Below are 115343 nucleotides of genomic sequence, written 5' to 3'. Positions count from 1 at the left end.
TGGCGACGTCGAACGGGCCCGGGTCGGGCCTGCGGAACAGCTGTGCGAAACGGCGCCGGACGGACTCCCAGACCGCGCCGGCGACGTGGCCGCCGTCCAGCGGGAGCAGCGGCAGCATGTTGAAGAGGAAGAGCGAGAGGTTGATGCCGGCCAGCAGGTTCACGAAGAACGCGACCCGCTGGGTGCCGGGGATGTCGAGCGAGAAGACCTCGCCGCTCACCCGGGCGGCCCCGACCATGCCGATCGGCGAGTCCGGGTCGCGCGGGGCGTCGCCGACGATCGCGTTCCACAGCCCGGGGATCTTGCCGGGCAGGGCGGCCAGCGACTTCACCCCGCTCTCGGCCATGTCGTACATCCGGTCGACCGACTGCCCGAAGCCCAGCTGGACCACACCACTCGCAGGAGTGAATCCGAGGAACCCGGCCTGGACGGTCTGGCCCTTGATCGGGACGTTGTTGCCGTCGTACTTCTGGACGTCGTTGACGGCGATGGTCGGGTTGAGGGTGAGCTGCTGCCCCTCCCGTTCGACCACGACCGGCACGGTCCGGCCGGCCGAGCGGCGGATGTCCGTCTGGAGCTGGTCGTAGGTGCGGATCCGGTCGCCGTCGAAGGAGACGATCCGGTCCCCGGCCTTCAGCCCGGCCTGGGCGGCCGGGGTCTGGGGGGCGCCCTCCGGGCAGCTGTCGGTGGGCTGGCCCGCCTTGACGACGCACTGGGCGACGGTGCTGACCGTCGGCACGTTCATCGAGACGCCGAAGCCCATCATGACGGTCAGGAACAGCCCGAACGCCAGGATCAGGTTCATGAACGGCCCGGCGAACATGACGATGACGCGCTTCCACGGCTTGCGGGTGTAGAAGAGCCGCTGCTCGTCACCCTCCTGGAGCTCCTCGTAGGAGGCCTCGCGGGCGTCCTCGATCATGGAGCGCCAGGGCGAGCTGCTGCGCTTGGTGATCCGCCCGTCGTCGCCCGGCGGGAACATCCCGATCATCCGGATGTACCCACCGAACGGGATCGCCTTGATGCCGTACTCGGTCTCGCCCTTCCGGCGCGACCAAAGCGTCGGACCGAAGCCGACCATGTACTGCGGCACCCGGATGCCGAACAGCTTGGCCGTGGAGAGGTGGCCGAGCTCGTGCCAGGCGATCGAGATGAGCAGCCCGATGACGAAGACCAGGATGCCTACCACCGTCAAAACCGTTGCCACCGCTGGTCCTCCGTCATTCCGCTCCGCTCATCGTCTCGTCCTACCGGAATCGCGGCCGTCAGTCCGCCCTCGGCCGACCGTCAGCCCGCCCTCGGCCGACCGTCAGCCCGCCGCCAGCTCGCGGGCCCGGGCGCGCGCCCAGTCCTCCGCGTGCAGGACGTCCTCGACGGTCAGGGAAGTTCCCGCCACCGGCGTCCCGTGCTCGGCCACGACCTTGGCAACAGTGTCCACGATTCCGGTGAAGGCGAGGCGGCCCTTCAGGAAGGCCTCCACGCACTCCTCGTTCGCCGCATTGAACACCGCCGGAGCGGTTCCGCCCAGGGTGCCCACCTCGCGGGCCAGCTCGACCGCCGGGAAGGCCTCGTCGTCCAGCGGGAAGAACTCCCAGGTGGCGGCCTTCGTCCAGTCGCAGGCGGGGGCGGAGTCCGGCACCCGGTCCGGCCAGCCGATCCCCAGCGCGATCGGCATCCGCATGTCCGGCGGGCTGGCCTGCGCCAGGGTCGAACCGTCGGTGAACTCCACCATCGAGTGCACCACCGACTGCGGATGGACCACGACCTCGATCCGGTCGAACGGCACGTCGTACAGCAGGTGCGCCTCGATCACCTCCAGGCCCTTGTTGACCAGGGTGGCCGAGTTGATCGTGACGACCGGGCCCATCGCCCAGGTCGGGTGCGCCAGCGCCTCCTGCGGGGTCACCCCGGCCAGCTGGTCACGGGTCCGGTTGCGGAACGGGCCGCCGCTGGCGGTGACCACCAGCTTGCGCACCTCGGCCCGGCTCCCGCCGGCCAGCGCCTGGAACAGCGCGGCGTGCTCGGAGTCCACCGGCACGATCTGCCCCGGCTTCGCCACCGCCTTCACCAGCGGGCCACCGACGATCAGCGACTCCTTGTTGGCCAGCACCAGCACCCGGCCCGCCTGCAGCGCGGCCAGCGTCGGCCGCAGCCCGATCGACCCGGTGATGCCGTTCAGCACCGAGTGGCACTCCATCGCGGCCAGCTCGGTCGCCGCGTCCGGCCCCGCCAGCACGGCCGGCAGCGGAGCACCCGCCGCCTTCGCGGCCAGCGCCTCGCGCAGCGCCGGCTCGGCCGCCGGGTCGGCCACCGCCACGGTGTGCACACCCAGCCGCAGCGCCTGCTCGGCCAGCAGCTCCACCCGGCCGCCGGCCGCCGACAGCGCGACCACCCGGAAGCGGTCCGGATGGCGGAGCACCACGTCGATGGCCTGGGTGCCGATCGAACCCGTGGAACCGAGGATCACCAGCTCCCGGGGGCCGGAGGGGTCCGCCACGGTGGGCGTGAAACGCAGCTGCGGGTGGGCGAGCGAAGTCATGCGCCCATTGTGACCTGTCCGCGACCGCTCCCCGGACCTCCCCCAGGGACGCTCAGGCTCTCGCCAGGACGATCCGGCACCCCCGGGCTACCGTCTGAGCCATGCGTACCGTCATCGCCGGAGGCCACGGACAGATCGCGCTGAAACTGGAACGGCTGCTCGCCGACCGCGGCGAGCGCCCCGCCGGGATCATCCGCCGCCCCGAACAGGCCCAGGACCTGATCGACGCCGGAGCCGAGCCGCTGCTGCTCGACCTCGAAGCCGCCACCGCCCCGCAGCTGGCCGAGCTGCTGACCGGCGCCGACGCGGTGGTCTTCGCCGCCGGCGCCGGACCGGGCAGCGGCGCCGACCGCAAGAACACCGTCGACCGCGACGCCGCCGTGCTCCTCGCCGACGCCGCCGAACTCGCCGGCGTCCGCCGCTACGTGATCGTCTCCTCGATGGGCGCCGACGCCGACGCCCACCACCCCGCCGACGAGGTCTTCCAGACCTACCTGCGGGCCAAGGGCGCCGCCGACGACGCGGTCCGGGCCAGGACCACGCTCGACTGGACGGTGCTGCGCCCCGGGCAGCTCACCGACGGCCCCGGCACCGGCCTGGTCCGACTGGCCCCCTCCGTCGCGCGCGGCGCGGTCGACCGGGCCGACGTCGCCGCCGTCCTGGCCGCCCTGCTGCGCGAGCCCGCCACCGCCGGACTCACCCTGGAGCTGGTCGCCGGGAACGCCACCGTCGAGGAAGCCGTCGCCGCCGCGGCCGGACACGACGGCTGAAACGCCCGCAGGGCCCGGTCCGAGGCGGACCGGGCCCTGCGTCATCCGGTCTCCGGGAGACCGTTCTCCCGGAGGGTGTCTCAGAGGTCGAGGCCGGTCAGGACCAGGACCTTCTCGACGGTGTAGTCGTCCATCGCGTACTTGACGCCCTCACGGCCGACACCGGAGTCCTTGACGCCGCCGTACGGCATCTGGTCCGCGCGGTAGGACGGCGCGTCGCCGATGATCACACCGCCGACCTCCAGCTCCCGGTGGGCGCGGAAGGCGGTCTGCAGGTCGTGCGTGAACACGCCCGCCTGCAGGCCGAACGCCGAGTCGTTGACGGCCGCGAAGGCCTCGTCCACGCCGTCCACCTTGTGCAGCGACAGCACCGGGCCGAACACCTCGGCCTTGGCCAGGATCGCGTCCGAGGGCAGCTCGGCCAGCACGGTCGGGGCGTAGGTCGCGCCCTCGCGGGTGCCGCCGGTCAGCACCTTGGCGCCCTTGGCGACCGCGTCCTCCACCCAGGACTCCACCCGCTTCGCGGCGTTCTCGTCGACCAGCGGGCCGACGTCCGTCGCGTCGTCGTTCGGGTCACCGGTGACCTGGGCCTTCACCTTGGCCACGACCTTCTCCACCAGCGCGTCGTACACCGACGCGTCGGCGATCACCCGCTGCACCGAGATGCAGGACTGGCCGCCCTGGTAGTTGGCGAACATCGCGATCCGGGTGGCCGCCCAGTCCAGGTCGGCCTCCGAGGACCAGTCGGCGAGCACCACGGCCGCGGCGTTGCCGCCCAGCTCCAGGGTGCAGTGCTTGCGCGGCACCGAGTCCATGATCTGGTAGCCGACCTTGTCCGAACCGGTGAACGAGATCACCGGCAGACGGCCGTCCTGCACCAACGCCGGCATCCGGTCGTTCGGCACCGGCAGGACCGACCAGGAGCCGACCGGCAGGTCGGTCTCGGCCAGGATCTCGCCCAGCACCATCGCCGACAGCGGAGTCGCCGGCGCCGGCTTCAGGATGATCGGGGCGCCGACCGCGATCGCCGGGGCGACCTTGTGGGCGACCAGGTTCAGCGGGAAGTTGAACGGGGCGATGCCCAGCACCACACCGCGCGGGAAGCGGCGCACCACCGCGAAACGGCCCACGCCGCCCGGGTCGGTGTCCAGGCGCATGGTCTCGCCGTTGGTGCGGCGCGCCTCCTCGGCAGCCCAGCGGAACACCGACACCGCACGGCCGACCTCACCGCGCGCCCACTTGATCGGCTTGCCGTTCTCCGCGGTGATCAGCCGGGCGATCTCCTCGGTGCGCTCGGCCAGCCGCTTGGCCACATGGTCCAGGGCGGCGGCACGCTGGTGCGCCGGAGTCGCGGCGAACACCGGCAGCGCGGCGACGGCGGCGTCCAGCGCCTCCTCGACCTGGGCCTCGGTCGGGATGCTCACCTTGCCGACCAGACGGCCGTCCCAGCTGTTGTGCACCTCGAAGTCGGCGTCACCGCTCGCCCGGCGGCCGGCGAGCCAGAAATCGTACGTGGTGGTCACCGTGGTACCGGCCCTCTCCTCGTCGTCGTACGGCCCGCACGGACGTGGGACCAGAACCCGAGGGTAGGGGCGTCGGCGCGCCGACCGGATTGGCCGACTAGGAGCGTTCCGCCCCCAGCCCACTCCACCGCGTCCAGCCGGGCGTCCGCGGAGTCCTACTCCTCGCCGGAACGCAGCGCCAGCCACAGCTCCATGCGCACGTCCGTGTCGTCCAGCGAACGGCCCAGCAGCTCCTCCACCCGCCGCATCCGGTAGCGCAGCGTGTGCCGGTGCACACCCAGATCGGCCGCCGCCGCGTCCCACTGCCCGTGCCTGGACAGCCACGCCCGCAACGACGCCACCAGATCGCCGCGGGCCGTCCGGTCGTGCTCGCGCAACGGCCGCAACAACCCCTCCGCGAACGCCGTCACCGCCTCCTCCCCGAGCAGCGGCAACAGCGAACCCGCGCCGACCTCCTCGTGGTCCACCGACCGGCGACCGCCGCGCAGCGCCACCGCCAACGCCCGCTCCGCCTGCGCGTACGCCGTCCCGGCCTCCTCCAACGCGGCCGGCGCCGACACGCCCAGGGACACGCCCTCGTGCTCCTCCACCGCGCCCAGGCACGCCCGGTGCACCGCGCCGTTGTCCAGCGCCAGCACCATCAGCCGCGGCCCGTGCACGCCGTCCTCCCGTGCCACCAGCAGCTTCTCGCCCACCCGGGCACCCGCTTGCTCCGCCCGGTCGCCCAACTCCCCGAGCGACTCCGCGGTCTCCGCGTTGGCCGGCCCCGTCCCGGCCACCAGGACCCGTATCGTCCCCTCCGGCAGACCGCCGAACAGCCCCACCGCCACCTGCCGGGCCGTCGCCACCTCACCCGCCAGCACCATCCGCAGCAGCGCCGCGCCCATCCGCTCCTCCGCCTGCCGCAGCTCGCGCGAACGCTCCAGCGTCAGGGTCAGCAGCGCCACCGCCGCGTTCAGCACGTACCGCTCGGTCGGCGTGATCCGGTCCTCGGTCCCGACCGCCAGGAAACCCCGGGCCCGCCGGTCCGCCCCCAGCGACTGGACCACCACGTAGTCCTCGTCCGCCGTGTCTATCCCCGGCGCCCGCCCCTGCAACGCGGCACTCGACGGCGCCGGCCGCCGACGCAGCCGGTCCACCTCTGCCGCCAGCCGCCCGGCCCGCCGCGCCGCCCAGTCCGGCGCCACCACCGACAGCGCACCCGACCCGTCGTACAGCGCCGCCCAGCCCCCCAGCCGCGCCGCCAGCCGACGCACCACGGCCGTCGTACCGTCCTTGCCCAGAGCGGCCCTGGTCAGCTCCTCCTGCGCCTCGAAGCTGGTCGTCACCGCCTCGTACTGCTCCGCGGCCAGCGCCGCCGACACCACCTTGCTGATCGCGATGAACGGCGTCGGCTCCGGCACCCGCAGCAACGGCAACCCGCGCTGCGCCGCCGCGTCCACCAACGGCTGCGGCACCTCGGTGTGCGACAGGCCCACCCCGAGCCCCAGCCCCACCACCCCGGCATCCGCCAACCGGTGCACGTAGGCCTGCAACTGCGCCGCCGTACGGCCCAGCTTGATACCGGTGGTGAGCAGCAGCTCGCCACCCTCCAGGAACGGCGTCGGGTCGTCCAGCTCACTGGTGTGCACCCAGCGGACCGGCCGCTCCAGATGGTCCGCGCCGGCAAGGACCGTCAGATGGAGCGAACTGTTGCGGACGACGGAGGCGAGTGTGGGGGGCATGGCACCTTCGGGGGATCGACCTGACCGCGCCATTGCGGCCGGGCGAGGAGAGGGACGTGGGACTGGTGAGGGTCTCTCCCCTTCATTATGGACGCCCCGGACAACCGGCACTGCCGAATCCACCTCGAAGGCGACTTCCGCCCCGGCCCCCGCCGGCCCCGTCTCAGCCCCGGAGATCCACCAACAACGGCGGCACCTGCTCCCCCGACACCGCCGTCAACGACACCACCGCATGCCCCGCCGGCAACGCGTGCGCCAGATCCGACGGCGACCACCGCAACCGCTCCACATCCCGCGTCGTCACCGACTCCGTCTGCGCCGTCGTCCCCGACAACGCCTTCCGCCCCACCCGCCCCACCCGCCGGATCACCCCACCGGAGGTGTCGGGGGTGTGGGTGACGGCGGTCTCCTGCACCAGGTGCGTCCCCCAGGCCTCCGAGAACAGCCGCCCGTCCCACGGCGCGATCCCCGGGAACGCCATCCGGCAGCCGACCGCGCCGAACAGCGGCGCCCGCAGCGCCTCCGGCAGGTCCACCAGCGTCCGCAGCAGCAGCACCGCGCCCGCGTTCGCCCCGCGCAGCCGCTGCAGCCCGCGCACCGCGGTGGCGTCCAAGGCCGCCGAGGCGTCGTCCACCACCAGGCCGGCGAACAGCGAACGGTCCTCACGGACCCCGGCCGCCTGCACGAACTGCCCCACCACCAGCCGGGACAGCATCCGGGCCGCCTCCGGGTGACTGCGCTCCGGCAGCTTCACCCGCACCCGCAGCGGGTGGTCCAGCACCCGCATCGCGAACGGGGGACGGCCCGTGCCGTCGGTCGCGAACGCCCCCTCGAAGGCGGGCCGGTCCAGCAGCGCCAACCGGTCCGCCAGCAGCGCCCCGGGGTCGTCCGCCCGGTCACGCTGGCGCTCGCGGTACTCCAGGTCCCGCTCGTGGACGGCCAGCCGGCCCACCGTACCGAGCGCCTTCACCAGCGCCGCCAGCGCATCCGGATCACCGGCCAGCAGCGCCCGCAGCTCGCGCACCCCCGGGTAGCGGCCGTACGCCGCGTGGAACGGGCCCACCACCTGCTGCAGCGCAGTGCGGGCGTTCTCCGTACGGGCGGTCAGCTCCTCCGGCAGCAGCGCCTCGGCCAGCCGGGCGGCCGCCTCGTCAGGGCTCTGCGCGACGCCGTAGAGGTCCAGCCCGTACGCCGAGGAAGGCTCGCCGGGCGCGATCACCACGTCGTACCAGGCATCCGGACCGAGATCGGCGTCCGCCGCCCCGACCACCACCGCGCACGCGGTGCCCGCCAGCGCCTGCAGGCACAGCGCCTCGGCCACCGGCCGGGCCAGCCGCGCGGTCTTCCCCGTCCCGGCCGGCCCCACCGCCAGCACCGAGGTGCCCAGCAGCGCCGGATCCAGCGCGAAGCCGGCCGCCCGGTGCCCCATCGGGTTCTTCGGCACGTCCTGTGCCGTACCGAGCCGGACCTGACCGACCAGCAGATCGTGCTGCTCCCGGCGGCCCGGCAGCTCACGCGACTCCGACGGATGGGCGAAGGCCGCCGCGCCACGGGCGGCCACCTGCTCGATGAAGGCCGGCACGAAGACCGGGTCCGCCTGCGCGGACTCCCAGGCGCGCTGGATCCGCACGTAGTCCACGTCCCCCACGGCCTCCCCGTCGAGCCGCGCCGCGGCCTCGCCCGCACCGCCCTCCCGCAACCCGTCCCACGGGTCCTGCCGCCGCACCGCCTCGCCCCCCGCCGGGGCCTCCTCCTCGGCCCGCTCCTCCTGCGTCACCGTCCGCGACAGCAACGGGGCGACATACCTGCGCCACACCTCCAGCCAACGGCCCATGCGGCCGAAGATCTTGATGGCGATGCCGAGGACCAGGACATTCAGGGTCAGGACTACCGACGTGGCGACGAAGGCCGACCTCGACGGCAGGACACCGATCATCGTCGTTCCGGCGATCGCGAACTCGACCCCGTAGACAAAGGCCAGCCACGCCACCACCGCGTTGAGCCCCGCCCGCAGCAGCAGCGGCCAGGCCGCGACCTTGGCCGCTTCCGCCCGTTCCGGGTCGATCCGGCGGTAGCCGAGCCGGTAGATGCCCGGTTCGGCTTCGGGGCGGGGGGCGCAGGCCCAGGAGGGGAGGTCGAAGGGAGTGGCCGCGCCGGGCCGTTGGTGGGGTAGGGGGCTCGGGTGTCTGGTGGTGGTGCGCTCGCCGTGGTGGTGTGACCCGTCGTGTGCCATGTACGGCCCCGCTCCCTCGCCCGCCCGCCCGGCCCGACCGCCGTCGGTGCCGCCATACCCATGCCGCCGTACCGGCGACACGCCCGCGCTCAGGGTAGTGGAGCGGGGCCTGCGGGTAGTCGTGGCGCCCGTGCTGGCCGGGGAGGACAAGTCGGACGGCGCAGTGCTACCGAGTGGCGCATGCCCGGCCGGGGAGGGCGGCCGTAGCCTGCGAAGCACCGAGCCGAGAAGTCTGGAGAAACCCCATGAGCGCCGCAACGCCGCTCCCGCAGGAGCGCCGCCTGGTCACCGCGATCCCCGGTCCGAAGTCGCAGGAGTTGCAGGCCCGCAAGCTGGGTGCGGTGGCGGCCGGCGTCGGCACCACCCTGCCGGTGTACGTGTCCCGTGCCAACGGCGGTGTGCTGGAGGACGTGGACGGCAACTCGCTGATCGACTTCGGCTCCGGCATCGCCGTGACGAACGTCGGCAACAGCGCCGAGGCCGTGGTGGCCAAGGCGTCCGAGCAGCTGGCCGCCTTCACCCACACGTGTTTCATGGTGACCCCGTACGAGGGTTACGTGGCCGTCGCCGAGCAGCTGAACGAGCTGACCCCGGGCGACCACGCGAAGCGCACCGCGCTGTTCAACTCGGGCGCCGAGGCGGTCGAGAACGCGGTGAAGATCGCCCGCGCGTACACCAAGCGCACCGCCGTAGTGGTGTTCGACCACGGCTACCACGGCCGCACCAACCTCACCATGGGCCTGACGGCGAAGAACATGCCGTACAAGCAGGGCTTCGGTCCGTTCGCCCCGGAGATCTACCGGGTGCCGGTGGCCTACCCCTACCGCTGGCTGACGGGTGCGGAGAACTGCGCCGCAGAGGCCGCCGCGCAGGCGATCGACATCATCAACAAGCAGATCGGCGCCGAGAACGTCGCGGCGATCATCATCGAGCCGATCCAGGGCGAGGGCGGCTTCATCGAGCCGGCCAAGGGCTTCCTGCCGGCGATCGTGGAGTACGCGAAGGCGAACGGCATCGTGTTCGTCGCGGACGAGATCCAGACGGGTTTCTGCCGCACCGGCCAGTGGTTCGCCTGTGACGACGAGGGCATCGTCCCGGACCTGATCACCACCGCCAAGGGCATCGCCGGCGGTCTGCCGCTGGCCGCGGTGACCGGCCGCGCCGAGATCATGGACGCCGCGCACGCGGGCGGCCTGGGCGGCACCTACGGCGGCAACCCGGTGGCGTGCGCCGCCGCGCTGGGCGCCATCGAGACGATGAAGGAGCAGGACCTCAACGGCAAGGCGCAGCGGATCGGCGAGATCATGCTGGGCCGCCTGCGGGCGATGCAGGAGAAGTTCGAGGTGATCGGCGAGGTCCGCGGCCGCGGTGCGATGATCGCGATCGAGCTGGTGAAGCCGGGTTCCAAGGAGCCGAACCCGGAGCTCACCGCCGCCGTGGCCAAGGCCTGCCACGCCGAGGGCCTGGTGGTCCTCACCGCCGGTACCTACGGCAACGTGCTGCGCTTCCTGCCGCCGCTGGTGATCCCGGAGCACCTGCTCGACGAGGGTCTGGACATCATCGAGGGCGCCTTCGCGCTCCAGGGTGTCACCGCCGCCTGATCCAGGCGCCACCTGACCGCCGGAGGGATGTCCGGACAGCGCTGAACGGCCCGTGGGGACCTCTGGTCCCCGCGGGCCGTTCGGTTGTGTGCGGGGGCGCGGACGCCCTGGTACGGCGGTCGGCGCGCGGGCCGCCGCGGCGGCCGGGCATGATCGACGGGGCGCCTCCGAGGTTGCCCGGCGCGGGGTGAAGATGATGTGCGGAATCGCTGAAGGCGCTCGGCGCGGAAGGGCTGTTGACGTAGTGTCATCGCAGATGGACAGCGAGCCTCAGCCATTGGCGGAGCCGTCCGCGGAGCCGTCCTCGGGGGCGGGTCCGCGCGCGCCCCGCGAGGACAACCAGGCCGCCCCGCGAGGGTCGGCGCACACCGAAGGCCGATCGACCGACCGTCCGACCCACACCCCCCGGGGCGCACGGAACGGCGATCATCAGAGCCGCCCCGGAGCTCTCCCCCCTGCTCCGGGGCGGCTGTCCGTCGTCCCGGGCCGGGCGGCCCGGTCGGTGGCCGTGCCGGTGGTGGCCGCGGTGGTGCTGCTGGTGGTGTCCTGGCAGGTGGTGGTGGACGGGCCGCTGCTCGGGGTGGACCGGTGGGTCCGCGGGTCCGTGCACACGGTCCGGCGGGAGTTCCCGAGCACACTGCTCGACGGCCTCGGCCACGTCCTGTCGGACCTGGGCAGCAGCGTCCCGGCGATCCCGGTGCTGCTGCTGGCGGGTGCGCTGGCCGCCTGGCGGTGGCGTCGGGCCGGAGCGTCTCGTTGGTGGCTGCCGCTCCCGGTGGCGGTGCTGACGACGGGGCTGATCCCGCTGCTGGTGGTCCCGGCGAAGTCGGCCTTCGCCCGGCCGGGCCCGCTCGGCGAGCCGCTGACGCCGGGGCAGTGGGGCTGGTACCCGTCCGGGCACACCGCGACGGCGGCCATCTCCTACGGGGTGGCGGCCCTGCTGCTGGCCCGGGTGGCGGGGCCGGGCGCCGCCCGGGTGCTGGCGGCGGGCGCGGCGCTGACGGCCGTCGGGGTGGGCGCGGGCCTGGTGTGGAGCGACTTCCACTGGCTGTTGGACGTGGTGGCCGCCTGGTGCCTGGCGGTGTCGGTGCTGTGGGCGCTCGATCGGTGGCTGCCCCGGCCGGGCGCCGGGGGGCGTCAGGCCTCGGGGTCGTCGTTGCGGTGAACCAGGCCGGCCTCGCCGTTGTCGCGCTGCCATGCGATGAGGAGTTCGTCGCGGGCGCCGAAGCGGACGAGGTGGCGGCCGACGACGTCCTCCAGGCCGGGCAGGTTCTCGCGCTCGCCCTCGACGGTGAGCAGCAGCGCGTCGGGCTGCGCCTCCAGGGTGGCGGTGCCGGCGGTGAAGACCAGCGTGCCGCGGCCGGTCTCCTCGGAGTAGGAGGCCTCGATCTTGCGCCCCATGTGGGCGGCGAGCTGCTTGGCGTAGCGGCCAGGGCGGTCGGTGGCAACGCGGGCGGTGGAAATGGGCATGGATGCTCCAGGGTCGGGAGAGAACTTAGGGTCCCCTCACTGGCGACTACGCTAACCCAGATACTGAGTTAGGCTCAACATATTTCCCGGAGCCTCCTCGGCCGCCGCCCGAGCGCCCCGGACCCGGTCGCTACGCTTGGCCGGACACCTGCCGAGGAGACCGCCGATGACCACCACGCCGACCGACGATCCGGCGGACCCCTCCCCCGTGTCCGGCAATCCGGGCACCGCAGGCGCCCTCGGCGTGCCGGCCGGTTCAGGTACGCCCGGCACCGCCGCCGAACTGGCCGACGCGATGACCAGGGCGATCAAGCGGATCCGCCGGCAGACCGGCTGGCGGCTGGAGCCGTACGGCATCACCCCCGGCCAGGCCCGGGCACTGCGCATGCTCGCCCACGTGCCCGGCTGCGAGACGCCGGACCGGGCGATGCGGCTGAGCGACCTCGCCGACAAGCTGCACATCGCCCCGCGCTCGGCCACCACCGTGGTCGACGCGCTGGAGGAGGCCGGCCTGGTCGAGCGCAGCCCCGACCCGGCCGACCGGCGGGCGGTGCGGATCCTGCTGACCGAGGCCGGCCGGGCGGCGGTGGAGCGGATCGGGCAGGTCCGGGACGAGGTGGCGCAGGAGTACTTCGGCGAGGTCAGTGCCGCGGACGAGGAGGTGCTGCTGCGAGTGCTGCGCTCCGCCGAGGCGCGGTTCCTCGCAGCCGGGCCGCCACGGCGCTCGGCGTCCCCGGACGCAGCGCGGTGACCCCGATCCCGACGATCACCAGCAGCGCGGCCGCGGCGGCCGTCGCGCTGACCCGCTCGCCGAGCAGCAGCCAGGCCGAGGACATCCCGAACACCGGCACCAGCAGCGAGTAGGGCGCCACGGCCGTGGCGTCGTAGCTGCGCAGCAGGAAGCTCCAGACGACGAAGCCCAGCAGGGTGGAGACCAGCCCGACGTAGCCGATCGCGCCGAGCCCGGCGGGAGTGATCTCGCGCAGCGCCCGCAGGTCCGCCTCCGGGCCCTCGACCAGCAGGGACAGGCAGAGCAGCGGCAGCGGCGGGACGGCGCTGACCCAGACCATCCAGCGCAGCGCGTCCGGCGGCGCGGCCTTGCGGGTCAGCACGTTGGCCAGCCCCCAGGCGACGGCGGCCAGCACGACCAGGGCGAAGGCACCGAGCGGGCCGCCCCCGCCCTGGTCGTACGCGCACAGCGCGATGCCCGCGAAGGCGATCGCCAGGCCCACCAGCCGCCGGCCGCCGGGGCGTTCGCGCAGCAGCACGGCGGCGAACAGGGCGGTGAAGCCGGCCTGCCCCTGGAGCGCCAGCGAGGAGAGGCCGGCCGGCATCCCCGCGTGCATGCCGAGGAAGAGCAGCCCGAACTTGACCACCCCGAGCACCACGCCGACCGCGACCACCCAGCGCCAGGCCACCCTGGGCGGCCCGACGAAGAAGACCGCCGGGACGGCGACCACGGCGAACCGCAGCGCACAGAAGAGCAGCGGCGGGAAGTTCGCCAGGCCGACGTGGATGAGGACGAAGTTGAGGCCCCAGATCGCGGCCACCAGGACGGCCAGCGCGATGTGCGGCGCACTCATGCCGTTCTTGCTGGTCACGGGGCTCGTGCCGATCGGGGCGGCGGTGGGTGTCGCGGTCATGGGTCGAGCATGGCGGCGCCGGACCGTGTAGCACCAGCGATGAATATTGAAGGGGACACTTTAGTATCGCTGCATGATGGATCTGGGGCGCCTGCGGGCGCTGCACGCGGTGGCGGTGCACGGCTCGGTCGGCGGGGCGGCGGCCGCGCTCGGCTTCACGCCCTCGGCGATCTCGCAGCAGATCGCCAAGCTGGAGCGGGAGACCCGGACGGTGCTGCTGGAACGGCAGGGCCGCGGTGTGGTGCTGACCGACGCGGCGCGGGAGCTGGCCGCCACCGCACAGACCGTACTGGGGCTGGTGGAGCAGGCGGAGGTGCGGCTGGAGGAGCAGCGCGGCCAGGCGGTCGGGCGGCTGCTGGTCGCCGCCTTCCCCTCCGGCGCGCGCGGACTGATGCCCGCGGTGCTGGCCGATCTGCGGCGGCGCTGCCCGGAGCTGGACGTACGGCTGCTGGAGCGCGATCCGTACCCGGCCGCCGAGCTGGTGGCCCGGGGCGAGGTGGACCTGGCGCTGGTGCAGGACTGGCCGACCGTGCCGCTGCCGGTGCAGGACGGGGTCTCCCGGCTGGACCTCGGGACCGACCCGGTGGACCTGCTGCTGCCCGTCGACGACGAGCTGGCCGCACTCGACCGGGTGCCGGTGGAGCGGTTGCGCGGGCAGCGCTGGATCAGCGTGCCGCCGGGGAACATCTGCCACGACTGGCTGGTCCGCATGATGCGCGAGGCCGGCGAGGAGCCGGACGTGCTCTACCAGGTCGACGAGTTCGAGACGCAGATCGCGCTGGTCGCGGCCGGGCTGGGGATGGGCCTGGTGCCCAGGCTCGGGCGGGGGCCGCTGCCGCCCGGGGTGGCCGCCCGCCCGGTCACGCCGGAGCCGACCCGGCGGGTGTTCGCGCTCTGGCGGTCCCAGGCCTCCCGGCGGCCGGCCATCACCGAGGCGCTGGCCTCGATGCGGGAGTGCTGGGGGCGGCTGGGGGCCTGAGGCCACGGTCGGGACGGGCTCGCCTCGGTCGGGACGGGCTCGCCTCGGTCGGGACTGGCCTCAGGTGGCGAAGCCGATCACCAGCCACATGAGGCCGACCCCGGCGACGGTGCACAGCAGGGTGCTGCGCGAGGGGTGCGGGCTGTGGGCCTCGGGCAGGATGTCGGAGGTCGCCAGGTAGAGCAGGAAGCCGGAGAAGAAGCCCAGGTAGAGGCCGAGCAGGTGCTCCGGGATGGTGAACGCCAGGGTGATCGCGGCACCGGACACCGGGGCCAGCGCGTCCGCCGCGAGCAGGGTCAGCGCCCGCCGCCGGTTGTTCCCGTACAGCCGGGTGATCGTGTACGTGTTGAAGCCGTCGGCGAAGTCGTGCGCGACCACCGCGATGGCCACCACGGTGCCGACCGTGGTGCCGGCCTGGAAGGCGGCGCCGATCGCGAAGCCGTCCATCACGCTGTGCCCGACCAGGGCCAGCGCGGCGGTCATCCCGACGCCCTGGTGACCGGCGGTGCGGCCGTGCCCGTGGTGGTGCCCGTGGGTGTGCTCGGCGTACTCGCCCTCGTGGCCGCGGTGGATGGCGACCGCGCGTTCGACCACGTGGATGGTGAGGAAGCCGGCCGCGAACATCAGCAGCGCCTGCGGCACGCCGTGGACCTCGCCCGGCGCCTGCTGGATGGCCTCGGGCAGCAGGTCGAAGGCGACCACGCCGAGCATCAGTCCGGCGGCGAAGCCGAGCACCAGGTGGCGGCGGTCTCCGGTGCGCTGGGCGACGAAGCCACCGATCAACGTCATCAGGAACGCCCCGGCGGCGACCAGGACGGCGGTCATCGAGCCGCCTCCGCCGCGGGTGCGGCCGGACGGCCGGTGCTGCCGGGTGGTCTGCCGAGCGCTCTGCCCATTCCTCTCCCCCTGGGATCCGCCCGTGGCCGGGCCGACCGCTGACCGTACCGGACGGCCGTTCGAGGGTCTTCGGCCGGGGTGCCGGGCCCGGCCCGGGGCCCGCTTTCCCAGCCTCGGTCCGGGCGTGGCGGGACGCCCGCCGGATGGGCTGTCGGGGTGAGCTCCGGGCGGGAGCGGTCGGAGGACGTCGGCGAGCGGCCGGAGGCCGGCGACCGGCGACCGGCGACCGGCCGGTCGGCGATCAGCGACCGGCGGCGAGCGGCAGGCCGAGGTGGGTACGGGCGAGTTCGCGCACGCCGTCGCCGTCGACCAGGTGGATGTGCCGGTGGCTCTCCTCGGCGGTGAGGTCCAGGGCCTCGTCGGTGAAGTGCCCGGTGGTCAGCCGCAGGCCGCGCTCGGCGGACTCCTCGCCGACCGCCTCGGCCAGCGTGGCGATCTGCTCCGCCGTGACCGGCGCGGCGCCCCGGGAGGCCCAGACCACCCAGCGGCCGGGCAGCGCGCTGCCCGGCGCGCCCTCGCCGGTGGCGACCAGCCCGGCCGGGCTGCGCAGCCGCACGCTCCACTCGGCCAGCCCGCCCCGGGTGAGCAGGTCGCGCACCAGCTGGGCGAACTCGTTGGCGGACAGGTCGGGTGCGGCCGGCACGGCGGCCCCGGCCTGGGCGGCCGGCTCGACGCCCGCCCGCTCGTACGGATCCGGGGTGACGGCGGCGCCGAGCTGACGCAACCGGACCAGCGCCTCGTCCTGTTCGGCGTCGGCGTAGACGCCCTCGTCGTCGCGCTCCTCGTACGGGGTCTCCGGTGGCAGCAGCCGGGTGCGGGCCAGCGCGTCGCGGTCGGCGTCCACGCTGACCAGGCAGAGCGGCTCGGCCGTACCGGGCTCGCGCAGCCAGCCGTTGAGGACGACGCCGGCGAGTATCTCCTCGGTGTCGACGGCGTCGGCGGCCTGCAGGACGCGCAGGGCGAGCCGGGCGACCAGCCGCAGGTAGTCGGTGGCCCGGTCGGCCGGCGGACGCGGCACCGGAAGGATCTCGCCGTCCGGGTCGAGCCGGTAGCCGCTGAGCGAGGGCACCAGGTCGAGCGGCGGGAGGTCGAGGTCCAGGACGGCGGTGCGGGTGAGCGGGCGGAAGACCGCCCGGCAGGGGGCGGGCAGGTCCTGGGTGGCGGTCTCGGCGGCGGCCAGGGCGCGCTCCAGCAGCGACTCCACGGCGGCCGGCTCGGCCAGCCGGTAGGCCCGCCGGCACTCCTCCAGGCTGTCGTTGTACTCGCGGACGGCGCGGGCGCGGGCCTCCTCGGCCGCCTCGTGGGCGCGCCTGGACTCGTCGGCGGCCGGGCGGCCGGCCTCGGCCCGCCGGGTGCGCCACTCGCGCAGGGCGCGCTGGTGGGTGAGCCGGGCCTGGGCCAGTTCGCGCTGGTAGCCGGAGTCGAGCAGGCGGCGGGCCGGGCCGCCCTCGGGGTCGGCGGCGGCGGGCTCGGCGGGCGCGAAGTCCACCCAGCGGGGTTCCGGCTCGTCGGGGGCGGCTCCGCCCGGGCCGTCGGCCTGGTAGGGGCGGGGCTCGTAGTGGCGCAGCTGGCTCTCGAAGTCCATGGCCGAGACGGGCAGGGCGGCCCGGCGCAGCAGGTCGGCCAGCCGGTCGTGCTCGGCCTGGACGGCGACCGTGCGGTGGTGGGTCAGGGCGGCGGCCCTGGCGTGCGCCGCGATCGCCTCGTCCGGATCGACGGCGGCCTGGTCGGCGGTGCCGCGGGGCGGGGTGCTCGGGGGCGGGGTGCTCCGGTCCGCGCCGCCGGGGGTGACGGGGCCGGCAGGGGCCGGGACGGACGGGCCGTCACCGTCGCCGGCCGCGCCCCGACCGGGGTGTCCGGTGACAGCACCGTCCGGTCGCTCCGGCCCGTCCGGCCCGACCGATCGCTCCGGCTCGTCGGCGCCGAGGTCGCGGAAGACCGAGGCGAGGAAGCCCGGGCGGGGGAACCGGACGGTGGCGGTGCCGTCGGACTGGCCGTCTGCTGAGTGCTGCATCGGTCGTCGTTCCCCCATGCTCGTCCGGCGCGCTGCCCGGGGCGGTCGGCGGCCGTGCGGCCCCACCCCTGCCGGACATTGTCCCCCGAACGGGCAAGGCGGTCAGCCAAGCCGGTCAGTTGGTACGGGTGTTGGTCAGGTGCAGGCCGATGTAGCCGACGTAGATCCGGCCGCTGCCGGAGCAGTCGTCCAGGTAGTGCAGCCGGGGTGCGGTCCGGCCGCCGCCTATCCGCAGGTGCGCGCCCATGAAGGCGCGCCGGGAGGTGTCCACGCATTCGGGCACCGGCAGCATCCGCTCACGCTTCCACTTGGCGTGGCTGAACACCGTCCGGGACTCCCCGCGCACGGCCTTGCGGGGCGGGAAGCGGTGGCAGCCCTCGGGCGTGTGCTCGCACCACTGCTTGAAGTCCCCGCCGGCCGCGCCGCGCACCGCTGCCTCGGCGTACTCCTGAAGGGCGGTCAAGCCGTCCCAGGCGAGCCGGGCCCAGCCCGCTCCGGTGCGCTGGAGCCCGTCCAGGGCGAGCGCGCTCTTCTGGTCCCCGGTGAAGGTCAGCAGCGGGAACTCGCCCAGTCTGGCCATGAGTTCGGTGAAGGTCTCGGGTTTGCCCCGGCGGCCGGCGGGCCGGCCGGCGAGGTGCTGCCCGGCGGACGGGCCGCCGTTCGGCGCGGTGCAGTGGCGGCCGGTCAGGGCGCGGGCGCCGGAGCGGGGGCGGCCCTCCCGGGTGTCCCGGGCGTCGCGGCCCTCCCGGCCCTGGCCCCGCTCGCGGTGGTCACGGCGCTCCAGGCGAAGGGTGCGCCGGACCCGCTCCAGCTCGTCGGCCCTGGCCTGCTGCTCGGCGCGGTCCTGCTGCTCCTCGTGCGCGAGCGCGGCCAGTTCGGCGCGGACGGCGGCCCGGTCCGTTCCCGGGGGTGTGGCGGTCGGACCGACGGCCGTACGGCCGGCCGGGTCGGCGTCCGGATCGACGGCCGGACCGACGGGCCGACGGAGCTGCGGCGCGGGGACGCGCAGCACCGGGACGGCGGCCAGCGAGGGCGGAAGCGGCTGGTCGGCAGCCAGGCGGCGCGGCTCGCGGGCGAGCAGCCCGGCGGCGCGGCGCGGGTCCTGCTCTATTCGGCCTCGGGCGAGCACCGGATGCCGGGCGCCGTCGTACCGGGAGGCCGGGTCGACCTCGGGCAGATAGGTGCGCACCGCCCCGCCGTAGACGGTGTGGTACTCCAGCGCGACGTTGAATCCGGTGCGGGCGGCGGGATCCAGCACGTAGGCGGTGGCGAGGCCGGGCAGCTGGTGGCAGAGCGGGCCGACCACGTCCTCCGCCCAGCGGTCGGGCGGGAGGTTCACCGGGACGCTGGCGACCACGATGGGCAGCCGGCGCTCCGGGTCGCACAGCTCGTCGATCAGGGTGTCCACCTGGTCGGCCGTGATCACCCGGGGCGCCAGGTGGACGGCGGCCGGGCCGTCGGTGGCGTCGAGCAGCGGGAGGAGCGTGCGGGCGAGCTCGGGCACCGGCACCCGGCACGGGGTGCGCACGCCGCTGCCGGTGCTGTGTGTCTCGGCCTCCAACCGGACCCAGGTGGGGCCGCCCGCTCCGGTGGCCACGGTGAGGGTGAGCTGCTGGGTGCCGTGCGGGGCCGGGGTGCGCAGCCGGCGGCGGTCGTAGTGGCCGGCGCCGGGGCCACCGCGCAGCGGGCCGTGGTCGCGGTCGAGCAGGACCCGGTCGCCCAGGCGGAGGCGCTCGGCGGGGCCCGGTGCGGCGGGCGCTTCGCCGGCCTGCCCGGGGCGGGTGCGGAGGGCCGAGGGGGGCTCGTCGCAGCCCTCCCGTTTCAGCCAGGAGGCGAGTTGTTCGTCGGCCAGGGCGATGGCGTCGGCGTGCGGGAGCGCCGTGGTGACGGTCATCCGGTAGGGCGTGGCGGGACCGCGGGGGCCGGGCAGATCGGCACCGGCGTGCGGGCGGGGGCGGTTCGAGGCCGGGGCCGAAGTCGGGCTCGGGGCCGAGGTCGGGGCGTTCGAGGTCGAACGGGCTGAGGTCATGCGCATACCTCCGTGGTGCGGGGTGGGTTCCTGTGTCCTCCATCGATGGTTTCGTCCGGTTCTGCCGGATCCTTGCCCAGGAAACGCCACGGCCCCGAGCGGAAGTTCCAACTCGGGGCCACGACACTACGTTCGGGTGAATCTCCTCAAGCCGCCTTCCGCGCGGCGCGGCGGCTCGGCTACGAGGGCCCGGGGCGGCGCCCCGCCCGGCCGCTCAGACCGGGACCTCGACATGGGTGCGGCCGGCCGGGACCGCCACCGCGGTGCCGCCGGTCGCCTCGGCCAGCCAGGTGTGGAAGTCCGCCACCTCGGGCTCCGGCACGCCCACCTCGATCCGCACCCCGGCTGCCTCGTAGGCGAGATCGCTCACCGCGTACCCGGCCGCCCGCAGGTCGTTCTCCACCCGCCCGGCCCGGACGTGGTCCACCGCCACGGCGAGCAGCGCGACCGGCCGCCGCTCCAGCAGGCCGATCCCGTCCAGCGCCTCCGAGACCGCGCTCCCGTACGCCCGCACCAGGCCGCCCGCGCCGAGCTTGATCCCGCCGAAGTAGCGGGTGACCACGGCGACGGTGTCGGTCAGGCCGCGCCGGCGCAGCACCTCCAGCATCGGCACCCCGGCCGTGCCGCCGGGCTCGCCGTCGTCGCTGGAGCGCTCGCGGCGCTGCTCGTCGCCGACCACGAAGGCGGTGCAGTTGTGCCGGGCGTCCCAGTACTGCTTGCGGATCCCGGCGATGAACGCCTGTGCCTCGTCCTCGTCGGCGACCCGGCCGAGGTGGCAGATGAACCGGGACTTCTTGATCTCGATCTCGTGGCTGCCGGCCCGCCGGATGGTGAGGTACGGCCTGGCACTGGGCTCCGGCGTGGCGGACATGACGCGGTGGTTCTCCCGGGAACGGCGAAGGCTGGCGGCGCACACACCCGGGTCACCGGGGCGGCACTGCCAGCCTAGCCAGTTGGCGCCTGATCGAAGGGGTCGGCGGGATCGGCGGGCCGACCGGGGGCAGCAGGAGCCCGCAGGTGGAGGGGTCAGCGGCCGGCCAGGGCGTCCAGCCGCTCGCGGTCCAGGCCGGTCAGCGCGGTGACCTCGGTGAGGTCGACGGCGCCGCAGTCCAGGCCGCGCAGCAGGTAGCCGCTGAGGGCCCGGGCGGTGGCCGGCTCGTCCATCACGTCGCCGCCCGCCTTGGCGACGTAGGCGGCCAGCCGGGCGGCGGCGGCTGCCAGGCCCTCGCGGTAGAAGGAGTAGACGGCGACGTAGCGGGTCGGCAGGTGCGCCGGGTGCATGTCCCAGCCTTGGTAGTAGGCGCGGGCCAGGGAGCGGCGGACCAGGTCGTGGTGGAGCTTCCAGGCGGCGTGCACCTGCTCGGTGGAGCCGGTCGGGATGACGTTGGTGGAACCGTCGGAGAGCCGGACCCCGGTGCCGGCCGCGGCCACCTGCATAACGGCCTTCGCGTGGTCGGCGGCCGGGTGGTCCATGCTCTGGTACGCCGCACTGACCCCGCAGGAGGCGCTGTAGTCGAAGGTGCCGTAGTGGAGGCCGGTGGCGCGGCCCTCGGAGGCCTCGATCATCCGGGCCACGGTGGCCCGGCCGTCCGGGCCGAGGATGGCCTGGGTGGTCTCGATCTGGATCTCGAAGCCGATCCGGCCGGCGGGCAGCCCGGCCCGGCGCTCGAAGTCCGCCAGCAGTCGGACCAGCGCGGTGACCTGCTCGGCGTAGGTCACCTTGGGCAGGGTGAGGACCAGGCCCTCCGGAAGGCCGCCGCCGGCCAGCAGGGTGGCGAGGAACAGCTCCAGGGTGCGGATGCCGCGGGCCCGGACCGGCGCCTCCATGCACTTGATCCGGATGCCGACGTACGGCGGGGCGCTGCCCTCGGCCACGGCGGCGGTGATCAGCTCGGCCGCGCGGACGGCGGCGGCGTCCTCCTCGGCGTCGGGGCGGGGGCCGTAGCCGTCCTCGAAGTCGATCCGCAGGTCCTCGACCGGCTCGCGCTCCAGCTTGGCGCGGACCCGGGCGTGCACGTCGGCGAGCAGGTCGTCGTCGGCGACGCCGAGGGCACGGGCCAGCTCGGCCGGCGTGCCGGCGTGGGTGTCGAAGGCCGTCAGGGCCTGGCGGCCCCATTCCCGTACGGTGTCGGCGGCGAAGGCGTCGGCCGGGACGTAGACGGTGTGCACCGGCTGCCTGGTCCCGGAGTCGCCCGGGTAGCGGCGCGCCAGGTCGGCGTCGACCGGGGCGAGCAGCGCCTCCACCGCGGCGCGGGCGGCGGTGGAGAAGGACGCCCCGTCCGCCGGCCCGTTTCCGTCGACCTCGACCTGAGACATCCGCACTCCTCCGTGCCGAACCGGCGCTTCAACAATTTGTTGAGGCGAAGGTAGCTCCGGCACGGTCGGGCGTCAATGACCGACCGAGCGCTGGACGGCGGCCGGCCCGGTCAGTCCCTCCCGGCGGCGATGTAGCGGTCGCGCAGCTCCGGGAAGAGCTCGGCGACCTCCTTCGGGTGGACCGAGCCGTCGTGGCCCTTGCCGGTGACGCCGTACTCCCTGGTCAGCCAGTCGGCGAGGCGCTGCGGGTCGGGCTGGTGGCCGTGGCCGTCGATGTACGAGACCAGGGCCTCGTAGGCCAGGTCCGGGTCGAGGCGCGCGGGAGCCGGGAGGGGTGCGGGCTTCTCGGCTTGGACGGGCTCCTCGGCCGGAACCGGCGTCTCGGAGCGGGACGACTGGGCCGACTGCTCCGACGGCCGGGCCTCGCGGGGCTGCTGGTGCTGCTGGTGCTGCGGTTCGACGGGCGGCTGCGAGTGCTGCGGCGCGGCCGGGGGCTGGGGCGCAGGAGGCTGCGGCACCGGGTGCTGGGCCTGCGGCTGGGGCGTGCCGGCGGGGGCCGGTCCGGCAGCGGGCTCGTCGGCCACCGGGCGCGGCGGCTTGAACCAGGGCGAGGCCTGGCCGGGCACCCGGCCACCAGGGGCGGCATCGGTCGGGTGGCCGGTGGTGCGGACCGGGCGCTCGGTCCAGACGTTCAGCTCCTCCCCGCGCGGCTGCGCGGCCACGACCGCCTCGTCCTCCGGCTCATGCGCGGCACGCAGCCGGACGGCGGCCAGCTTGGCCAGCATCGGCGCAGCGACCTCGGCGGGCAGCGGCGCGACGGCGGGGGTGACGGGAGCGGGGGTGGTCGCGGCAGCGGCCTGAGCCGGGTCCGGCGCCTGAGCTGCGGCCTGGACGGGCCCGGGCTGGGCCGGTCCGGCCGGAGCTTGAGCCTGGGTGTGGCTCTGGGTCTGGGCCTGGGCTTGGGCCTGCTGGGCCGGTGCCACCTGCTGCGGGTGCGGGCGCTGCTGAGGCTGACCGGCCGGGGCGCCCGCGGCCGGGCCGATGGCGGCGGTGCGGCCCGCCTGGATACCGAACTCCGGCGCGTCCGGCCGGCCCGTCAGCGTCTCCTCGGCCTCGCGCTCGCGGGCCTCCTCGTCCAGCCGGTCGAGCAGCGACGGGTCCAGCGGAACGCCGAACTTGGCGAGCTTGAGCGGCAGCAGCGCCTGGATCGGCGCCGAGCGGCGCCAGCCGCGGCCGTAGCGGAAGCGCAGCTGGGCCCGGTAGACCAGGCGGTTCTGCTCCAGCCGGATGACCTCGTCGTAGGAGCGGAGCTCCCAGAGCTTCATCCGGCGCCAGAGCCGGAAGGTCGGCACCGGGGAGAGGAGCCAGCGCATCACCCGGACCGACTCCATGTGGCGGTCCGCCGTGATCGCCGCGATCCGGCCGACCGCGTGCCGCGAGGCCTCGACCACGACGACGAAGAGCACCGGGATGACGGCGTGCATGCCCATGCCGAGCGGATCGCCCCAGGAGGCGGCCGCGTTGAAGGCGATGGTGGCGACGGTCAGCAGCCAGGCGGTCTGGCGCAGCATCGGGAAGGGGATCCGCAGCCAGGTCAGCACCAGGTCGAGCGCGAGGAGTACGACGATGCCCGCGTCGACGCCTATCGGGAAGGCGTAGGAGAAGGCGCCGAACCCCTTCTTCTCGGCCAGCTCGCGCACCGCGTTGTACGAGCCCGCGAAACCGATGCCCGAGATGATGCAGGCGCCGGCCGCGACCAGGCCGAGCAGGCCGCGATGAGCCTTGGTGAGCGTTGGGCGTGCCATTACGTCTATCAACCCCTGGATGTCGGCTGCGGCCGTACGCTGCCTCGACTGCCGGGTCCCGCTGGTCGGGCCACCGGACGGCTGAGCAGCCTCCGGGCTCGGCCCACCGGAGTTTACTCGTACACCTGTTTAAGCGTTTCCGCAGCCTGGGGTGGAACGGTACCGGCGCGCCGCACGGAGGCTCGGCGGCGGCCGCGGTGAGGACGGCCCGGTCCGCGGTCCGGCCCGCGGTCCGGCCGGACCGTCAGCGGCTTTGCTCCGCCGTGCCGTTGAGGTAGGTCAGCACGGCCAGCACCCGGCGGTTGGCGTCCTCGTCAGGGGCGAGTTCGAGCTTGGTGAAGATGTTGGCGATGTGCTTGGCGACCGCACCGTCGCTCACCGACAGACGGGCGGCGATCGCCGAGTTGGAACAGCCTTCGGCCATCAGCTCCAGCACCTCGCGCTCGCGCGGGGACAGGCGCAGCAGCGGGCCGGGTCGGCGCGAGGTGGTCTGCATCAGCTTCGCGATCACGTCCGGGTCCATCGCCGTGCCGCCCGCCGCCACCCGCCGGACCGCGTCGATGAACTGCTCGGCGTTGAACACCCGGTCCTTCAGCAGGTAGCCGATCCCGCCGGTGCCGTCGGCCAGCAACTCCCGCGCGTACAGCTGCTGGACGTGCTGCGAGAGCACCAGCACCGGCAGGCCCCGGATCTCCCGGCGAGCCTTGAGCGCGGCCTGCAGGCCCTCGTCGGTGAGCGTCGGAGGCAGCCGGACGTCGACCACGGCCACGTCCGGTCGGTGGGTCAGCAGCGCCTCCAACAGCTCGGGCCCGGTCTCCACCGCCGCGGCAATGGTGAAGCCGTGCGCTTCCAGCAGCCTGATCAGGCCTTCGCGAAGGAGGTAGAGGTCCTCGGCGAGGACAACTCGCACGGCAACTCCAAGGTGATGGTGGTCGGACCGCCCGACGTGCTGTCGATGGCGAGGACACCGTCGAAGGTACCCAATCGCTTCTCGATCCCGCGCAGTCCGGTCCCCCGCGAGGGGTCCGCCACGCCCACGCCGTCGTCCGTCACCGTGACCCGCAGGAAGCCGGCGCGGTACAGGATGTCCACCCACACCTGCTCCGCCTCCGAGTGCTTGGCCGCATTGGCCAGCAGCTCGCAGATGCTGAAGTACACGGCGGCCTCCACCGGCGCCGGCGGCCGGTCCGGCAGGCTGACGACGACCTCGGTCGGGAGCGCGCAGTCCAGCGCCAACGCACGGACGGCGTCGCCCAGTCCGCGCTCGGCTAGCACCGGCGGGTGGATGCCGCGCACCAGGTCCCGCAGCTCCTGCAGGGCCCGGGCCGACGACTGCCGGGCCTCGGCGAGGAGCTCGCGCGCGGCGGCCTGGTCGGTGTCCAGCAGGTGCTCGATGGTGCCCAGCGTCATCCCGATCGCGACCAGCCGCGCCTGGGCGCCGTCGTGCAGGTCCCGCTCGATCCGCCGCAGCTCGGCCGCCTGGTTGCCCGCCGCGTCCGCCCGCGTCTCGGTCAACTCGGCCACCCGCCTGGTCAGCTGGGCGTGCGTCGCCCGGCCGTCCTGGTCCAGCACCCGGCGGGCCACCTCCGCGTACGCGCGCACCGCGAACGGTGCCACGAGTATCCCGGCGACGATCATGGCGGCCCCGAACGCGACGCCCAGCAGGGCGGACACCATCTGCCCGCTCAAGGGACCGAAGCCCTCGCTGGGCGGCACCGGCCCCGACAGGGCGTAGGCGGTGCCCAGCCCGAGCAGGCCCAGCACCGGGCCGGCTAGGGCCAGCGTCAGGAACGGGGTCACCGCGAGCCAGGCCAGCTCGGCGCGGGTGGTCCGGTCCCGCAGCCCCCAGTGGACCAGCTGCGCGTACTTCGCCACCGTCCGCGAGCGGTGGTAGGAGTACCCCGTCCACCAGTGCCCACGCCCGTCCAACTCCAGCCCTGGCTGCGGCTCGTAGCTGGCCGGCAGCCGTGCGCCGAACCAGCGCGCCAGCTGCCCGCGCGTACGGTTCGCAGTCCGGTGGACGTTGGCCGCGGCCACCACGGCACCGACGGCCGCCGCCACGAGGAGGGCGAGGAGGAGCCCCGGCCCGGACTGCTGCAGGAGCCGGGCCGTGATCACCCCCGAGATGACCGCCGCCATCACCGGCAGCACGAACCCCGGCACCGCCGACACCACCAGGACGACCAGTCGCGCCAGCCCCTCACCGCCGGCCGCGAAGGCCGCCTGGGTCTGCGCACGTACGGACGTGCCGCTCGCACGACTCGCTGTTGTCACGGGAAACTCCTGATGCCGCCGGTAACCGATCGTTCTCCATCAGTGTTCACGAACCCTCCACTCCCCACACTGGCCATGACACCCCAATTCCGAGGTGGACCTAGGTCCACCTGCAGTGGGGTGCAGCACCACTGACCCGGGCCGACTGATCCCGGCTGGCACTGACGCAAGTCCTGAGCAGTTCATTCAGGTCCGGAAATGCGAAGAACCCCCATCCGGGATCCGGATGGGGGTTCTTCAGAAGAATTGTTCGGCGGCGTCCTACTCTCCCACAGGGTCCCCCCTGCAGTACCATCGGCGCTGTGAGGCTTAGCTTCCGGGTTCGGAATGTAACCGGGCGTTTCCCTCACGCTATGACCACCGAAACACTATGAAACTATCCGACCCGCCGACAGGGCGGTCGTTGTTTCAGAACAACACAGTGGACGCGAGCAACTGAGGACAAGCCCTCGGCCTATTAGTACCGGTCAACTCCACCCCTCACAGGGCTTCCATATCCGGCCTATCAACCCAGTCGTCTACTGGGAGCCTTACCCTCTCAAGGAGGTGGGAGTGCTCATCTCGAAGCAGGCTTCCCGCTTAGATGCTTTCAGCGGTTATCCCTCCCGAACGTAGCCAACCAGCCATGCCCTTGGCAGGACAACTGGCACACCAGAGGTTCGTCCGTCCCGGTCCTCTCGTACTAGGGACAGCCCTTCTCAACACTCCTACGCGCACAGCGGATAGGGACCGAACTGTCTCACGACGTTCTAAACCCAGCTCGCGTACCGCTTTAATGGGCGAACAGCCCAACCCTTGGGACCTACTCCAGCCCCAGGATGCGACGAGCCGACATCGAGGTGCCAAACCATCCCGTCGATATGGACTCTTGGGGAAGATCAGCCTGTTATCCCCGGGGTACCTTTTATCCGTTGAGCGACGGCGCTTCCACAAGCCACCGCCGGATCACTAGTCCCTACTTTCGTACCTGCTCGACCCGTCAGTCTCACAGTCAAGCTCCCTTGTGCACTTACACTCAACACCTGATTGCCAACCAGGCTGAGGGAACCTTTGGGCGCCTCCGTTACCCTTTAGGAGGCAACCGCCCCAGTTAAACTACCCACCAGACACTGTCCCTGATCCGGATCACGGACCCAGGTTAGACATCCAGCACGACCAGAGTGGTATTTCAACGACGACTCCACAACAACTGGCGTTGCCGCTTCAAAGTCTCCCACCTATCCTACACAAGCCGAACCGAACACCAATATCAAGCTATAGTAAAGGTCCCGGGGTCTTTCCGTCCTGCTGCGCGAAACGAGCATCTTTACTCGTAATGCAATTTCACCGGGCCTATGGTTGAGACAGTCGAGAAGTCGTTACGCCATTCGTGCAGGTCGGAACTTACCCGACAAGGAATTTCGCTACCTTAGGATGGTTATAGTTACCACCGCCGTTTACTGGCGCTTAAGTTCTCAGCTTCGCCTGGACGAATCCAAGCTAACCGGTCCCCTTAACGTTCCAGCACCGGGCAGGCGTCAGTCCGTATACATCGCCTTACGGCTTCGCACGGACCTGTGTTTTTAGTAAACAGTCGCTTCTCGCTGGTCTCTGCGGCCACCCCCAGCTCAAGGCGCAAGGCCCGTCACCAGGAATGGCCCCCCTTCTCCCGAAGTTACGGGGGCATTTTGCCGAGTTCCTTAACCATAGTTCACCCGAACGCCTCGGTATTCTCTACCTGACCACCTGAGTCGGTTTGGGGTACGGGCCGCCATGAAACTCGCTAGAGGCTTTTCTCGACAGCATAGGATCATCCACTTCACCACAATCGGCTCGGCATCAGGTCTCAGCCTTAATGTGAGGCGGATTTGCCTACCTCACGGCCTACACCCTTACCCCGGGACAACCACCGCCCGGGCTGGACTACCTTCCTGCGTCACCCCATCGCTCACCTACTACCCCGTTGGGTCACCGGCTCCACCACGTCCCATTGTCCGAAGACTCCGGGCCGGCTTCACGGGCTTAGCATCAAGAGGTTCAGCGTTGGCGCTTCAAAGCGGGTACGGGAATATCAACCCGTTGTCCATCGACTACGCCTGTCGGCCTCGCCTTAGGTCCCGACTTACCCTGGGCAGATCAGCTTGACCCAGGAACCCTTGGTCAATCGGCGCAAGAGTTTCCCACTCTTGTATCGCTACTCATGCCTGCATTCTCACTCGTATACCGTCCACGACTGGTTTCCACCGCCGCTTCACCCGGCACACGACGCTCCCCTACCCATCACAGCAGGCGTTGGCCCTCAATGCTGCAATGACACGACTTCGGTGATGTGCTTGAGCCCCGCTACATTGTCGGCGCGGAATCACTTGACCAGTGAGCTATTACGCACTCTTTCAAGGGTGGCTGCTTCTAAGCCAACCTCCTGGTTGTCTCTGCGACTCCACATCCTTTCCCACTTAGCACACGCTTAGGGACCTTAGTCGGTGTTCTGGGCTGTTTCCCTCTCGACCATGGAGCTTATCCCCCACAGTCTCACTGCCACGCTCTCACTTACCGGCATTCGGAGTTTGGCTAAGGTCAGTAACCCGGTAAGGCCCATCGCCTATCCAGTGCTCTACCTCCGGCAAGAAACACGTGACGCTGCACCTAAATGCATTTCGGGGAGAACCAGCTATCACGGAGTTTGATTGGCCTTTCACCCCTAACCACAGGTCATCCCCCAGGTTTTCAACCCTGGTGGGTTCGGTCCTCCACACGGTCTTACCCGCGCTTCAACCTGCCCATGGCTAGATCACTCCGCTTCGGGTCTTGGGCATGCAACTGAGTCGCCCTATTCGGACTCGCTTTCGCTACGGCTACCCCACACGGGTTAACCTCGCTACACACCGCAAACTCGCAGGCTCATTCTTCAAAAGGCACGCAGTCACGGCCCACCAGCAAGCTGATGAACGACGCTCCCACGGCTTGTAGGCACACGGTTTCAGGTACTATTTCACTCCGCTCCCGCGGTACTTTTCACCATTCCCTCACGGTACTATCCGCTATCGGTCACCAGGGAATATTTAGGCTTAGCGGGTGGTCCCGCCAGATTCACACGGGATTTCTCGGGCCCCGTGCTACTTGGGAGATGAGCAAGCAAGCCGTACAGATTTCGTCTACGGGGGTCTTACCCTCTACGCCGGACCTTTCGCATGTCCTTCGACTACCCATACGGTTTCTGACTCGCCCAGCCGCCGGCAGACGACTGAAGCTCATTCCCACAACCCCGCAATGGCAACCCCTGCCGGGTCTCACACCAAAACGGTTTAGCCTCATCCAGTTTCGCTCGCCACTACTCCCGGAATCACGGTTGTTTTCTCTTCCTGCGGGTACTGAGATGTTTCACTTCCCCGCGTTCCCTCCACACTGCCTATGTGTTCAGCAGCGGGTGACAGCCCATGACGACTGCCGGGTTTCCCCATTCGGAAACCCCCGGATCAAAGCCTGGTTGACGGCTCCCCGGGGACTATCGTGGCCTCCCACGTCCTTCATCGGTTCCTGGTGCCAAGGCATCCACCGTGCGCCCTTAAAAACTTGGCCACAGATGCTCGCGTCCACTGTGCAGTTCTCAAACAACGACCAGTCACACACCCTCAATGATCCGAAGACCACCTCAAGTGAGGCCGGCAACCACTGAGACAACGGTTACCCGTTCCCTCAGGACCCAACAACGTGCCCGACACAGTCAATCCCGGAAGCGTTCCACGCCGAAGCAGTACTAGCAGTCCGATCTCTTCCTGTGCCGAATAGTCAACGTTCCACCCATGAGCGAGCACTCCGGGACATTCGCCCGAAGCTGCTATGTGCTCCTTAGAAAGGAGGTGATCCAGCCGCACCTTCCGGTACGGCTACCTTGTTACGACTTCGTCCCAATCGCTGGTCCCACCTTCGACGGCTCCTCCCCTTACGGGTTAGGCCACCGGCTTCGGGTGTTACCGACTTTCGTGACGTGACGGGCGGTGTGTACAAGGCCCGGGAACGTATTCACCGCAGCATGCTGATCTGCGATTACTAGCAACTCCAACTTCATGGGGTCGAGTTGCAGACCCCAATCCGAACTGAGGCCGGCTTTTTGGGATTCGCTCCGCCTCACGGCATCGCAGCCCTTTGTACCGACCATTGTAGCACGTGTGCAGCCCAAGACATAAGGGGCATGATGATTTGACGTCGTCCCCACCTTCCTCCGAGTTGACCCCGGCAGTCTCCTGTGAGTCCCCATCACCCCGAAAGGCATGCTGGCAACACAGAACAAGGGTTGCGCTCGTTGCGGGACTTAACCCAACATCTCACGACACGAGCTGACGACAACCATGCACCACCTGTATACCGACCACAAGGGGGCGACTATCTCTAGCCGTTTCCGATATATGTCAAGCCTTGGTAAGGTTCTTCGCGTTGCGTCGAATTAAGCCACATGCTCCGCTGCTTGTGCGGGCCCCCGTCAATTCCTTTGAGTTTTAGCCTTGCGGCCGTACTCCCCAGGCGGGGAACTTAATGCGTTAGCTGCGGCACCGACGACGTGGAATGTCGCCAACACCTAGTTCCCAACGTTTACGGCGTGGACTACCAGGGTATCTAATCCTGTTCGCTCCCCACGCTTTCGCTCCTCAGCGTCAGTAATGGCCCAGAGATCCGCCTTCGCCACCGGTGTTCCTCCTGATATCTGCGCATTTCACCGCTACACCAGGAATTCCGATCTCCCCTACCACACTCTAGCCTGCCCGTATCGAATGCAGACCCGGGGTTAAGCCCCGGGCTTTCACATCCGACGCGACAGGCCGCCTACGAGCTCTTTACGCCCAATAATTCCGGACAACGCTCGCACCCTACGTATTACCGCGGCTGCTGGCACGTAGTTAGCCGGTGCTTCTTCTGCAGGTACCGTCACTTGCGCTTCTTCCCTGCTGAAAGAGGTTTACAACCCGAAGGCCGTCATCCCTCACGCGGCGTCGCTGCATCAGGCTTGCGCCCATTGTGCAATATTCCCCACTGCTGCCTCCCGTAGGAGTCTGGGCCGTGTCTCAGTCCCAGTGTGGCCGGTCGCCCTCTCAGGCCGGCTACCCGTCGTCGCCTTGGTAGGCCATTACCCCACCAACAAGCTGATAGGCCGCGGGCTCATCCTGCACCGCCGGAGCTTTCCACCAACCCCCATGCGGAGGAAGGTCATATCCGGTATTAGACCCCGTTTCCAGGGCTTGTCCCAGAGTGCAGGGCAGATTGCCCACGTGTTACTCACCCGTTCGCCACTGATCCACCCCGAAGGGCTTCACCGTTCGACTTGCATGTGTTAAGCACGCCGCCAGCGTTCGTCCTGAGCCAGGATCAAACTCTCCGTGAATGTCTACCCGTAATCGGGTGGCACTCGCGTTGAGCGGCACGGCAACCACCGGAATAGGGTGATCCCGCGCACTGCGTCCTCGCTAGTGTTATTTCAAAAGGAATCTCCAACCCCAGGAAACCTGAGGCCGGGGATGTCAACATATCTGGCGTTGACTTTTGGCACGCTGTTGAGTTCTCAAGGAACGGACGCTTCCTTCGGACCGCCTTCCAGCGGACCCTCCGGGCTTCGTTCTTTCGTGTTCCCAGCTTATCAGATGATTTCCGCTCCGTTTCCGGGGCTTCGTTCATCCAACTCGCCGGTGTCTTCCGGGGTTTGACGCCCCGTCCGACGTTCCAAACTCTAGCCGATCCCCGCTCCGAGAAGCGAATCCAGCCGCAATCCGATAAAACGAACACGCCGAATAGCGCCGAGCCGCTGAGCGTAAAAACGCATAAACGACCCAGCCCGAGCCGGGAAGTGGTGTTTCAAGGGATTGGCCGCCCCGGGACCGTCCGCGCCGATGCGTGTCCGGTGCTCCCTGCCGAGCGACTAGAGAACACTACCCCTGTCTGGTGCCGGAGGCAAACCGGTCCCGGGGACGGTCCGGGTGCAGAGTGCGCGGCCGGGCTTCACGTACTCGCCGTTGGGGTGGTCGTTGCCGGTGACCCAGTGGCGGGCGGTGGCCTCGTCGCGGCCGCCGTCGCGGTGGCGGCCGAGCAGGCGTTCCTCGCGGACGGCGTCGTCGGTGTGCACGTACCAGAGTTCGCGCAGCAGGCGGCGGGCCTCCGGCCACGGGGTGTCGGAGGAGGCGAGGTAGTTGCCCTCGGTGATGACGAGGCGGGTGTGGGGCCGGATCACGTGGCGGGCGGCGACCGGTTCGTCCAGCGTTCGGTCGAAGTCCGGGACGTAGATGTCCTGGAAGCGGTCGGCGGTGACGCGGCGCAGCAGGGCGACGTAGCCGTGGGCGTCAAAGGTGGCCGGGGCTCCCTTGCGGTGGGTCAGGCCGAGGCGGTGGAGCTGGGCGCCGGAGAGGTGGAAGCCGTCGAGCGGGAGGTAGGCGGCGGTGCCGGGTCCTTCGATGCGCTCGACCTGGGCCACCAGGTGGCGGGCCAGGGTGGACTTGCCGGCGCCGGGCGGGCCGGCAAGTCCGAGGATCGTACGGGCGTTGCTGCCCGGGCCGCGGAGGAAGCCGAGGGCAAGGGCGGTGAGGCGGTCCTCGTTCATGGCCGCACCCTACTCACCCGGCGGGCGCCCGGACCCGCCCCAGCCGGGCCCGGGGTGCAGTGGTCAGCGAAGCCGCTCGGCCAGTGGTCAGCGGGGCCGCTCGGCGAGGGCGGGACGGTCCAGGGTGAGCGTGCCGGCGTCCGCGTCGAGGAGGGCGGGGAGGCCCAGCGGGACGGTGAGGGTGGAGGGGCAATGGCCGAAGCCCAGTTCCCAGAGCACCGGTACGCCGAGTCCGCCGAGCCGGTCGAGCATCACCTCGCGGACCCGCTCGGGCCGTCCGCAGCCCTCCCAGGAGCCGAGGGCTATGCCGGCCACGCCGTCGAGGGCGCCGGAGCGCAGGAACTGGGTGAGGAGGCGGTCCAGTTGGTACGGGTGCTCGTTGACGTCCTCCAGCACCAGGATGCTGCCCGCGTACGAGGGCCGGGCGGCGGGTGTGCCGCGTTCGGCGGCGAGGACGTGGACGCAGCCTCCGGCCGTGACGCCACGGGCCCGGCCGGGGACGAGCGGTTCGGCCGTGGGCGAGGTGAGGACGGTGGTGGCGGCGGGGTCGAAGAGGGTGCGGCGCAGGTGCTCGGCGGTAGGGCCGTCGGAGACGAAGGAGGCGCCGGTGGCCAGCGGACCGTACAGGGTGGCGAGGCCGAGGTGCCGGGCGAAGGCCTCGTGCAGGGAGCTGACGTCGCTGAAGCCGATGAAGGGCTTGGGCCGTGCGGCGCGCATGGCCGTCCAGTCGAGCAGGTCGACCATCCGGTGCACGCCATAGCCTCCGCGGGCGCAGATGACGGCGTCGACGGTGGGGTCGAGCCAGGCGGACTGGAGGTCGGCGGCGCGGTCGGCGTCGGTGCCGGCCAGGTAGCCGAGGGTGGGGTGGGTGTCGAGGACGTGCGGGGCGACCGTGACGCGCAGCCCCCAGGAGCGGAGGATCGCGCAGCCGGCGGTGAGGCGTTCGGGTTCGATCGGGCCGCTGGTGGCGACGACGACGATGTGGTCGCCGGGGCGCAGCTGCGACGGGCGGGTCAGCCCCTGGCCGGGAGTGGTCGGGTGCTGGTCCATGGGCCGGGCCGCCTTTCGGGCGCGGGGGGGGAGGGGTTCACGGGCGGCCGCGGCGTGTTCGCGGCCGCCCGTGACGATATGCCCCCGCGTCAACCGGCCGATGTCTGCGGGTCGGTGTCCCACGGCCGCCTGGGGCGGCGGGGAAGCCGGCGGGTGCGGCGGGTGCGGCGGGTGCGGCGGGGCAGGGGCTCTTCAGACCGCCCCCATCACCTCCCGTACCTCGGCGAGGGTGGCGTCGGCGACGGCGTTGGCGCGCTCGGCGCCGTCGTGCAGGACCCGCCGCAGGTGGCCGCGGTCGGCGGCGAGTTCGGTGCGGCGGGCGCGCATCGGGCGGAGGTACTCGTTGACGGACTCGGTGACGGTGCGCTTGAGCGCGGCGGCGCCGCCGTCACCGATCTCCTCGGCGACGGCCTCGGGGGCGCGGTCCTGGCAGAGCGCGGCGAGCAGGACGAGGCCGGAGACCCCGGGGCGGTCGACCGGGTCGTAGCCGATGTGCCGGTCGGTGTCGGTCCTGGCGCCGCGGATGATCCGGGCGGTCTCGTCCGCGGTGGCGCCGAGGGGGATGGCGTTGCCCCGGCTCTTGCTCATCTTGCCGCCGTCGGTGCCGAGCAGCATCGGGGCCTCCGAGAGCAGGGCCTGCGGGAGGGGGAAGACGGTGCTGCCGTCGGCGTGCGGGTAGCGCTCGTTGAAGCGGCGGGCGACGGTGCGGGCCACTTCGAGGTGGGGCAGCTGGTCCTGGCCGACCGGGACGAGGTCGGCCTTGCAGAAGAGGATGTCGGCGGCCTGGTGGACGGGGTAGGTGAACATCAGCCCGCTGACGGAGGACTGCCGGGAGTGGGCGATCTCGTCCTTGACGGTGGGGTTGCGGTTCAGTTCGGCGACGCTGACCAGGCTGAGGAAGGGCAGCAGCAGCTGGTTGAGGGCGGGGACGGCGCTGTGCGCGAAGATCGTGGCCCGCTCGGGGTCGAGGCCGGCCGCGAGGTAGTCGAGGACGAGGCTCTCGGTGTGTTCGGCCAGCCGGTCGGCGATGTCGCGGTCGGTGATGACCTGGTAGTCGGCGACCACGACGAACATCTCGACGCCCTGGTCCTGCAGGAGGACGCGGTTGCGCAGGGTGCCGAAGTAGTGGCCGAGGTGGAGCGGGCCGGTGGGGCGGTCCCCGGTGAGGACGCGGTGCGCGGTCGGGTCGTCGATGCGGACGGGACCGGCGGCGGCAGGGGCAGTGGTGGCGGCAGCAGCACGGGCAGCGGCGGTGATGGTCTCGGCGGTCAAGGGTCCTCCTCGGTACGGCGGTGGTCGCGGCCGTCCGGGGCGAGGGGCCCTTTCCCGCGGGGAGCGGGGGAAACGCGACAGGACCGTCCATCCCGGACGGCCCTGGTCAGGCGAGTGCTGGTGGCCGTCCTAGGACGGCCACCAGCTCAGGCCCACGAAGCGCTTCATGCGGGCAAGCGTACGTCAGTCCTCCGCGCCGCTGTCGTAGTCGGGGCCAGGCGTCGGTGGGGGTCTCATGGTCAGGCAGGGTCCCAGATACCCGGCACGGCTCCATCGAGATAGGTTTGCCTCACCTAAGTTTGATGGACGCTGATCCGCCGACCCACGAAGGAGCGTCGCGTGGCCCCCACCCCCGACGACCTGGCCCTCGCCACCCGCACCACCGGCCGCCGCAGGTTCCTCACCGCCGGGATCGCCGGCGGGGCGGTGCTCGGCCTCGGCGGACTGCTCACCGCCTGCGGCAGCTCCGGCGACTCGGGTGGGTCGGGCCGGTCGGGCGGCAGCGGCGGGTCGGCCGCCGGCGGCGGCTCCACGCCCGACCAGAAGTCGGTCAAACAGGGCGGCGACGACTACGCCACCGTGATCGAGAAGATGAAGGGCTTCGGCACCGACGCCGCCCCCGGCGTCTACCCGCGCACGGTCAAGCACGCGATGGGCGAGACCGTCATCCCCGCCAAGCCCACCCGGGTCGTGGTGCTGGACACCGGCGAACTCGACAACGTCGTCGCACTCGGCATCCAGCCGGTCGGCGTCGTCCACACCGACGCCTCCAAGTCCATGCCGTCCTACCTCAAGGACAAGGCCGGCAACCCGGCCGCCGTCGGCACCACCAACAGCCTCAACCTGGAGGCGATCGCCGCCCTCAAGCCGGACCTGATCCTCGGCAGCCAGCTGCGCGCCCAGGACCAGTACGCGCAGCTGTCCAAGATCGCGCCGACCGTCTTCTCGCTGCGCCCGGGCTACCCGTGGAAGCAGAACTTCCTGCTCAACGCGAGCACCTTCGGCCTGGAGGCCGAGGCCAAGGCGCAGTTGGACGCGTACCAGGCCGCGGCCTCCGCGATCGGCGCCGGGCTCGGCGACAAGCGGCCCGCCATCACGCCGCTGCGCTTCATGCCGGGCCGGACCCGGCTCTACGCCGAACTCTCCTTCATCGGCACCATCCTCACCGACGTGCCGCTGCCGCAGCCCAAGATCGAGCAGGTCAGGGAACTCGCGGTGGAGGTCAGCCCGGAGCAGATCGACAAGGCCGACGCCGACTGGATCTTCTACGGCGTGTACGGCAGCCCCAGCTCGACCAACCAGGACGCGGTCCTGGGCGGCGCGCTCTGGAAGACGCTCGGTGCGGTCAAGTCCGGTCAGGCCCGGCCGGTTTCGGACGAGACCTGGTTCCTCGGGCTCGGGGTCATGGCGGCAAACGCGGTGCTCGCCGACCTCAAGGGGTTCGTCGCCGCCGGGAGTTGATCCGGCGGCCGCTCGGTGGCCGCCGGTGGTGCGGCGGTGTTCCCCGGTGGGGGTCCATGGCGGGGGTCCATGGCGGGGGTCCATGGCGGGGTCCATGGCGGTGGTCCGGCGCTCACCGCCGGGTTCGACGCTTGGAGCTGATCGCGCGGTGCGGCAGGATCGTCGGGACCGTCCCCCGAAGGGCCCGCCGATGACCTCGCTCCACCCCGCCCCGACCGACCCCTCCGTGCCCGGCCCGCCCGGGGACAACGCCGGGTCCTCGCCCCCGCCCGCCGTCTCCGGGCCGACGGCTGTGCCCGGCCCGGTCTGCTCGATCGCGACCGCCGCCGAGGCCGGACCGGCCGCGCCCGGCCCCTCCGACGGGGTGATCCGCCAGGGCTGCGCCTCCCGCCACGACTCGGTGCCACAGCCGCGCAGCAAGGACGACGCGGAGACCCGCGGGCTCGCCAGGACGACGGGCGCAGCGGAACCGGGTACGGGCTCCGGTGCGGGCTCGGGCACGGACGCGGTCTCGGCTGGGGCGGCCGAAGGCCTGGCGGCGGACGGCGGTCCGACCGCGGCGCGCTTGCGGGCAGCGTTCGCCGAACGGCTGCGCGCCGCACGTGCCCAGGGCCGTTCGGTCACGGAGCTGGCGGACGCGTGCCGGCGGCCGGTCGCGGAGGTACGGGAACTGCTCGGCGAGGAAGCCGAGCTTCCCGAACTGCCCGCGCTGCCCGGGGTAGCTGCGGAGGCCGGAGGCGGGAGCGGAGCCGGGAACAGCCCCGGCGTCGGCTTCGTCCGGTTCCAGCCGTCCACCGTGCCGCCGCCGGTGGCCGGACCGTCCGTACCGGCACCGCGTACGGCGCGCGAGGAGCTCCGGCCCCTGGGATCCCGGCGGCCGTCACCCTCGCGCCGACTGCGCCGGATGCACCCGCAGACCGCCCCGACCGGGCAGGAGGCGACCGCACGGGAGACGGCCGCGACCGGCCCCACCGGGGCTGGACCGCGGTCCGCCGTCACTTGGGCGGGTGAACTCGCCGGTGCGCCGGGGAGGGTGGCGGATCAGGCGCCGTACGGGGCCGGGACCGGTGCCGCCGCGGTCGCCCCCGACGCCGAGGCCTCCCGGGCCGAACCGCCGCTCGGCATCCTGATCGGCGGCAGCCCCGGCCAGCCCGAGGCCGTCGGCCGGCCGGAGGAGCGCGCGCCGGTCCGGGTTTCGGCCGAGCCGATCCGGGTCGGGCGGGGCACCAGCCTGGTGGTGCTGCCCTCCTGGCGCCCCGCCATCGCCGTGTCCGTTCCGACCGAGCAACTGCTGTCCGCGACCGGGCTCCGCTACGAGCAACTCGCCGGCAGCCGGCTGACGGTGCTGATGAACCCCAGTGCGCTGCACGACCGCGAACTGGACCTGCACGGCTGGGAGCCCGGTCCGACCGGGCGCGCCCGACGCGCCGGGCGTCCCTAGGGCGGCTCCTTCGGCCGGCGGACGGCGGTCAGCGGCGGGCGGACGACGGTCAGCGGTCGACGGTCAGCGGCCAGCAGTCAGCGGCCAGCAGTCAGCGGTCAGCGGACGGCCGGGGTGTTCGGGATGTACCCGAGCGCGACGGGCACCGGTGGGCGTCCGTCGACCGCCCAGCCCGCGCGGACGGCGTCCAGCAGCTCCGGCAGTCGGGGCGGCCAGAGCGCGTCGGCGTTCTCGTCGGCGAGGTCGGCCGGGGTCCACCAGCGCCAGTCGAGGATGCGGTCCACGGCGTGCACCGCGCTGACGTCCCCGACCGGACCGCGGTACGGTCCGCGGGTGAGGTAGATGTGCTCGTGCTGGCGCACCGGGGTGCCGTGCCAGGTGAAGTCGTGTTCCCAGGTGCAGAGCAGCGGGCCGGGTTCGAGGTCGGTCCAGCCGGTCTCCTCCCAGAGCTCGCGCCGGGCGCCCTCCCACGGGGACTCGCCCGGGTCCAGTCCGCCGCCCGGCATGGTCCAGTGGACGCCGACCTCGTCGTTGTCCGAACGCAGCAGGAACACCGAGCCGTTGTCGTCCAGGACCACCGTGCGGGCGGCCTGCCGGGGTACGCGCTTGCGGGGACGCAGCAGATTTCGCATCGGGTCACTCTCGCAGCGGCCGCCCGGGGCGTCGAGCGGATTCGTCGCGGAGACCCGCGGCGGGTCCGGCGTCCGACGGGCGCCCGACGGGTTCGCGGGCCGTACCCTGACGGCCATGCCCGTACCCGCGATCATCTTCCCCGCCGATCCGCTCAACCCGCGCCGGCCCGACCCGCACTTCGCCTGGGAGGCCCGGCTGCTGCGGGAGTTGGGCGGCGATCACCACCTGGTCGACCATGACGCGCTGCTCTCCGGCCGGGCCGAGGAGGCGGTGCGACGCGTGCCGCAGGACAGCGGCCCGCTCTGGTACCGGGGTTGGATGCTCCCCTGTGCCCGGTACGCCGAGTTCGCCGCCGCGCTCGCCGCCCGTGGCGGCAACCTGCTGACCAGCCCGCCCGGGTACGCAGCGGCACACGAACTGCCCGGCTGGTACGGCGTGTTCGAGGGGGCGACCCCGGCCAGCGCGTGGATCCCCTCCGACGGGACGGCGGCACCCGGACCGCAGGAGCTGGCGGCGGCCGCGGCCCGGCTCGGCGGGAGCGGGCCGGCGATCGTCAAGGACTACGTGAAGTCGCGCAAGCACGAGTGGCACGAGGCCTGCTTCGTGCCCGAGTTGGCTGACCTTGCGGCGGTCGGACGGGTGGTGGAACGGTTCGTCGAGCTGCAGGGCGAGTTCCTGGCCGGCGGGGTGGTGCTGCGGCGGTACGAGGAGTTCGAGGGCGCCGGCGGCGGGGCTGGCGCTGCGGACGCTTCGGGCGCTCCGGACGCCTCGGATGCCTCGGATGCCTCGGACGCGCAGGGTGCGGGCGGGCGGGCCGTGGAGGCGCGGGTGTGGTGGTTGGACGGTCGGCCGGTCCTGGTCGGGCCGCACCCGGACGCCCCGCACCGGACGGTCGATCCCGACCTCACCGAGGTCCGGGCGCTGGTCCGGACGCTCGGCTGCCGCTTCGTCACCACCGACCTCGCCAGCCGGGCCGACGGCTCCGGCTGGCGGGTGGTCGAGGTCGGGGACGGGCAGGTCAGCGAACTGCCACACGGGATCGACCCGTCCGGCCTGCTGTCCTCGCTGATCGCCGCCTGAGCTGCGCTTCCCTGGCCCGCCCGTGCCACCCGAGCCGCCCGACGGCGATCGTGGGCCCGACGGGCGGCGCGGTACGGGGCGGCGCCGGTCGGGTAGCGGTCCGCGGCCCGCCCGGCAGCGTGCGGCCCCGCGCCCTACCCGGCGGCGACGGTCTCGACCGCCGGGTGGCCGTCCGCGATGAACGCCTGCCAGAGCCGGGCGTACGTCCCGCCCCGGGCGAGCAGTTCGGTGTGGGTGCCGTCCTCGACCACCCGGCCGTGGTCCAGCACGATCACCCGGTCGGCGCGCTCGGCGGTGGTCAGCCGGTGGGCGATGACCAGGGTGGTACGGCCGCCGCTGAGCCGGTCCGCGGCCTGGTTGACCGCCGCCTCGGTGGCCAGGTCGAGCGCCGCGGTGGCCTCGTCGAGCAGCAGGATGTCCGGGTCGACCAGTTCGGCCCGGGCCAGCGCGATCAGCTGGCGCTGACCCGCCGACAGGTTGCGCCCGCGGCCCGCCACCTCGTGGTCGTAGCCGCCGGACAGCCGGACGATCATGTCGTGCGCGCCGACCGCCCGGGCCGCCGCCTCGACCTCGGCCGCCGAGGCCTCCGGCCGGCCGTACGCGATCGCCTCGCGGATCGTGCCCGCGAACAGGTACGCCTCCTGCGGCACCACGCCCAGGCGGTGCCGGTACTGCGCCAGGTCGTAGCGGGCGAGGTCGACCCCGTCCACCCGGACGGTGCCCTGCGTCGCGTCGTAGAACCGGGCGACGAGCTTCACCAGCGTCGACTTTCCGGCGCCGGTCTCACCGACCAGTGCCACCGTCTGCCCCGCCGGGATGTGCAGGTCCACTCCGGTCAGCACGTTCGGGGCGCCGTCGGCGCCGCCGTTGTAGGCGAAGCCGACCCCCTCGAAGCTGATCTCGCCGCGCAGCCCCTTGGCCACCGGGACCGGGTCGGCCGCCTCGGCCGTGGTGGTCGGGGTGCGCAGCAGCTCGCGGATCCGGCCGAGGCCCACGGAGGCCTGCTGGTAGCCGTCGAAGACCTGGGACAGCTGGTTGACCGGCGCGAAGAACAGGTCGATGTAGAGCAGGTACGCGACCAGCGCGCCGACCGTCAGCGTCCCGGCGTCGACCCGGGCGGCACCGACGATCAGCACCAGCGCGGCGGCCACGCTGGAGAGGAACTGCACGAAGGGGAAGTACAGCGAGATGTACAGCTGTGCGCGGACCCGGGCCTCGCGGTAGGCGATGCCGCGCGCCACGAAGCGGTCGGTGTTGGTGTCCAGGCGGCGGAAGGCCTGGACGATCCGCATGCCGGCCACGTTCTCCTGCAGGTCGGCGTTGACGACGCTGATCAGGTCGCGGGAGCGCTCGTACTGGTCCCTGGACTTCCTGCGGAACACCAGCGTGGCGATCACCAGCAGCGGCAGCACGGCGAAGACCACCAGGGCCAGGCCGGCGTCGATGATCAGCAGGGCGGCGAAGATCCCGGCGAAGGTCAGCAGGCTGACCACGGCGGTGACCATGCCGGTCTGCAGGAAGGACGTCAGGGAGTCCAGGTCGGTGGTCATCCGGGTCATGATCCGACCGGTCAGCTCGCGCTCGTAGTAGTCCAGGCCGAGCCGGTTGAGGTGGGCGAAGATCTTGAGCCGGAGCGTGTAGAGGACCCGCTCACCAGTGCGGCCGCTGACCCGGTTCTCGGCGCCCTGCACCAGCCAGTCCAGCAGGACCACGACCAGCGCGGTGAGCGCGGCCACCGCGACACCGGACATCAGGCCCTTGCGGACGCCCTCGTCGATGCCGTGCCGGATCAGCACCGGCAGGACCAGGCCGGACCCGGCATCCAGGGCGACCAGCAGGAGGGCGATGAGCAGCGGGACGCGGAAGGGGCGCAGCAGGCGGCGCAGGGTGAAGTCGGGGTCTCCGGCCTCGGCCTCGGCGCGGGGGACGGCCGGGGTGTCGGTGGCGGGCGGGAGGGCGGCGACCTTGGCCAGCAGGTCGGGGTCGGCGGTGCGGGCGGCCTTGGTCAGGGCGGGGGTGGGGAGGTCGGGGACCGGGAGGACCGGGGTGGGGAGGTCCGGGGTGGGGGCGGCGGAGTCCGGCCTCGGCCCGGCGGGCGAGGAGGACGGGGACGGGGAGGACGGGGAACCGGTTCGGGGCTCGGCATTCGCCTCGGTCGGCGTCCCGGGCGCCGGGTGCAGGACGGTGCGTCCCGCCTCGGGGTCGGTGATCAGGGCCCGGTACTGGGGACATCGGGCTTCGAGTTCCTCGTGTGTCCCGATGTCCAGCAGGCGGCCGCGCTCCAGGACGGCGATCCGGTCGGCGAGCTGGAGCGTCGAACGGCGGTGGGCGATCAGCAGCGTGGTGCGGCCGGTCATCACCGAGCGCAGCGCGTCGTGGATCTCCGCCTCGACCTGCGGGTCCACGGCCGAGGTGGCGTCGTCGAGCAGCAGGATCCGGGGGTCGGTGAGGATCGCCCGGGCCAGGGCGATTCGCTGGCGCTGCCCGCCGGAGAGGGTCAGGCCCTGCTCGCCGACCTTGGTCTCGTAGCCGTCCGGGAGGGCGCGGACGAACTCGTCGGCCTGCGCGGCGCGGGCGGCGGCGACGATCTGCTCGTCGGTGGCGTCCGGACGGCCGTAGGCGATGTTGGTGCGGACCGACTCGGAGAAGAGGAAGCTCTCCTCGGGGACGATGCCGACCGCCGCACGGACCGAGTCCAGGGTGAGCTCGCGCAGGTCGTGACCGTAGAGGCGGACGGTCCCGGCGGCCGGATCGTAGAACCGGGGCACCAGCTGGGCCACCGTCGACTTGCCGGAGCCGGAGGCCCCGACCAGGGCGAGCGTCTCGCCGGGGGCCAGCTTCAGGCTCAGGCCGTGCAGGACGGGGGCGGGGTGCTCGGGGTCGTAGCGGAACTCGACCCGGTCGAACTCCAGGGCGACGTCGAGGGTCCGGGGGCCGACGGGGCTGCCGTACGGGGTGGCTCCCTGCGGGGTGGTTGCGTCGGTCGTGCTGTCCTGCGCAGGGGTGTCCTTCCCGGTGTCCTCGCACGGGAGGTCGAGGTCCAGGGTGTGCGCGTCGGGGCGTTCCTGGACCACCGGGCGTTCGTCGACCAGCTGCAGGACGCGTTCCACGCCCGCCCGGGCCTGCTGGCCGACCGTGATGACCATGGTCAGCATCCGCACCGGGCCGGTCATCTGCGCCACGTAGGTGGAGAAGGCGACGAAGGTCCCGAGCGAGACCTGGCCGTCGACGGCCAGCCAGCCGCCGAAGGCCAGGACGGCGACCTGGGCCAGGGCCGGGATCGCCTGCATGGCCGGGTTGTAGCGGGCGTTGAGCCGGATCGACCGGAGCCGGGCGGCGAACAGGTTCTGGGAGGCCCGCTCCAGCTTGTCCACTTCCTGGGCCTCCTGGCCGAAGCCCTTGACCACCCGGACGCCGCCGATCGCGCCGTCCACCACGCCGGCGACGGCGGCCGCCTCCTGCTGGGCGGCCCAGGTGGCCGGGAACAGGCGCTTGCGGCTGAGCACCGAGACCCACCACAGCGCGGGAGCCATGACCAGCGCGACCAGGGTGAGCGGCGGGGACAGCCAGACCATCACGACCAGCGACATGACGAACATCAGCAGGTAGCCGGTCATCATCGGCAGCATCGAGAGCAGGCCGTTGACCAGCTGGAGGTCGGAGGTCGCGCGCCCGACCACCTGACCGGTGTCCAGCCGGTCCTGGCGGTGGCCGTCGAGCCGGCCGAGCGAGCGGAACAGGTCGCTGCGCATGTCGTGCTGGACGTCGAGAGCCAGCTGACCGCCGTAGTAGCGACGGACCTGGGTGCAGCCGAAGACCACGACGGCGGCCAGCAGCAGCACCACCGCCCAGGGGGTCAGCGAGCGGGTGTGGGCGACGATGACGTCGTCGATGATCAGCTTGGTGACCAGCGGCACCAGCGCGGTGACGGCCATGCCGAGGAGCGAGGCGCCGAACGCGAACAGCAGGCTCCGGCGGGACCGCCAGCTGTAACCGACCAGGCGGCGCAGCCAGCCTGCGCGGCTGGCGTCCGTCTGGTCGGCGTCCGTCTGGCCCCCGCCCGTATGGCTGGCGCCGCTCTGCTCGGCAGCCGCGTGCCCGGCCGCCGGGGTCGAGCCGGGGGCCGGTGGGCCGCTCGGGGATTGCTCCACCGTGGATCCGTGAGTCTCAGGCATATTTAGGGATGCTAACCATTTCGTCGGGTGGCCGCCACGGCGTTTCCGGCCCCGGTGGATTCGGGGCGGCCCGGAACGGCCCGGATCGTCCGGTCCGGCGGACTGGCCAACAGCCTGCGGCCTGTGGTGATTCCCGATCGAACCACCCGCCCCCCGCGCGACACCCGTCGACCGCCGCCCGCCTCCAGAGTCGCCGACCAGCCGCCGAACGCCCAGCGGCCGGGGGCGGGCAGAGGCCGTCCTTTGGGCCTAGGACTCCGGAAAGAGCGGGAGAACGATCCCGGACGGGCAGGGGCAGACCGGACTCAGACGCCCGCGGACGCCGAGCCGGTCGACGCCGAGCCCGCCGATGCCGCTCCGGTCGACGCCCCGCCGGTCGACGCCGCGTTGGCGGCAGCGGCGAACGCGCCGTGGGCGAGGGTGTGCAGCAGCGTGGCCATGCCGTCGCGCTGGAGCCCCGAGCGCTCGCCCTGGCCGGGGTTCGAGCCGAGGCTGTGCGGGGTCGAGTTGATCAGACCGAAAACGGCGTGCACGGCGGCCCGGGCCACCGGCTCGGCGGCGGGGTCGGCCAGCGGCGGGTAGGCCTGCCGCACCACCTCCACCCACAGCTCGACGTAGCCGCGCTGGAGCCGACGGACGGTGCGGCGGTCCTCCTCCTTGAGGTTCAGCAGCTCGCGGTCGTGCAGGGTGATCAGGTCGCGGTCGTTCAGGGCGAAGTCGACGTGGCCGCCGATCAGCGCGTCCAAGGCTGCGGCCGGGCCGTCGCCACCGCCCGCCCGGCGACGCCCCTCCTCCAACAGGCGCTCGCTGATGCCGATCAGCAAGTCGGCGAGCATCGCGTCCTTGCCGGCGAAGTGGCGGTAGAGCCCGGGGCCGCTGATCCCGACGGCCTTGCCGATCTCGTCCACGCCGACGCCGAGGAAGCCCCGGGCGGCGAACAGCCGCGCGGCCTCCCGGCGGATCTGGTCGCGGCGTGGGAGCGCGGAGGCTGTGGGGACGTTCGGCATGCTGCCCATCGTAGACAGTCGGGTTATCGACCGTTAACCTGGGCGGCGTAAGTTAACGTTAATTAACGTGGGACTCCATGGGCGCACCGGCGGCCGGCACGGCAGCGGGGCCGCCCACTCGGTGCCGAGGGCAAGGGAGCTCTTGGGAATGGTCATCTCAACCGTCGGCGCAGCCACCGGCGCCCGGCTCAGCCCAGTGAACGGCGCGGCGAACGGCGCAGCGGCGGGTGCCGTAACGCCCGCAGCGGCCGCGCCGGCACCCCGGCTCGGCACCTCCGTCGACCCCGGCTCGGCGGCCTACCTCGCCAACGCCGAGGCGCACCGGGCGCTGGTGGCCGAACTGCGGGCGAAGCTCGACGCGGCCGCTCTGGGCGGTGGCGCCAAGGCCCGCGCCCGGCACACCTCGCGCGGCAAGCTCCTCCCCCGCGACCGGGTGGACACCCTGCTCGACCCGGCCTCGCCCTTCCTGGAGCTGGCCCCGCTGGCCGCCGACGGGATGTACGACGGGGCGGCGCCGGCGGCCGGTGTGATCGCCGGCATCGGCCGGGTCGCCGGACGCGAGGTGGTGGTGGTCGCCAACGACGCCACCGTCAAGGGCGGCACCTACTACCCGATGACGGTGAAGAAGCACCTGCGCGCCCAGGAGGTCGCGCTGGAGAACCGGCTGCCCTGCATCTACCTGGTGGACTCCGGCGGCGCCTTCCTCCCGATGCAGGACGAGGTCTTCCCGGACCGCGACCACTTCGGGCGGATCTTCTACAACCAGGCCAGGCTCTCCGCCGCGGGCATCCCGCAGATCGCCGCCGTGCTCGGTTCGTGCACGGCCGGCGGCGCGTACGTCCCGGCGATGAGCGACCAGGCCGTGATCGTCCGCAACCAGGGCACGATCTTCCTGGGCGGGCCGCCGCTGGTGAAGGCCGCCACCGGCGAGGTGGTCACCGCCGAGGAGCTGGGCGGCGGCGACCTGCACTCCCGCACCTCGGGCGTGACGGACCACCTGGCCGAGGACGACGCCCACGCCCTCTCGATCGTCCGCACGATCGTCGCCGGACTCGGCCCGCGCGCGGCCAAGCCCTGGCCGCTCGCCCCGGTCGAGCCGCCCGCCGTGGACCCGGCGGGCCTGTACGGGGCCGTCCCGGTCGACCCGCGCACGCCCTACGACGTGCGCGAGGTGATCGCCCGGCTGGTGGACGGCAGCCGCTTCGCCGAGTTCAAGGCCGAGTACGGCGCGACGCTGGTCACCGGCTTCGCCCGGATCCACGGCCACCCCGTCGGCATCGTCGCCAACAACGGCGTGCTGTTCTCCGAGTCGGCCGTCAAGGGCGCCCACTTCATCGAGTTGTGCGACCAGCGGGGCATCCCCCTCCTCTTCCTGCAGAACATCACCGGGTTCATGGTCGGCCGTCAGTACGAGGCGGGCGGCATCGCCAAGCACGGCGCCAAGATGGTCAACGCCGTCGCCTGCACCCGCGTCCCGAAGCTGACGGTGGTGATCGGCGGCTCGTACGGCGCCGGCAACTACTCGATGTGCGGCCGGGCCTACTCGCCCCGCTTCCTGTGGATGTGGCCGGGCGCCAAGATCTCCGTGATGGGCGGCGAGCAGGCGGCCTCCGTCCTGGCCACCGTCCGCCGCGACCAGTTGGAGGCGCACGGCGAGCAGTGGCCGGCCGAGGCGGAGGAGGAGTTCAAGCGCCCCGTCCGCGAGCAGTACGAGCGTCAGGGCAACGCCTACTACGCCACCGCCCGGCTCTGGGACGACGGTGTGATCGACCCGATGGACACCCGCACCGCCGTCGGTCTCGCCCTCACCGCCTGCGCCAACGCCCCGCTGGCACCGCCCGCTCCGTTTGGCGTCTTCCGCATGTGACGCCGCCCGGGTGTCACCCCTGCCCCGGTCCTGCCCCCTCCCTTCCGGGTGTGGCACCCACGGACCGGGGTGACACCCACGGCACCGGTCCTGCCCCGGGCCGGCGCCGACCGCCCACCGCCACCTCCTTCGTACGGCTCCCCTCGACCCGGAGGAACGCCTCCCATGTTCGACACAGTTCTGGTCGCCAACCGCGGCGAGATCGCCCTGCGGGTGATCCGCACCCTGCGGCGGCTCGGTGTCCGCTCGGTCGCCGTGTTCAGCGACGCGGACGCCGACGCTCCGCACGTCCGCGAGGCGGACGTCGCGGTCCGGCTCGGCCCGGCCGACCGCAGTGACAGCTCGGCGGCCGAGACCTACCTGCGGACCGACCAGATCCTCGCCGCCGCCCGCCGCACCGGCGCCCAGGCCGTCCACCCCGGTTACGGCTTCCTCGCCGAGAACCCCGGCTTCGCCCGCGCCTGCGCCGACGCGGGCCTCGTCTTCATCGGACCACCTCCCGGTGCGGTCGAGTTGATGGGTGACAAGATCAACGCCAAGGAGGCCGTCCGGGCCGCGGGCGTCCCGGTGGTCCCCGGCAGCCAGGCCAGCGCGCCCACCGACGGGGATCTCGTCGCCGCAGCCGACGAGATCGGCTACCCCGTCCTGCTCAAGCCGTCCGCCGGCGGCGGCGGCAAGGGCATGCGCCTCGTGCGGGACCGGGCCGACCTGCCCACCGAGATCGCCGCCGCCCGCCGCGTCGCCCGCACCGCCTTCGGCGACGACACCCTGCTGCTGGAGCGCTGGGTCGACCGGCCGCGCCACATCGAGGTGCAGGTGCTGGCCGACGCCCACGGCACCACCGTCCACCTCGGCGAGCGCGAGTGCAGCCTCCAGCGCCGCCACCAGAAACTGATCGAAGAGGCTCCCTCCGTTCTCCTCAATGCCGAGACCCGTGCCGCGATGGGCGCCGCGGCCGTCCGTGCCGCGGAGTCCTGCGGCTACACCGGGGCCGGCACCGTGGAGTTCATCGTCCCCGGCATCGACCCGGACGCCCCCTCCGCCGCCGAGGGGGTGCGGGACTTCTTCTTCATGGAGATGAACACCCGTCTCCAGGTGGAACACCCCGTCACCGAGCTCGCCGTCGCCGTCGGCGCCGACTCGGCCCGGCTCGACCTGGTCGAGTGGCAGCTGCGCGTCGCTGCCGGTGAACCGCTCACCTTCACCCAGTCCGACATCTCCTTCCTGGGCCACGCCATCGAGGCCCGCATCTGCGCCGAGGACCCGGAACGGGACTTCCTGCCCACCGGCGGCCGCATCCTCACCCTGGACGAGCCCCGGGGCGAGGGCATCCGCGTCGACTCCGGAGTCGCCCCCGGAACCGTCGTCACCAGCGCCTACGACCCCATGCTCGCCAAGGTCATCGCGTACGGGCCCGACCGCCCGACCGCGCTGCGCCGGCTCCGCGCCGCGCTGGCCGACACCCGCATCCTGGGCGTCACCACCAACACCGGCTTCCTGCGGCGGCTCCTCGCACACCCCGAGGTCGTCGCCGGCCGACTGGACACCGGCCTGGTGGAGCAGACGGCCCGGCAGCTGCCGGCCCTGCTCACCGCGCCGTACTCCCCCGCCAACGCGACCGCCCCGGCCGGGACCCCGACGCCCGCCCATCCCGGGGACGGAACCGACGCCGCGGCGACCGAACCGCCGTCGCCCTCCCACCTCCTCTACTTTGCGGCCGCGCTGGCACGGCACCTGGAACTCACCCCGGCCGCCGCCCCCGGCGACTGGACCGACCCCTTCTCCCTTCCCTCCGGCTGGCGCCTGGGCGGCACCCCCGCCTGGACGACCCACCGACTCCGTACCCCCGGCCAGGACCCGGTCTCGGTGCGCATCCGTTCGATCACTGCCGGCAACGTAGCCGATGCCACTGACAATCCCGTCGGGCTCACCCGCGAGGTGGAGCTCCGGCTCGACGGCGGAGCGGTGCACCGCGCCCGCGCGACCCTGGCGGGCGACCGGCTGCACCTGACCGTCGACGGCCTGCAGACCACGTTCTCGCTGGCCACCGACACCACCCCCGGCCTCGCCGCCGGCCCGGTGACCTGGCTCGGCGTCGAGGGCGACGCCTGGCCCCTGCACGGCTACGACCCGGCCGTCGAGAGCGCCGCCGGGGCCGGCGCGCACCACGGCGCCCTGACCGCCCCGATGCCCGGCACCGTCACGGTCGTCAAGACCACGGCCGGCGAGACCGTCCGCAAGGGCCAGCCCCTGCTCGTGCTGGAGGCCATGAAGATGGAACACGTGATCGCCGCGCCGCACGACGGCGTGGTGGCCGAACTGCGGGTCACCGCGGGCGCCACCGTCGCGATGGAGGACCTGCTGGTCGTGGTCGCCCCGGCGGAGGAAGCCACGGCCGGGGACGCCCCGGCCGAACCGGACGCCGCTCCCGCCGAGCCCGCGGAGGTGCGGTCGTGACCGCCCGCGAGCCCGACGCCCTCGACCTGGGCCTGCCCGACCCGGTCCGCGCCCCCGGCCTGCCCGAGGAGGTCCGGATCCACGAGGTCGGGCCGCGCGACGGGCTGCAGAACGAGAGCTCCCTGGTGCCGGTCGAGGTCAAGGCCGAGTTCATCGCCCGGCTCGCGGCGGCCGGCCTGCGCACCGTCGAGGCCACCAGCTTCGTTCACCCGAAATGGGTACCGCAGCTGGCCGACGCCGAGGAGCTGATGCCCCGGCTCGCCGGCCTGCCCGAGCGCCACCCGGGCCTGCGGCTGCCGGTTCTGGTGCCCAACGAGCGCGGCCTGGACCGCGCGCTCGCCCATCACGCCACCGACATCGCGGTGTTCGCCAGCGCCACCGAGACCTTCGCCCGGCGCAACCTCAACCGCTCGGCGGACGAGGCCATGGCGATGTTCCGTCCGGTCGTGACGCGGGCCGTCGAAGCCGGGATCGCGGTCCGCGGCTACCTCTCGATGTGCTTCGGCGATCCCTGGGAGGGGCCCGTCCCGGTCGACCAGGTGGTCCGCTTCGGCGTCCAGCTGCTGGAGATGGGCTGCTCGGAGCTGAGCCTCGGCGACACCATCGGCGTGGCCACCCCGGGCCAGGTCAGCGCCCTGCTGACGGGCTTCGCCTCGGCCGGGGTGCCGGCCGACCGGCTCGCCGTGCACTTCCACGACACCTACGGGCAGGCACTCAGCAACACCCTGGCCGCGCTGCGCGAGGGCGTCACCACGGTGGACGCCTCGGCCGGCGGCCTGGGCGGCTGCCCGTACGCGAAGAGCGCCACCGGCAACCTGGCCACCGAGGACCTGGTCTGGATGCTGCACGGCCTCGGCATCCACACCGGCGTCGACCTGCGCGCGCTGGTCGCGACCAGCGGCTGGATGGCCGCGCGCCTCGGCCGGCCGAGCCCCTCCCGCACCGTCCAGGCGCTGCTCGGCGCCGACCGGGGCTGACCCGCCCTGCGCCCGCTCCGGCGCCGGCCGCGGCCCGTACGGTCCGGTCGGCGCCCGGGCACCACGTTCATCTCATCGCACTCATCCCATCGCGCTCATCCCTCGACCGGACCGTACGACCGTCACACCGTCAGACGGACGCCGGTCATCCCGCTCACGCCCGCGGCCACCCCGGCCGGGGCCCCAGGAGGATCACCATGCTCGACCACCGACTCAGCAGCGAGTACGAGGAACTGCGGCGCACCGTCGCCGAGTTCGCCCAGGACGTGGTGGCGCCGAAGATCGGCGGGTTCTACGAGCGGGAGGAGTTCCCCTACGAGATCGTCCGCGAGATGGGGCGGATGGGGCTCTTCGGCCTCCCCTTCCCGGAGGAGTACGGCGGCATGGGCGGCGACTACCTCGCCCTCGGCCTCGTCCTGGAGGAACTCGCCCGCGTCGACTCCTCGGTGGCGATCACGCTGGAGGCCGCCGTCTCGCTCGGCGCGATGCCGATCCACCGCTTCGGCACGGAGGAGCAGAAGCGCGAGTGGCTGCCCAAGCTGACCTCGGGCGAGTTCCTCGGCGCCTTCGGCCTCACCGAGCCGGAAGGCGGCTCGGACGCCGGGGCCACCCGCACCACCGCGCGGTACGACGAGGCCACCGACGAGTGGGTCATCAACGGGACCAAGTGCTTCATCACCAACTCCGGCACCGACATCACCGGTCTGGTCACCGTCACCGCGCTCACCGAACCGATCGCTCGTTCGAGTGAAGAGGGCGAATTCCGCTCGCCCACGCGGGAAATCTCCTCCATCATCGTGCCCACCGGGACCCCGGGGTTCCAGGTATCGAAGAAGTACTCGAAGGTCGGGTGGAACGCGTCCGACACCCGCGAACTGTCCTTTACCGACTGCCGTGTTCCCGCGGCCAACCTGCTGGGCGAGCGTGGCCGAGGCTACGCCCAGTTCCTGCGGATCCTCGACGAGGGCCGCATCGCGATCGCGGCCCTGGCCACCGGCCTGGCCCAGGGCTGCGTCGACGAATCCGTGAAGTACGCCGGCGAGCGCCGGGCCTTCGGCCGGCCGATCGGCGCCAACCAGGCCATCCAGTTCAAGCTTGCCGACATGGAGCTGCGCGCCCACACCTCCCGCCTGGCCTGGCGGGACGCCGCCTCCCGGATGCTGCACGGTGAACCGTTCAAGAAGGAGGCCGCGATCGCAAAGCTGTACTCGTCGGAGGCCGCCGTCGACAACGCCCGCGAGGCGACCCAGATCCACGGTGGGTACGGCTTCATGAACGAATTCCCGGTCGCCCGTTTCTGGCGCGACAGCAAGATCCTGGAAATCGGGGAGGGCACGTCGGAGGTCCAGCGCATGCTCATCGCCCGGGAGCTGGGCGTCACGTCCTGACCCGAGCCCACCAGGGAATGACCGACGAACCGTCAGGGGATCACGATCACCGGGCGGTTGGCCCGCCGCGCCAGCCGCCCGGAGACCGAGCCGAAGATCTTGCCGAGCAGGCCGTGCGTCGTGCCGACGACGATCGCGTCGGCGGCGTACTCACGGCCGACCTCCTCGATCTCGTGGCAGATGTCACCGCCGCGCTCGACCAGGATCCACGGCACCCCGGCCAGGAAGTCCGCACAGGCGAGCTCCAGGCCGAGAACCTCGCTCCGGTGGTCGGGGAGGTCGACGAAGACGGGAGGCTCACAGCCCGCCCAGACCGTGGCGGGCAGGCGGTTGGCGACGTGCACGATCACCAGGCCGCACTGCGACCGGCGCGCCATGCCGACCGCGTAGGCGAGGGCGCGCTCGCTCGACAGCGAGCCGTCGAAGCCGACCACCACACCGTGCTGGAACACCGGGTCGAGGGACGGCGCCGACGCGTCCTGCGAGGACGGATCGGCATGCCCGAACGGGTCGGCCGCGCCGGAGGCCGCCTCCGGACGCTCGGCACCCGGGCCCAGGCGGCCGCTCACCGGAGGCCCCGCAGGGCCGGCCGGAGGCTCGCCGCGCCGCTCACGGTGCCCCGGGCGGTCGCGACGGGAGAGGCTGCCGCGGCGCGCGAGGCCGCGCAGAGCGCGCGCGAGGCCCTGCGGTACGCCGACTCCGTCTCCCCCGGTCCCTGCACCCGCACTGCGGGGCACGTCCGGTTCGACCGGTCGGGGAGGCTCAAAACCAGCCATGGCTCACGGCTCTTCGATGGAGAGGGGCCGACAGGAGAGGACAACGCTGCCCGGGCAGCAGGCCCGCCCACGGGATGACGTCGGTCTGAGCCGCGCAGCACCGTATGGACCTGTTCCTTTCAGAGTACGACGGGCGTGGGGCCGAGCCCAGTGGCGAAGCCCCGGAGCGACGTTGTTCCCGCGAAAGGGGGATGCGCCCGCCGTGGCGGTGCGCCCTGCCCGCAGGCGGTCACGCCCCCTCCGGAAAGGAGGTTCCCTGGAGCTTGACTGAGCGGGCCAGACGACGCAACAGGGCCCCCGGACACCGTGACCGGACTGTCATGGATCGGCGACGATCCGTTGCGAGGCGTCGCGAACCGTTACTCCCCGCTGCCCCGTTGCCCCGCCGCCCCCGCTGCCCCCGCTGGCCCCGCCGCCCCCGAGGGCCCCTTCCGGAGCTGCCCGGTACCGGCGGCCGTACGCCAGCTGCCGGAGTCCGTTCCAGCCACTTCGTACGGCTTCGGGACGCTGTCTGGCATTTGCCAGATGCATAGGCGCGGGCGCTGGCACCATGCTGGACATGCCCCTGCTGCTGTTCGACCTCGACAACACGCTGCTCCCCCGGGACGCCGCCTTCCGGGCCTGGGCACAGGACTTCCTGTCCGAACACGACCTCCCGCCCGGCGACCTCGACTGGTTCGTCACCCTCGACGGCGGCGGCTACGTGCCGCGCAGCACCGTACTGTCCGCGGTCCGGCGCCGCTACGGCCTGGACGGGTCCACCGAGTTCCTGCTCGCCCACTACCGGCGCGGCATCAACTCCCACATCCACTGCCCGCCCCGGCACATGGAGGCGCTGCGGGCGGCGCGGGCGGCCGGGTGGACGCTCGGGATCGTCAGCAACGGGGGCACCCGCCCGCAGTTGGAGAAGATCCGGCGGACCGGGCTGGGGCCGATGGTCGACGGCTGGGTCATCTCCGAGGAGGCCGACTGCGTCAAGCCGGACCCGCTGATCTTCGAGATCGCCGCCCAGCGGTGCGGCATCGCACCCACCGGGGAATGGGCCGCACACACCTGGATGGTCGGGGACCACGCGCCCGCCGACATCGCCGGGGCCGAGCTAGCCGGGCTGCGCAGCGTCTGGCTGCACCACGGCCGGCCGTGGGCGGAGAGCGGCTACCGGCCGACGCTGAAGGCGGCCGGGCTGCCGGAGGCCGTCGGCCAGGTGCTCGCGGCGCGCAACGCGCCCTCGCCCCGGCCGGGGATCCGGGCCGGCGGGTGGGGTCGGCGGCAGGCCGCCGGGGTGCCGGTCCGGGAGACGGCCCTGCTCAGCGCGCGGTCCGGCGCGCGTGGGTAGTCGGCCGCCCCGGAGCGTCCGAGTGCGCCCGTTCCTGCGGACGGCGGGGCGAGCGGCCGGGCCGGCGACCAGTCGGGTCAGAGAGCCGGGTTCGGTGTCCGAAACCGATCCGGCGGGTTTGCCGTGATCGCCAAGGTGCGCACGGGCGCCGGGGCGGCCTCCGGCGTGCGCTCCGGCGCGCGGTCGGGCGTCGCCCGGAGCCGCGCCGGAACCGTTCCTGGAGGACCGCTCGACCGCGTCGAGCGCCTTCGCCGTGGCCCCGCCCCCACCCCCACGCCGGCCTTCGCCCGGTAGCACCCGAGGCGCTCCCCGCCGGCTCGGCCCCGCCGGTCAGCCCTGCGCCTAGGTGCGGCTCCACCAGCAGGTTCGGGCCTGCTCGGCGAATCCGAGCGTGCGGTAGAGCGGCTCGCCGAGCGTGGTGGCGACCAGGGTGGCCGGGCGGTCCTGGTGGGCGTGGGCAAGGGCGGTCTGCAGGACGGCGCGGGCCACTCCCCGACCGCGGTGTTCGGGCAGGGTGACGACCCAGTACACGCCGGTGGCCCGGCCGTCGTCGTAGGTGAGGCAGGCGCCCGCCACGGCGCCGTCGACGCGGCCGAGCCACGCCCGCCAACCGGGCTCGCGCAGCAGTTGCTCCGGAAGTGCCTCGCCGCGGACCCAGGGCTGTCGGGCGGGCAGCGGGAACCCCTCCACGATCGCCCGTTCGACCGACGCGAAGCTGTCGCCGCCCCTGGCCTCATCCACCGTCAGGAGACCGCCCCCGACGGCTTCCGAGGCGGCGGGCAGGGTGGCCGTCATGCCCTCGACCGGCCCCGGGTCCCGGACCATCACCGGCATGAGCGGCATCCGGGCGGCCCCGAGGCGGGTGAGGTCGAGCCCTCCGTACGGGTCCTCCAGCACGAAGCCGATGGTCGACCACTCACTCAGCAGACCAGCCAACTCCCGTTCCAGCAGGCCGGGTTCGGCGTAGCGGCGGGTCACCACGAACCGGTGCGCGTCGTCCGGGGTGCGGGCGCAGCGCACTGCCGTCAGACCCCGGGCGGTGCGGAACCGCCAGCCGTGGACGCGGGCTTGGCTGAGCCAGAAGGCGGCGGCGTTGTCGTTGGCCCGTTCGAGCCGGCTGTCGGCGTTCACGGCAGGACCGTAACCCGGCGGCCCGGATGCTGCTTCCGCCCCGTCAGGCTTGGCCTGATGAAGCCTGGGAGGCGCATATCCCGCACCCGTGCGCCCTCTCGTGCACCGATGATTTTCGGTCAATTTCGCACTGCTCCCTCCCGCTTGGGCAAATCCGCAGCCCAGACCCGCCCACCGGGCACCAGGGGGCCGAGCGCTCCGTGAACGGCCCTGCGACAACCAGCCACCGTTGCTTCCGCCCTCTTCACAGAAGGGTCGACGGGTGCCACGCTTCGTGATCGAATGCATCACGCCAAATTGCCATGTCGACATAGCGTCGGATGGTGAACTTGTCACAACGGCAATGGTCCACCCGATAGATTTCGATCTTGGCTAGCAGTGCCGCACCACCCACACCACACCACCGAGGGGGCTTGAGCGCCTTGAGCAGGGTGAGCAGGAGCGACGCGAGTCCTGACAGCGGCCAGGCGGTGGCCGGCACCGCGGGCCGACCCGCGAGAAGCACTGGCACCTCCGCGATCGCCACCACCCGCAGCTCCGGCGCCCCGGGCGCCGCCGCGCACCCCTCGTACCCCGCGACGTACTCCGCCGCGGCACACACCCCCGCGGTCGGCTCGGGCACCGTCCCGGGCGGCGCCGAACACGGCGCGGCCACACCGCACGGAGGCCAGTCGCACGGAGCCCAGTCACACGGAGGCGGGCAGCCGACCGGCGGACAGCCCGTCAGCCGGGGCCCCGTCAGCCACGCCCCGGCCCACGGCGGCGACTACCCCGGTTACCCGGGCTACGCCGGCTACCCGGGCCAGCCCGGCTACCCCGTCGGCGTGCCGGGCCAGAACGGCGCCCCCGGTGCCAACGGCGGCCCGCTCGGCGGCAACGCCCTCGGCACCGGCTCCGGTCACGGCCCGCTGGGCCACGGCGGGCTCGGCGCCAACGGCTCCGGCGCGAACAGCTCGGCGAGCACCGTGACGATCTCCGCCCCCCGGAAGCTGTCCGGCCGGCGCCGCCGGGAGACCGTCGCGGTGCTGATCTTCGGCGGTGCCCCGATCTTCGAGAGTTCGATCCCGCTCTCGGTCTTCGGCGTGGACCGCCAGGACGCCGGGGTGCCCCGCTACCGCCTGCTGGTCTGCGCCGGCGAGGAGGGCCCGCTGGCCACCACCGGCGGCCTGACCCTCTCCGCCCCGTACGGTCTGGAGGCCCTGGCCCGGGCCGGCACGATCGTCGTACCGGCCTGGCGCTCGATCTCCCAGCCCCCGCCGGTCGAGGCGATCACCGCCCTGCGCAAGGCCCACCACGAGGGCGCCCGGATCATCGGCCTCTGCACCGGCGCCTTCGTCCTGGCCGCCGCCGGCCTGCTCGACGGCCGCCCGGCCACCACCCACTGGATGTACGCGCCGACGCTGGCCAAGCGCTACCCCCGCGTCCACGTCGACCCGCGCGAGCTGTTCGTCGACGACGGCGACGTGCTCACCTCGGCCGGCACCGCCGCCGGCATCGACCTCTGCCTGCACGTGGTGCGCAGCGACCACGGCGCCGAGGCGGCCAACGCGCTGGCCCGCCGCCTGGTGGTGCCGAGCCGCCGCGGCGGCGGAGGACAGGCCCAGTACATCGATCAGTCTTTACCGGAGGAGATCGGCAACGACCCGCTGGCCGAGGTGGTCACCTGGGCGCTGGAGAACCTCAACCAGCAGTTCGACGTCGAGGTGCTGGCGGCTCGCGCCTACATGAGCCGGCGCACCTTCGACCGGCGGTTCCGCACGCTCACCGGCAGTGCGCCGCTGCAGTGGCTGATCACCCAGCGGGTGCTCCAGGCGCAGCGGTTGCTGGAGACCTCGGAGCTGTCGGTGGACGACGTCGCCCGCCGGTGCGGGTTCCGTTCGCCGGTGGCGCTGCGCGGACACTTCCGCCGCCAGCTCGGGGTCTCCCCGGCCGCGTACCGGACCAGCTACCGGGCGCGCCGTCCCGGGCAGCAGCCGCCCACCGCGGCCGGTGCGCACGGCGGTGACCTGCGGCTGGCCGGTGCCCTGCCGCACGCGGCGGCCGGCGCCGCCGGGATGGCGGGCGGGTCGCTGTTCGCCGGTGCGCACGGCGCCCAGGCGGCGCAGCCGTTCCCGGGCGGGCCGGGGGCTCAGGCGCCGGTCGGCCCGCACGGGCAGCCGGCCCACGGGCAACCGGTGCACGGGCAACAGGTCGGCCACGGCCAGCCGGGGGCGCACGGGCAATCCGGGGCGCACGGCCAGCCGGCCGGGTACGGCCCGGGACAGGCCGGGACACCGGCCGCCGCCCAGGCCTTCCACGCCCGGGCGGGCCAGCCGTACCCGCACCAGCAGGCCGCGCAGCAATCGCACCCCGGGCAGCAGGGTGCGGTCGGGCGCGGTCCGGTGCGGGGTCCGGTGGTGCCGCCGCAGATCGGTCCGGGCGCGGGGGCGGGACGTCCGCCGCGCACCGCCGAGCACGCGGCGGCCGAGGACGGCCACCCCCAGCCCGGGGCGCGCGGCCAGGGCCAGGGGCACCGCAGCGCGGTCGAGCGGCCCGCGGACGAGCCGGGTACGGCCGGACGCGGCCACGGCGCGGCCGCCGGACGGCTGCCGTCCCCCGCCGGGCAGCCGGCGGCCGGGGCCGGCGAGCTCCGCGGCCGGCAGGCGCGGGCACCGCAGGCCGTCCGTCCCCAGGGCGGACGGGCGGGCGCCGAGGGTGCCCGGGCGGCGCGCGAGGCCCGTCCCGGGCGGGACGGCCACCCGGTCCGCACCGGTCGGGAGGGCGAGCACCCGGACGGCCCCGGCACGCACGACGGAGCCGAGGAGCACCAGGCCGAGGCCACCGCTGCGGCCCCCCGCTCGGCACCGCCGGTGCCCGCGGCGCGTGATCGCGCCGTAGGGTGAGTTGCGTGAATGACCGTTTGGTATGGATCGACTGTGAAATGACCGGCCTCGACCTCGACCGGGACGCCCTGGTCGAGGTCGCGGTGCTGGTGACGGACTCCGAGCTGAACATCCTCGGCGAGGGCCTGGACGTCATCATCCGGCCGCCGGCGGAGGCGCTGGCGAACATGCCCGAGGTGGTGCGCGCGATGCACACCGCCTCCGGCCTGCTGGAGGAGCTGGCGCAGGGCGTGACCCTGGCCGAGGCCGAGGAGCGGGTGCTCGCGTACGTGCGCGAGCACGTGCCGGAGGCCGGGAAGACGCCGCTGTGCGGAAACTCGGTGGCGACCGACCGCGGCTTCCTCGCCCGGGACATGCCGGCCCTGGAGAAGCACCTGCACTACCGGATCGTGGACGTCTCCTCGATCAAGGAGCTGGCCCGCCGCTGGTACCCGAAGGCGTACTACAACAGCCCGCCGAAGGGCGGCAACCACCGGGCGCTCGCCGACATCCGGGAGAGCATCGACGAACTGCGGTACTACCGCGAGGCCGTGTTCGTCCCCCAGCCCGGCCCGGACGCCGACACCGCGCGCGCCATCGCCGGGAAGTACCAGACCCCGGCCGGCTGATCCGGGTCCGGGAGGGTGCCCACGACCGCGGGAAGGAAACCGTGGCGCGAGCACCCTCTCGGATCCTGTAGAGTTCTTCCTGTCGGAACGGGAACGCGAGAGCGGGAACGGACCGGACAGATGGTGGGTGTAGCTCAGTTGGTAGAGCACCTGGTTGTGGTCCAGGTGGCCGCGGGTTCGAGTCCCGTCACTCACCCCAGAGCCCGAGGGGCCGATCTCTTCAAGAGGTCGGCCCCTCGGGCGTTTTCGCGTTCCTTCAACTGTGCCCGGTGGCCCGGCTTTTCCGGTCGACGTCCGGTCGACGTCCGGTCGACGTCCGATGCACTTCAGCTCGATCTCAGGTCGACCCCTGCCGCCGAAAGCTACCGGCTAGTAACATCGTCGCCATGACCACACCTACGATCGGCCAGATGCTCGACGCCACCGTGCCGATGGCGCACACCCTGAAGCTTGAGTACCTGGAGACCACCCCGGAGCGCGCCGTGCTCCGGCTGCCCGACCAGCCCGCGTACCACAACCACGTCGGCGGCCCGCACGCCGGCGCGATGTTCACGCTCGCCGAGTCCGCCAGCGGCTGCATCGTGCTCGCCGCCTTCGGCGACCAGCTGTCCCGGGCCGTGCCGCTCGCCGTCAACGCCGAGATCGCGTACAAGAAGCTCGCCATGGGCGAGGTCACCGCCACCGCCGTGCTCGGCCGCCCGGCCGCCGAGGTCGTCGCCGAGCTGGACGAGGGCGGCCGCCCCGAGTTCCCCGTCACCGTCGAGATCACCCGCGCCGACGGCGCCGTGACCGGTGTGATGACGGTCACCTGGACCCTGCGCCCCAACTCCTGACCGCCGCGCGCCCGGTGGCCCCGGGAACACCACCTCGGGGCCGCCCGTGCGATGACCGTCCGTGCGCTGACCGTCCGTGACGGTCGGCGTGACCTCACCGCCGGTCCGCTCGTTCTCAACTCACATGCGAGCCATTCACGCGACCAAGCCCCAGGAAGCCGCCCTCCGCGGCGGCAGCGGAGGGCGGCGCGGGATCGCCCGTCGGCTGCCCCGCCCCCGGGCCGTCGCAGCCGGCGGGGCCCTGCTCGCACAACTCTGGGGCCTCGGCGCCGCGGGCGCGTACGCGGTGGCCGCCGACCCGCTGCGGGAACCGGCCCGGCCCGCCGTCCGACACGTCCCGCACGGCACGCCCCTGCTCGGCTCACCCGCGCTCGGCCGGCCGGCGCTCGACGGGCAGTCAGCCGAACGTCCCGTCGGCCAGGGGCAGTCGGCGGCCGGGACGCCGGACCGCTCCCCCGGGTCCGTCGGAGTGCCGGCCGACGGCGGACCCCTCGAAGGGACCGCCGGGGCGATCGGCGGCTCCCTGCAGGAGCGGATCCGGGCCGGCGGACTCCCCCTGCCAGGCCAGCCGGCCGCCGTCCCCGACGCCTTCGCGATCGCCTCCGGCCTGACCGGCACCGTCCCCGCCCAACGCCCCTCCGCCGAATCCAACCCGGCCCAGGAGGTCGCGCCCACCGGGCTGCCCGCCACCGGCCACCTGCACCCCGGCACCACCCGCTCCGCCGATCCGCGGCGAGCCGGGAGCACCGAGGCTCCGCCGGTCCCGGCGGAAGCGGCGGGCGCGACCGACACCGCGACCGCGGGCACCGTCGGCCACGACGGCGCGGCAGCCATCCCCGTCGCGGCCGTCTCACCCGGCGGCGACGGGACGCCCGAGACGCTCGCCATCGCCGACACCGCCACCGTCACCCCCGCAACCGACGGCTCCGCCACCGCGACCGCCGTCCTCGCGCCGATCGCCGCCGGCCTGTTGCTCACCGGTGCGGCCATGTGCAAGCACCGCGGACTGCCCCGCGGACACTGACCGGGCCGGCCTGCTGTCGGCGCGGGTGTGCAGAGCACGGCGGCGGGCTCCAGCAGCGGAAGTTCGCGCCCAGGAGCCGAACCTGGCGGGACGCCGACCGAACCGGGTGGCCCCGCCGTCGGATGGAACGGCGGGGCCGGTGGCTTGTCAGTGGAAGACGCCCGGGGGTGGCTCCGGGGAGGGCGCGGCGGTGGCGTCGGTGGCCGGGGTGGCTCCGGCGGCGAAGTCGGTGAGGGGGCGGCCGTGTTCGACGCGGGCGTGGGCGGGGTCGGAGGCCGCGCGGCGGGTGAGGTCGGCGACGGGGAGCGGGGTGTGGGCGGCGGCCAGGACGAGGTTGCCGAAGCGCTTGCCGCGCAGCACGGCCGGGTCGGCGATCAGGCAGAGTTCCGGGAAGACCGCGCCGAGGGTGGCGACCTGGGAGCGGGCGAAGGGCAGGGCGGCGCCGTCGGCGATGTTGGCGGCGTACCAGCCGCCGGGGGCGAGGGCGCGGGCGGCGAGGGTGGTGAACTCGACGGTGGTGCAGTGGGCCGGGGTGCGGGCGCCGGAGAAGACGTCGGTGATGACCAGGTCGACGGTGCCCTCGGGGGTGCGTTCCAGCACGCTGCGGGCGTCCGCGCCGCGCACCTTGATCTGCCAGCCGCGGTCCAACGGCAGTTCGGTGCGGACGAGTTCGGTGAGCGCGGTGTCGATCTCGGCGACCTGCTGGCGGGAGCGCGGCCGGGTGGCGGCGACGTAGCGGGCCAGGGTGAGGGCACCGCCGCCGAGGTGCAGGACGGTCAGCGGGCGGCCGGGCGGGGCGACCAGGTCGATCAGGTGGCCGAGCCGGCGCTGGTACTCGAAGCCGAGGTGGGTGGGATCGGCGAGGTCGACCAGGGACTGCGGGGCGCCGTCGATCAGCAGCGACCAGGCGGCGGGGCGGTCGCGGTCGGGCCGCAGTTCGGCCAGGCCGGAGCCGACGGGACGGGTGAGCGGGCCCTGGGCGTGGGTGCGTCCGTCCGGCCCGCTGGTGTCCACCGTCTCGCTGCCGCGGGCGGCCTTGTTCCTGCTTCGTCCCATGTCGGCCATTATCGCCGCCGCGCGGGACGGCTCGGCCGGACGGCCCGGCCGGACGGCCCGACGGGGCGGAGCCAGCGGTCGGCTAGAACGGGCCGAGGCCGCTCGCGGTGAGCGTGCAGGCGGCCTCGCAGAGGGCGGAGCGGAGCACCCAGGCGTCGGTGGGACGGGCGGCGCGGCCGGCGCCGGCGGGGGGGAGCACCCAGCGGGGGTCGGTGGCGGCCGGGACGAGGGCGCCGGCCGTACAGGAGCTGCCGGGCAGGTGCCAGGTCTCCCAGGTGCCGGCCGGGACGAGGAAGGAGAGGGTGCTGCCGTTGCGGCTCTGGTGCACGGCCCCGCAGGCGCGGCGCAGCCGCAGGATGTCGACGGCTTCCAGGCCGTGCCGCAGGGCGACCGTCACCGTGTCGCAGCCGGTGACGAGGATGCCCTCCTCGGGGGCGGAGCGCTCGCGCCGGGGACCGCCGCACGGCGCGCGGCCGCCGTCCACCGGACCCCGGCCGGGGATCCGGTCGTCGGCGGGGTCGGGGAGCAGGGCGGGGGCGGCGCCGGCGAGCACTCCCCCGGGGACGGGTCGGTACTGCGGCAGTCCGGTGGCCATCATGGGCCCTCCTGTACCTCGTCGGATCCGGAAGCACAGCCGCCCGGAGGGGCCACCGGGCTGGGACGGGGCCGGTGGCGACGGCCTTGGCTTTTCCACGTACCAGGACAACGCCGCGAACGCACCCCAGGCCACGGGGCGCCTTACAGCAAGGCATGGCATTTCATGGCAGATATCCCGCAACATCGGCCGCTTTGCCCGGTATTGTCAGCAAATCTCCCACAAACCCAATGTGTCCGACCGGTGACTCCGAGTACTCTCGGCGCCATGGCAGCCACCCCACCGGCCGAGCCGAACCGACCGTCCCCCAACGCCGTCATGCGCGCGCTGCGCGGCGACCGCTCCCCCGGCGAGTTCGCCATGGCGGTGCGCCGGGCCGCCCGCGAGATCGGCGAGCACGTCTCCTGCGACGCCCGCTACATCGGGCGGGTCGAGTCCGGTGAGATCCGCTGCCCCAACTACGCCTACGAGCGGGTCTTCCGGCACATGTGGCCGGACCGCACGCTCACCGACCTCGGCTTCGCCCCCCGCACGTCCGTCCGCCGGCGCCCGGCGGACGGCGGCGGACGGGCCGAACCGCCCCCGCTCCACCCGCCGTTCCCGCCCCTGCCCGCCCCGCGCTCACCACTCTCCACTCAACTCCCGTACGCTGCCTCGCCGTACGCGGATCCAACCGTTCCGGACGGCCCCCGCTGGCCGAGTCCCGGCGCGGTGCCCCGGGGGCCCGATGGATCGCCCTATCTCGACGAGGAGAACGACGACGTGCGTCGCCGTACGTTCCTGGCCGGCGGCACCACCGCGCTGGCCACCGTGATCGGCATCGACCGAACGGCCGCGGCCGCCGGTCGACCGGCCGGTACCGACGGCGCCTCCGGTGTGCTCACCGGCCAAGGCGCCCTTCCCGGTGCGGAGTTCGCCGCACCGTCACTGCTGGCCGGCGAGCCGCTGCTCGGCACCGACCGGGTGGTGCCCGGCCGGCCCGGGCCGGTGCCGACCCTGCGCAGGGTCGGCGCCGCCGAGGTGCTCGGGGTCGAACAGGCCGTCCGGGACATCCGGTTGGCCGACGACGCGCACGGCGCCGACGCCCTGTACGAGCTCGCCGGGCAGTCGCTGCGCAACGCGTACGTCCTGCTCAACGAGGGCGAGTACAGCGCCGAGACGGAACGCCGGCTCCAGGCCGGAGCGGGCGAACTCGCCATCTCGGTGGGCTGGTTGGCACACGACTCGAACCGGCTCGCGGACGCCCGCTCGTTCTACGCCGAGGCGCTGGCCACCGCCCGGATGGCCGGGGACTCCGCACTGGAGGCACACGTCTTCTGCAACAGCGCCTTCCTCGCCCGGGACGCCGGCCGCCCGCGCGAGGCGCTGCGTGCCGCCCAGGCCGGGCAGGTCGCCGCCCGGGAGCTGGGCTCCTGCCGGCTGCTCGCGCTGCTGGCCATGCGCGAGGCCGGCGCCTGGGCCCTGCTGCAGGACCGCACCTCCTGCGAACGCGCGCTCGGCCGGGCGTACGCGCTGTTCGACCGCGGCACCGCCGAGGGCGATCCGGAGTGGATGTCCTTCTTCGGCGAGGCCGAGATCGCCGGCCTCCAGTCGCAGTGCTGGTCCGCGCTCGGCGACTGGGACCGCGCCAGCGAGCAGGCCGGGCTGGCCATAGCGCTGCAGAAGCCGCACTTCGTCCGCAACCGGGTGCTGTACACCGCCGAGCTGGCCCACGACCGGCTCGGCCGGGGGGACCTGGCGGGCGCGGCGCACCACGGCTCGTCCGCCGTCGCGCTGTTCGGTGACGTCCGCTCGGCCCGGATCCGGAGCATGCTGGCGGACACCGCCGGGCGGCTGCGCCCGCACGCCGGGGTGCCCGAGGTGCGCCGGTTCCTGGCCGAGTACGAGCGGGCGGCCGCCTAGGGCCTGTCCGGCGGTACTGGGCCCGTCAGCGCCCGGTCCCGGATCCGTCAGTGCCCGGCGTTCAGGCCGTCCAGGTGGGAGAGGTCGTTCCAGATCTCCACGGCCGGGGCGCCGTACTCCCAGGACAGCACGCAGAGTGCGGCCGTGCCGAGCTTGAACCGCTGGGCGAACTCGGGCGGCAGGCCCAGCCAGCGGGCGGCCAGGATGCGCAGCAGGTGGCCGTGCGCGAACAGGACGACGTCCCGGTCGGCGCAGTGCATCTGGGTGGTGTCCGGCTCCGGGACGCCGTGCTCCTGGTTGAGGTCGGCGAGGAAGGCGTCCACCCGGGCGGCCACCTCGGAGAGCTTCTCGCCACCGGGCACGCCGTCCCGCCAGATCAGCCAGCCGGGGTGGTCGGTGGCGCGGATGTCCACGCCGGTGCGGCCCTCGTACTGGCCGTAGTCCCACTCCATCAGCTCGGGGCGGTCCACCGCGCGGTCGCCGAAGCCGGCCAGCGCGCAGGTCTCCTTGGCACGGCCGAGCGGGCTGGTGTAGACGAGCGCGTCCGGCAGCCCGTTCCAGGGGGCCTTGGCGAGGCGGGCGCCGAGGGCCCGGGCCATCGCGCGGCCTTCGTCGGTCAGCGGGATGTCGGTGCGGCCGGTGTGTCGGCCGGTGGCGGACCACTCGGTCTCGCCGTGGCGGACCAGCACGATTCGGGCGGGCATGGGAGGGCTCCTCGCAGCGGGGCGGTGGCAACGGTCGGTCTCACCCTTGAGCACCGGGCTCCATGATCCCTCACCGGGGCGGCGGCCACGATCGCGGGCCGGTGCCTACGGCCACCGGCGGGCTCCGGACGGCCACCGGCGGCCCGGAACGGCCCCGGCCGCTGCCACGGACACCCGGTCCGCACCGCGTTGTCGGACCCGGATGCGACACTGAGACGCACCATGAACGTCTCGACGAACGTCCCGCTCCGCGGGCACGCTGAGCCGATCGCCCAGCGGCTCGCCGAGCTGCGCGGACCGGCCCCGCAGCGCAGTCTGAACGCCCGCTCCCTCGCCGCGCTCGCCGCCAATCCGGGCTGCCACCGCCGCGCCGTGCTCGACGCGGCCGGAGTGGACAAGTCGGTGCTGGCCGCCCGGCTGGGCCGCCCCGCCCCCTTCGGCCAGTCCCCGTTCGCGATCGCCCGCGGCGTGATCTTCGAGTCCCGGCTGAAGGCGGACGACTACGCCCCGCTGCTCGAACCGCTCCGCCGCCACCTCGGCCTGCCCGCGGACGGCCACACCCCGCTGCTGGTGCCGGACCTGCTGCAGCGCTCCGGCCCGGCCGTCCGCGCCGACCGGACGGCCGAGGCGCTGGCCCGGGCCGCCGCCGACCCGCAGGCCTGGACGCTGCTGGACCACCCGTTGCTGCGCCTGGAGGTGGCCGGCAGCACCGCCTACCTGGAGCCGGACGCGCTGGTGGTGCACGGCGGGCGGTGCACGGTCGTCGAGATCAAGTCCTTCCCGGTGCTGGACGGCAGCGCGGACCCGGCCAAGGTCGGCGCCGCCGCCCGGCAGGCCGCCGTGTACGTGCTGGCGCTCCAGCGGGCCGCCGCCGCGGCGGCCGGGCAGCCGCTCGCGGACGACCCGTACACCGAGCAGCTGCTGCCGGGCAGCCCCCGGACGAGCGTGCTGCTGGTCTGCCCGAAGGACTTCGGCAACCGGCCGACGGCGGTCGCCGTCGACGTCCGCCGCGAGCTGGCCACCACCCGCCGCCAGCTGAGCCGGATGACCGGCATCGGCCGGCTGCTGGCGGAGCTGCCGCCGGGCGCGGACTTCGACCTGGCGGCCGAGGAGGACGGCGCCCCGGCGCGCAGCGCCGAACAGCTGGCGGCCTCGGTCGAGGCGGTGCCCGCCGCCTACAGCCCGGACTGCCTCTCCACCTGCGAGCTCGGCTTCCACTGCCGCGCCCGGGCCCGCTGCGACGACCGGGTCGAGCAGCTGGGCCGGGGCGTGCGCGGCGAGCTGGGCAGCATCCGGACGGTGGCCGAGGCGCTGGCCGCCGCCTCCGGCACCGTCGACCCGAGCAGGACGGACGACGCCGAGGACGCGGCGCAGCGCCTGGCCTACGCGGCGGCCCTGCGCGCGCAGGCGCTGGGGCGGGCGGCGGGGGCGATCGCATGAGCCTGCTCGCCACCCTGGCCCGGCTGGAAGCCGTCCGCAGCGGCCGGGCCGAGCCGCTGGCCACCGTCCGGCACCGGCACCTGTCCGACCGTCCGATGGTGCTGGTCCCGCTGACCGCGGCCGGCGAGTCCGGCGCGCCGCTGGCGGTGATGCTGGGCACCGACCGGGACGCGCCCCGGCTGCACCTGGTGCCGCAGCCGCTCAACCGCACCCTGCGGTTCGACTTCCTCGCCGAGCTGGCCGCCGACCTGCTGCCCTACCTGGAGTCCTTCGCCGACGAGGTCGAGCAGATCGAGGGCTCCGAGAAGGACCCGGAGACCGGCGAGAAGACCCAGGTGTTCCGCGAGCTGTGCGCGGACGCCCCGCAGCTGATCGTGCCCAACGGCGCGGGCGTGCACCACCTGGCCCTGATCGGCCGCTCGACCCGCTTCCGCCGCACCGTCGAGGACGCGGAGCCGGGCCCCTACCCGGCGCCGGTCCGGGTGCCGCTGCTCGGCCGCTGGCTGACCCACCTCACCGACCGCGCCCAGGTGCCCGGCTCCAGTCTGCTGCTGCCGATGACCGGCCTGCTGGCCCGGCACTGGGCCACCGGCCAGAGCCACCTGGAGGACCAGCACCTGGCCGCCCTGCTGGCCTGGCACCGGCCGCCGCCCGGCCTGACCGGCGCGGAGGCGGCCGAGCTGGCCGAGTCGGCCCGGGACGAGCACGGGCAGTTGCTGCACCCGCCGGCCGGCCCGGCCACCGACCCGCGCTTCGACGAGTCGGTGCTCGCCCCGGCGATCACCCGCTACGACGCCGCCGTGGGCGCCCTGCAGCACAGCACCGAACAGCGCGACGAGGCCGCCGCCGAGCGCGCCCGGGCGGCCGTGCGGGCGGCGGTCGAGCAGTTGGAGGCGGTGCTGACGGCCGTGCTGCTGCCGACCTGGCGGGACGTCTGGCAGGGCCTGGACCTGCTGCGCGCCCTGCCGCCGGCCGGCCATCTGGAGGAGCGCTGGACCGGCGACCGCTGGTCCTACACCGGCCACCGGGACCGCCTGGCGGCCGGCGAGCCGCCGCAGCCGAGGCAGGACGACGCCGTCACCGCCGCCCGCAAGCTCGCCCAGCGCGAGCGCGAGCAGGCCCGGCTGGACGTCCAGGAGGCGCTGGACGACCCGCTGGCGATGGCCGAACACCGGCTGGCCGGCGAGGCGTTCAGCGGCGTGGTGACCGAGGTGGTGCCGGACTGGGACACCACCGGCCGCTCTCCCAAGCCCCGCCCGTTGGTCACCGTGCGCACCGCCGACCGCCCGCACGCGGACCTCGGCAGGGAGGTGCACCGGGTGCACGGGCCGTCCGCGCAGAAGGCCGAGGTCGTCGCGGTCGACACCGTCGAGGGCATCGTCACGCTGCGGGTGCTGTCCGGCATGGGCCGCAAGAAGGAGCCAGAGCCGGGCAGCCTGCCGGAGCCCGGCGAGCCGGTGACCTTCACCCTGTTCGAGTTGACGGTCCGCCAGTCCGCGCCGCTGCCCGAGCCGGACGACACCCCGTGGACCCACGGCGGCCCGCCCGGCACCGCACCCGCACCCGCACCCGCCCGCGGCACCGCCGGCGGCACCGCCGGCGCCGGCGCCGAAGACCCGTTCGCCTCCGAGGAGTGGGAGTGATGGCCGAGCCGTCGTCCGCCCTGCCCGAGTCCCCCGGTGCCTCCGCCGACGCCGCCGTGGCCCGCATCCTGGCGGCGACCGTCCGCCCGCCGGCCGGCGCCCCGCGCGGCGTGGTGGTGGACTCGCCGCCCGGCGCCGGGAAGTCGACGCTGGTGGTGCGGGCCGCCCGCGAGCTGGTCGAGGCCGGCGAGCGGCTGATGATCGTCGCCCAGACCAACAGCCAGGTGGACGACCTGGTCGGCCGACTGGCCGAGAAGGCACCGGAGTTGACGATCGGCCGGCTGCACGCCGCGGACACCCGGCCCGGTCCTGAGGTGCTGCGGCACGCCAACGTCACGCCCTCCGACAAGGTCGCCGACCTGGTCGAGCACGACGTGGTGATCTCCACCTCGGCCAAGTGGCAGTGGGTACGGGCCGAGGCGCCGTGGCGGCACGCGATCGTCGACGAGGCGTACCAGATGCGCTCGGACGCCCTGCTCGCGGTGGCCCGGCTGTTCGAGCGGGCGCTGTTCGTCGGCGACCCGGGCCAGCTGGACCCGTTCACCGTGGTCGGCACCGAGCAGTGGGCCGGCCTGTCGTACGACCCGTCCGGCAGCGCCGTGGTCACCCTGCTGGCGCACAACCCGCAGATCGAGCCGCACCGGCTGCCGGTCTCCTGGCGGCTGCCCGCCAGCGCGGCGCCGCTGATCTCGCGGGCGTTCTACCCGTACACCCCGTTCCGGTCCGGCACCGGCCCGGGGGACCGCCGGCTGACCGCTGCCGTCCGCCCCGACGGCTCGGCCCTGGACGCGGTGATCGACCGGGCCGCCGAGCACGGCTGGGCGCTGCTGGAGCTGCCCGCCCGGCACACCGTACGGACCGACCCGCAGGCCGTGGCGGCCGTCGCGGCCACCGTCCGCCGGCTGCTGGAGCGCGGGCTGACGGCCCACTCCGAACAGGGCGAGGCGCCGCTCACCGCGGACCGGATCGCCGTCGGCACCGCCCACCGCGACCAGGCGGCGGCGGTGCGCGCGGCGCTGCTCAAGGCCGGTGTCCCGGTGGACGGCGCGGCCGGGCCGGCCGTCACGGTGGACACCGCCAACCGGCTGCAGGGCCGCGAGTACGACGTCACCGTGGTGCTGCACCCGCTCTCCGGCCGCCCCGATGCGACCGCCTTCCACCTGGAGACCGGCCGGCTCTGCGTGCTCGCCTCCCGGCACCGGCACGCCTGCATCGTGGTGGCCCGGGCCGGGATCGCCGAGCTGCTGGACGAGCACCCCTCCACCGAGCCGGTGCAGTTGGGCGTCCCGGTGGCCTTCCCGGACGGCTGGGAGGCCAACCACCAGGTCCTGCACCACCTGAGCGGCCACCGGGTGCACCTGCGGTAGCCGTCAGTCCTCGGTCTCGCAGACGGCGAAGGCCACCACGGACCCGCGCTCCGCCTGCGCGCTCCACCCGGTCGCGTCGGCCGTCGGCGCATTGACGCGGACCGGGCCGTCCGCGTCGGGGCGGAGCCGGTAGCCGCCGCCGGTCAGGTGGGTGCCGGGCGGGCAGGTCGCTGTCGAGACGCCGCCCGGGGCGCTCGGCGGGCCGGAGACCACCTTCGCGGTCTCGGCGGCGAAGGCCGTCGGGGCCAGGGCGAGCGAGAGGGGCAGGGCGAGGGCCGCGACGGCTGCTCGGAGGCGCATGGGGACTCCCGGGTCCTCTGGGGTGGCTGGATACACCGGGACAACCGGTTCGCATGCGACCAGGTCACCCGGCGCCCGTTGCGTGCCCCCGGCGCGCGCCGGGGAATAGCGCCCGCACTCGCACCGTTCCGTTACCGGCCGTCGCCGCGAGACAATGGACGACGGCCACAACCCGGGCGGCGCAGCCCGGCGCAGCTCCGCCCCCGCCCACCGAGACCCCGGAGGTGTCCGTCCATGCCCGACTCCCCTGCAGAGTCGACCGAGCCGACGAGGCGTCGGCGCCCGGCGCAGCTGCTGTTCGAGCCGCAGTCCGCCGAACCGGAGCCGGAACGATTCTTCGACCTGGAGTCGATCACCGACCCGGCGGAGCTGCTGCGCCGCTCCACCGAGCTGGCCCTGGCCTTCCGGGCGGCCGCCGAGCGGGCCACGGACTTCCAGGCGGTCGCCGCGGCACAGCTCGCCGACCCGCGCCGCTTCGACGCGCTGTCGGACACCGAGATCGCCCTGCGCGCGGACTGGACCCCGGACTACGCCACCAAGATGGTCGAGTACGGCCGCACCCTGCTCGAACCGCGCCGCCACGAGGACTGACCCACGAGGACCGACCGCCGGTCCCCTGGCATATGCCAGCGGCGGAGGGTACGCGACGGCCCGCCACCCTGTCCGGCGAACGGCGCTTTCCGCCCCACCGGGGGCGCGCACGGCGCAGGCTGCTGCCCGTGGACATCTGGACGCACCAGTCGGTGGAGTACGTCAGCGTGGCCGGGGAGGCCTGGCTCGCCTCCGCGAGCGAGTACCCGCGCAGCATGCGAGCCCTTTGGGAGAGCCGCCCCTGGGCGCCCTCGGTGCTGCCCTGCGGACGGGCCTTCGACGTGATCAGCATGCCGGCGCTGTTCGGCCGCCGGGTGCTGGACGAACTGTGGGCCTCCGGGCCGGGCTGCGGCCCGGTCGCCACCCACCGGGGACGGACCCTGCTGTTCGTCCAGCCGGGCGCCGCGCCGCGGCTTCGCCGGCTGCTGGCCTGGGAGGAGTGGGCCCGGGACGTGCCGCCGCTGCTGTGCCACGGCAAGGGCGACACGGTGACCGTGCCGCCGCTGCAGCGGATGGTGAACAGCCCGGACTCCCCCGGCCAGGGCGCCGGCCGCTGGATCATCGCCCCGGAGGACCGCGAGCCCTGGCTGCCCGGCGCCTCGGTGGTGCTGTGGGCCTGCGTACGGGCGGTGCGGGAGCCGGGCGCGCCGGTTCCTGCCGGGGCGGCGGCGGTGACCGGCGGGTGAACGGGGGGAGGCCGGTATCCGATTTTGGCCGGGCCGCGCGGCGCTGCTAGAGTCTTCTCTGTCAGCGGGCGCCGCTAGCTCAGTTGGTTAGAGCAGCTGACTCTTAATCAGCGGGTCCGGGGTTCGAGTCCCTGGCGGCGCACAGACAGCCGGAAGGCCCCTTGCGAAAGCGAGGGGCCTTCCGGCGTTTCAGTGATTCGCCCGCTCGCCTCCGGGGCGCTCTGACCCGGCGCCGACGGTCGGGCTCGGGGCGGGAGGGGCGGAGGCCCGGGCCGGCCGCCGGAGCGGGCGGCCCGGCGCCCCGGGCCTCAGCGGCCGCGCAGCGCGCGGTAGCGGGCGACCAGCTCGGCGGTGGAGCTGTCCAGCCGGTCGGCGCCCTCACCGGTCAGCAGCACCGGCTCGATCCGCTTGGCGAGCACCTTGCCCAGCTCGACGCCCCACTGGTCGAAGGAGTCGATGTTCCAGATCGCGCCCTGGACGAACACCTTGTGCTCGTAGAGCGCGACCAGCTGGCCGAGCACCGAGGGGGTCAGCTCGCCGGCCAGGATCGTGGTGGTCGGGTGGTTGCCCTTGAAGGTCTTGTGCGGGACGAGCTCGGCCGGCACGCCCTCGGCCGCGACCTCCTCCGGGGTCTTGCCGAAGGCCAGCGCCTGGGTCTGGGCGAAGAAGTTGGCCAGCAGCAGGTCGTGCTGGGCGACCAGGCCCGGGAGCAGGTCGGCGACCGGCTTCGCGAAGCCGATGAAGTCGGCCGGGATCACCTTGGTGCCCTGGTGCAGCAGCTGGTAGTAGGCGTGCTGGCCGTTGGTGCCGGGGGTGCCCCAGACCACCGGGCCGGTCTGCCAGTCCACCGGGGTGCCGTCGCGGGTCACCGACTTGCCGTTGGACTCCATGTCCAGCTGCTGCAGGTAGGCGGTGAACTTGGACAGGTAGTGCGAGTACGGCAGCACCGCGTGCGCCTGGGCGTCGAAGAACGCGCCGTACCAGACGCCCAGCAGGCCGAGCAGCAGCGGGACGTTCTGCTCCGGCGGTGCGGTGCGGAAGTGCTCGTCGACCAGGTGGAAGCCGTCCAGCATCTCGCGGAAGGCGTCCGGGCCGATCGCGATCATCAGCGAGAGGCCGATCGCCGAGTCGTAGGAGTAGCGGCCGCCGACCCAGTCCCAGAACTCGAACATGTTGGCGGTGTCGATGCCGAAGTCGTGCACGCCCTGGGCATTGGTGGACAGCGCGACGAAGTGCTTGGCCACCGCCTCGGTGCCGGCGCCGAGGCCGTCGAGCAGCCAGGTGCGGGCGGAGACCGCGTTGGTGATGGTCTCGATGGTGGTGAAGGTCTTCGAGGCCACGATGAACAGCGTCTCGGCCGGGTCGAGGTCGCGGACCGCCTCGTGCAGGTCGGCGCCGTCCACGTTGGAGACGAAGCGGACGTCGAGGTCGCGCTTGGCGTAGGAGCGGAGCACCTCGTAGGCCATCGCGGGGCCGAGGTCGGAGCCGCCGATGCCGATGTTGACGACGGTGCGGATCGACTTGCCGGTGTGGCCCTTCCACTCGCCGCTGCGGACGCGGTCGGCGAAGGCGGCCATCTTGTCGAGGACGGCGTGCACGGCGGGCACCACGTTCTCGCCGTCGACCTCGATCACGGCGCCACGCGGGGCGCGCAGCGCGGTGTGCAGGACGGCGCGGTGCTCGGTGTTGTTGATCTTCTCGCCGCGGAACATCGCGTCCCGCAGCTCGGCGACGCCGGTGGCGGCGGCGAGTTCGCGCAGCAGCTCCAGCGTCGCGTCGGTGACCAGGTGCTTGGCGTAGTCCACGTGCAGGTCGCCGACCTGCAGGGTGTAGCGGCGGCCGCGCTCGGGGTCGGCGGCGAACAGCTCGCGCAGGTGGGTGTCGCCCAGCTCGGCCCGGTGCTTGGCCAGGGCGGCCCACTGGGGGGTGCGGTCCAGCGGGGTGCGGGCGTCGGCGCGGGTCTCCGACATCGGTGGCTCCTCGATTCGTCTGGGTGCAGAAACCGGCAGGGCCAGGCGGTGAGGCCCGAAGAGTCAGGGCCTCGGTGCGCGAGGTCGTGGCGGTACTGGTGGTGCGCCGACTCCGTTGACGGCCTGCCCGGGTTCAGCCTATGCAACCCGGGAGGCGGTCGCGCACATTCCGGCCCGCGGTGAGCGAACCCCTCGTCACTTCCGTTCCGACCGCAGGTCCAGCCCGCGCAGCACCTGGTCGACCAGCTCCGGATCGGCGCCGAGTTCGCTGCGGGCGGTGAGCATCTCGCGGCGGGAGGCCGCGATCATCTCCTGTTCGACGTCCCGGGCGGCCCGCCACTGGGACAGGCGCAGCTTGGCCTCGGCGGCCTCCTCCTCGGCGTAGTTCTCCGGGCAGAGCCGGGCCAGCCGGTCGTGCTGACGGTCCCGCAGGCGGTCGGCGACCTCGGCCGGCAACCGGTCCTGCTCCTCCAGCTCGCCGAGCCGCTTGAGCCCGGCCTTGGCGGCCCGCCACCAGAGCTGACGGACGGCCTGCTCGTGCTTGTCCTGGTCGATGTCCAGCTCCAGCCGCTTGGCCAGCCAGGGCAGGGTCAGGCCCTGCACCAGCAGGGTGAAGAGCACCACGCTGAAGGCGATGAAGACCAGTCGGCCGCGCTCGGGGAAGTCCGCGCCGGAGTGCAGGGTGAGCGGGATGGCGAGTGCCAGGGCGACGGTGGCCACGCCGCGCATGCCGGACCACCAGAGGACGACGCTCTCCTTCCAGCTGAACGGGGTGTCCTCCTCGTCGCCGCTGCGCAGCTTCTTCGACAGCCAGCCGGCCGGCAGCAGCCACAGCAGCCGGACCACGACGACCACGGCGATCACCACGGCGGCGTCGCCGATGAAGCCGGTCCAGCCGCGGCCGGCCTCCTTGAGCACGGTGGCCAGCTCCAGGCCGATCAGGCCGAAGGCGACGCCGGTGATCAGGATCTCGACCACCTCCCAGAAGGCGTTGCCCACCAGCCGGTAGGAGACCGCGTCGGCGTCGGAGGCCCGTTCGGCGAGGTAGAGCGCGCAGACCACGACTGCGAGCACGCCGGAGCCGTGGATCTCCTCGGCGAGGGTGTAGGCGGCGAAGGGCACCAGCAGGTTGAGCGCGACCTGCTGGGTCGGGTCGTCCAGGCGTTCGGCGAGCTTGGCGTTGACCCAGCCGAGCACCACGCCGACGACCACCGCCAGCACGGCGGACAGGACGAAGCGCAGCACCGCGTGGCCGACCGAGAAGTCGCCGCTGACCATGGCCTCGATGGCCAGCGAGTAGATGACGATCGCGGTGACGTCGTTGAAGAGCCCCTCGCTCTCCAGGATCGCCACCAGGCGGCGGGGCAGGCCGACGCTGCCGGCCACGGCGACGGCGGCGACCGGGTCGGGCGGGGAGACCAGCGCGCCGACCGCGATGGCGGCGGCGAGCGGCAGGGCGGGGAGCAGCCAGTGCACCGTACTGGCCACCGCGATGGTGGTGACCACGACCAGGGCGACGGCCAGCAGCAGGATCGAGCGGGCGTTGGCCTTGAAGTAGCGCACCGAGGAGCGCCGGGCGACCGCGAAGATCAGCGGCGGCAGGACCAGCGGGAGGATCAGCTCGGGTTCGACGGAGACGTCCGGGATCTGCGGGACGAGCGCCATGACGATGCCGAGCAGGGTCATCAGGACCGGCTGCGGCACGCCCGTCTTGCGCCCGAGCGGCATGGTGACCACGGAGGCGAGCAGCACCAGGAAGAACAGGGGCAGCTGGCCCACGGGGAGGTTCCTCTCGACGGCGGACGGCTGAGCGCCGCCCAGGATAAATCTGACAATGCGCCCATCAGTGAAGACGCGCCGAGCAGGGGGTTGACCTCAAGTGCACTTCAGGTCGGAGGATCGGGGGGTCGACGAGAACAGTCGAGCAGTCGGCCGGTCGGCCGGTCGAGCGGTCGAGCGGTCGAGCGGTCAAGAGGGGCGGGAGCAGAGATGAAGGCGGTCACCGTGACGCGGTCCGGCGGTCCGGAGGTCCTGCGGGTCACCGAGGTGCCCGATCCGGAGCCCGGCCCGGGCGAGGTGCGGGTGCGGGTGTACGCCGCCGGGGTGCAGCCGGTGGACCTGGCGATCCGGGAGGGGTTCCGGCCGCCGGGGGTGGTGGTCGAGCCGCCGTTCGTGCTCGGCAACGAGTTCGCCGGGGTGGTGGACCGGCTGGGGCCGGACAGCGGGGGCTGGGCGGTCGGCGACGAGGTGCTGGGCTTCCGGGTGCTGGACGGCCACGCCGAGCTGGTCACCGTCGACGCCGCCCGGCTGGTCGCCAAGCCGGCCGGGATGCCCTGGGAGCTCGCCGGCTCGCTCTCCGCCTCCGGCCAGACCGCACACATGGCGCTCACCCAGCTCGGGGTGGGCCCCGGCGACACCGTGCTGGTGCACGGCGCCACGGGCGGGGTCGGCACGGTGGCCGTCCAGCTCGCCCGGGCCTGGGGCGCCACCGTGATCGGCACCGCGAGCGAGCGCAACCACGACTACCTGCGCGAGCTCGGCGCGATCCCGGTCGCGTACGGGGACGGGCTGGTCGAGCGGGTCCGGGCGCTGGCACCGCAGGGGGTGACCGCGGCCTTCGACGCCGCCGGGCGGGGCGCCCTGGAGGCCTCGGTCGAGCTGGTCGCCGACCGGGGCCGGATCGGCACCGTGGTCGACCACGCGGGCGCCGAGCGGCTGGGCGTACGGGCGCTGCGGGCGCAGCGGACGGCCGAGCGGCTGGCCGAGCTGGTCCGGCTCTGGGAGTCGGGCGGGCTGCGGCTGGAGGTCGCCGAGGCGCTGCCGATCGGGAAGGCCGCCGAGGCCCACCGGCTGGTCGGCACCGGGCACGTCCGGGGCAAGGTGGTGCTGACCATGTGAGCCCCGGGCCGGGAACCGCGATCGGCCCGGAGGAACGGGGGACCTCCGGGCCGATTGTGTGTTTCGGCTGCTGACCAGGTAATGTTCTCCACGTCAGCAGGCGCCGCTAGCTCAGTTGGTTAGAGCAGCTGACTCTTAATCAGCGGGTCCGGGGTTCGAGTCCCTGGCGGCGCACAGACAGCCGGAAGGCCCCTTGCGAAAGCGAGGGGCCTTCCGGCGTTTCCGGCTCTACCGGCTTTTCCGGCTGCGCGCCCGAGCGGGCATGGCAGAAAAGGTGGGATGCAGGTCATTGCTGCCACCCCGACCCGCTGACAGGCTGGCCGCATGAGAGCACGCAGCGTGCTGGTCGTCCTCTACGAGGGCGTGCAGAGCCTGGACGTGACCGGCCCCGTGGAGGTGTTCGCGGGGGCCGGCGCGGCCGCCGGGCAACCGGGTGCGTACCGGGTCGCCACCGCCTCCCTCGGCGGCGGGCCGGTACGCAGCCACAGCGGGCTGGGGCTGCTGGCGGACGCCGACCTCGCCGAGGCCGGGCCGGTGGACACCCTGGTGGTCCCCGGCGGGCCGGTCGGCGAGCGTCCGGACGCCGCCCTGGTGGCACGGATCCGGGAGCTGGCCGAAGGCGCCGAGCGGGTGGTGTCGGTGTGCACCGGCGCCTTCCTGCTCGCCGAGGCCGGGCTGCTGGCCGGGCGCCGGGCTACCACGCACTGGGCGCACTGCGAGGCGCTGGCCCGGCGGTACCCGGACGTCGAGGTGGACCCCGATCCGATCTACGTCCGGGACGGGCGCCTCGCCACCTCCGCCGGGGTCACCGCCGGGATCGACCTGGCGCTGGCCCTGGTCGAGGAGGACCTGGGCCGGGAGGCCGCCCTGCTGATCGCCCGTCACCTGGTGGTCTTCCTGCGCCGGCCCGGCAACCAGGCCCAGTTCAGCACCCAGCTGGCCGCCCAGGTGGCGGCCCGGGAGCCGCTGCGCGAGGTGCAGCGGTGGATCGCCGAGCATCCGGAGGCCGACCTGTCGGTCGAGGCGCTGGCCCGCCGCTCGGCGCTCTCCCCGCGGCACTTCGCCCGCGCCTTCGCCGCCGAGGTCGGGGTCACCCCCGGCCGGTACGTGGACGGGGTCCGGCTGGAGGCCGCCCGGCGGCGGCTGGAGGAGACCGCCGAGGGCATCGAGGAGATCGCCCGCCACTGCGGCTACGGCACCCCGGAGGCGATGCGGCGCGCCTTCGTCCGGGCCCTGGCCGCCCCGCCCGCCGAGTACCGACGCCGCTTCCGACCGAGTCACGACATCCGAACGAGTCACGACGGAGAACACTGATGCGCATCGCCTTCCTGCTGTACGACGAATTCACCGCCCTGGACGCGGTCGGCCCGTACGAGGTGCTGTCCCGGATCCCCGGCGCCGAGGTGGTGTTCACCGCCGCCCGGCGCGGCCCGGTGCGCACCGACATGAAGAGCCTGGCGCTCACCGCGGACCTCGCGATCGACGAGGTGGACGCGGCGGACGTGCTGCTCGTGCCCGGCGGGCCCGGGACGGAGGCCCAACTGTCCGACCAGGGCCTGCTGGAGTGGGTGCGGGCCGTCGACACGACCACCACCTGGACCACCTCGGTCTGCTCCGGCTCACTGCTGCTGGGCGCCGCCGGGCTGCTGAAGGGACGCCGGGCCACCTCGCACTGGTACTGCCTGGAGCAGCTGGCCGCGCTCGGGGCCGAGGCGACCGGCACCGAGCGGGTCGTCCTGGACGGGAAGTACGCGACCGCGGCCGGGGTCTCGGCGGGGATCGACCTCGCGCTGTCGCTGACCGGCCGGCTCGCCGGGGACGCGGTCGCGGAGGCGATCCAGCTGGTCATCGAGTACGACCCGCAGCCGCCGTACTCGGCGGGGTCCACCGCGACCGCGTCGCCCGAGCTGATCGCCCGGCTGAAGTCGCACGCGCTGGAGGTGCGCTGACCCCGCAGCGACCGGAACGGCACCTGCGCTGACCCTCGCCGGGCGGGGGCGCTAACGCCGCACCGGCGGGAAGGCGTGACGGCGGGCGCCGATGACCACGGCGAGGGCGGGGAGCAGCAGCGCGAGGACCGTCCAGGGCAGGGCGCCGGTGCCGAGGCCGCTCAGGACGAGGCCGCCGACCACCCCGCCGCCCGCCATCGCGACGTTCCACAGGGTCACCAGCACGGCCTGGGCGGCGTCCGCCTGGTCGCCGCCCGCGTCGCCGAGGGCGGTCTGCAGCAGCGTCGGAGCGCCGCCCCAGCCCAGGCCCCAGAGCGCTGCGGCGGCGTACACCGGCGCCGCGCTGCCGGACCACACCGCGAGGACGACTGCCGTCACCGCGACCAGCAGTGCGCCGCCGATCGTCAACTGCCGCAGCCGGCGGTGGATGTGGGCTCCGGTGAGCCAGATGCTCAGCAGCGAGGCCAGCCCGAAGACCAGCAGCACGGTGCCGGTGGCGGCACCGAGGCCGGCCCCGTCGAGGAAGGGCGCGATGTAGGTGAAGAGGACGGTGTGCGCCAGTACGTAGAGCACCGTCACGCCGAGCACCGGCACCACGCCGGGCACGGTGAGGGCGCGCCGGACCGGGGTGCGTTCCCCGGCCGGCTGCCCGGGCCGACCGGGCAGCAGCGCCGCGATCCAGCCGACCACACCGACCGCCAGTGCCGTCATGGCCAGGAAGGGCACCCACCAGGCGAGCATCCGGCCGAGGAAGGTGCCGATCGGCACTCCGAGTGACAGCGCCACCGGCACTCCCGCCATCACGACGGCCATCGCCCGGCCCTGTTGCTCGACCGGCACCAGCCGGCGGGCGTACCCGGCCAGCAGCGCCCAGGCGAGACCGGCCGCGACGCCCGCGAGGAAGCGGGCGGCCATCGTGAGCGGATAGGCGGTGGAGGCCGCGGTCACCGTGTTGGCCACCGCGAAGCCGGCCATCGCGGTGAGCAGCAGCCGCTTGCGGTTCCAGCCGGCGGTGGCCGCGGTGAGCGGGATCGCGGTGGCGGCGGTCCCCAGCGCGTAGACGGTGACGGTCTGCCCGGCCGCCGACTCGCTCACGCCGAGGGCTTCGCCCATCCCCGGCAGGACGCCGGCGGGCAGGGTCTCGGTGAGCGCGGTGACGAAGACCGCGGTGGCCAGGGCGAGCAGGGCGGGGAGCGGGAAGGGTGTGCGGGACACCGGGGTGGTGAGCTGTGTGGTCGCCATGGGGACCATGGTTGGACCTGACACGGGTGTGAGGTTCAACCATGGTCCCGCGGACGGCCGGTCGGCGTGGACGTCGGCGCCCGTGGACCTCGGGTCGGCGTGGAGGTCGGGTCAGCGGCCGAAGTAGCCGTCGAAGTTCCGGGAGAACTCCCGCCCGCCGAACCGGTCCCAGTTGATCGACCAGGTCATCAGCCCGCGCAGGTTCGGCTGGGCCCCCGAACGCGGCACGTACGTCCCGCAGTTGGCGAGCCTGGTGAGGCAGTCCAGGGCCTTGTCCACCTCGGCCGGGGCGACGTAGCCGTTGCCCGCGTTGGTGGTGGCCGGCATGCCGATGGCGACCTTGGCGGCGGGCAGCGGCGGGAACACGTTGTTCGCGTTGCCCGCCACCGGGAAGCCCTTGAGCAGCAGGTCGGTCATCGCGACGTGGAAGTCGGCGCCGCCCATCGAGTGGTACTGGTTGTCCAGGCCCATGACGGACCCGGAGTTGTAGTCCTGGACGTGCAGCAGGGTGAGGTCGTCGCGCAGCGCGTGGATGACCGGCAGGTACGCCCCGGCGCGCGGGTCCTGGCCGCCCCAGGGGCCGGATCCGTAGTACTGGTAGCCGAGTTGGACGAAGAAGGTCTCCGGAGCCATGGTCAGCACGAAGCCCGGGCCGTACTTGGCCTTGAGGGTCTTCAGTGCGGAGATCAGGTTGACGATGACCGGGGTGGTCGGGCTCCTGAAGTCGGTGTCGCCGGTGTTCAGGGAGAGCGAGTGGCCCTCGAAGTCGATGTCCAGGCCGTCCAGGCCCCACCGGTCGATGATCGCCGAGACCGAGCTGACGAAGGTGTCCCGGGCGGCGGTGGTGGTCAGCTGGACCTGGCCGTTCTGGCCACCGATCGAGATCAGCACCTTCTTGCCCTGGGCGCGCTTGGCGGCGATGGCGGCCTTGAAGTCGGCGTCGGACTCGACGGTGGGGCAGTCGGTGACGGAGCAGCGGTTGAAGCGGATGTCGCCGGAGGTGGCGGAGGTGGGCTCGCCGAAGGAGAGGTCGATGAAGTCCCAGGAGTTCGGGACGTCGGCCATCCGGGTGTAGCCGGCGCCGTTGGCGAAGCTCGCGTGCAGGTAGCCGACCAGGGCGTGGCTGCCGGCGGGCGGGGTGGTGGGCGTGCCCGTCGGGGTGCCGGTGGGTGTCGCGGTCGGGGAGGCGGTGGCGGTGGGCGTGGCGGTGGGCGTCGGGGTCGGAGTGGGCGTGGGCGTGGGCGTCGGGCTGGGGGCGCCCGGGCCGTCCAACGAGACGTCGTCCGCGTAGTAGGTGCCCTGGCCGTACCAGCCGTGGGTGTACACGGTGGCGCTGGTCTGGGTGGCGCCGGTGGTGAAGCTGAGGCTGAGCTTCTGGTACGACCCGCCGGTGCCGGGCGTCCAGGTGCTGGGGCCGCCGCCGTCGACGCCCAGGTAGACGTACGAGCCGTTGACGTACGCGCTGAGCGTGTAGGTGGTGCCGGGGGTGACGGTGACGGTCTGGGCGCACTGGGCGGTGTCGCTCGCCGAGGCCGCGGCGGCGAGCGCGCGGCTGCCGCCGTGCACCGGGCCGGTGACGACGGTGCCGGTGTTGCCGGTGCAGCTCCAGGGGCCGAGCGAGCCGGACTCGAAGCCGCCGTTGACCAGGAACTCGCCGGCCGAGGCGGCGGGGGCGAGGCCCAGGGTGACGCCGACCAGCGTGGCGGCGGCGACGGCGGAGGCGGTGCCGGCGGCGAGGCCGGTTCTGAGGTTTCTGCGCATGCGGGGGCTCCTGCGATGGCGCGGTCGTGGGGGACGTCCGAGGGCACGCCGGAGCACGCGCCAGTGGGGGGAACGGCCCGGCCTGGCACCCAAGTTGGACTAGACCACTGAAGTGGATCCGGCCGTCGAGTGTCAATGGTCCAGACCGGTTCCGGAACACACCACGCGGACGGCCCGGGTTGCCGCAGGTGACACCCCGTCGAAGGATGGAGGGGTGACCCCGCCCGGCTACCTCCGCCACCCGCACCTGCACGGCGACCTGCTCACCTTCACCGCCGAGGACGACGTCTGGATCGCCCCGCTGGACGCCGGCGGCGCCGTCACCGGCCGGGCCTGGCGGATCACCTGCGACCGCACCCGGGTCAGCCACCCCCGCTTCTCCCCCGACGGCACCACCCTCGCCTGGACCGGCTGGCTGAGCCTGAGCCCCGAGGTGTGGACCGCTCCCGTCGAGGGCGGCGAGGCCCGCCGGCTCAGCTTCTGGGGCAGCCAGGACACCCGGGTCCGCGGCTGGCTGCCGGACGGCGAGGTGCTGGCCGTCACCTCCTTCCACGAGCCCTTCGGCCACTACACCTGGGCGCACGCCCTGCCGCCGGACGGCTCCCCAGGCCGCCGGATGCCCTGGGGCCCGGTCGGCGACGCCCAGATGAGCCGCGAGCGGACCGTCCTGCTGACCGGCTCCGCCCCGCACGAGCCGGCCGCCTGGAAGCGCTACCGGGGCGGCGCCACCGGCCGGCTCTGGGCGGACGGCGAACAGATCCTGCCCGACCACACCGGGCACCTCGCCTCACCCATGCCGGTCTCCGGCCGGATCGCCTTCCTCTCCGACCACGAGGGCATCGGCAACGTCTACTCCTGCCGCCCCGACGGCACCGACCTGCGCCGGCACACCGACCACGCCTCCTACTACGCCCGCGAAGCCGCCACCGACGGCACCCGGATCGTCTACCAGCACGCCGGGGACCTCTGGCTGCTCGACGGCCTGGACGCCCCCGCCCCCCGCCGGCTGCGCATCCCGCTCGGCGGCGCCCGGGCCGGCCGCCGCCCGTACCAGGTCAACGCCGCGACCCAGGTCAAGGACCTCGCCTGCGACCGGACCGGCCGGGCCGGGGTCGTCACCGTGCGCGGCAGCCAGTACTGGCTGACCCACAAGGACGGCCCGGCCCGCGCGCTCGCCGACACCCCCGGGGTGCGGACCCGGCTGCCCGTGCTGCTCGGCCACACCGGCGAGGCCGCCTGGATCACCGACGCCCAGGGCGCCGACGCGATCGAGGTGATGCCGCTGCCCGGGCACGAGACGGCCGAACGGCACCGCCACCGGGTGCTCGCCGCCGGCCGGCTCGGCCGCGTCCTGGAACTCACCGCCTCCCCCGACGGCAGCCGCCTCGCCGCCGCCTCCTCGGACGGACGGCTGCTGCTGGTCTCCGCCGACGACGGCGAGGTGCGCGAGCTGGCCGCCTCCGGCTACGGGCCGGTCTCCAGCGCCCGCTTCTCCCCCGACTCGCACTGGATCGCCTGGTCCCAGCCGGTCGCCGGGCGCTCGCTGCGCCGCATCCGGCTCACCCGCACCGACGCGCCCGCACCGACCACCGAGGTCACCGACGGCCGCTTCGAGGACGAGCAGCCGGTGTTCACCCGGGACGGCCGCTACCTGGCCTTCCTGTCCTGGCGCGGCTTCGACCCCGTCCACGACGTGCACACCGGCGACCTCTCCTTCCCACTCGGCTGCCGCCCGTACCTCGTCCCGCTGACCGCCGACACGCCCTCGCCGTTCGCCGCGCCCGTCGAGGAGGGCGCCCCGGCCGGGGACGGCGGCGACGGCACCGTGCGGGTCGACCCGGAGGGCATCGGCGAGCGGCTGCTGCAGTTCCCGGTGATCGCCTCCAAGTACTCGGCCACCGACGCGGTGCGCGGCGGCCTGGTCTGGCTGCGCTGGCCGATCTCCGGCACCCTCGGGCAGACCTTCGCCAGCCCGGAGGACACCTCCGGCCGCCCCTCGCTGGAGCACTTCGACCTGGCCCGGGGCACCCGCACCACGCTGGTGGACAAGCTGGACGGCTACGCGGTCTCCGGCGACGGCGGCACCATCGCGGTCTACTCGGCCGGCACGCTCCGGGTCGTCCCGGTCGGCGCCCCCTCCGCCGGCACCAGCGTCGACCTGCGCCGGATCACCCACACCGTCCACCCGGCCGCCGAGTGGCGCCAGGCCTACCACGAGGCCGCCCGGATCGTCCGGGACCAGTTCTGGGACGAGCGGATGTCCGGCCTGGACTGGCCCGCCCTGGTCGCCCAGTACGAGCCGCTGCTGGAACGCGTCTGCTCACCCGACGACTTCGCCGACCTGCTGCGCGAACTCCTCGGCGAACTGGGCACCTCGCACGCCTACGTCACCCCGTCCCGCCGCGCCGAGGGGCCCTCGCTCGCCCAGCAGCCGCTCGGCCTGCTCGGCGCCACCGCGCACCGCTCCCCCGACGGACGCTGGCTGGTCGAGCGGGTGCTGCCCGGCGAGTCCTCCGACCCGCGCGCCCGCGCCCCGCTGGCCGCCCAGGGCGTGCGCGACGGCGACGAGCTCGTGGAGGTCGGCGGCCGTCCCGTCGACCCGGTGCGCGGCCCGCTGCCGCTGCTGGCCGGTACCGGCGGCACCACCGTCGAACTGACCCTGCGCAGCGACCCGGACGGCCCGGTGCGGCGGATCGCCGTCACCCCGCTCACCGACGAGCGACCCATCCGCTACCAGGACTGGGTCTCCAAACGCCGCTCCCTGGTACGGGAGTTCAGTGACGGCCGGTGCGGCTACCTGCACATCCCGGACCTCGGCGGCTCCGGCTGGGCGCAGTTCAACCGGGACCTGCGGCGCGAACTCGACAAGCCCGCGCTGGTCCTGGACGTGCGCGGCAACGCCGGCGGCAACGTCTCCGAACTGGTCCTGGAGAAGCTCACCCGGCACGTCCTCGCCTGGGACTTCACCCGGGACCGCCAGCCGGTCCGCTGGCCGCGGCACGCGCTGCGCGGCCCGCTGGTCGCCCTCGCCGACGAGGCGACCAGCTCCGACGGGGACGTGATCATCGCGGCCATCAAGCTGCTCGGGCTCGGCCCGGTGATCGGCAACCGCACCTGGGGCGGGGTGGTCGGGATGACCGGGCGGCACACCCTCGGCGACGGCACCCAGATCTCGGTGCCGAAGAACGCCTCCTGGTTCGACGGCGGGCTCGGCTGGTCGGTGGAGAACCGGGGCGTCGAACCGGACGTGCACGTGCTGCGCACCCCGCGCGACTGGGCGCGGGGGCGCCACCCCGAGCTGCGGACCGCCGTGCAGCTGGCCCTGGAACTGCTGGAGGACGCGCCCGCGGCCGTGCCGCCGCCGGAGTCCACGCCCCGGCCGGACCTGCGGCGCCCGCCGCTGCCGCCGCGGGCGCGGTGACGGCGCCGGGGGGTCAGTGCCAGGAGTCTTGCCCGGGGGTCAGTCCCAGGGGTCTCCCTCTGCGGTCATGTTCTCGGCGGCCCGCCGGTCGGCCTCCGCCTGGGAGAGTTGCTCCTGAGCCAGCCGCTCCTGGGCCAGCTGCTCCTGCAGCGAGCGGGAGCGCTCGACGTCGTCGCCGAAGGCGTCGGCGGCCTCGTCGTGGGCGAGGGCGGCCCGCTGGGCGGCGTCCTCGCCGGTGGCCTCGTGGTGCGGGGGCCGGTGGAACAGCCTGTCGAAGATGCCCATGACTCCTCCTCCGGAGGGAATGTCGGGATACCGGGCTGCCCCCACTCTCACACCGGGCCCGGAGGGACGCACCTTGAGCCTTCGGTCCCTGCCGAACGCGCCCCGGGCCGTAGCCGGGGCGCTCCCGCAGGCGCACGGGCCCCGCGAGGTCCACGATTCGTGGTTTCCGCGGGGCCCGTACGCCTGAGTCCTCCCGGTCAGCCGCTGACGCTGGGCGCGCCCGTCTCCAGGTGGCCGGTGAAGCGCTGGGACCAGCCGGCGTCCGCGTCGACCGTCACGGTGAAGTCGTACCAGCCGTTGGTGTAGGCGACGGCGTTGAAGTAGTCGGTGACGCTGCCGCCGGCCGGGACCTGGTAGGTCCAGGGACCGTCCGTGCGGTAGTTGTTCGACGCGATGGTGAAGGTCATCGGCGTGCTGCCGTTGTTGGCCAGCTTGAAGTACACCGCGAGCTTGCCCGTTCCCGGCTCGACGGCGTACGAGGCGGTGACGGCGGCGTTCTTGCCCGCCTTCGTCGCATCGCCCTTGAAGCGGCGCAGGAAGCGGTTGGGGCCGACCACCGAGAGGTCGTAGGGGCCGCCGCCGAAGCCGGTGCCGCAGTTGAAGAAGTCGCTGGTGCTGCCGCCCGGGTCCACCGTGTACTGCCAGGGGCCGCCGCTGCGGTAGGCGTTGGCGTAGGCGGCGAAGTGCGAGGTCTTGCTGCCCCCGTTGGCCATGCCGATCCAGACCTTCATCACCCCGGCCGAGCCGAACTCCAGGTGGTCCAGGTTGGCGTTCGGCTGGTAGGGCAGGGCGCGGGCCGGCCGGGTGCCGGACTCCTGCAGCGGGAGCTGGTTGTTCACCGGGGCCGGGTTGGGCAGCGGGCCGCAGGTGGACAGGCCGATGGTCTGGGAGGTGTCGGGCAGTGCGGGCAGGCCGTACACCGGGTTGGCGAAGTCGAACACGCTGGTGAGGTCGCCGCAGACGCGGCGGCGCCAGTCGCTGATGTTCACGCACTGCGCGGGCGTGCCGAGGGCGGACGTCCAGGTCTCCAGGAAGCGCAGCACCGAGGTGTGGTCGAAGGTCTCGGAGTTGACCCAGCCACCGCGGGTCCAGGGCGAGATCGTGAGCATCGGGACGCGGAAGCCGAGGCCGATGCTGGTGCCGTTGTAGAACTCGCCCGGGGTGCCGGCCGGGGCGACCGGCGGCGGGACGTGGTCGAAGAAGCCGTCGTTCTCGTCGTAGTTGATGAACAGGACGGAGGAGTCGAAGACGTTCGGGTCCGCGTTGAGCGCGTCGATCACGTTGTGGACGAAGTGCGCGCCGTCGGCCGGGGTGGCGTACGGGTGCTCGGAGGAACCCTGGTCGGGGACGATCCAGCTCACCTGCGGGAGGGTGCCGTTCAGCACGTCGGCCTTGATCGCGGCGACGATGTCGTCCGGGGTCCGGCCGGTGACCTTGGGCACCGAGCCCATGCCCTTGACGGCCAGCGGGCTGCCGGCCGGGGCGCCGGAGAACTGGCTGAAGTAGGCCAGGGCGTTGTCACCGTAGTTGTCGGCGGCGTTCTGGTACACCTTCCAGCTGACCCCGGCGTTCTCCAGCGCCTCGGCGTAGGTCTGCCAGCGCAGGCCCTTCTCGTCGCCGCCGTCGTAGGCCGGGCCGCCCGCGGCGCCGGAGGGGTCGATCTGGCCGGACCAGTGGTAGGTGCGGTTGGGGCCGGTCGCGCTGAGCACCGAGCAGTGGTAGGCGTCGCAGATGGTCCAGTTCTCGGCCAGCGCGTAGTGGAACGGGATGTCCTGGCGGGTGAGGAAGCCGAGGGTGCGGACGTTGCCCTTGGCGGCGACCCAGTTGTCCAGCTTGCCGCTGTTCCAGGCGCTGTGCTGGTCGCTCCAGCCGTGCGAGAGGTCCCCGTTGCACTGGGCGAGGCGCTCGGGGTCGGCGCCGCCGGCCGGCTTGGTGAGGCTGAACTGCCACGGGTACTGGCGGGAGAGCAGGCCGTTGGGCTGGTTGAAGACGCTGTAGCCGCCGGCGATCTGGATGGCGCTGCGGTCGGCGAAGCCGCGCACGCCGCGCAGCATGCCGAAGTAGTGGTCGAAGCTGCGGTTCTCCTGCATCAGGATCACCACGTGCCGCACGTCGGTGATGGTGCCGGTCGTGGTGAGTGCGGTGGTGGAGGCGGTGGCGGCCGCGGCTCCGGGGGCGGCCCCCGCGGCGCCGGTCCCGGCGACGGCGAGACCGGCCGCGGCGGCCCCGGACAGCGTGACGAACTTCCTGCGACTCAGCTCGGCCATCAGCCCAACCCGTCCCTTCACTGGCGATGTTGTGTACACAAGTCGGGGCTCACTCGATCGGGGAGAAGTCTCCAGCGCGCACGGAGCGGGCCACCAGATGCGTGCACCAGGTTTGGCGGACTGTTCGTCCGGGAGTCACCGAACGACGCCGGGCTGAACGCAGGACGGAAACGCCGGGGAGGGACGGAGCGGGCAGGCGGTCAGCGGTCCTTCACCTCGATCCCCAGCGCCTGCGCGAACTGCGGGGCCAGCTCCAGCAGTTGGGTGGAGCTGATCACCGCCCCGCGCAGCCCCTGGTGGCCGTCGGCCAGGCCGAGCCGGACGGCGCCGCGCAGGTCGGTCTTGCTCAGGGCGGCCCCGCGCAGCCGGACCTCCTCCAGCGTCGAGCCGGGGAAGGACACCCCGGTCAGCTTCGCCTCGCCGAAGTCCACGTCGCGCAGCAGGCAGTCCTCGAAGACCACGTCCCGCAGGACGGCCGCCCGCAGGTTGACCGCCTCCAGCTTGCAGCCGCGGAACACCACCCGGCGCAGCGCCGAACCGTACGCGGCGATCCCGGCCAGCACGCCGCCGACGAAGGCGCTGTCCTGCCACTCGGAGTCGCTGAGGTCGCAGGTCACCCAGCGGCCGGCGTGCACCCACACCTCGTTGAAGCGGGCCTGGCGCAGCTTGACCCCGCTGAGTGCGACGCCGGTGAACGCGCACTCCAGGAAGGCCGCGCCGGCGCCCGACTCGTCGGTGTGCTCGCCGCCGTCGAAGTGCGCGGTGTCGTAGCGCGCGTCGCTGCGCAGCGGCCCGGTGTGCGGGCTCAGCACCTCGGCGTACGGCAGGTCGGTGAGCCGGTCGGGGGCGGAGCGGAGCATGGCGGAACCTTTCGGACGGGTGTCGCCCGCATGCTCCCACGGGGTACCGACAATCCGGCGGCGCACCCGTTGCGGCCCGGCCGCAACGGGTGCGGCCGGGCCGGGGGTTCGGCGGTGGATCAGCCGCGCGCCCACAGGGAGTTGACGCGGCTGCGCTCGGTGCTGTTCGGGTAGGGGTTGGTGCAGGAGGTGCCCGGGCCGCCGCCGGACATCAGCTCGCTGCACGGGCCGGAGTAGTGGTCGGGCAGGCCGAGCACGTGGCCGGTCTCGTGGGCCGTCACCCGGACCGAGTTGTACTGCCGGTTCTGCTGGTAGTCGAGGAAGATGTAGCCGCGCCCGTGCCCGTCGGTGCTGGCGTAGGAGCCGCGGCTGTCGTTGCCCTCGTAGTACGAGAAGTCGGCGGCCGAGCCGGAGCGCAGCTGGACGTTACTGACCGAGCTGTTCCAGATCTGCGCGGCGCTGGCTATCTGGGTGCGGAAGGTCGGGGCGGAGCTGGCGTCGTAGGTGACCACGACGGTGGCCAGGCCCGGGTTGGCGGCCTGCTTGGCCTTGGCGGAGGCCATCACGGCCTGGAAGAAGGCCTGGTTGTCCGCGGTCTCCGCGGCCGAGCCGGCGTACGTCGAGGCGGTGTAGCCCGGGGCGGCCGGAGCAGCCGGTGCGGCCGCGGCGGCGGTGGTGACGGGCAGCACGGCGAGGCCGGCCGCGAGGGCGAGGCCGAGGGTGGCGGACAGCACGGATCGCTTCATGTGGGGGTGCTCCGATTCCTGTGGTGCCGTGGCCGGTTGGGGGCCGGCCCTGGGGGACACCTGGTCAACGGGTGATGTCCCAGAGCTTCGGGCAGCCCGGCGGGCGCGCGGATGATGTCAACCCGCGATAGCTCCGTGCAATACCCGGGCCGCCCCGCCGCTTTGGGTCGCCTTTTCCTCGCCTTGACCCAACCGTGCCCCTGGCATTCCGTTCCGGGGGCGGCTAGGCTCCCGAGCGGGGAAGTACCCGGAGCGGCGGGCCGCTCGATTCCGGCCGAGCGGCCTGCCGTGCCCGAACTCCGCTGCGTTGCTTACCGGTTCGCCGCCGCGAGGCCGTTCGCCCAGAGGTAGTCGACCTGGCTGCGCTCGTTGGCGTCGGGGTAGGGGTTGGTGCAGGAGGGGCCGGGGCCGCCGCCGGACATCAGCTCGCTGCACGGGCCGGAGTAGTCGTCGGGCAGGCCGAGCACATGGCCGGTTTCGTGGGTGGTGACGCGCACCGAGTCGTATTCCTGGTTCTGCTGGTAGTCGAGGAAGACGTAGCCGTGGCCGTGCCCGTCGGTGCTGGCGTAGGAGCCCTGGCTGTCGCTGCCCTCGTAGTACGAGAAGTCGCCGTTGCCGCCGGTCTCCTGGAGTCGGACGTTGCGCACCGAGCTGTTCCAGATCTGCGCGGCGCTGGCTATCTGGCCGGCGAAGGAGGGCGCGTTGCCGGTGTCGTAGGTGACGGTGACGGTCTGCAGCCACGGGTTGGCGGCCCGCTTGGCCTTGACCGAGGCCACCACGGCCTGGAAGAAGGCCCGGTTGTTCGCGGCCTGGGCGGCCGAGCCGGCGTACGTCGAGGCGGTGTAGCCCGGGGCGGCCGCGGCGGCGGGCGCGGCCGGTGCGGCCGCGGCGGCGGTGGTGACGGGCAGCACCGCGAGGCCGGCCGCGAGGGCGAGGCCGAGGGTGGCGGACAGCACGGATCGCTTCATGTGGGGGTGCTCCGATTCCTGTGGTGCCGTGGCCGGTTGGGGGCCGGCCCTGGGGGACACCTGGTCAACGGGTGATGTCCCAGAGCTTCGACCCGGGCGGGCCCGCCGCGGATGATGTCAACCCGCGATAGCACCGCCGCATACCGGCGGCAGCGCGTGGCGGCCTGTGGCGGCACGTGGAGCGCTCCGTGACGGAGCCTTGATTGCCTGTCATGTCCTTGGCGAGACGGCTCGGCTGCGTCTATGCTCCGGACGTGGAGCTCGACGTGAGACACCTCCGGGTGCTGTGCGCCATCGCCGACACCGGCAGCCTCCGCAAGGCCGCGCTCCAACTCGGCATGACCCAGCCCTCTCTCACCACCCAGCTGCACCGCATCGAACGGGCCATCGGCGGCACCCTGTTCACCCGCGAGCAGACCGGCAGCCGGCCGACCGCGCTCGGCCACTCGGTGCTCTCCCGCGCCCGGCCCGTGATCACCGAGATGGCCGCGCTGGTGGCCGCCGCCCGTCAGGAGGCCCGCGACGCCACCGGGGCGGGCCGGCAGCGCCGGCTGCGCATCGGCAGCGTCGGCAGCCGGGCGGTCGCGGCCTGGCTGCGCCGGGTGCACGAGCGGCTGCCGGACACCGACACCACCCTCCACGTGGACATCTCCGCCAGCGCGCTGCTGCGGATGGTCGCCGCCGACCAGCTGGACGTGGCCTTCGTGCACGAGAGCGAAGGCTTCCCGCTGCGAGTGCCGGCCGACGCCGAGCAGCGGGTGCTGATGGACCGCGAGCCGCAGTTCGTCGAACTCGCCGCCGGGCACCCGGCCGCCGCCCGCCCGGTCGTCCACCTCGCCGACCTCGGCGGGGACACCTGGATGGTCGACCCGACCGCCGACCACGAGTACGCGGCGATGCGCCGGGCGTTCAGCGAGGCCGGGCTCAATCCCCGGGTGCTGCAGGTGCGGGACAACGCCACCGCCGCCGAGCTGGTCGCCTCCGGCGAGGCCGTCCGCCCCTGCCAGCCGACCGCACCGCCCGGGCCCGGCACCGTCGTCCGGCCGGTGCACGGGGATCCGCTGGCCGTCCGGCTGCTGTTCACCTGGCGCCCGCGTGCGCTCAGCCCGCCCGCACTGGACGCGCTGTACGGCGAACTGCGCGCCGCCTACCTGGATCTGGCCAGGGTCAACCCGGCCTACCTGGCCTGGCTGGCGCGGCACCAACCGGTGCTGCTGGGGCGGGCTGGTTCCTAGACCGAGGTCCGGCTCTCCCGGCTGTGGACCAGCACTCCCGCCGCCACCATCAGCGCGCAGACCAGGCCCGCGGCGAGCACCCCGGGGCCGCCGAGCGCGGTGCAGGCCAGTACCAGGACGGCGCCCGCCGGCGCCAAGGCCTGGGCGACCGCGCCCCGCTTGGTGTGCCGGGAGTGCAGGAACCAGACCGTGACCAGGTAGAGCGCCGTGGGCACGGTGACCGTGGCGGTGGCGGCCCGCTCGGAGATCTCCGCCTTGTGCACGGTCGACTCCACCGCCACCTCCAGCCCGGCGCCGATCGCCGCCGCCGAGCCGAACACCAGGTAGTGCCCGTAACCCCAGGCGAAGGCCTGCCGGTTGGAGCGCAGGTGCTCGTGGACGGGCCGGGCGAAGTAGATCCACCAGGCCGCGAAGCAGATCAGCAGGCCGCCGATGGCCACCGGCACCAGCCGGCCCAGCTCCTCGTGCTCGTCCACCGCGGACTGCACGGCGACGGTCGCCGCCGCCACCGTCTCGCCCAGCACGATCAGGGTGAACAGCCCGTACCGCTCGGCGATGTGGTGCGGGTGCCAGGAGGTCTGCGTCCGCAGCTCGGCGATCACCGGCACGGCGAGCTCGCACAGCACGCCGATCGGGAGGACGTACGGCCGGGCGCCGTGCGGCAGGAACAGCACGACCACCCAGCCGACCTGGCAGAGGGCGATCCCCAGCGCGTAGCGCAGCGCGACCCGGCGTGCCTCGCCCTGCTCGCCGGCCGCCGCGCGCAGCCACTGGGTCACCATCGCCAGGCGCATCACCACGTACCCGGTGATCGACAGCGCCATGTCCTGGGTGGCGAACAGCCGCGGCACCCCGGCGGCGAGGATCAGCACCCCGGCGATCTGCACCAGCGTGGTGACCCGGTACGGCACGTCGTCGCAGTCGTAGGCGGAGGCGAACCAGGTGAAGTTCATCCAGGCCCACCAGATCGCGAAGAAGGCCAGCACGTAGCCGCGCAGGCCCTCCCCGTAGTGCCCGGCGGCGAGGGAGTGGGCCAGTTCGCGCCCCGCCTGGCCGACCGCGACCACGAAGCAGAGGTCGAAGAAGAGTTCCAGCGGGGTGGCGACCCGGTGCGGCTCGTGGCGGTCGCGCGGGACCATCCGGCGCACCGGCGGCGGGTCGACGTGGCGCGTGCGGGGTGCCGCGGCGGCGGGATCACTGGCCATCGGAGCTGCTCCGGGGTCGGAAGGGGCTGGTCGTCCGACGCATCCTGGCAGTGGCCCGGGCCCGGCGCACGCACCGGCGCGGCCCGGGAGCCCGTACGGCCCCCGGGCCGCGATGGCCCCGGTATGTCCCTTTTCTCCTTGCCGTCAGCCGCAGTTGACGCCGCGGTGCGCGAACCGGGTGACAGCCCGGCAGGTTTCCGGGCGCGCCCCGCGCGCTGCGCCCCGGACGGCCGGAACCCGCCGCTAGATTCGTCCCGGTTGGAGGAGCGAGGCCCCTGCGGGGCCCATGACACGGGCGGCCTGCGGGCAACGCGGAAGGTCAAGGCGGGTGGCGGGACAGCGGGGGCGGCGGAGCCGACCTTCCCCTGTCCGCGCCACCGGCCTCGTGATCACCGCGCTGCTCGCCAGCGCCTGCCGTGCGGCCGTCCCGGTGGCGGCCGCGGCCGCTACTTCTCCCAGCCGACCTTGCTGTAGTCCTCCTGGGCGAGGCCGAAGGCGCCGTAGTTGGCGAGGCCCTTGCGCACCGCCACCACGGCGGGCCGCTGGTAGAGCTCGACGGTGTGGCCGAGCTCCCAGATCTTCGCGTCCGCCTGGTTGTAGAGCTTCGCGGCCTCCACCGGGTCGACCGTCCCGGCCGCCTGCTTCAGCAGGCCGTCGATCTCCGCGGTGCCCAGCCGGGACGGGTTGCTGAAGGTGTTGTCGCCCACCGGCAGGCGGAAGTTGGCGAGGCTCTTGGAGTTCGGGAAGGAGTCGGTGTTGCGCCAGCTCGCGATGTCGAACTTGCCCGGGGTCACGTACTTGGCGAAGTAGTCGTTGGCGGCCACCTTGTCCAGGTCGACCTTGACACCGGCCGTCTGCCACATCGCCGCCGCCGCGGTGGCGAGGTCGAGCTGGGCCTGCGCGGTGCCGTCGCTGAGCACCCAGTGCAGCTCCAGCGGCCGGCCGTCCTTGGTGCGCGGCTGGCCGCTGCCGGACTCCTTCCAGCCGGCCTCGTCCAGCAGCTTCTTCGCCGCGGCCAGGTCGAACTTGGCCCAGTCGCCGGAATTGTCCTGGTAGCCGGCCTGGTTGGGCATGATGATGTGGTTGCCGAGCGGCTTGAACTCCACCGGCACCCCGTTGTTGGCGATCTTGATCAGTGCCGAGCGGTCGATCGCCTTGCCGAGCGCCTGGCGCACCCGCTGGTCGGCCAGCGCACCGGTGCCACCGAAGGAGATGTGCACCTCGTCCCAGGGGCTGGCGGCCCGGATCACGGTGTCCTTGGCGTTCTTGAGCTGCCCGTACGCGGTGGCGGTGCCGGCCGAGGCGAGGTCGATCTCGTTGTTGAGGTAGGCCTGGATGCTCGCGGCCTTGTCCATCACCCGGAAGGTGATCTTGTCTGCCTTGGCCCGGGTGCCCCACCAGGCCGGGTCCGGGACGAAGGTGATGGTCTGCGCGGTCTTGTCCGCCACGCCGATCTTCAGCGCACCCGCGGTGATCGGGACCTTCTCCACCCAGCCCTTGTTGAAGTCGTCCGGGGTGGAGATGCCGGCCGCGGGGACCAACGGGCGGAACAGGTTCTGCCAGTCCGCGTACGGCTCCGAGAAGGTGACCTTCACCTCGGTCGGGTCGGCGCCCTGCTCGACGGAGGAGATCAGTTCGTAGCCGGACGGGTCGTAGCCGTTGTACGCCGGGTCCTTGCCGTTGCTCGTCTGCCAGTCGGCCTTGAAGTCCAGGTAGCTCAGCGGCTTGCCGTCCGACCACTTGGCCTTGGGGTTCAGCTTGTACGTGATCACCTGCGGCGAGGTCGAGGTGACCTTGGCCTCCACCAGGTAGTCCGGGTTCGCCCGGAAGGTGCCGGAGGCGTCGGTGCTGAACAGCGAGGGTTCCAGGGCGCGGACCAGGTTCACCGTGTCGGTGTAGGAACCGCCGTCCACCTGGAGCGGGTTCCACTGGGTGATCCACTGGTCCAGGGCGAAGCGCACCTCGCCACCGTCCTTGATCTGGTCCAGGGACTTGGCGTTGATGTCCTGGGAGTCCTGTCTCGGTGGCTCGCTCTTGGCCACGTCGCCGGCCGAGCCACCCCCGCCCGAGGTGCACGCGGTGACCGCGAGCGCGACGGCGACGGCGAGGGCGGCCGCCCGGCCGAGCCGGCGGGCCGTGGTGGAAGCGTCCATGAGGGTCCCCCTGGTGAGGTCTTCGGTACGGGAGTTGTGCCGCGCGAGGTGTGGCGAGGCTTGAGCGTGGGCAGCCAAGTCGGCACCGGGCGAGCAGAACGTAACAGCGGATCAGATCCGCCACCAGGGGGAGGAGCGCACACCTGATCCAAAAGTCACACGCGGCAACACGGCCGCAATACCCCGGCTGTGCCACGGTGCTTCACTCTGACCTGCGGTTTCCCGAACTCCCCTGCTACCCGTGCCATCTGATGCCCTGACCGGGCCCCGACCGAAAGCCACCACCCGATGCCCACCAGACGCTTCGGCCGAGCCACCACCCCGGGCGGCCGTTGATGCTCCGCTACCTGGCGAAGCGGCTGAGCTACTACGCGGTGCTGCTGATCGCCGCCGTCTTCCTGGCGTACGCGATATCCGCGACCGCCCTGCAGCCGCGCACCTACTTCGACGCCAAGGTCCCCCGCCCGTCCGCCGAATCGGTCGAGCGCCAGCTCACCGCGCTCAACCTGAACGACCGCACCCCGGTCGCCGAGCGCTTCGGCCACTGGGCCGGCGGACTGCTGCACGGCGACCTCGGCCGGACCATCCACGACACCCCGGTCACCGACGACTTCGGCCGCCGGGTCTGGGTCTCCCTGCGGCTGCTGCTGCTCGGCAGCGTGCTCGGCATGCTCCTCGGCGTCGCCGTCGGCGCGTGGAGTGCCGTCCGCCAGTACCGGATCTCCGACCGGCTGCTCACCGTACTGTCCTTCGTGCTGCTCTCCACCCCGGTCTTCCTGGTCGCGCTGTTCCTCAAGAACGGCGCCATCGCCGCCAAGGACGCGGCCGGCCACGACGTGATCCCGTTCACCGGCTACGAGACCCCCGGGCTCACCGGCGGCCTCGGCACCCACCTGGCCGACTGGGCGCTGCACCTGCTGCTGCCCACCATTTCGCTGGCCCTGGGCGGCCTCGCCACCTACAGCCGCTACCAGCGCGGCACCATGCTCGACGTGCTCGGCTCCGACTACCTGCGCACCGCCGAGGCCAAGGGCCTCACCCGCGGACGGGCGCTGCTCAAGCACGGCCTGCGCACCGCCGTGATCCCGATGTCGACCATGTTCGCCTACAGCTTCCTGGGCATCTTCACCGGCGCGATCTTCACCGAGACGATCTTCGGCTGGCACGGCATGGGCGAGTGGCTGATCCAGTCGATCAACGAACAGGACGTCAACTCGGTGGTGGCGATCAACCTGTTCACCGCCGCCGTCGTCCTCGCCTCCGGCTTCCTCGCCGACACCCTGCACGCCGCCCTCGACCCGCGCGTGCGGTCCTGACCGGGAGACCTTCGAGATGACCACCACCGTCGCCGAGGCCTCCCCCTCGACCACCGCACCCCGGGCCGACGGCCGCGGACGACTCGTCCTCGCCCGGCTGCTCGCCGCCCGCGGAGCCGTCGCCGGGGCCGTCGCCGTCCTGCTGCTGTTCGCGCTCGCCTTCGGCGGGCCGTACCTCACGCCCTGGGACTACGCCACGCCCGACTTCTCCGCGCTGCACCAACCCCCCTCCGCCGCACACTGGTTCGGCACCAACGGGGTCGGCCAGGACGTGTTCGCGCAGACCGTCCGCGGGCTGCAGAAGTCGCTGATCATCGGCTTGCTGGTGGCGCTGTTCTCCACCGCGCTGGCCTCCGTGGTCGGCGCCTGCGCCGGCTACTTCGGCGGCTGGACCGACCGCGTGCTGATGTTCCTGGTCGACCTGCTGCTGGTCTTCCCCTCGTTCCTGATCATCACCATCGTCTCGGCCCGGCTGAAGAGCGCCGGCTGGATCGCCTTCGTGCTGCTGCTCGCGCTGTTCAACTGGATGATCACCGCCCGAGTGGTCCGCTCGATGACCATCTCCCTGCGCGAACGCGAATTCGTGCGCGCCGCACGGTTCATGGGCGTACGACCGCTGCGGATCATCAGCCGGCACATCCTGCCGAACGTCGCCTCCTTCCTCATCATCGACGCCACCATCGCGGTCGGCGGCGCCGTGATGAGCGAGACCGCGCTCTCCTACTTCGGCTTCGGAGTCAAGCCGCCGGACGTCTCGCTCGGCACCCTGCTCGCCGCCGGGACCAGCGAAGCCCCGGTGTTCCCCTGGCTGTTCTACTTCGCCGCCGGCCTGCTGGTGCTGTTCGTCCTCGCCGTCAACCTGATCGGGGACGGGCTGCGCGACGCCCTCGATCCCACCTCCGGGGCCCGGCCCCGCCGTTCCCGCCGCAAGCGCCGCCCGTGACCACCACCCTCTCCCACAGGAAGCGCCGCCCCGTGACCGCCACCGCCCGTTCCCCCAGGAAGCCCCGCCCGTGACCACCACCGTCGAAACGCCTCTGCTCGCCGTCCGGGACCTGCGGGTGGACTTCGCCGGGCCCGACGGTCCGGTCCCCGCCGTCCGCGGGGTGGACCTCACCCTGCACCGCGGCGAGACCCTCGGCATCGTCGGCGAGTCCGGCTCCGGCAAGTCCGTCACCGCGCTGTCCGTGCTCGGGCTGCTGCCCGGCACGGCCCGGGTCGGCGGATCGGTGCAGTTGGACGGGCGGGAGCTGGTCGGGCTGCCGGGCAAGGAGCTCGCGGCGATCCGCGGCCGCCGGATCGCCATGGTCTTCCAGGACCCGCTCTCGGCCTTCACCCCGGTCTACCGGATCGGCGACCAGATCGCCGAGGCGGTCCGCATCCACCAGCGGGTGGACAAGGCCGCCGCGCGCCGCCGGGCCGCCGAACTCCTCGACCTGGTCGGCATCCCGGCACCCGACCGGGCCCTGGACAGCTTCCCGCACGAGTTCTCCGGCGGCATGCGCCAGCGCGCGATGATCGCCATGGCCGTCGCCAACGAGCCCGACATCCTGCTCGCCGACGAGCCCACCACCGCGCTCGACGTCACCATCCAGGCCCAGGTGCTGGACGTGCTGCGGACCGCCCGGCAGGAGACCGGTGCGGCCCTCGTCCTGGTCAGCCACGACCTCGGGGTGATCGCCGGGACGGCCGACCGGGTCGCGGTGATGTACGCGGGGCGGGTGGTCGAGACCGCCGAGGTGGACGAGTTGTTCGCGGCGCCGCGCCACCCGTACTCGCTCGGCCTGATCGGCGCGCTGCCCCGGCTGGACGGGCACGGCGGCCCGCTGGTGCCGATCCCCGGCGCCCCGGCCCCGATGGCCGAGCTGCCGCCGGGCTGCCCGTTCGCGGCGCGCTGCCCGCTGGCCGAGGAGCGTTGCTCGGTGGCGGAGCCCGCCCTGGAGGGCGCGGACGGCCACCTGGCGGCGTGCGTACGGTCGGCGGAGCTCGCCGAGCGGCGGCCCGCGCCGTCCGAGGTCTACCCCGTCCCGCTGCTGCCCGCCCGCGCCGACTCCGGCGACCGCTCCGCCCTGGCACCGGTGCTGACGGTCAACGGCCTCGGCAAAACGTTTCCGCTCCTCAAGGGCACGGTCTTCAAGCGCAAGGTCGGCGAGGTGTACGCGGTCGACGGCGTCGACCTGGACCTGCGCGAGGGCGAGACCCTCGGCCTGGTCGGCGAGTCCGGCTCCGGCAAGTCCACCACGCTGTTCGAACTGCTGAAGCTCGGCGCCCCCGAGACCGGCCGGATCGAACTCCTCGGCCGGGACACCGCGAAGCTCACCCGCGCCGAGGCCCACCGGCTCCGCGCCGAACTGCAGATCGTCTTCCAGGACCCGATGGCCAGCCTCGACCCGCGGATGCCGATCGGCGACATCGTCGCCGAACCCCTGCTCGCCCAGCACACCCCGCGCGAGGAGATCGCCCGCCGGGTGCCCGAACTGCTGCGCCAGGTCGGTCTCGACCCCGAGCACGCCGTCCGCTACCCGCACCAGTTCTCCGGCGGCCAGCGCCAGCGCGTCTCGATCGCCCGGGCCCTCGCCGTCCGGCCGAAGCTGCTGGTGCTGGACGAACCGGTCTCCGCCCTGGACGTCTCCATCCAGGCCGGCGTGCTCAACCTGCTGCAGTCCCTCAAGACGGAACTCGGACTCTCCTACCTGTTCGTCTCGCACGACCTCTCGGTCATCCGGCACCTCGCCGACCGGGTCAGCGTGATGTACCTCGGCCGGACCGTCGAACAGGGCGAGGTCTCCGCCGTCTTCGACCGCCCCCGGCACCCGTACACCCGCGCCCTGCTCTCCGCCGTCCCGCTCCCCGACCCCGCCGCCGAACGCGCCCGCGACCGCATCCTGCTCGCCGGCGACCCGCCCTCCCCCACCGAACGCCGCACCGGCTGCCCCTTCCGTGCCCGCTGCCCGCGCTACGCCGGGCTCACCGCCCCGGCGGACCGGGCGCGCTGCGAACAGGAGCGGCCCGCTCTCGACGGCCCGCCCGGGACGGACCACCAGGCGGCCTGCCACCACCCGGAGCCGCCTGCGCACGGTCACAGCACGTAATTGGCCGAATACGATTCGGTGGATCGGGTCGGCGCCGTGTAATGTCTTCGACGTCAGCAGGCGCCGCTAGCTCAGTTGGTTAGAGCAGCTGACTCTTAATCAGCGGGTCCGGGGTTCGAGTCCCTGGCGGCGCACATGGCAAGATCTCAGGCCGTCCACTCCGGTGGGCGGCCTGAGGCGTTTCCGGAGCGGGTAGACCTTCTCGCCATGACCTCCTCCGACCCCCGCCCGCTGGCCGAGGAACTGCTGCTGCTCTGCGCCGATCCGGCCACCGGGCGCCTGCGATCCCCGACCACCTTCCCGACGGCGGTCGCGGGCGCCGTCCTCGCCGAGCTGCAGCTGACGGGCACGATCACCGTCGAGGACCGCCGGATCACCGCGTTCCGGCCACTGGACGACCACGACGAGCTCGCCGCCAGGGTGCTGACCGAACTGGACCGGGCGGGCGGGAGCCGTCACCGGACCACCCTCGACCACGCACTGGGCGAGCTCCGGTACCGCAACGCCCCTCGGCGCTACCTGGACCGGCTGACCGACCAGGGCGTGCTCACCGTCCGCACCCCCGGTTTCCTCGGGCTGCCCCGCCGCCGGTGGACCGCCGTCCGGCCGAACACCGGGGCACTGATCGCCGAGCGGGTGGCGGCGACGCTGGCCCGGACCGCCGACTCCGGCCCGACCACCCCGGCGGAGCAGCGGGACCACCAGCTGGCCGGGCTGATCGGGGCGGCCGGGCTGGAGCGCCGGCTGTACCGGGGCGCGGAGGGCGAGCCGGCCCGCCGCGCCGTGCGCCGGCTCGCCCGCAGCCTGCCCGTCCCGGCGGCCGTGAGCCGGGCCGTGGCCCGGCGGAGGCGGGCGATGAGCAGTTGACGGCTGAGCCCCCGGACCGGCCCGGGGCTCAGCGGGTGTCGAGCACGGCCGAGGCCACCGCGTCCGGACGGTCGAACATCACCAGGTGCCCGGCCGGGGCGGTGGTGCGGAAGTCGGCGCCGAGCAGCGCCGCGAGTTCCCGCTGCTCGGCCAGCCGGGTCTCGGTGCGCCGGGTGCGGCAGCCGTCGTCGGCGGCCAGCACGGTGACCGGCAGGTCCTCGGGCAGCGGCCGGGTGCGCCGCAGGTCGTCCAGCTCGGCCGCCAGGTCGAGGTAGCGCGCGTTCTCCCGCAGCAGCGCCCGCAGCGCCCGGCCGGTGCGGTAGCAGTGCCGGACCAGCGGCTTCGGGGCGAGGTCCTCGTGGCGGACGGTGGCCAGCCGGGCCGCCACCCGGCGGGCCGTCGGGCCGAGCAGGTAGGGCACGGCGAGGGCGGTCGCGGCGCCGGCCACCGCCCTGGCCGCCAGGTCGCGCGCCCCGGGCGCGGGGTGCGGCCGGGCCGCCGGCTCGACGCTGCCGTCGACCAGGACCAGCCCGGCGGTCCGCTCGGGGTGCAGCCGGGCGAAGGCCTCGACGTGGAAGCCGGCCAGCGAGTGCCCGACGACCGTGCAGGGCTCGCGCAGCCCGAGGCCGTCCAGCACCGCCCGGATCCGGTCGGCCTCGCCGGCCGCCGTCGGGGCGGGCCGGTCGCCGGCGGGCTCGGCGGCGCTCAGCCCGTAGCCGGGCCGGTCGAAGCGGACCACGCTGCGGAAGGGCGTGAGGAAGGGGACGACCAGGTCCCAGTCGAACCAGCTGCAGCCGAGGCCGCCGGAGAGCAGGCAGAGCGGGCCGCTGCCCTCGGTGCGGACGTGCAGCGGGACGCCGTCGATGCGCAGGAAGCGCGCCCTGGCGGCGGGGTGTCCTGGCTGGGGGCTGGGCACGGTTCCACCCTAACCAGCGGCGACCTCCACCCCAACCGGGAGGAAAGGGGTAGATCAGGCAGCGACAGCCGGAGGCGGTTCGAGGCACCCCTCGGGACCGTGTATTGTTTTCCAGGTCAGCAGGCGCCGCTAGCTCAGTTGGTTAGAGCAGCTGACTCTTAATCAGCGGGTCCGGGGTTCGAGTCCCTGGCGGCGCACAGACACCGGGGAGCCTCTCGCAGCAGCGAGGGGCTCCCCGATTTTTTGGCCCTCGAAGTCCGATTTGTGTGTGATGTCGGTCTCGATTGGCGCTCCGCCGGAGCCATCCGGCCCGCCCTGGTCGTCCAGGGCAGTAGAACCGGAATCGGGACAAAGGTCCCCAACCGCCGTTCTCCCCCCACGCCGATGTCTCCCGCCCATGCAGGCTGCTTCGGTCCGCCCGCAGGAAAGGCCGCGCTTTGTCCCGAAATGCCCAGAGCGGCCGTCGCACGCCGTCGATCAGTCTCCGGCCGGTCAAGCGGCTCAAGCGCCCCGCCGGCACGGTGGGAACGTCCGGCGGCTCCGGCTTCTCCAGCTTCTCCGGCGGATCCGGCGGATCCGGCGGCTCCGGCGGCTCCGGCGGCGGGAAGGCGCGCCGTCCGAAGCGCACCGGCTGGCGCCGGCTGATACCCACCTGGCGGATGACCCTGCTCGGCTTCGCCTCGGCGCTGCTGCTCGGCGTCGGCCTGTTCGCGCTGGGGATCGCGCTGGTGAAGGTCCCGGACGCGCACGCCGCCGCGACCGCGCAGAGCAACACCTGGCTCTACGCGGACGGCTCGGTGATCACCCGCACCGGCCAGACCAACCGGCAGAACGTCACCCTGGACAAGGTCTCCCCCGCCGCCCAGCACGCCGCGCTGGCCGCCGAGGACCGGAACTTCTACAACGAGGGCGCGGTCAACGTCCAGGGCCTGGCCCGGGCGGCCGTCAACACCGCCAAGGGCGAGGGAACCCAGGGCGGCTCCACGATCACGCAGCAGTACGTGAAGAACACGTACCTGAACCAGAAGCAGTCGATCACCCGCAAGGTGAAGGAACTCTTCATCGCGATCAAGGTGGACGCCACCGAGAGCAAGGACGACATCCTCTCCGGCTACCTGAACACCTCCTACTACGGCCGCGGCGCCTACGGCATCCAGGCCGCCGCCCAGGCTTACTTCGGCATCGACGCCTCGGCGCTCAACCCCGCACAGGGCGCCTACCTGGCCACCCTGCTGAACGCGCCGAGCGCCTACGACGTGGCCACCGCGACCGCAGCGGGCAAGCAGAACGCCGTCAACCGCTGGAACTACGTGCTGGACGGCATGGTCAAGGAGGGCTTGCTCTCCGCCGAGGAGCGGGCCACGACCACCTTCCCGGACGTCCGGGACCCGCAGCCCAACCCGGGCCTGTCCGGCCAGGCCGGCTACCTGGTCGACGCGGCCACCCAGTACCTCACCGGGAACGGCGTCATCAACGAGACCGAGCTGGCCAAGGGCGGCTACACGATCAAGCTGAGCATCGACCCGGGCCGCCAGCAGGCTCTGCAGGACTCGGTCCAGGCGCAGCTGCACGACACCCTGAACCCGGACAAGCGGAAGAAGGACGCGGCCGCCCAGGCCGGCGCCGTCTCCGTGGACCCGAAGACCGGCGCGATCGTCGCCCTGTACGGCGGCGTCGACTACGTGAAGCACTACGTGGACAACGCGACCCGGCGCGACTACCAGGCCGGTTCGACCTTCAAGGCGATCGCCCTGGCCGCCGCGTTCGAGAACGGCGCCAAGACCCAGGACGGCCGCACCGTCACCCCGCGCACCGTCTACGACGGCACCAGCGGCCGGAAGGTCCGCGGCGGCAAGGGCACCCCGTACGCGCCGCCGAACGAGGGCGACAAGAGCTACGGCCAGATCACCCTGCAGCAGGCCATCGACTGGTCGGTGAACTCGGCGTTCGCGCAGCTCGCGCAGGACACCGGGCTGCAGAAGGTCAAGGACACCGGCATCGCGCTGGGCCTGCCCGGCAACACCCCGGGGCTCGACCCGGTGCCGTCCATCCCGCTGGGCGCGGCCACCCCGAGCGTGCTCGACATGGCGGGCGTGTACGCCACGCTGGACAACGGCGGCAAGCAGATCACCCCGTGGCTGGTGCAGTCGGTGGACCGCGAGGGCGAGGCCATGGCGCTGCCCGCGCACAAGACCACCCAGGCGATCAGCGCGGACACCGCCAACCAGGTCACCTCGATGCTCCAGGGCGTGGTGAGCGACCCGGGCGGCACCGGCTGGCGAGCGAAGGCGCTGGGCCGCCCGGTGGCGGGCAAGACCGGCACCACCGACGACCAGAAGTCGGTCTGGTTCGTCGGCTACACCCCCGAGCTGGTCACCTCGGTCGCGCTGTTCGGCCAGGACCCGGGCACCGGCGCCCAGGTCAGCCTGAGCGGCGTCGGCGGCATCGACGGCGCGGCGGGCGGCCAGTTCCCGGCGCAGATCTGGACCGCCTACATGAAGGCCGCGCTCAAGGGCCAGCCGACCAGCGACTTCCCGACCCCGGCCGACGGCGACACCTCGGACGCCACCGACCTGCCGACCGCCCCGACCACGCCCAGCGCCACCCCGTCGGCGGGCGCGGCCACCGGCGGCCCGAGCAGCGGTGCCACCACTCCGGGCGACGGTTCCGGCGCCGGCACCAACCCGCCGTACGGCGGCGGCGGGGCGACCACGGCACCGACCGCTCCCCCGACCGGCCAGCCGACCATCCAGCCCACCACCAAGCCGACCACCCGGCCCACCCCCAAGCCGACGCCGACCACCCAGCCGACGACGGTCCCGACCACGCAGCCGACCACCCAGCCCACGGGCGGGACGGACTCGCTCGCGGGGGTGGGGGGCTGATCGGGGGTGGGGGGCTGATCGGGGGCTGTCCGGGGCTGCCCGGGGCTGATCCGGGGCTGTCCGGGGTTTTCCCGGGTGGGGTGAGTACGCCGTTGCGCACAGTTGGATGCAGGACCAAATGACGGAATGGCGCCTTACAGAAGCGCCGGTATGACTGTCACAATGCGTCGGTGCACAGATCAACGGCCTCACCCACCCTCCCCTCGGGCAGAACCCTCGGCCTCGGTCTCGCCCTGGTCTCCGCCTTCGCCTTCGGCGGCTCCGGCACCGCGGCCAAACCGCTGATCGAAGCCGGGCTCTCCCCGATGCACGTGGTGTGGCTGCGGGTCACCGGCGCGGCCGTCGCCCTCCTGCCGATCGCCTACCGGCACCGGGACGCCGTACTGCGCCGCCCCGGCCTGCTCCTCGGCTTCGGCCTGCTCGCCGTGGCCGGCGTCCAGGCCTGCTACTTCGCGGCGATCTCCCGCATACCCGTCGGCGTGGCCCTGCTCATCGAGTACCTCGGGCCGCCGCTGCTGATCGGCTACGTCAAGTTCGTCCAGCGCAAGCCGATCACCCGGGGCGCGGCCATCGGCGCCGGCGTCGCGGTGGCCGGCCTCGCCTGCGTGGTCGAGGCCTGGAACGGCCTGAGCTTCGACGCCCTCGGCGTGCTCTTCGCCCTCGGCGCGGCCTGCTGCCAGGTCGGCTACTTCGTGCTCGCCGACGCCGGCCGCCGGGGCGAGCGCCCCGTGGACCCGCTGGCCGTCAGCGCGTACGGGCTGCTCATCGGCGCCGTCCTGCTCACCGCCGTCACCCGGCCCTGGCAGGCCGACTGGAGCCTGCTCGGCGGCGACGTGGTGATGAACGGGCACAGCCTGCCCGCGTTCGTCCCGGCCGCCTGGATGGTCCTGGTCGCGACCGTGCTGGCCTACCTCACCGGAGTGGTCGCCGTCGGCCACCTCTCCCCGCCGGTCGCCGGGGTGGTGGCCAACCTGGAGGCGATCGTCGCCACCGTGCTGGCCTGGGTGCTGCTCGGCGAGCACCTGGGGCTCCCACAGATCGCGGGCGGCCTGCTGGTGCTGGCCGGGGCCTTCGCGGCGCAGGCGAGCAAGCCGGCGGCGGAGCCGAGCAAGCCGGCGGCGGAGGTGGGCCCGGAAGGGACTGCGTGGGCCGGGGCGACCGGGGCGACCGGCCTCCCGGATCCGGAGGACGCGAACGGCACCCGCGAGCGGGTGGCCGCCGAGCGCGGGGTCAGCGGCCGGTCCAGCCGAACCAGTCGAGGTGATTGAGCGGCCACACGACGGCCGACACCGGGCCGACCACGTTGCCCACCGGCACCGCGCCACCGCCGGGGCCGCGCTGGTGGTAGCGGGAGTCCGCCGAGTCGCTGCGGTGGTCGCCCTCGACCCAGACGTAGCCCGAGGGCACCTTCACCGGCCCGAAGTCCAGGCCCGCGCAGGAGTCGTCACCGGGGTGCAGGTACGGCTCGTTCACCTTCCGCCCGTCGACGGTCAGGGTGGTGCCCTCGCACTGCACGGTCTGGCCGCCGGTCGCGATGACCCGCTTGACCAGGTAGTTGTCGTCCTTCGGCGGCACCAGCCCGACGAAGCTGAGCACCGAGCTCACCGCGTTGGTGAACGGGTTCGGGTCGGTGGGCTGCGGCGGCAGCCAGCCGCCCGGGTCCTTGAACACCACCGGCTGCCCCGGCTCCGGCTCCCAGCCGGTCAGCGGCGCCAGCTTGTTCACGCCGACCCGGTCGCCGATCCGCAGGGTGTTCTCCATCGAACCGGAGGGGATGGAGAACACCTGGAACAGACAGGTCTTGATCAGCAGCGCGACCACCAGGCCGACCGCGGCCATCACCGGCAGCTCGATCCACCACGGCCGCGGGCGGCGGCTCGTCCGGCCGGTACGGCCTGCCCTGCCCGTACGGCCCGGCCCGCCTGCGCGGCGGGCGCGCGAACCGCGGGCCCGTCGCCTGGCCTCGGCCCGGCCGCCGGGGGTTCCGCCGGACGTTTCACCGGACGTTTCACCGGGGGTTCCGCCGGACGTTTCGCTGGGCGTTTCGGGCAGGTTCACCGCCATCGTCGCTGCTCCACCTCTCCGGCTGGGGAAACCTGCACGGTACGCCAACCGTGGAGCATGACGAAATCGGGCATTTAGCCGCCACCGACATCCGGGCCTCTGCGCGGGGGCGCCTGCTCGGTTCGCCGCCGGTCCGTTCCGGTCGGCCCGTCTCTGCCGCTTGTCCGTCAGGCGCGGGCGATGGCCTCGTGGTGGCGGATGACCTCGGCGATGATGAAGTTCAGGAACTTCTCCGCGAAGACCGGATCCAGCTTCGCTCCGGCGGCCAGCTCCCGGAGCCGCTTGATCTGGTCCCGCTCGCGCGCCGGGTCGGCCGGCGGCAGCTTGTGCTCGGCCTTGAGCCGGCCGACCCGCTGGGTCGCCTTGAAACGCTCGGCCAGCATGTGGACCACCGCGGCGTCGATGTTGTCGATGCTCTCGCGCAGGCTGGTCAGCTCCGCCCGTACGGCGTCGTCGATCCCCTCGGACTGGCCGGCGTCAGGGGTCGTGGAGTGGTCCGTCATCGGGGCGGCTCCCGGTGTCTGGGTGGGCGCCCGACCATAGGGCGGCCGGGCTCGGGCCCGGGCAAATCTAACAGGGCCCCTGCTCGGGACCCGCACCGTCGCACGGATCCGTCCACGATCCGGACACCCCCGAACCGCCGCCCCGGAACCCGACGCCACCACGCCGTCCGGCCCGGCGTGACACCGCGGTCGCGGACGGGGCTGCCCGTAGGCTGGTGCGTGCATGACCGGAAGTGACCGCTCAGCTGTCCCCCAGTTATGGAGGTACCGATCGTGGCAACCACCCGCACCGCCCGTACGGCCTGGAAGGGCGACCTCATCCACGGGCAGGGCGAGACGACCTTCGCCTCGTCCGGGATCGGCACGTTCCCGGTGTCCTGGCCGGCCCGCGCCGAGCAGCCCAACGGCAAGACCAGCCCGGAGGAACTGATCGCCGGCGCCCACTCGGCCTGCTTCTCGATGGCCCTGTCGAACGGACTGACCCGCGCCGGCACCCCGCCCACCGCACTGGACACCCAGGCCGACGTCACCTTCCAGCCCGGCGAGGGCATCACCGGCATCCACCTGACCGTCACCGGCAACGTGCCAGGCCTCGACCAGGAGGGCTTCGTGAAGGCCGCCGAGGACGCCAAGGCCAACTGCCCGGTCAGCCAGGCCCTGACCGGCACCACCATCACCCTCACGGCCAACCTCGCCTGAGCGTCCGCATGACCGTTCTCCTGACCCTCCGGCAGCCCATCCGGCAGCCCTGAACCCCCGGCCGCTCCCGGCGCGCAACCAGCGCCCGGGGGCGCAGCTTCGGCGCACACGCCCCTGGCGCACATCATCCGATGTGCACCGGGGGCGTCCGCCCGTACCGCCATCCATGATCACAAAGCGGGGCGAATCACCCTCGCGGCGGTCACCGCGCGTTGTCGTCGCGGCCTATGATCGGCCGCAGCGCCCTGTTCTTCACGCGGGTCCCCGCGCGACAACGCCCCACGGCGGGCGTCCCGCAGCGGACCGACTCCGAGGACCTCGACAGAGTGCGGAGCCGGTCGTCGGATCCCGACTCACCGGCCGGACCATCGTCAAGCGTCAGCAGCGGACGGGAGCATGCCGTGCCGGGCCAGAACGAGGGGGCCGACGCACACCACCCGGGCGTGCGGCACGAGGAGACACCACACCAGCGCCACCTCGGCGCGCCGTTCCCCGGCCCGGCCGCGGGATCCGTCACCGCCCTCGGCGCCTGGCGGACGCTGCAGGAGTCCGAGGTGCTGCTCTGCCCCACCTGTTCGGCCCCACTCACCGACGGCACGCACCGGGGCCGGGCCGAGGGAAGCGGTACGGAGGACGGCGGGCCCGGCTCGGAACAGGACGGCGGAGGCGGTCCGGCGGGCGGGGGCGGTTCCACGGGCGGGGGCGGTTCCACGGGCGGGGGCACCGACCGGATGCTGGCCGCCCTGCGGGCCAGCGAGTCCCGGTTCCGGGCCGCCTTCTGCGACGCGGTCATCGGGATGGCCCTGATCGACCCCGAGGACCGGATCATCGAGGTCAACCCCGCCTTCGCCGCCCTGATCGGACGGAGCGTCGGCGAACTGGTCCGCACCCGGCTGTACGAGCTCATCGACCCGGAGGGCATGCCGGACCGGCTCTTCGCCGAACTCGTCCACGGGGAGCGGGAACGGTTCCGCGTGGAGAAACGGCTCAAGCACCGCGAGGGCCACGAGGTCTGGAGCAAGGTCACCTTCTCGCTGATCCGGGACGGCGCCGGGCAACCGCTCTACACCCTCGCCCTGGTGGAGGACCTCACCGAGCAGCGCCGGCTCGGCGACCGCCTGGAGTACCAGGCCCTGCACGACCCGCTGACCCGGCTGCCCAACCGCACCTTCTTCTTCGAACGGCTCGACGCCGCCTGCCTCGCGGTGACCGAGGAACCCGGGTCGGGCCCGGCCACCGGCGACGGACGCCGGGTCGGCGTCTGCTACCTGGACCTCGACGGCTTCGCCGCGATCAACGAGGCTCTCGGCCACCACATCGGCGACCAGCTGCTGATCGCCGTCGCCACCCGGCTGCGGCGCGCGTTCTCCGGGCACGACGCCCACCTGGTCGCCCGGATGGGCGGCGACGAGTTCGCCGTCCTGGTCACCGACAGCCTGGGCAGCGAACAGCTGACCGGGTTGGCCGGCCGGATCCTGGAGGCGCTGGAACGTCCCTTCGACGTCGCCGGGCACCGGCTGGTGATCACCGCCAGCGTGGGCGTGGTCGAGCGGTCCGTGCACGAGACCACCCCGACCGACCTGGTCAAGGACGCCGACGCCACGCTCTACTGGTCCAAGGCCGACGGCCGCGCCCGCTGGACCCTCTACGACCCGGACCGCGGTGCCCACCAGCTCACCCGGCAACTGCTCACCACCGCGCTGCGGCCGGCCCTGGAACGCGGCGAGTTCACCATCGAGTACCAGCCGCTGGTCGGCCTGGCCGACGGCGCGGTGCACGGCGCCGAGGCACTGGTCCGCTGGCGCCACCCCCGCTACGGGACGCTCTCCCCCGACCGCTTCATCCCGCTCGCCGAGGAGTCCGGCGCGATCGTGCCGCTCGGGCGGTGGGTGCTGGAGGAGTCCTGCCGCCAGGCGCAGCAGTGGCTCACCGAGTTCCCCGACACCGAGACCTTCGTGAGCGTCAACCTGGCCGCCCGCCAGATCTGGGACTCCGACGTCGTCGCCGACGTCGGCCGGGCCCTCGAACGCACCGGACTGCCGGCCCGGCTGCTCCAGTTGGAGATCACCGAGAGCGCCCTGCTCGGCCCCGGCGGGCGCCCCCTGCAGGCCCTGCAGGCGCTCGCCGACATGGGCGTGCGGATCGCCATCGACGACTTCGGCACGGGCTACTCCAACCTGGCCTACCTCTCCCGGCTGCCGGTGCACGTCCTCAAGCTCGACGGCACCTTCATCGAGGGCTTCCGCGACCCGGCCCCGCGGACCCGGCGGACCGCCGCGGTCGCCCCGAGCTCGGTACCCGGCGCAGCGACGCCGACGAGCAGATCGTCGGCGCGATGGTGCAGCTCGCCCACACCCTCGGTCTGACCGTCACGGCCGAGGGCATCGAGAGCGCCGCCCAGGCCGAACGCCTGCGGCTCACCGGCTGCGACACCGCCCAGGGCTGGTACTTCGCCCGGCCGGGCGAGGCGGCGCTCGTCGCGGCCATACTCCGCGAGGGCCGCCCCGCCCTCGACGGGCGGTAGGCGCGTCGCTCGGGCGCCCCCGGCGGCGCCGACGGGGAGTCGGCGGGGGCAGGTAGCGGCGCGCCGGAGGGTGGTCAGGCGGCGGCGGTCGGGCGGTGACCGTCAGGCGGTGGCGTCAGGCGGCGGCCGTCAGACCGTAGGCCTCGGCGATCAGGCCGTAGGAGCGGAGACGGGCCTCGTGGCCGTGGATGTGCGAGGTGACCATCAGCTCGTCCACTCCGGTGCGCTTGCGCAGCGCCTCCAAGCCGTCCGCGACCCGGCCCGGGTCGCCGAGGACGACGTTGTCGAGCCAACTGTCGATGAAGTCCGCCTCCGCCGGGCTGTACGGGTACTGCTCGGCCTCCTCCGGGGTGGGGATCGGGCCGGGGTTGCCACGCCGCAGCCGGAGCATGCCGAGGGCTGCGGAGCGGGCCAGGCGGCGGGCCGAGGGCTCGTCGGCGGCGGCGACGGCGCTCACGCCGATCAGTGCGTACGGCTCGGCGAGCACGGCGGACGGGCGGAAGGACGACCGGTAGAGGTCCAGGGCCGGGAGGGTGTTGGCGCTGCTGAAGTGGTGGGCGAAGGCGAACGGGAGACCGAGGCGGCCCGCCAGTCGGGCGCTGAACCCGGAGGAGCCCAGCAGCCAGATCGGCGGACGGCCCTTCCCCTGGGGAACGGCGGTCAGCCGCTCGTACGGGTGGCCGGCGGGGAAGTCGCCGTCGAGGAAGTGGGTCAGCTCGGCGAGCTGCTGCGGGAAGTCGTCCGTGCCCTCGGCGAGGCCGCGGCGCAGCGCCCGGGCGGTGGCCGGGTCGGTGCCGGGGGCGCGGCCGAGCCCGAGGTCGATCCGGCCGGGGTGCAGGGCCTCCAGCAGGCCGAACTGCTCGGCGATGGCCAGCGGGGCGTGGTTGGGGAGCATCACACCGCCGGAACCGAGCCGGAGCGTCGTGGTGTTGGCGCCGAGGTGGGCGAGCAGGACGGCCGGGGTCGAGCTGGCCACCCCGGGCATGCCGTGGTGCTCGGCCACCCAGAAGCGGTGGTAGCCCCACTGCTCGGCCTTGCGGGCCAGCCCGGTGGTGGCCGCCAGGGCTTCGGCGGGCGTGTAGCCGACGCCGACGGTGGCCAGGTCCAGGATCGAGAGCGGGGCGGGTGCCGTACCGCGGGCGGCTCCCCGGATCGCCGCGCCGGGCGTCGGCCCGGTCCCGTGCTCCTGCTGGTCCTCGGTGGTCATGCCGTCCGCCCTCCTGGCTGTCCTGGTGCCGGCCTTCCTGGGGCCGGCCTGAGTCGGCGACCGTGCGGGTCTCGGGGGGCCCGGCGGTCGCTGCTGCCGACCGGGGTCAACCACGGTCGGGAGCTCGCTGTTCCCGCTCCCGGGGTGCCGTTCGGCCCTGCTCCGGCTCCGTTCTCGGCCGTTCTGCACGGTGCCGCCGAGCCGGCCCCGGGCTGACGGAGAGCCAGCGGGCGTACACGGTTGGCGACTTCACGCCAGCGCCGGAAGTCGCCAGCGCCAGGGCTCGCGGCGGGGGCCCGGCGTCCGGCAGTCTGGTGATCAGGAGCGGGTCGCCGGATGGGCCCCCGCACTCCACCTGCAAGATCGTCGGGCTGGACCAGCCTCGGACGATCACTGCGAGCCCTCGGTGCGGCACCCCGCCCCGGGGGCTCGTTCGGTTTCCGGCGCCCCTGCGCCGCCGCCGGCGAGTCCGTCCCCGCCGGTCCGGGCGGGCGGCCCCGCCGCCCGGTGGGCGGCCGGAACCGCTGGCCGTGATCTACGGCATACCGGGGTGCTTCATGGCATGAAAAGTCGAGGCGCTAGCGTTGAGGCCTACAGCCACCTGCTCGCTCGGGCGGCGTGGAGGGAGTAAGGGCCTTGAACTTCATGGCGGCGATCGGATCCTCGTGGATCTGCGCCCTGGCTCTGTTCGCCGTACTCGGAGACGCCCTCCTCCCCTTCATCCCCAGCGGAACGCTGGTCATCCTGGCCGTGCTCAAGACGGCACAGGTCAACGGTGCCCCGCTGCTACTGGGCCTCGGTGTGGCGGTGGCCTCCTTCCTGGGCGATCTCCTCCTTCTCCACCTGGCCCGGCGCGGCGCCCCGCTGCTGAACCGCCGGCTCGCCCGGCGCCCCAAACTGGCGGCCAGCGTGACCCGGGTCCAACAGGCCCTGGTCGAACGGCCGCACGGCGCGGCCGCGGCGATGGTGGTGATCGCGAGGTTCGTCCCGGCCGGGCGGACCGTCCTGGACCTGGCCATCGGCCACTCCCCCGCCCATCCGCACCGCTTCCTGCACTGGTCGGCGCTGGCGGCGCTGGTCTGGGCCGCCTACATCGTGACGCTGGGCTGGCTGAACAGCCACTGGTTCAACACCGCCTGGCTGAGCCTCGCGGTCTCCTGCGCAGCGGCCACCGCCATCAGTACGGCGATCGCGCGCATGGTGCGGCGGCACCGTCGGCTCGCCGCGCTCTGACCGGACCTTCCCGGCCGTCCTCCCCTACCGGCGTCCTCCGACCGCTCCGCGCTGCCGCTGCCCCTGACCCCTGTTCGTACGGCCGGGCCCAGTAAGGGGCAAAAGTTTTCCCAAGAGGGCGATCAACCGGGCCGAACCCTGACGAACTGCGGCTGGGGCCGGACCGACCGGCGGTACCGTACAGCGCGGGCCGCGAGGGATCCGAAGCGTCACAGCACGGCAACAGACGAGGGATACCTGCAGCCCAGCCGGGGGTGCCTGGCGTGTTGAGAGTCGTCGGAGCTCGGCGGCCTTGGTGGCCGCCATGGCGACATGACATGCTAACGGCGGAATAATCATCAATTGCCCGATTTGACCGGTGCGGCCGCGGGCCGTCCTCACCACCGGCATCGGCACCCAGGGGAGACCATGACCAGCATCTCGCGCAGGACTGTGCTCAGTGCGACCGCTGCGACCGCGGCCCTCGGCGCGGTCGCAGCCTGCTCCAGCGGCGGTTCCGGTTCGAGCCAGGACTCCACCCCTGCGGGTTCCGGCGGCGGCAGCAGCGCCCCCCAGACCGGCACCGGCGACCCGACCCAGGCGGTGGTGCCCAAGGGCACCCCGATCGGCGACGGCTCCAACGCGGACACCGGGCCGCAGCCGAACCAGCCCAAGCCCGAGAAGCTCAAGCCGGGCGAGCGGCCGCCGCAGTTCGTGGTGTTCTCCTGGGACGGGGCCGGCGGCACCGAGGACGGCCAGTTCCCCCGCTTCCTGAAGCTGGCGGAGCAGTACAAGGCCACGATGACCTTCTTCCTCTCCGGCATATACGCCCTTCCCAAGGGCAAGGCCGACCTGTACCACCCGCCGAAGCACTCGGTCGGCGCCTCCGACATCCCGTACCTGTCGGACGGTGCGGTCAAGAGCACGCTCAAGCTCATCAGCCAGGCCTGGCTCGCCGGTCACGAGATCGGCACCCACTTCAACGGGCACTTCTGCTCCAGCCGACCGGACAAGAACGGGGTCAACATGTGGACCCCGGAGGACTGGCAGAGCGAGATCGACCAGGCGATCGGCTTCGTCACCCAGTGGCGGACCAACACCGGCTTCACCGACGTCGACCCGCTCCCCTTCGACTACAAGAAGGAGCTCATCGGCGGCCGCACCCCCTGCCTGGAGGGACAGAAGGCGCTGCTGCCGACCATCGCCAAGCTCGGCTGGAAGTACGACGCCAGCTCCTCGGGCGGGCTCCAGATATGGCCGCAGAAGGTGCAGGACGGCAAGGTCTGGGACTTCCCGCTGCAGTCCATACCGTTCCCCGGGCACACCTTCCAGGTCCTGTCGATGGACTACAACATCCTGGCCAACCAGTCCAACGGCAGCACCAAGGGCGACCCGGCCAAGTACAACGACTGGCGCACCCAGGCCACCGACTCCTACCTGGCGGGCTTCGACCGCGCGTACAACAGCAACCGCGCACCGTTCTTCATCGGCAACCACTTCGAGCAGTGGAACGGCGGCATATACATGGACGCCGTCGAGCAGACGCTCAAGACCATCACCGGCAAGCCCGAGGTGCGGCTGGTCTCCTTCCGGCAGCTGGTCGAGTGGCTGGAGGTGCAGGACCAGTCCACCCTGCGCAAGCTGCGCTCGCTCAACGTCGGCCAGGCGCCGACGGGCGGCTGGGAGAGCTTCCTCGGCACCGCGGGCTGACCCGCCGGCCGCTGCCGGCCCGGGCCGCCCCGCCCCCGCGGGCAGGGGTGGCTACCCCGCGGCGGGGGTGTCCGCGAGCAGGCTGCGGACGATGCGGTCGGCCCCCGCCTCGTTCCAGAGGATCGAGTAGTGGTTGGTGCCCGGCACCGGCGAGGCCGGGACCCGTTCCGGGTCCAGCCCGGCCAGGCCGATCCGCTGGTGGTCGTAGAGGCCCTGCGGTTCGTCGAACAGGCCGCGCTCGGCCCACAACAGCTCGGCGGGGCAGGTCAGCCGGTGCACGGCGGCCGCCGCCTCCCGGTCCAGGAGGACCTGGGCACCGTCGATCCGGACGGCCTCCGGCACGCAGGAGGAGCGCAGTTCGGGTGCCTCGCCGACGAGGTCGCGCTGGGTGTGGGCGTCGATCCCGTCGGTCCACGCGGCTCCGACGGCCGGGTGTCGCTGCCAGAACGCCCGGTAGGCCTCGCGGTCCGGGAAGGTCATGGACAGCCGGGCCACCGCGGGCCCCAGCACCGCGGCCAGGGCGTCCTCCTCGGGGACGCCCGCCGGCAGCGGGAAGGTCAGCGCACCGTCCACCAGCAGGACTCGGCGGACGAGTCCGGGGTGCCGGAGGGCGGCCAGGGCGGCGATCCAGGCCCCCATCGAGTGGCCGGCGACCACCGCGGGCCCCGAACCGAGGGCGGCGATCAGCGCAGCCACGTCATCGGCGTGCCGGACCAGCCCGTACGGCCCGGCGACCGAGCGGCTGGCACCGCGGCCACGCAGGTCGGGCGCGAGCAGGGTGACCCGTCCGGCGAGCCGGTGGGCGACCTCGTACCAGGCGAGGCTGTTGGCGGTGATGCCGTGCACCGCCACGACCGTCGGCGCCCCGGGCTCCTCGGCGGGCCAGCGCAGGACGGCCAGGTCCCCGCCGGGCACGGGGACGGTCAACTCCTCGGGGTTCAGGGGGGACTGGCTCACGCGGGGGTACCTCCGGTGGGGCGGGCGGTGCGGACGGCGGTGGTGCGGGCCGAGCGGGCGGATCGGGCGGCGCGGATGCGGGCGGGCAGACCGGCCAGGCCGCCGGGCAGCAGGTAGACCACGGCGACGAACAAGGTGCCCAGCAGGAAGAGGGGTTGGGAGAGCGGCACGCGCAGCGCCGCGGGCAGGTCGGCGACGGCCGTCGAGTTGGCGAGGTCGCCGAGCCGGTGGCTCGCCCACGTGTACAGGACGCCGCCGAGCAACGGCCCCCAGCGGGTGCCGGATCCGCCGAGGACGACCATCACCAGGAGGGCGAGCGTGGCGTCCGAGGTGGCGGCCTGCGGGGTGGCACCACCGGTCAGCAGCAGGTAGACCACCCCGCCCAGGCCGGCGAGGGTGCCGGCCAGCACGAAGACGACCAACTTGTAGCCGTAGGGCCGCAGTCCGAGCACCTCGACCCGGCGCTCGTTCTCCCTGATGCCCTCCCAGACGCGGCCGATCGGCGAGTTGACGGCCCAGTGGACCGCGGCGAGCGTCAGCACCAGGTAGCCGACGGCGATCCAGTAGAGGTTGGCGGTGTTCTCGATCCCGAGCAGGCCGGAGGGCAGCAGGTCGGCCGGGGCCGAGCGGCCCTCCTCGCCGCCGGTGGCGCCACCGGGGTTGCGCTGGACGAGGATCGAGCCGGCCTGGGCGAAGGCGAGGGTGACCATGGAGAAGCCGATGCCGGTGACGCGCAGGCTGACCGAGCCGAGCAGGAGGGCCAGCAGCACGGTGCAGGCGACGCCGAACACCGCGGCGGCGGCGAAGGGCAGTTGCAGCTCCAGCATGCCGAGGTCGGTGGCGTAGAGGCCGGTCGCGAAGTAGAGCGCGTGGCCGAAGGAGAGCAGTCCGGTACGGCCGAGCAGGAGGTCGTAGCCGGTGGCGAGGGCCCCGTAGAGCAGGCACAGGGCGAGGAGTTGGAGGCTTCCGGGGCTGCCGAGCGGGCCGTCGAGCAGTCCCGGGAGGGGAAGCGCACTGTATGGGGCGACAAGGAGCGTGATCAGCAGAGCGATCGGCCACCAGCGTAGCGCTCCGTGCAGCACTGTCCAGCGATTAGTGACTGAATCACCTGTTCGAGGGATGGCGCCGGACTCGCGAGTGTGTTCACATGGGGTCTCGGCAAGGCTGGTGTCAGTCCCCCTTGCCACAGTGACGGTGTCGGCGGAGCTGGTGTCAGTCCCCTCTGCTGATATGGCGGTCACGGCAGGGCTGGTGTCAGTCCCCCCTGCCGAGGTGGCGGCGCTGCGGCGGACCGCGGGGCCACCGGTGCTCGTGATCGGACGTTCGGCGTTCACGCGAGCCTCCCGGTGAGTCCACGGGGTCGGACCAGAAGCAGCACGGCGAGCAGGACGACGACCGAGAGGTCGCCGAGCCCGGCGCCGGTGTAGTAGTTGGCGAACTGCTGGACGAGGCCGACGCCCACCGAGGCGGCGGCGGCCCCGGTCACGGACCCCATGCCGCCCATCACCACGACGACGAAGGCGAAGATGAGCAGGCCGGTCCCCTGGCCGGGATTGACCGAACTGAAGTAGAGGCCGCCGAGGGCACCGCCGAGCGCGGCGGCCGCCCCGCCGATGGCGAAGACGAGGGTGAACGCCTTCCGGACGTCGATGCCGAGCGCGGTGACCATCGCCCGGTCCTCGACGCCGGCCCGGACGATCAGCCCGTAGCGGGTACGGGCGAGGAACAACCGAAGAGTGAGCAGCAACAGCGCAGCGGCGGCCACCAGGACGAAGCGGTTGACCGGGACGGTCGCACCGAGCACGTGCCAGGTGCCGGACAGCAGGGCCGGCTGGGGGAAGGGGCGGGCGTCCGCGCCCCAGATCCCCATGAGCAGGGCGGGCACGGCCAGTCCGACCCCGACGGTGGCGAGGATCTGGTCGCGCGGGCGGCTGTAGAGCGGCCGGATCACGAAGAGCTCCAGCAGGACGGCGGCGGCCGTCCCGACCAGGGTGCCGAAGGGCACCGCGAGCCAGAAGGAGAGGCCGGCCTCGGCGCCGGCCCACCAGGTGGCGTACGCGCCGATGGAGAGCAGGGCGCCGTGCGCGAAGTTGAGCACGTCCATCAGACCGAAGATCAACGACAGACCGGAGGCGACCAGGAAGTACAGCGCACCGAGACCGAGTCCGGTACAGGAAAGGAGAACGAGGGTGTCCATCAGGGCTTCACCTCCGCGGTGATGACAGGGGCGGCCGGGGAGGCTGCGGGCCGGGACTCGCCGGCGAGCGGGCGACGGGAGCCGACGCCGAGCAGGCGGCGGGCGGCCTCCTCGTCGGCCAACAGCTCGGCGGTGTCGCCGCGGTGGGCGGTGCGGCCGTCGGCCAGGACGGC

General features: G+C 73.2%; 84 protein-coding genes, 5 tRNA genes, 3 rRNA genes and 1 pseudogene (2 of these 93 running past the window's edge). 44 read left to right on the top strand and 49 right to left on the bottom strand.

Going from position 1 to position 115343, the window contains the following annotated elements:
• Both CRP52_RS21320 and dxr read right to left on the bottom strand, forming a co-directional pair.
• On the bottom strand, positions 1 to 1207 hold the 5' portion of the coding sequence (locus CRP52_RS21320) for a M50 family metallopeptidase (protein WP_097237846.1). It extends 98 nt beyond the left edge of the window; 1207 of the gene's 1305 nt are visible here — the first part of the coding sequence; the start codon lies at positions 1205 to 1207; its stop codon lies beyond the left edge, outside the window.
• Between the two features lie 102 nt (positions 1208 to 1309).
• Entirely contained in the window at positions 1310 to 2539 is a 1230-nt protein-coding gene (dxr, locus tag CRP52_RS21315; protein ID WP_097237845.1) for a 1-deoxy-D-xylulose-5-phosphate reductoisomerase, read from the bottom strand.
• A 101-nt stretch (positions 2540 to 2640) separates the two neighbouring features.
• Here dxr and CRP52_RS21310 point away from each other — a divergent pair, with 101 nt between their 5' ends.
• Positions 2641 to 3309 (top strand): NAD(P)H-binding protein, encoded by a 669-nt coding sequence (locus CRP52_RS21310; RefSeq protein ID WP_097237844.1) that lies wholly within the window; start codon positions 2641 to 2643, stop codon positions 3307 to 3309.
• 80 nt (positions 3310 to 3389) lie between these two features.
• On the opposite strand, the gene CRP52_RS21305 is transcribed toward CRP52_RS21310, so the two are convergent.
• The 3 genes from CRP52_RS21305 to CRP52_RS21295 all read right to left on the bottom strand — a co-directional run bounded on the left by CRP52_RS21305 (position 3390) and on the right by CRP52_RS21295 (position 8789).
• The gene (locus CRP52_RS21305) at positions 3390 to 4832 is read right to left on the bottom strand and encodes an aldehyde dehydrogenase family protein (RefSeq protein ID WP_097237843.1); all 1443 of its coding nucleotides are present in this window, start codon (positions 4830 to 4832) and stop codon (positions 3390 to 3392) included.
• 155 nt (positions 4833 to 4987) lie between these two features.
• Complete coding sequence (locus tag CRP52_RS21300) at positions 4988 to 6556, bottom strand: PucR family transcriptional regulator (protein ID WP_097237842.1); 1569 nt, start codon at positions 6554 to 6556, stop codon at positions 4988 to 4990.
• Between the two features lie 163 nt (positions 6557 to 6719).
• Positions 6720 to 8789: an ATP-binding protein gene (locus CRP52_RS21295; RefSeq protein ID WP_097237841.1), complete on the bottom strand. Its 2070-nt coding sequence runs from the start codon at positions 8787 to 8789 to the stop codon at positions 6720 to 6722.
• A 245-nt stretch (positions 8790 to 9034) separates the two neighbouring features.
• On the opposite strand from CRP52_RS21295, the gene gabT reads away from it, so the two are divergent.
• Both gabT and CRP52_RS21285 read left to right on the top strand, forming a co-directional pair.
• Positions 9035 to 10390, top strand: a complete 1356-nt coding sequence (gene gabT, locus CRP52_RS21290) for a 4-aminobutyrate--2-oxoglutarate transaminase (protein ID WP_097237840.1) — start codon at positions 9035 to 9037, stop codon at positions 10388 to 10390.
• Positions 10391 to 10892: 502 nt separating this feature from the next.
• The gene (locus CRP52_RS21285; protein ID WP_179852872.1) at positions 10893 to 11555 is read left to right on the top strand and encodes a phosphatase PAP2 family protein; all 663 of its coding nucleotides are present in this window, start codon (positions 10893 to 10895) and stop codon (positions 11553 to 11555) included.
• Here the strand turns inward: CRP52_RS21285 and CRP52_RS21280 are convergent.
• On the bottom strand, positions 11528 to 11860 hold the full coding sequence (locus CRP52_RS21280) for a DUF2218 domain-containing protein (RefSeq protein WP_097237838.1): 333 nt from the start codon (positions 11858 to 11860) through the stop codon (positions 11528 to 11530). The genes CRP52_RS21285 and CRP52_RS21280 overlap by 28 nt on opposite strands.
• A 166-nt stretch (positions 11861 to 12026) precedes the next feature.
• Between CRP52_RS21280 and CRP52_RS21275 the strand changes: the two genes are divergently transcribed.
• On the top strand, positions 12027 to 12611 hold the full coding sequence (locus CRP52_RS21275; protein ID WP_218893105.1) for a MarR family winged helix-turn-helix transcriptional regulator: 585 nt from the start codon (positions 12027 to 12029) through the stop codon (positions 12609 to 12611).
• Here CRP52_RS21275 and CRP52_RS21270 read toward each other — a convergent pair.
• The gene (locus CRP52_RS21270; protein WP_097240252.1) at positions 12502 to 13443 is read right to left on the bottom strand and encodes an EamA family transporter; all 942 of its coding nucleotides are present in this window, start codon (positions 13441 to 13443) and stop codon (positions 12502 to 12504) included. The two genes, CRP52_RS21275 and CRP52_RS21270, sit on opposite strands and share 110 nt — an antisense overlap.
• A gap of 133 nt (positions 13444 to 13576) precedes the next feature.
• Between CRP52_RS21270 and CRP52_RS21265 the strand changes: the two genes are divergently transcribed.
• Complete coding sequence (locus CRP52_RS21265; RefSeq protein WP_097237837.1) at positions 13577 to 14482, top strand: LysR family transcriptional regulator; 906 nt, start codon at positions 13577 to 13579, stop codon at positions 14480 to 14482.
• A 60-nt stretch (positions 14483 to 14542) separates the two neighbouring features.
• Here CRP52_RS21265 and CRP52_RS21260 read toward each other — a convergent pair whose 3' ends face one another.
• The 14 genes from CRP52_RS21260 to trpS form a co-directional block, all read right to left on the bottom strand.
• A complete protein-coding gene (locus CRP52_RS21260; RefSeq protein WP_097237836.1) occupies positions 14543 to 15307 on the bottom strand; it encodes a ZIP family metal transporter in 765 nt (254 codons plus the stop codon).
• A 313-nt stretch (positions 15308 to 15620) separates the two neighbouring features.
• The gene (locus CRP52_RS21255) at positions 15621 to 17393 is read right to left on the bottom strand and encodes a restriction endonuclease (protein WP_143685796.1); all 1773 of its coding nucleotides are present in this window, start codon (positions 17391 to 17393) and stop codon (positions 15621 to 15623) included.
• A 115-nt stretch (positions 17394 to 17508) separates the two neighbouring features.
• A complete protein-coding gene (locus tag CRP52_RS21250) occupies positions 17509 to 19287 on the bottom strand; it encodes a hypothetical protein (protein ID WP_143685795.1) in 1779 nt (592 codons plus the stop codon).
• Between the two features lie 349 nt (positions 19288 to 19636).
• The gene (locus CRP52_RS21245) at positions 19637 to 20293 is read right to left on the bottom strand and encodes a YigZ family protein (protein WP_097237833.1); all 657 of its coding nucleotides are present in this window, start codon (positions 20291 to 20293) and stop codon (positions 19637 to 19639) included.
• A gap of 155 nt (positions 20294 to 20448) precedes the next feature.
• Positions 20449 to 21738, bottom strand: a complete 1290-nt coding sequence (locus tag CRP52_RS21240; protein WP_097237832.1) for a DUF6986 family protein — start codon at positions 21736 to 21738, stop codon at positions 20449 to 20451.
• 110 nt (positions 21739 to 21848) lie between these two features.
• On the bottom strand, positions 21849 to 23543 hold the full coding sequence (locus CRP52_RS39730; protein WP_097237831.1) for a DUF2637 domain-containing protein: 1695 nt from the start codon (positions 23541 to 23543) through the stop codon (positions 21849 to 21851).
• Positions 23544 to 23787: 244 nt separating this feature from the next.
• Positions 23788 to 24453: a response regulator transcription factor gene (locus tag CRP52_RS21230; protein ID WP_097237830.1), complete on the bottom strand. Its 666-nt coding sequence runs from the start codon at positions 24451 to 24453 to the stop codon at positions 23788 to 23790.
• A complete protein-coding gene (locus CRP52_RS21225) occupies positions 24405 to 25817 on the bottom strand; it encodes a sensor histidine kinase (RefSeq protein WP_257032777.1) in 1413 nt (470 codons plus the stop codon). Before CRP52_RS21225 ends, CRP52_RS21230 begins: the two co-directional genes overlap by 49 nt.
• Positions 25818 to 26065: 248 nt before the next feature.
• Positions 26066 to 26182: ribosomal RNA gene (rrf, locus tag CRP52_RS21220) — 5S ribosomal RNA — on the bottom strand.
• A 72-nt stretch (positions 26183 to 26254) separates the two neighbouring features.
• Positions 26255 to 29375 (bottom strand): 23S ribosomal RNA (locus tag CRP52_RS21215).
• A gap of 274 nt (positions 29376 to 29649) precedes the next feature.
• Positions 29650 to 31173, bottom strand: a 16S ribosomal RNA gene (locus CRP52_RS21210).
• The 16S, 23S and 5S rRNA genes sit together here, the layout of an rRNA operon.
• Positions 31174 to 31704: 531 nt before the next feature.
• Positions 31705 to 32379 carry a nucleoside/nucleotide kinase family protein gene (locus CRP52_RS21200; RefSeq protein ID WP_097237829.1) on the bottom strand — a complete coding sequence of 225 codons (675 nt, stop codon included), beginning with the start codon at positions 32377 to 32379 and terminating at the stop codon, positions 31705 to 31707.
• An 87-nt stretch (positions 32380 to 32466) separates the two neighbouring features.
• Positions 32467 to 33429, bottom strand: coding sequence for a S66 peptidase family protein (locus CRP52_RS21195; RefSeq protein ID WP_097237828.1), 963 nt, complete (start codon positions 33427 to 33429; stop codon positions 32467 to 32469).
• Positions 33430 to 33621: 192 nt separating this feature from the next.
• Positions 33622 to 34701 (bottom strand): tryptophan--tRNA ligase, encoded by a 1080-nt coding sequence (trpS, locus tag CRP52_RS21190; protein ID WP_097237827.1) that lies wholly within the window; start codon positions 34699 to 34701, stop codon positions 33622 to 33624.
• Positions 34702 to 35040: 339 nt separating this feature from the next.
• Between trpS and CRP52_RS21185 the strand changes: the two genes are divergently transcribed.
• Positions 35041 to 36162: an ABC transporter substrate-binding protein gene (locus tag CRP52_RS21185; protein ID WP_257032776.1), complete on the top strand. Its 1122-nt coding sequence runs from the start codon at positions 35041 to 35043 to the stop codon at positions 36160 to 36162.
• Between the two features lie 190 nt (positions 36163 to 36352).
• Entirely contained in the window at positions 36353 to 37603 is a 1251-nt protein-coding gene (locus CRP52_RS21180; protein WP_097237826.1) for a hypothetical protein, read from the top strand.
• 98 nt (positions 37604 to 37701) lie between these two features.
• Here CRP52_RS21180 and CRP52_RS21175 read toward each other — a convergent pair whose 3' ends face one another.
• Positions 37702 to 38235, bottom strand: a complete 534-nt coding sequence (locus tag CRP52_RS21175; protein ID WP_097240248.1) for an NUDIX hydrolase — start codon at positions 38233 to 38235, stop codon at positions 37702 to 37704.
• 115 nt (positions 38236 to 38350) lie between these two features.
• Between CRP52_RS21175 and CRP52_RS21170 the strand changes: the two genes are divergently transcribed.
• The gene (locus tag CRP52_RS21170) at positions 38351 to 39316 is read left to right on the top strand and encodes an ATP-grasp domain-containing protein (RefSeq protein ID WP_097237825.1); all 966 of its coding nucleotides are present in this window, start codon (positions 38351 to 38353) and stop codon (positions 39314 to 39316) included.
• A 134-nt stretch (positions 39317 to 39450) separates the two neighbouring features.
• On the opposite strand, the gene CRP52_RS21165 is transcribed toward CRP52_RS21170, so the two are convergent.
• Together CRP52_RS21165 and CRP52_RS21160 are read right to left on the bottom strand one after the other, a co-directional pair.
• Entirely contained in the window at positions 39451 to 43491 is a 4041-nt protein-coding gene (locus CRP52_RS21165; protein ID WP_097237824.1) for an ABC transporter ATP-binding protein, read from the bottom strand.
• Positions 43492 to 43796: 305 nt separating this feature from the next.
• Positions 43797 to 44498: an SACE_7040 family transcriptional regulator gene (locus CRP52_RS21160; protein ID WP_097240247.1), complete on the bottom strand. Its 702-nt coding sequence runs from the start codon at positions 44496 to 44498 to the stop codon at positions 43797 to 43799.
• Between the two features lie 148 nt (positions 44499 to 44646).
• Between CRP52_RS21160 and CRP52_RS21155 the strand changes: the two genes are divergently transcribed.
• From CRP52_RS21155 to CRP52_RS21140, 4 genes are all read left to right on the top strand, one after another.
• Positions 44647 to 46365, top strand: a complete 1719-nt coding sequence (locus CRP52_RS21155) for a carboxyl transferase domain-containing protein (protein WP_257032774.1) — start codon at positions 44647 to 44649, stop codon at positions 46363 to 46365.
• Between the two features lie 165 nt (positions 46366 to 46530).
• A complete protein-coding gene (locus tag CRP52_RS21150) occupies positions 46531 to 48822 on the top strand; it encodes an acetyl/propionyl/methylcrotonyl-CoA carboxylase subunit alpha (RefSeq protein ID WP_097237823.1) in 2292 nt (763 codons plus the stop codon).
• Positions 48819 to 49799 carry a hydroxymethylglutaryl-CoA lyase gene (locus CRP52_RS21145; RefSeq protein WP_257032772.1) on the top strand — a complete coding sequence of 327 codons (981 nt, stop codon included), beginning with the start codon at positions 48819 to 48821 and terminating at the stop codon, positions 49797 to 49799. The genes CRP52_RS21150 and CRP52_RS21145 overlap by 4 nt, the downstream gene beginning before the upstream one ends.
• Before the next feature lie 197 nt (positions 49800 to 49996).
• Entirely contained in the window at positions 49997 to 51187 is a 1191-nt protein-coding gene (locus CRP52_RS21140) for an acyl-CoA dehydrogenase family protein (RefSeq protein WP_097237822.1), read from the top strand.
• A 32-nt stretch (positions 51188 to 51219) separates the two neighbouring features.
• Here CRP52_RS21140 and CRP52_RS21135 read toward each other — a convergent pair whose 3' ends face one another.
• The gene (locus CRP52_RS21135) at positions 51220 to 51756 is read right to left on the bottom strand and encodes a universal stress protein (RefSeq protein WP_373560509.1); all 537 of its coding nucleotides are present in this window, start codon (positions 51754 to 51756) and stop codon (positions 51220 to 51222) included.
• A 766-nt stretch (positions 51757 to 52522) separates the two neighbouring features.
• Here CRP52_RS21135 and CRP52_RS21130 point away from each other — a divergent pair.
• The gene (locus CRP52_RS21130) at positions 52523 to 53299 is read left to right on the top strand and encodes an HAD family hydrolase (RefSeq protein ID WP_097240243.1); all 777 of its coding nucleotides are present in this window, start codon (positions 52523 to 52525) and stop codon (positions 53297 to 53299) included.
• Positions 53300 to 53641: 342 nt separating this feature from the next.
• Here the strand turns inward: CRP52_RS21130 and CRP52_RS21125 are convergent, their stop codons facing one another.
• Positions 53642 to 54430 carry a GNAT family N-acetyltransferase gene (locus tag CRP52_RS21125; RefSeq protein ID WP_179852870.1) on the bottom strand — a complete coding sequence of 263 codons (789 nt, stop codon included), beginning with the start codon at positions 54428 to 54430 and terminating at the stop codon, positions 53642 to 53644.
• 965 nt (positions 54431 to 55395) lie between these two features.
• On the opposite strand from CRP52_RS21125, the pseudogene CRP52_RS21120 reads away from it, so the two are divergent.
• The 5 genes and pseudogenes from CRP52_RS21120 to CRP52_RS40560 all read left to right on the top strand — a co-directional run.
• A pseudogene (locus CRP52_RS21120) lies at positions 55396 to 56401 on the top strand (helix-turn-helix domain-containing protein); the annotation flags it as partial.
• Positions 56402 to 57317: 916 nt separating this feature from the next.
• On the top strand, positions 57318 to 57920 hold the full coding sequence (gene orn / locus CRP52_RS21115) for an oligoribonuclease (RefSeq protein WP_097237820.1): 603 nt from the start codon (positions 57318 to 57320) through the stop codon (positions 57918 to 57920).
• 123 nt (positions 57921 to 58043) lie between these two features.
• Positions 58044 to 58119, top strand: a tRNA-His gene (locus tag CRP52_RS21110).
• A gap of 187 nt (positions 58120 to 58306) precedes the next feature.
• Positions 58307 to 58753, top strand: a complete 447-nt coding sequence (locus CRP52_RS21105) for a DUF4442 domain-containing protein (RefSeq protein WP_097237819.1) — start codon at positions 58307 to 58309, stop codon at positions 58751 to 58753.
• A gap of 124 nt (positions 58754 to 58877) precedes the next feature.
• A complete protein-coding gene (locus CRP52_RS40560; protein WP_097237818.1) occupies positions 58878 to 59777 on the top strand; it encodes a hypothetical protein in 900 nt (299 codons plus the stop codon).
• 147 nt (positions 59778 to 59924) lie between these two features.
• Here the strand turns inward: CRP52_RS40560 and CRP52_RS21095 are convergent, their stop codons facing one another.
• Positions 59925 to 60833: a spermidine synthase gene (locus tag CRP52_RS21095; RefSeq protein WP_097240242.1), complete on the bottom strand. Its 909-nt coding sequence runs from the start codon at positions 60831 to 60833 to the stop codon at positions 59925 to 59927.
• An 82-nt stretch (positions 60834 to 60915) separates the two neighbouring features.
• Positions 60916 to 61431: a hypothetical protein gene (locus CRP52_RS21090; protein WP_257032766.1), complete on the bottom strand. Its 516-nt coding sequence runs from the start codon at positions 61429 to 61431 to the stop codon at positions 60916 to 60918.
• A gap of 264 nt (positions 61432 to 61695) precedes the next feature.
• Here CRP52_RS21090 and CRP52_RS37115 point away from each other — a divergent pair, with 264 nt between their 5' ends.
• Positions 61696 to 63330, top strand: a complete 1635-nt coding sequence (locus CRP52_RS37115; RefSeq protein ID WP_101948223.1) for a transcriptional regulator — start codon at positions 61696 to 61698, stop codon at positions 63328 to 63330.
• Between the two features lie 47 nt (positions 63331 to 63377).
• On the opposite strand, the gene CRP52_RS21080 is transcribed toward CRP52_RS37115, so the two are convergent.
• The gene (locus CRP52_RS21080; RefSeq protein ID WP_097237817.1) at positions 63378 to 64034 is read right to left on the bottom strand and encodes a histidine phosphatase family protein; all 657 of its coding nucleotides are present in this window, start codon (positions 64032 to 64034) and stop codon (positions 63378 to 63380) included.
• Positions 64035 to 64256: 222 nt separating this feature from the next.
• Between CRP52_RS21080 and CRP52_RS21075 the strand changes: the two genes are divergently transcribed.
• From CRP52_RS21075 to CRP52_RS21065, 3 genes are read left to right on the top strand one after another with little or no spacing between them, the layout of a single operon-like run.
• A complete protein-coding gene (locus CRP52_RS21075) occupies positions 64257 to 65474 on the top strand; it encodes a hypothetical protein (RefSeq protein WP_097237816.1) in 1218 nt (405 codons plus the stop codon).
• Complete coding sequence (locus tag CRP52_RS21070; protein WP_257032763.1) at positions 65471 to 67117, top strand: hypothetical protein; 1647 nt, start codon at positions 65471 to 65473, stop codon at positions 67115 to 67117. The genes CRP52_RS21075 and CRP52_RS21070 overlap by 4 nt, the downstream gene beginning before the upstream one ends.
• Positions 67117 to 68484 (top strand): AAA family ATPase, encoded by a 1368-nt coding sequence (locus tag CRP52_RS21065; protein WP_097237815.1) that lies wholly within the window; start codon positions 67117 to 67119, stop codon positions 68482 to 68484. Before CRP52_RS21070 ends, CRP52_RS21065 begins: the two co-directional genes overlap by 1 nt.
• A 3-nt stretch (positions 68485 to 68487) precedes the next feature.
• Here the strand turns inward: CRP52_RS21065 and CRP52_RS21060 are convergent, their stop codons facing one another.
• Positions 68488 to 68784, bottom strand: a complete 297-nt coding sequence (locus tag CRP52_RS21060; RefSeq protein ID WP_097237814.1) for a hypothetical protein — start codon at positions 68782 to 68784, stop codon at positions 68488 to 68490.
• Between the two features lie 234 nt (positions 68785 to 69018).
• Here CRP52_RS21060 and CRP52_RS21055 point away from each other — a divergent pair, with 234 nt between their 5' ends.
• The 3 genes from CRP52_RS21055 to CRP52_RS21045 all read left to right on the top strand — a co-directional run bounded on the left by CRP52_RS21055 (position 69019) and on the right by CRP52_RS21045 (position 70203).
• Complete coding sequence (locus tag CRP52_RS21055; RefSeq protein WP_097237813.1) at positions 69019 to 69375, top strand: hypothetical protein; 357 nt, start codon at positions 69019 to 69021, stop codon at positions 69373 to 69375.
• A gap of 128 nt (positions 69376 to 69503) precedes the next feature.
• Positions 69504 to 70061, top strand: a complete 558-nt coding sequence (locus CRP52_RS21050; RefSeq protein WP_097237812.1) for a bifunctional DNA primase/polymerase — start codon at positions 69504 to 69506, stop codon at positions 70059 to 70061.
• Positions 70062 to 70129: 68 nt separating this feature from the next.
• Positions 70130 to 70203 (top strand) — tRNA-Lys (locus tag CRP52_RS21045).
• A 166-nt stretch (positions 70204 to 70369) separates the two neighbouring features.
• Here CRP52_RS21045 and pgi read toward each other — a convergent pair.
• Complete coding sequence (gene pgi / locus CRP52_RS21040; RefSeq protein WP_097237811.1) at positions 70370 to 72031, bottom strand: glucose-6-phosphate isomerase; 1662 nt, start codon at positions 72029 to 72031, stop codon at positions 70370 to 70372.
• Between the two features lie 195 nt (positions 72032 to 72226).
• Complete coding sequence (locus tag CRP52_RS21035) at positions 72227 to 73810, bottom strand: Na+/H+ antiporter (protein ID WP_179852869.1); 1584 nt, start codon at positions 73808 to 73810, stop codon at positions 72227 to 72229.
• Between the two features lie 210 nt (positions 73811 to 74020).
• Here CRP52_RS21035 and CRP52_RS21030 point away from each other — a divergent pair, with 210 nt between their 5' ends.
• The 4 genes from CRP52_RS21030 to CRP52_RS21015 all read left to right on the top strand — a co-directional run bounded on the left by CRP52_RS21030 (position 74021) and on the right by CRP52_RS21015 (position 76878).
• Entirely contained in the window at positions 74021 to 74929 is a 909-nt protein-coding gene (locus tag CRP52_RS21030; RefSeq protein WP_097237810.1) for an NADP-dependent oxidoreductase, read from the top strand.
• A gap of 100 nt (positions 74930 to 75029) precedes the next feature.
• A tRNA-Lys gene (locus tag CRP52_RS21025) sits at positions 75030 to 75103 on the top strand.
• A 150-nt stretch (positions 75104 to 75253) separates the two neighbouring features.
• Complete coding sequence (locus tag CRP52_RS21020; protein ID WP_097237809.1) at positions 75254 to 76243, top strand: GlxA family transcriptional regulator; 990 nt, start codon at positions 75254 to 75256, stop codon at positions 76241 to 76243.
• Positions 76243 to 76878 (top strand): DJ-1/PfpI family protein, encoded by a 636-nt coding sequence (locus CRP52_RS21015; RefSeq protein ID WP_097237808.1) that lies wholly within the window; start codon positions 76243 to 76245, stop codon positions 76876 to 76878. Before CRP52_RS21020 ends, CRP52_RS21015 begins: the two co-directional genes overlap by 1 nt.
• A 51-nt stretch (positions 76879 to 76929) precedes the next feature.
• Here CRP52_RS21015 and CRP52_RS21010 read toward each other — a convergent pair whose 3' ends face one another.
• Entirely contained in the window at positions 76930 to 78120 is a 1191-nt protein-coding gene (locus CRP52_RS21010; RefSeq protein WP_257032758.1) for an MFS transporter, read from the bottom strand.
• Positions 78121 to 78231: 111 nt separating this feature from the next.
• Entirely contained in the window at positions 78232 to 79881 is a 1650-nt protein-coding gene (locus tag CRP52_RS21005) for a chitinase (protein ID WP_097237806.1), read from the bottom strand.
• A 214-nt stretch (positions 79882 to 80095) separates the two neighbouring features.
• Between CRP52_RS21005 and CRP52_RS21000 the strand changes: the two genes are divergently transcribed.
• Positions 80096 to 83302, top strand: a complete 3207-nt coding sequence (locus CRP52_RS21000) for a S41 family peptidase (protein WP_257032756.1) — start codon at positions 80096 to 80098, stop codon at positions 83300 to 83302.
• Positions 83303 to 83341: 39 nt separating this feature from the next.
• Here the strand turns inward: CRP52_RS21000 and CRP52_RS20995 are convergent, their stop codons facing one another.
• From CRP52_RS20995 to snpA (CRP52_RS20975), 5 genes are all read right to left on the bottom strand, one after another.
• Positions 83342 to 83587, bottom strand: a complete 246-nt coding sequence (locus CRP52_RS20995; protein ID WP_097237805.1) for a hypothetical protein — start codon at positions 83585 to 83587, stop codon at positions 83342 to 83344.
• Positions 83588 to 83784: 197 nt separating this feature from the next.
• Entirely contained in the window at positions 83785 to 85854 is a 2070-nt protein-coding gene (locus CRP52_RS20990; protein WP_097237804.1) for a phosphocholine-specific phospholipase C, read from the bottom strand.
• Positions 85855 to 86054: 200 nt separating this feature from the next.
• On the bottom strand, positions 86055 to 86714 hold the full coding sequence (locus CRP52_RS20985; protein ID WP_097237803.1) for a pentapeptide repeat-containing protein: 660 nt from the start codon (positions 86712 to 86714) through the stop codon (positions 86055 to 86057).
• A 119-nt stretch (positions 86715 to 86833) separates the two neighbouring features.
• A complete protein-coding gene (snpA, locus tag CRP52_RS20980; RefSeq protein WP_179852868.1) occupies positions 86834 to 87460 on the bottom strand; it encodes a snapalysin in 627 nt (208 codons plus the stop codon).
• 311 nt (positions 87461 to 87771) lie between these two features.
• Entirely contained in the window at positions 87772 to 88428 is a 657-nt protein-coding gene (gene snpA, locus CRP52_RS20975) for a snapalysin (protein ID WP_097237802.1), read from the bottom strand.
• A gap of 254 nt (positions 88429 to 88682) precedes the next feature.
• Here snpA (CRP52_RS20975) and CRP52_RS20970 point away from each other — a divergent pair, with 254 nt between their 5' ends.
• Positions 88683 to 89663, top strand: a complete 981-nt coding sequence (locus CRP52_RS20970) for a LysR family transcriptional regulator (RefSeq protein ID WP_257032753.1) — start codon at positions 88683 to 88685, stop codon at positions 89661 to 89663.
• On the opposite strand, the gene CRP52_RS20965 is transcribed toward CRP52_RS20970, so the two are convergent.
• Together CRP52_RS20965 and CRP52_RS20960 are read right to left on the bottom strand one after the other, a co-directional pair.
• The gene (locus CRP52_RS20965; protein WP_097237800.1) at positions 89660 to 90868 is read right to left on the bottom strand and encodes a low temperature requirement protein A; all 1209 of its coding nucleotides are present in this window, start codon (positions 90866 to 90868) and stop codon (positions 89660 to 89662) included. The two genes, CRP52_RS20970 and CRP52_RS20965, sit on opposite strands and share 4 nt — an antisense overlap.
• A gap of 446 nt (positions 90869 to 91314) precedes the next feature.
• On the bottom strand, positions 91315 to 93021 hold the full coding sequence (locus tag CRP52_RS20960; protein ID WP_097237799.1) for an ABC transporter family substrate-binding protein: 1707 nt from the start codon (positions 93019 to 93021) through the stop codon (positions 91315 to 91317).
• A gap of 335 nt (positions 93022 to 93356) precedes the next feature.
• Here CRP52_RS20960 and CRP52_RS20955 point away from each other — a divergent pair, with 335 nt between their 5' ends.
• From CRP52_RS20955 to CRP52_RS20935, 5 genes are all read left to right on the top strand, one after another.
• Positions 93357 to 94337, top strand: a complete 981-nt coding sequence (locus CRP52_RS20955) for an ABC transporter permease (RefSeq protein ID WP_030060231.1) — start codon at positions 93357 to 93359, stop codon at positions 94335 to 94337.
• A 16-nt stretch (positions 94338 to 94353) separates the two neighbouring features.
• Positions 94354 to 95280, top strand: a complete 927-nt coding sequence (locus tag CRP52_RS20950) for an ABC transporter permease (protein ID WP_097237798.1) — start codon at positions 94354 to 94356, stop codon at positions 95278 to 95280.
• A 70-nt stretch (positions 95281 to 95350) separates the two neighbouring features.
• Positions 95351 to 97429, top strand: a complete 2079-nt coding sequence (locus CRP52_RS20945; RefSeq protein WP_097237797.1) for an ABC transporter ATP-binding protein — start codon at positions 95351 to 95353, stop codon at positions 97427 to 97429.
• Between the two features lie 60 nt (positions 97430 to 97489).
• A tRNA-Lys gene (locus CRP52_RS20940) sits at positions 97490 to 97563 on the top strand.
• A gap of 73 nt (positions 97564 to 97636) precedes the next feature.
• Entirely contained in the window at positions 97637 to 98296 is a 660-nt protein-coding gene (locus CRP52_RS20935) for a GOLPH3/VPS74 family protein (protein WP_179852867.1), read from the top strand.
• Positions 98297 to 98324: 28 nt separating this feature from the next.
• Here the strand turns inward: CRP52_RS20935 and CRP52_RS20930 are convergent, their stop codons facing one another.
• Complete coding sequence (locus CRP52_RS20930) at positions 98325 to 99212, bottom strand: alpha/beta fold hydrolase (RefSeq protein ID WP_097237795.1); 888 nt, start codon at positions 99210 to 99212, stop codon at positions 98325 to 98327.
• Positions 99213 to 99335: 123 nt separating this feature from the next.
• On the opposite strand from CRP52_RS20930, the gene CRP52_RS20925 reads away from it, so the two are divergent.
• The 3 genes from CRP52_RS20925 to CRP52_RS20915 all read left to right on the top strand — a co-directional run bounded on the left by CRP52_RS20925 (position 99336) and on the right by CRP52_RS20915 (position 103365).
• Positions 99336 to 99409 (top strand) — tRNA-Lys (locus tag CRP52_RS20925).
• A gap of 240 nt (positions 99410 to 99649) precedes the next feature.
• Positions 99650 to 102097 carry a transglycosylase domain-containing protein gene (locus CRP52_RS20920; protein WP_257032749.1) on the top strand — a complete coding sequence of 816 codons (2448 nt, stop codon included), beginning with the start codon at positions 99650 to 99652 and terminating at the stop codon, positions 102095 to 102097.
• A 170-nt stretch (positions 102098 to 102267) separates the two neighbouring features.
• Entirely contained in the window at positions 102268 to 103365 is a 1098-nt protein-coding gene (locus CRP52_RS20915) for an EamA family transporter (RefSeq protein ID WP_097237794.1), read from the top strand.
• On the opposite strand, the gene lepB is transcribed toward CRP52_RS20915, so the two are convergent.
• On the bottom strand, positions 103328 to 103936 hold the full coding sequence (gene lepB, locus CRP52_RS20910; protein WP_101948221.1) for a signal peptidase I: 609 nt from the start codon (positions 103934 to 103936) through the stop codon (positions 103328 to 103330). The two genes, CRP52_RS20915 and lepB, sit on opposite strands and share 38 nt — an antisense overlap.
• A gap of 392 nt (positions 103937 to 104328) precedes the next feature.
• Entirely contained in the window at positions 104329 to 104664 is a 336-nt protein-coding gene (locus CRP52_RS20905) for a chorismate mutase (protein ID WP_097237792.1), read from the bottom strand.
• Between the two features lie 273 nt (positions 104665 to 104937).
• Here CRP52_RS20905 and CRP52_RS20900 point away from each other — a divergent pair, with 273 nt between their 5' ends.
• The 3 genes from CRP52_RS20900 (at position 104938) to CRP52_RS39720 (ending at position 107887) form a co-directional block, all read left to right on the top strand.
• The gene (locus CRP52_RS20900; RefSeq protein WP_097240236.1) at positions 104938 to 105363 is read left to right on the top strand and encodes an OsmC family protein; all 426 of its coding nucleotides are present in this window, start codon (positions 104938 to 104940) and stop codon (positions 105361 to 105363) included.
• 401 nt (positions 105364 to 105764) lie between these two features.
• On the top strand, positions 105765 to 107729 hold the full coding sequence (locus CRP52_RS20895; protein WP_257032747.1) for a putative bifunctional diguanylate cyclase/phosphodiesterase: 1965 nt from the start codon (positions 105765 to 105767) through the stop codon (positions 107727 to 107729).
• Entirely contained in the window at positions 107699 to 107887 is a 189-nt protein-coding gene (locus CRP52_RS39720) for an EAL domain-containing protein (RefSeq protein ID WP_257032746.1), read from the top strand. The genes CRP52_RS20895 and CRP52_RS39720 overlap by 31 nt, the downstream gene beginning before the upstream one ends.
• A 115-nt stretch (positions 107888 to 108002) precedes the next feature.
• On the opposite strand, the gene CRP52_RS20890 is transcribed toward CRP52_RS39720, so the two are convergent.
• Positions 108003 to 109094 carry an LLM class flavin-dependent oxidoreductase gene (locus CRP52_RS20890; protein WP_097237791.1) on the bottom strand — a complete coding sequence of 364 codons (1092 nt, stop codon included), beginning with the start codon at positions 109092 to 109094 and terminating at the stop codon, positions 108003 to 108005.
• A gap of 645 nt (positions 109095 to 109739) precedes the next feature.
• Between CRP52_RS20890 and CRP52_RS20885 the strand changes: the two genes are divergently transcribed.
• A complete protein-coding gene (locus tag CRP52_RS20885) occupies positions 109740 to 110327 on the top strand; it encodes a DedA family protein (RefSeq protein WP_257033103.1) in 588 nt (195 codons plus the stop codon).
• A 408-nt stretch (positions 110328 to 110735) separates the two neighbouring features.
• Positions 110736 to 112016 (top strand): hypothetical protein, encoded by a 1281-nt coding sequence (locus tag CRP52_RS20880; protein WP_097237789.1) that lies wholly within the window; start codon positions 110736 to 110738, stop codon positions 112014 to 112016.
• Between the two features lie 51 nt (positions 112017 to 112067).
• Here the strand turns inward: CRP52_RS20880 and CRP52_RS20875 are convergent, their stop codons facing one another.
• From CRP52_RS20875 to CRP52_RS20860, 4 genes are all read right to left on the bottom strand, one after another.
• Positions 112068 to 112973 carry an alpha/beta hydrolase gene (locus tag CRP52_RS20875; RefSeq protein WP_097237788.1) on the bottom strand — a complete coding sequence of 302 codons (906 nt, stop codon included), beginning with the start codon at positions 112971 to 112973 and terminating at the stop codon, positions 112068 to 112070.
• Complete coding sequence (locus CRP52_RS20870; RefSeq protein WP_257032744.1) at positions 112970 to 114055, bottom strand: branched-chain amino acid ABC transporter permease; 1086 nt, start codon at positions 114053 to 114055, stop codon at positions 112970 to 112972. The genes CRP52_RS20875 and CRP52_RS20870 overlap by 4 nt, the downstream gene beginning before the upstream one ends.
• A 248-nt stretch (positions 114056 to 114303) precedes the next feature.
• Positions 114304 to 115170 carry a branched-chain amino acid ABC transporter permease gene (locus tag CRP52_RS20865; RefSeq protein WP_097237787.1) on the bottom strand — a complete coding sequence of 289 codons (867 nt, stop codon included), beginning with the start codon at positions 115168 to 115170 and terminating at the stop codon, positions 114304 to 114306.
• Positions 115170 to 115343: the end of an ABC transporter ATP-binding protein gene (locus CRP52_RS20860; RefSeq protein ID WP_097240234.1), read on the bottom strand. Its footprint extends 633 nt past the window's final position; only the last 174 of its 807 coding nucleotides appear in the window; the start codon falls outside the window, past its right edge — the gene reads right to left on this strand; the stop codon is at positions 115170 to 115172. The genes CRP52_RS20865 and CRP52_RS20860 overlap by 1 nt, the downstream gene beginning before the upstream one ends.

The organism is Streptomyces sp. 1331.2 (genome assembly GCF_900199205.1).
In the GTDB taxonomy this organism is placed as follows: Bacteria; Actinomycetota; Actinomycetes; order Streptomycetales; family Streptomycetaceae; genus Kitasatospora.
This window is presented reverse-complemented; position numbering and strand designations above follow the sequence as displayed.

Excerpts from the sequence above, each read along its gene's own strand:
- CRP52_RS40560 (WP_097237818.1), top strand. The coding sequence starts at position 58,878 with ATGCGAGCCATTCACGCGACCAAGCCCCAGGAAGCCGCCCTCCGCGGC.
- CRP52_RS20905 (WP_097237792.1), bottom strand. The coding sequence starts at position 104,664 with ATGACGGACCACTCCACGACCCCTGACGCCGGCCAGTCCGAGGGGATC.
- CRP52_RS20865 (WP_097237787.1), bottom strand. The coding sequence starts at position 115,170 with ATGGACACCCTCGTTCTCCTTTCCTGTACCGGACTCGGTCTCGGTGCG.
- CRP52_RS21265 (WP_097237837.1), top strand. The coding sequence starts at position 13,577 with ATGATGGATCTGGGGCGCCTGCGGGCGCTGCACGCGGTGGCGGTGCAC.
- CRP52_RS20885 (WP_257033103.1), top strand. The coding sequence starts at position 109,740 with ATGGCGGCGATCGGATCCTCGTGGATCTGCGCCCTGGCTCTGTTCGCC.
- CRP52_RS20960 (WP_097237799.1), bottom strand. The coding sequence starts at position 93,021 with ATGGACGCTTCCACCACGGCCCGCCGGCTCGGCCGGGCGGCCGCCCTC.
- CRP52_RS21055 (WP_097237813.1), top strand. The coding sequence starts at position 69,019 with ATGCCCGACTCCCCTGCAGAGTCGACCGAGCCGACGAGGCGTCGGCGC.
- CRP52_RS21175 (WP_097240248.1), bottom strand. The coding sequence starts at position 38,235 with ATGCGAAATCTGCTGCGTCCCCGCAAGCGCGTACCCCGGCAGGCCGCC.
- CRP52_RS21180 (WP_097237826.1), top strand. The coding sequence starts at position 36,353 with ATGACCTCGCTCCACCCCGCCCCGACCGACCCCTCCGTGCCCGGCCCG.
- snpA (WP_097237802.1), bottom strand. The coding sequence starts at position 88,428 with ATGAAGCGATCCGTGCTGTCCGCCACCCTCGGCCTCGCCCTCGCGGCC.
- CRP52_RS21155 (WP_257032774.1), top strand. The coding sequence starts at position 44,647 with ATGGTCATCTCAACCGTCGGCGCAGCCACCGGCGCCCGGCTCAGCCCA.
- CRP52_RS20990 (WP_097237804.1), bottom strand. The coding sequence starts at position 85,854 with ATGGCCGAGCTGAGTCGCAGGAAGTTCGTCACGCTGTCCGGGGCCGCC.
- CRP52_RS21095 (WP_097240242.1), bottom strand. The coding sequence starts at position 60,833 with ATGGGACGAAGCAGGAACAAGGCCGCCCGCGGCAGCGAGACGGTGGAC.
- dxr (WP_097237845.1), bottom strand. The coding sequence starts at position 2,539 with ATGACTTCGCTCGCCCACCCGCAGCTGCGTTTCACGCCCACCGTGGCG.
- CRP52_RS21275 (WP_218893105.1), top strand. The coding sequence starts at position 12,027 with ATGACCACCACGCCGACCGACGATCCGGCGGACCCCTCCCCCGTGTCC.
- CRP52_RS21250 (WP_143685795.1), bottom strand. The coding sequence starts at position 19,287 with ATGACCGTCACCACGGCGCTCCCGCACGCCGACGCCATCGCCCTGGCC.
- CRP52_RS21150 (WP_097237823.1), top strand. The coding sequence starts at position 46,531 with ATGTTCGACACAGTTCTGGTCGCCAACCGCGGCGAGATCGCCCTGCGG.
- CRP52_RS39730 (WP_097237831.1), bottom strand. The coding sequence starts at position 23,543 with ATGGCACGCCCAACGCTCACCAAGGCTCATCGCGGCCTGCTCGGCCTG.
- CRP52_RS21065 (WP_097237815.1), top strand. The coding sequence starts at position 67,117 with ATGGCCGAGCCGTCGTCCGCCCTGCCCGAGTCCCCCGGTGCCTCCGCC.
- CRP52_RS21165 (WP_097237824.1), bottom strand. The coding sequence starts at position 43,491 with ATGCCTGAGACTCACGGATCCACGGTGGAGCAATCCCCGAGCGGCCCA.
- CRP52_RS21140 (WP_097237822.1), top strand. The coding sequence starts at position 49,997 with ATGCTCGACCACCGACTCAGCAGCGAGTACGAGGAACTGCGGCGCACC.
- CRP52_RS21105 (WP_097237819.1), top strand. The coding sequence starts at position 58,307 with ATGACCACACCTACGATCGGCCAGATGCTCGACGCCACCGTGCCGATG.
- CRP52_RS21240 (WP_097237832.1), bottom strand. The coding sequence starts at position 21,738 with ATGTCTCAGGTCGAGGTCGACGGAAACGGGCCGGCGGACGGGGCGTCC.
- CRP52_RS21130 (WP_097240243.1), top strand. The coding sequence starts at position 52,523 with ATGCCCCTGCTGCTGTTCGACCTCGACAACACGCTGCTCCCCCGGGAC.
- CRP52_RS21010 (WP_257032758.1), bottom strand. The coding sequence starts at position 78,120 with ATGGCGACCACACAGCTCACCACCCCGGTGTCCCGCACACCCTTCCCG.
- CRP52_RS21015 (WP_097237808.1), top strand. The coding sequence starts at position 76,243 with ATGCGCATCGCCTTCCTGCTGTACGACGAATTCACCGCCCTGGACGCG.
- CRP52_RS21195 (WP_097237828.1), bottom strand. The coding sequence starts at position 33,429 with ATGGACCAGCACCCGACCACTCCCGGCCAGGGGCTGACCCGCCCGTCG.
- CRP52_RS21075 (WP_097237816.1), top strand. The coding sequence starts at position 64,257 with ATGAACGTCTCGACGAACGTCCCGCTCCGCGGGCACGCTGAGCCGATC.
- CRP52_RS21260 (WP_097237836.1), bottom strand. The coding sequence starts at position 15,307 with ATGACCGCCGTCCTGGTCGCCGCCGGGGCGTTCCTGATGACGTTGATC.
- CRP52_RS20985 (WP_097237803.1), bottom strand. The coding sequence starts at position 86,714 with ATGCTCCGCTCCGCCCCCGACCGGCTCACCGACCTGCCGTACGCCGAG.
- CRP52_RS21160 (WP_097240247.1), bottom strand. The coding sequence starts at position 44,498 with ATGCCGAACGTCCCCACAGCCTCCGCGCTCCCACGCCGCGACCAGATC.
- lepB (WP_101948221.1), bottom strand. The coding sequence starts at position 103,936 with ATGGCCGCGGTCGGCCTGGTGGTCGCGCTGCTGATCAAGACCTGTCTG.
- CRP52_RS21255 (WP_143685796.1), bottom strand. The coding sequence starts at position 17,393 with ATGCAGCACTCAGCAGACGGCCAGTCCGACGGCACCGCCACCGTCCGG.
- CRP52_RS21005 (WP_097237806.1), bottom strand. The coding sequence starts at position 79,881 with ATGCGCAGAAACCTCAGAACCGGCCTCGCCGCCGGCACCGCCTCCGCC.
- CRP52_RS20880 (WP_097237789.1), top strand. The coding sequence starts at position 110,736 with ATGACCAGCATCTCGCGCAGGACTGTGCTCAGTGCGACCGCTGCGACC.
- CRP52_RS20950 (WP_097237798.1), top strand. The coding sequence starts at position 94,354 with ATGACCACCACCGTCGCCGAGGCCTCCCCCTCGACCACCGCACCCCGG.
- pgi (WP_097237811.1), bottom strand. The coding sequence starts at position 72,031 with ATGTCGGAGACCCGCGCCGACGCCCGCACCCCGCTGGACCGCACCCCC.
- CRP52_RS21270 (WP_097240252.1), bottom strand. The coding sequence starts at position 13,443 with ATGAGTGCGCCGCACATCGCGCTGGCCGTCCTGGTGGCCGCGATCTGG.
- CRP52_RS21310 (WP_097237844.1), top strand. The coding sequence starts at position 2,641 with ATGCGTACCGTCATCGCCGGAGGCCACGGACAGATCGCGCTGAAACTG.
- CRP52_RS20890 (WP_097237791.1), bottom strand. The coding sequence starts at position 109,094 with ATGACCACCGAGGACCAGCAGGAGCACGGGACCGGGCCGACGCCCGGC.
- CRP52_RS20995 (WP_097237805.1), bottom strand. The coding sequence starts at position 83,587 with ATGGGCATCTTCGACAGGCTGTTCCACCGGCCCCCGCACCACGAGGCC.
- CRP52_RS21200 (WP_097237829.1), bottom strand. The coding sequence starts at position 32,379 with ATGAACGAGGACCGCCTCACCGCCCTTGCCCTCGGCTTCCTCCGCGGC.
- CRP52_RS21300 (WP_097237842.1), bottom strand. The coding sequence starts at position 6,556 with ATGCCCCCCACACTCGCCTCCGTCGTCCGCAACAGTTCGCTCCATCTG.
- CRP52_RS21280 (WP_097237838.1), bottom strand. The coding sequence starts at position 11,860 with ATGCCCATTTCCACCGCCCGCGTTGCCACCGACCGCCCTGGCCGCTAC.
- CRP52_RS37115 (WP_101948223.1), top strand. The coding sequence starts at position 61,696 with ATGGCAGCCACCCCACCGGCCGAGCCGAACCGACCGTCCCCCAACGCC.
- gabT (WP_097237840.1), top strand. The coding sequence starts at position 9,035 with ATGAGCGCCGCAACGCCGCTCCCGCAGGAGCGCCGCCTGGTCACCGCG.
- CRP52_RS21080 (WP_097237817.1), bottom strand. The coding sequence starts at position 64,034 with ATGCCCGCCCGAATCGTGCTGGTCCGCCACGGCGAGACCGAGTGGTCC.
- CRP52_RS21020 (WP_097237809.1), top strand. The coding sequence starts at position 75,254 with ATGAGAGCACGCAGCGTGCTGGTCGTCCTCTACGAGGGCGTGCAGAGC.
- CRP52_RS21030 (WP_097237810.1), top strand. The coding sequence starts at position 74,021 with ATGAAGGCGGTCACCGTGACGCGGTCCGGCGGTCCGGAGGTCCTGCGG.
- CRP52_RS21070 (WP_257032763.1), top strand. The coding sequence starts at position 65,471 with ATGAGCCTGCTCGCCACCCTGGCCCGGCTGGAAGCCGTCCGCAGCGGC.
- CRP52_RS20935 (WP_179852867.1), top strand. The coding sequence starts at position 97,637 with ATGACCTCCTCCGACCCCCGCCCGCTGGCCGAGGAACTGCTGCTGCTC.
- snpA (WP_179852868.1), bottom strand. The coding sequence starts at position 87,460 with ATGAAGCGATCCGTGCTGTCCGCCACCCTCGGCCTCGCCCTCGCGGCC.
- CRP52_RS39720 (WP_257032746.1), top strand. The coding sequence starts at position 107,699 with ATGGTGCAGCTCGCCCACACCCTCGGTCTGACCGTCACGGCCGAGGGC.
- CRP52_RS20955 (WP_030060231.1), top strand. The coding sequence starts at position 93,357 with ATGCTCCGCTACCTGGCGAAGCGGCTGAGCTACTACGCGGTGCTGCTG.
- CRP52_RS21295 (WP_097237841.1), bottom strand. The coding sequence starts at position 8,789 with ATGGCACACGACGGGTCACACCACCACGGCGAGCGCACCACCACCAGA.
- CRP52_RS21170 (WP_097237825.1), top strand. The coding sequence starts at position 38,351 with ATGCCCGTACCCGCGATCATCTTCCCCGCCGATCCGCTCAACCCGCGC.
- CRP52_RS21245 (WP_097237833.1), bottom strand. The coding sequence starts at position 20,293 with ATGTCCGCCACGCCGGAGCCCAGTGCCAGGCCGTACCTCACCATCCGG.
- CRP52_RS20965 (WP_097237800.1), bottom strand. The coding sequence starts at position 90,868 with ATGGCCAGTGATCCCGCCGCCGCGGCACCCCGCACGCGCCACGTCGAC.
- CRP52_RS21060 (WP_097237814.1), bottom strand. The coding sequence starts at position 68,784 with ATGCGCCTCCGAGCAGCCGTCGCGGCCCTCGCCCTGCCCCTCTCGCTC.
- CRP52_RS21090 (WP_257032766.1), bottom strand. The coding sequence starts at position 61,431 with ATGATGGCCACCGGACTGCCGCAGTACCGACCCGTCCCCGGGGGAGTG.